Below are 115,343 nucleotides of genomic sequence, written 5' to 3'. Positions count from 1 at the left end.
TTTAACTAATCTTTCTGCTTTGGCTTACCTCTCGCCTTTGATTATAAGAGAAAGCGAGAAGTATTTTGGGTCTAAAGAGTTTCTTGAAATCGATCATCTAGATGAGACCGAACAAGAGACAGCTTAGTTGATGAAGGGGACAGTAGCTCCAATTGCTACAGCTTCTTTTTCAAGAGCGGCTTTTTTAAAAGATAGGTTGGAAAGTGCAGAGTTCAACCCTCGCAACCTAACTTCTTTCTCAACTTTAGTTACAATATCAGGTAAGCCATCCACGATCCCTCCTCCAAAAATTAAAAGAGAAGGGTTGACGGCATGGATAATCGATAAAACCCCGGCTGTAAGCGCTTTAATCGCAAGTTCAATGACAATGGTTGCTAAAGGGTCTTTTTCATTATATGCTTTTATTATGATTTTTCCATCGATCCCCAAAATATCATCTTTGGCAAGCTCGAGGATTCTTTTGCCTTTTTCAGGATGTTTTTTTATAAGCTGTCTTGCGTTTTCAGCAATCGCCCAGCCTCCTGCAAAAGCTTCCAAGCAGCCAAAATTTCCGCAGGTGCATTTAGGACCGTTCATATCCACCACCATATGACCTATTTCCCCGGCGGAATTATTCGCGCCTTCGAGAAGTTTGCCATCTGTAACAAAGCCTCCGCCTATTCCGGTCCCAATAAAAATGCAAGCCAGGTTTGAAAAGCCTTTACCGGATCCATACTTCCATTCACCCAAAGTGGCAGCTCTCACGTCATTAAGAACTGTAATCGGACAATTAAACTTTTTAAGCTTTTCTTTGATGTCTACCTCTTTCCATCCAAGATTAGGCCCAAAAAGCAGTTTACCTTCTTTTTTATCAATTTGTCCGGCAACGCCGATTCCAATAGCGGAGGGTGGGGCTTTTAATTTTTCTGTTAAACCTAGAAGAGTTTTTTCGATATGTTGAAAAACAGGTTCAGGGCCTTCTTTTGCATCGGTTTTAAACACAAGCTTATCTAAAACTTCGCCTTCTTTTGTTTTAGCCACGATTAATGTTTTGGTCCCTCCGAGATCGATCCCAGAAACCCATTTTTTCTTATCTGTCATGCAAAACTCAAAATTTGTTTAGTTTTTATATAATCCTTTTTTTTCTTTGGATAAAGAAGAAATTTTGCATTAAAAAAGAACTTTTTGTTATTAACTTAAAACAACTTATTTAAAGCGTGGCTTATTTTTATGGTTTACCAACACATTCTTTTTGCTGCCGATTTAATTGATGAAGATGATGAGCCGGTATCAAGAAAAGCGTTAGAATTAAAAAAAATGAATAATAGTGCGATCAGTATTGTCCATGCGGTCGAAATTCCAACCGGTTATGGAGATTCCTATGAAATGCCGGTGGTTTCCCAATGGCAAAAAGACTTGGAGGCTTCTCTAATGGGTCGCCTTGAAAGTTTAGCTGAAAAAATTGATGTCGATAAAGCAAACATACATCTAAAGATAGGGCCTCCAAAAAACCTAATTTTGGATGTGGCTCAGGAAATAGGCGCTGACCTTATTGTGGTGGGAAGCCATGGAAGGCATGGCTTATCATTAATGCTTTTAGGATCTACATCAACCGCTGTTTTGCATGGCGCGAAGTGTGATGTCTTAGCCGTACGGGTTTAATTTATTAAAAAAGCTTTTTTTGGGTAACCTTAAATAGCTTTTTTATTTTTTAAGGTATTTATCAAAATAAATCGGCATGGCTTCTTTTAAGTGGCCTTTAAAATGTAGGATCTTCTTATCAGGATGGTGTTTTTCCATTTCCTCTACTGTTTCTGAAGAGTAATTATAAATATCCCCTTTTAAGAATTTGATATTTAATGAGTCTAGAGTGATAGAATCTTTGTCCTTGTCCATGCGGACGATGGAGGGCTGTAAAAGTCCCCAAATGGCTTTTTGGCTACCGCCCCAGTTCATGAGCCGGTTATTTTGAAGAAGCATTTTTGCAAGAATTTGATTAAAAAATTTAAAAGCCTTTTGAAAGCTTCCCCGTTTCACAAAAGTCACCCCTAAGTTGATGGGGATAATAGGAGAGGGGCGAAGGGTAAGAAATATATCTTCCGTATTTTCAAAAACAGACTCTAAATTAGCTTGTACAAGGATATCGAAATCTAAAAAAATAAGATTTCCATTTTCGGGGTGCGATTTTAGAAACTGCGCTTGAGCTACTGTCTCCGCATAACGTAAAGGGTAATTGTCTATCGGGTAGCGGATGATCTCAAAAGTTTCCTCTTCAAAATGAGTTTTCCGATCGGTAAGAAGAACTTTTCTGCAATTAGGATGAAAAAGGGAGACGGACTCAAACATCAAATGAATCAGACTAAAGTTGATGGGCCGAAATGGCTCTGCTTTTTCATCAAGGGCTTGGTAATGCGTCGCAAAGGTAATCATTAAGGTTCTTATTTTAAGAGTTTAAGGAGCAATGCGGGTGGCTTTCCATTGTTCTTTTTCTTTAACGAATAAGAAGCGATCATGCAACCTATTTTCCCTTCCCTGCCAGAAAACGAGCGTCTCTGCCACAAACCTAAAGCCGCCCCATTTATCAGGAAGCGGGATTTCCAAGAAATTTTCAAAGCGTTTTCTCTCTATTTCAAAAGCATTAAGAAGCTCTTCCCGAGAAGAGAGAGGTTTTCCCTGGCAAGAGGCCCAAGCGGCAAGCTGGCTTTCCCTTGGCCTGGTTTTAAAGTAAGAAAAGGATTCTTCTCTCGAAAGAAGGAAAACTTTTCCCTCAAGGGTCACTTGCCGCTCTAGCTCTTTCCAAAGAAATGTTAGGGAAGCATAAGGGTTTTCCTTCAAATCGGAAGCTTTTCGACTTTCCAAATTGGTATAGAAAAATAAGGCCTCATCATCAATTTCTTTAATTAGAATAGATCTGCTTGTCGGCCTGCCAAGTTTATTTGCAGTGGCTAAAACTGCCGCATTCGGCTCCAGCAAAGAAAGGTCAAAGGCTTCTTGAAGCCATGAGGAAAGGGCTTTTAAAGGGTCTTCTCCAAGCTCATTTTGATCCAGGGTCCTTTTGGTATACTCTTTTCTTTGAACTTCATATTTCATTTGAATTTTGAAAGCCTCGCTTAAGGTTACTCACTTGACAGCTACTTTGCCAATCGTTTATTAATTCGACAATCTCTAACAAATTTTTTAAGGGGAATAAACGTAAATGGATGGAATTTTAAACCTTGAAGATGTGAATGTTAGAGGAAAAAAAGTGGTCATGAGAGTGGATTTTAATGTTCCGCTTGATGATTCCGGAAATATTCTTGACGATACAAGGATTCAGGAGACTTTGCCTTCAATTGAGCATGTCCTTAATGAAGGAGGCTCCCTTATTTTATTAAGCCATATGGGGCGCCCGAAAGGAAAGGACTCTAAATTATCCTTAAAGCCTTGCGCCAAAGATTTGGAAAAGCTGATAAAAAGAAAGGTTCGCTTTATTGATGATTGCGTAAGCGATGAAGCCCTTAATGCAGCTAAAAATTTAAAGCCCAAAGAAGTCCTTTTGCTTGAGAATCTACGTTTTCATGAAGGTGAGGAAAAGCCGGAAAAAGATCCCGGGTTTGCAAAGAAATTGGCCGAGCTTGGCGATATTTACGTGAATGATGCTTTTGGGTCTTCCCATAGACCTCATGCTTCCATTGTTCCTTTAGCCGGGCTTTATAAAAAAAAGGCAGCCGGTTTTCTTCTGGAAAAAGAAGTCTCCTTTCTTGAAAAGGCTTTAAAAAATCCGGAGAGACCTTATCTTGCTCTAATCGGGGGTGCAAAAGTTTCAAGCAAGCTTGGCGTTATAAAATCTCTTCTCTCCCATGTGGATGGCATCATCATCGGCGGGGGTATGGCTTATACTTTTTTAAAAGCCTATGGAGTTAAAATCGGATCTTCGATTTGTGAAGAGGATCTTCTTGAGGAAGCGAGGAGAACTTTAGAAGAAGCGAAAGCAAAAAACGTACCTATTTATCTTCCCGAAGATAGCATTATTGTCGATCATCTATCAAACGATGCTCAAAAAAAAGTCGCTCCTAATTCCGTTGGGATACCGGATGGAATGATGGGGGTTGATATCGGGCCTAAAACCATTCAACATTTTACTTCATTAATTTCACGCGCAAAAACTATTTTTTGGAACGGACCTTTTGGTATTTTTGAAATTGCGTCCTTTTCACTTGGCACTTTTGAAATCGCAAAGGCGGTTATTGAATCTGCAAAACTGTCTATTGTAGGTGGTGGAGATACGATTGCCGCTATCAACTCCTTTAAATTGGGGTCTAAAATCACTCATATGTCTACAGGCGGCGGCGCATCGCTTGAATTTATAGAGAAAGGAACCTTACCCGGATTGGAGGCTTTAAAAAAATAAAAAAAACTTTTTCTTTTTAAAGAGGCAGTAAAGAAAGCTATTGTGATTAAAAATGAAAAAAGATAAAATCTTTCTCACAAAAGTAAATAATTCCTTTTAAAAAGGATTGTCTTGAAGAAGATCTTCAAGGATTTGGTCAATGTCTTTAAAAATGAAGACGCGCGTACACAAGCGCAAGGAGTGCCGCCAATGAAAGCTACCGAAACTGCCCAAGAATTCGGTAAATGGCGCAGTTTTTTATGGCCAATCCATAATTATGAGTTGCGTAAACTCATTCCACTACTCGCCATCTTCTTTCTAATTACTTTCGATTACAATGTTTTAAGGACAATGAAAGACGCCGTTGTAGTTACGGCCAAGTCTTCAGGGGCTGAAGTCATCCCTTTTATCAAAGTCTGGGTTATGTTCCCGGCTTCTATTTTAATCACATTCTTATTTACAAGACTCTCAAATAAAATGAAACTCGAATACGTGTTTTATATTATGATGAGTCTCTTCCTGGCTTACTATTTCATTTTTACCTTTATCATCTATCCCGCTAAAGATTCCCTCCATCCCAATCAGACGGCCGATCAACTCCAAGCAATTTTACCGCTTGGTTTAAAAGGTTTCATCGCGATGTACCGCAATTGGACTTGCACGACTTTTTATGTGATGAGCGAACTTTGGAGCAATATTATTTTATCGATGCTCTTTTGGGGATTTGCCAATCAAGTCACAAGACTTGGGGAGGCGGCAAGATTCTACGGTCTTTTTGGAGTCGGGGCAAATTTCTCGGGTGTTGTGGCAGGCTACGCTTCCGTTATTATATGCAGCCAAGAATACAACCCTAATTTGCCTTTCGGCAAGGATGCCTGGGAACAGTCAATGATGATCCTTGTAGGCTTAGTAATTCTTTCAGGGATTCTCGCGATGCTGCTCTTTCGCTGGTTTAACAAACAAGTCCTCACAGACCCGCTCTTTGCAGAACCCGGAATGCTCGGGCAAGATGTCAAGGTGCGCGGAAAAATCTCTATGAGAGCAAGCATTCGATACCTCTGGAACTCAAGTTATTTAGTCTATATTGCTTTGATTGTCATCGCCTACAATATCGTCATCAATTTTGTGGAAGTTTTATGGAAACATGAAGTTCATGCGCTTTTTCCAGATCCTAAAGACTACAATCTTTACATGAACCATGTGTCTACAATTATCGGTGCGATTGCTACATTTACAGCCCTTTTTATCTCAGGCAATTCAATTAGAAAGCTAGGGTGGTCCTTTACAGCGCTTCTAACTCCGGTTATCCTCTTTATTTCAAGCATTGGATTTTTCGGAAGTTTTTTTCTCAAAGAATTCAGCCCTGCCACTTTAATTGGAATGGGATTCTCTCCTTTGGCGCTTGTAGTTTTCTTTGGTTCCATGCAAAATATTTTAAGCCGGGGGGCAAAATACACTGTTTTTGACGCCACTCGAGAAATGGCCTTTGTTCCTTTAAGTGCGGAAAGTAAAATTAAGGGCAAAGCGGTTGTGGATGGGCTTTGTTCAAGACTTGGAAAATCAGGGGGTTCTGTGATTTATCAAACTCTCTTGATTCTTTTTTCAACCATTACTGCAAGTGCGCCGATTGTTAGCGTGTTCCTTTTTATAGTAATCGCTATCTGGGGAGGGGCAACCTACCTTTTAGGTAAAGAATTTGCTCTATTGACCGGATCCGGAGAAAGGGGAGCTTTGAAACAACCCAAAGAGCAGACCGCTTAAAAGAGAGCGTATAGCTAGTTTATTTGATTTTTACGGGTAGCCTTCGAAAGAGGGCTATCTTTTTTATTTTTAGTAAACTATATTTAATGTTTTTAGCTTATTAACCTTACTTTTTTAACAAAAATTTATAAAGATTTTGTTGAAAAAATTTTTTGAAAAGTTTATAATTTATTTATTGTAAAAAAGGTTTCTCATGAACCAATCAGTTGATAGGGAATTTAGCAAGTTGCGTTCTTTTATCTGGCCTATTTATCGCCATGAACTTCGCATGCTTCTACCTATGGTGTTCATTCTTTTTTTTGTATGTTTTAACTACAGCATTCTTAGAAGCTTAAAAGATTCGATTGTCATTACAGCTTCAGGAGCCGAGGTTATCCCCTTTATTAAACTTTGGGTCATGCTGCCGGCCGCTATCATTTCTACTCTCGTCTTCACTAAACTTAGCAATCGCTTTAGTCAAGAAAAAGTCTTTTATATCATTATTTCAGTTTTTTCTTGCGGATACCTTCTTTTCGCTTTTGTTCTCTACCCGCTAAGGGAGACTCTTCACCCTCACGGTCTTGCAGATACGCTTCAAGGAATTCTTCCTGCAGGCTTCAAAGGGCTTGTTTCCATGCTATGCCACTGGACTTTTACTTTATTTTATGTCCTTTGCGAGCTTTGGACAACAATTGTGATGTCTGTTCTCTTCTGGGGATTTGCCAATGAAGTGACTAAAATTCAGGTGGCGAGGCGTTTTTATAGTGTTTTTAGCATTTTCTCAAACCTTGCGGCCATAGCTGCGGGGCAAGCTGCAAACTTTGTATCTCTTGGGGATGAATTCAACCCTTCAATTCCATTTGGATCAAGCAGCTGGGAACAGACCATGATGGTTCTAGTTCTTGTTATCACGGTTACAAGCATCGCTATTATGGCCATGTTTCGCTGGATGAATAAAAATGTCTTAAATGACCCTTCCTTTGATGAATTTCATAAATCCAAATTAGAGTTAAAAAAGTCAAAAAGAAAATCCTCTATTAAGGACAGCTTCTCTTACCTTTCCAACTCTAAGTATCTTATTTGCATCGCTGTCTTAGTCGTAGCTTATAACCTGACAATAAACTTGGCTGAAGTGGTCTGGAAAGACAGGCTGAGAGCTCAATTTAAATCCCCGACAGAAGTAAACCAGTTTCTTAATAACTTAACTTCAATTATGGGTATTGTCTCCACAATGGTCTCTATTTTTATGGCGCAGATCATAGCCAGGTTTGGTTGGACAAAAACAGCCCTTATCACTCCCGTTATGATGCTGATCACTTGCGGCGGGTTTTTCACCTTTATGATCTTCCAAGAACATTTAGCAGACTACGCGGTGTTAATGACAGGCCTTACCCCTCTTGCAATTGCCGTCTATTTTGGAGCTGCGCAAAACTGCTTGAGTAAAGCCATGAAGTACTCAGTTTTTGATGCGACTAAAGAAATTACCTTTATTCCGCTAAGCCATGAGAGCAAGTTGAAAGGGAAGGCTGCGATCGATGGCATTGGTTCAAGGCTTGGAAAATCAGGGGGTTCATTGCTCCATCAAGGTCTTCTCCTCGTCTTTGGAAGCCTTTCTTCTAGCGCTCCTTATGTAGCCGTCATCATTATGGGCTCTATTACCGGTTGGATTGTTGCTGTGAAGGCTCTTGGCCGTATGTTTGCTGAGAAAGTAAGCGGTGAGAAAACTGATCTTATCAGTGAAGGGGCTAAAGAAGAAAAGCCTCCCGCTGTTGCAAATGCTTAAATAGAGATCGAACTGACGCTTTGATGGAGAAAGGACACATTTAGCAAATCAAATGTGTAAAATGAAGCATCAAGCGACTAACTTATTGGGGAGTATCACTCTTTCAAAAAAGCCAAGATAAATAGAACGGTTTTTAGATAGAAAACGGTTTTATTTATCTTGGCTTTTATACTGCGTGGCATCTTGCTTACAATCATAGTAAAATTGTTTCTATAAGCTTAACTGTAGCGCTTGCTTAACGGATTAGGGGAGGTAATCAGGGATTCAATGCCTCCTTAGTCTTTCTTTCTAATCAAAATTTGACGCAAGAAGATGTTGTTTCTAAAATATTTGAATCTTTTGCCTAAAGGTGAGGGGTCGATGTTTCCAGGTTAAGCGATTATATAAAGCGTCTTTTCTATTTATGAGATTTCATCTTGACGCATCTCAAAGCGGCTTGTCAGGTAGAGCTCAAAAAGAGCGGCTAGCCCAAGCAAAATAAAGATGCTAAAGACAAAAGGAGAGGGGGTAATTCCAAGAGTCATCAAGAATAAGACAACAAATTGAAGGGCGGTTGTCACTTTTCCCGACCAAATTGATCTTAATCGATAACTTTCAAGCTTTCCTGTCAAAATAAGGTAAATCCCAAAAATAAATACCGAAATATCTCTACAAAGCAAGCTTGCTATTTCCCAAGGTTCAAGAGAGGATTCTTGTATGAGTGTTGCTAAAACAATGATCACAAATAATTTATCCATGACCGGGTCAATTAAAGTCCCATAGCGGCTCGTAGTGGAATAGCGCCTCGCGATAAAACCGTCTAGAAAATCAGAGAAAGCAGCTAGGATAAGGACTACAGCTCTAAAAAAACTTCCGCTGAATACAAATAGGATTGCGAGGGGAAGCCGTAAAAGCGATATTAAATTTGGAATGGTCAGCATCGATAAATTAAATCAGGCTTTTGTTGTTTTGGAGAAATTCTCTTAAGCTTTTGCAAATAATATTAACTCTAAATGCACTTTCCTTAAATTACTATTTAGAGATCTGATGATTTTTTTTCTTTATAAATCGATATAGTACAAACGCTATTATCAAAAATAAAATTGTTAAGATTACAATGTTATTATACGTTTTAAAAAATGAAATAATAGCTTCATAATTTCCCGCGAAAATGTATCCAAGCGAAAATGTAACAGAAGTTGAAAGAAGACAAGCTACCCCATCCCTTATAAGAAATAATGAGAAAGGCATTCTGCAAAGTCCTGAGGACATAAACAAAGCATTTCTTACCCCGCCCGGGATAAATCTTCCAATTAAAAATGTAAAAATACCGAAGCGATGAAAAAGCCGCCCCAAAGATTCGACTCTAAGCGGTGTCACAATATGCTTTGAAAATCTATAATCAAATAATTTAGGGCCGAAATACCTCCCTATTCCGTAAGCCTCCCATCCGGATATTAAGCATCCGGCGAAAAGCCAGCCATAGAGCCAGTAAGTTTGCTCAGGCATATAACGATTAGCAATCATTCCGCCTGTAAGCAAAATGATGTCCTCGCTTATCGGAATATTAATACCCGCTAAGAGTAAAAGAGCAAAAAAGATGTAGGGAATGTAAGGCAGCCAAAAGGACAAATTCGAAATTAGTTCATTAAACATTATTAAGAAGAGCCTTTGGCTAAAGGTTTGAAAGTTATTTATTAAAATTAATTGGAGAATCGAAGGAAACTTTTAAGGTTGGTTCGCTTAACTTCGCGCCTTGTTTCTCTATGATGTCAAAAGTGGCTTTTAGAAGGTGTTGCTTAATGGAATGGTATTCTTGAAGAGAGGCTACTTCTGTATAGGCCATGATTTCAATTTTGCAAGAAGTCGGCTCGCACCCTGAAAAGAAAGCTTCATGCCGAAGATTTGGGTCAATCTTATCAAAGGTCTTAAGCAGAGAATTGATTTCTTCAATCAAAGAGTAAGTGATGCCGAAATAGGAATGAGGAATATAGAGGACTTCTTTAATTAAACGATGGCTTCTTCTTGAAGGCGTTACGACAATGCTATTTGAGAAAAGGGAATTCGGGATATGCAAGGGCTGCTTTTCTTCATCTATCACAAGGGTTAAATACCAGCCGATTTCTTGGACTTCGCCTTTTACCTCTTTTTGCTTTATAATAATTTGATCACCCACTCCAAAAGGTTGTGTCAGATAAATGACGATGCCTCCAAAAAAGTTTGCGGCAAAGTCTTTTATGGCAAATCCGATAAAGGCGGCACCAACTCCCCCGATGGTTAAAAGGGTGTTGGCGCTATATCCAAAAGCATCTAAGAGAAATAATGCGAGAACAAAATAAAATCCGATCGAGATAAGCTTGCTAAGGGTGTCAACTCGTGTAATCGGGTAGGATGTTTGACCTTTGCGGCTTTTTGTAAAAAAAAGGGAAAGGGCATTTTTTTTAAATTTTTGAAAAAAGAAACCAAGAAGTATAAGGGCTGTAATTGAAGTAAAACTTAAAGGGGCGAATGAAAAAAACTGAGGGTAGGTGCTTCTTAAATCATCTAAAAAAATAGAGAGGCACAATAGCAAAATGGAAATCGGCGCCATCTTATCCAGTGCAAGACTAAAGCTCTTTAGAAAAATGCCGGGCCTTGAGTCGGCCCGCCTTCTTAAGTTTTTAGTGAAGCCTCGTATGAAAAACAACGTTAAGACTAAAACTAAAACTAGAATCGCATATTTGATAGCTATTAGTGTGCTCATAAGAATTACTTAGCTGACTTTACATCGCTTAAAAAGGGCTCAAGGTTATTCTGATCCCAGCATTTTTTTAAAAGCGCCATTTTTTTGTTGGAAATTCCGCCCAAAAATTCTATAGCTTTTAAAAGTCTTGCCCTTAACCTGTCTTTTCCTAAAATTTCTGACGAGTCAAAAAGAGGGGGGCCTTGAGGCTTGCCCATAACGGCGCCATAAAGAAGTTTCATCATGCTTTTTTTATGATGGACCTGGAATTTTTCAGCTAGAAAATGAGACGCTTGATTAACGCCTGCGCTCCCCCAATTTTCTAGTTCGTCAAGTTTCCAAATCATGGCTTGCAAAAGAGCAGCTGATAATTCGCTATTTCCTTCTCTTATGGTAAAAAGATCCGGTGAAAGCTTTAGATGGGAGACAAAAAAGAAGTCGCAGAGTTCCATAAATTCACTAAAGGTTTTGATCCTTGTGTGAATAAGCGGCATGAGCTTCTTCATAAAAGTTTCATTAAAGGACCACTCCTGAATACGTTTCCAGAGGTCTTCTTCAGGGATATTCTTGATTAGGTATTGCTGGTTTAACCACTCAAGCTTGCTTATATCAAAAACCGCGCCTGAAACACCGATTCTGTTTTTGTCGAATTCTTTGATAATCTCATCCAAAGAATAAATTTCTCTATCTCCCGGCATGCTATAGCCCATTAGAGTTAGAAAATTCATAAAAGCCTCGGGGAGAAACCCTGAATCTCGATAAAAGAATATAGAGGTCGGGTTCTTTCTCTTTGATAATTTTTTCCCGTCAATGCCAAGAAGGAGCGGCATATGCATAAATTCAGGGGCTTTCCATCCGAAATGCTCATAAAGAAGGATATGTTTTGGAGTTGAGCTCATCCACTCATCGCCTCGGATAACGTGTGTGATTTTCATTAAATGGTCATCGACGACATTCGCAAGATGATAAGTTGGAAACCCATCGGATTTTAAGAGAACCTGATCATCAACATCTGCCCAAGGGTTAGAAATTCTTCCTTTAATGGCATCTTGATAGACGCAATCGCCTGTTAAAGGCACTTTTAAGCGAATAACGAAAGGTTTTCCAAGGTCCTCATTAGCTTTAATCTCATCAGGACTTAAATTACGGCAGCGTCTGTCGTAACCTAGTTTTCCTCCTTGAGCTTTTAAGACTTCCCTCATTTCCTGCAAGTCTTCTTGGGTGCAAAAACATTTGTAAGCGCCGCCTGTTTCTAAGAGTTCATAGGCGTATTTTTGATAAATTTCCGTTCTTTCGGACTGCCTATAGGGGCCATAAGGACCTCCGCAATCAGGTCCTTCATCCCAAGAGAGTTTGCACCATTTTAGAGAGTCATAAATATTCTTTTCATACTCAGGGCGGCTTCTTGTTTGATCTGTGTCTTCAATGCGTAGGATAAACTTTCCGTTGTGATGTCTTGCAAAAATTAAATTAAAAAGGGCCATATAAGCTGTGCCTACATGAGGGTCGCCTGTGGGTGAAGGGGCAATGCGTACCCGAACTGAATTTTCCGACATGGATTAATCCTTGCTAAAAGAAATATTTTTAAAAAGGGTCATTGGAAAGGGGTGTTTTTTTTATGACAATGACCCAATTCGAAAAGAAATTTTCTAATATTCCGCCTTAGATTTCAAGGAGAATTACTTAGAGGCAGGCTTTGGCTCTTCCATCATAAATAAGAGATCCTTCATGACGTTTAAAGCTTCAGTCAACTGAAGGTCATTCTGACCGAATTGCTCTTCTTCCTCACCCTCTACATGGTCCTTAACTTTTTGCAGCTCTTTAAGGAAGGATTGGTAATTTTTATTATGCTTCATGCGGTATTCGGCATTAGCTCTTAGTTGGGGGAGATACTTTTCATACATATTCAGCTTTTTTTGAAGATCGAATTTGTAAAGAAAGCGGATGCGCTCGCGTTGGAAAGGAGGGATATCGCTTAAATCATCATCAAAATTGGGTTTTATAGAATCACTTTCAAGGGGGTATTTCGAATATTGTTCTCCAAGCTCCGATTCTGATAGAGGGCCCGGCAAAACAATGTCTGACTGCACGCCTGTCAACTGGGGAGTTTTTCCTGAGACGGTATAATAACGGCCTCTTGTCACCTTGTATTCCCCTTCTGGGTTTACAACCTCTGATTGGGCATTTAAAGTAAAGGTCTGGAAAGAGCCTTTCCCGTAGGTATGGTCGTCACCGACAATAAGAGCGATTCCATAGTCCTGGAGCGTTTGGGCAACAATTTCTGAGGCCGAAGCGCTTACCCGGTTAACAAGAACAATTAAGGGGCCGTCCCAGATTTTTTTGCCGTCAATATCTCTAAGATGTTGAATAAACCCGCTATTATCTTTAATCGAAACGACAACACCTTTTGATATAAAAAGACCCGCTACAGAAACGGCTTGGGTGAGAAGCCCCCCTGAATTATAGCGGAGGTCTAAAATAACTCCTTTGACCTTCCTATCCTGGCTAATTTTTTCAAGCTCTTTCGCAAGGTCAATCGCGGAAGAGCTGTCGGCATCTTGATAGAAGGTGTGAAGCTTTAAGTTCGCAATGACATCATCCCCAAAAGGCTCGTAGGAAGATTCAAAGCGAGCTTCTTTAAGGACTACCTGTCCTCTATAAATTGTGATGTCAACCTTTTCTTCTTTTTTAGGCTCGGCATCCCCCGTTTCACGAATCACCGTTAAAATAACAGGAGTATTTTCTTCCCCTCTAATTAATTCTACCGCATCGATGATATCCATCCCGACAACAGGTTCGCCATCGACTGCGATAATCCTATCTTTAACCTTAAGGGCTTTTTCAACAGCGGCAGGTCCCCCTTCGACAATTTTAGTTACTGTGAAGCCGTTTAGATCATCCCTAAGCTGAGCGCCAATTCCATAGAGCCTTTGCTGTACATTAATCATAAACTGCTTGGCTTCTTCCGGGGTAAAGTAAGAGGTGTGGGTGTCAAGAGAGGAGGTCACGGCCTTCAGCACTTTAGTTAGGATAAACTTTTGTCTTTCCACGGTATCCGGATTGAGAATCTCATCTTCATATTTAATCTGTCTTTTAACGATTCTTTGAAGGGATTTATCCTTCAACTCCTCGTTTAATCTGGAAGCTGTATCTGCTTGTAGGGCACGTATCCGAACAAGCCTATCTTTCAGCCCGTCGATTGTCTTGACCCATTGCATGTCTTTAAACTCGTCGGTTTTGACATTCTGAGGCAGTTTTGAGTAGTCAATCTCTTTATCTATGGAATGACGCCTTTCAACCGCAGCAATCATAGTTTTAAATATATTGTCGAAATTTGAAAAATTCCCTGCATTGAAATTGGCAATCATGGCATTTAGCTTTTCATCGCTTGGGTCTTGCCACTCCTGTATGTCAGATTCGATAAAATAAGTTTTAGTCGGGTCAAGTTCTTCTAGGAAATTGTTTAATATGCGTTTCATAAGCTCCGGGGTGAGCTTCTTATAATGAGCGTGCAAATTTAAAATTTCGTTTGTTTTTTGTGTGACCTTTTTTTCTGTCAGGTCAGGAAGTTTTGAAAAAAGAGAAAAGGGCAGGGTTAGAAGAAGGACCAAGAAGAGGCTTTGACGAATGAAAAGAATCATACTATCCCGAAAAGCTGTTGTTAAAATTTCATTATAGGAATAGGGGTAGTTTTTTTCACTCCTAAAAACCCTAATAAAAATTAGAATTTGAAAACTGAGCCTTTTTTTAATAGTAAGCCTCGTCTTTTAAGTCATAAATTTTTGTACTAATTAATGACTGTCTTTTCAATTCTCCCCACTTAGTAAACAAGATCTCATAAAAAAATTAAAATTTTGACAAAAAAATATTGATTTCAATTCTTTTTTTGGTATAATTGTTGTTTCGATTTTGAAAAATATCAACCTTTTTTGATTTCGATATTAGTCTAATTTATTTTTTAGTAAGTCCCTTAGAAATAAGGACAATAGTAATCACGAATCCTAGTTAAGGGATTGCAAGCTTAATAAAGAAGTACAAGGAGGTTCTCAAATGACGGAACAGAAGGAAAACGAGACTCTGGTGACTGAACAACCTCAAGAGTCAGCTAAATTTGTTTCGATAACAGAAGCTGCGAAACTTAATAAAGTGACGCGCCAAGCGATTTATATCGCCATTAAATTAAAAAAATTAAAGGCCAGCAAAGAGTCTACGAGATGGACTATTTGCGTAGAGGACCTTGAAGACTATCGCAAGCAAAAATATTCTCGTACAAAATCGGTATTTGAAGGCGAGCTGTTGTTTGATAATATGAAAGGATATTATTCTGTAAATCAAGTGGCACGACTTTTAAAAGTGCCTGCACAGAAAGTTTATTATGCGACTCGTACCGGGTACCTCAAAGCAGAGCGAAGAGGCGCTGCTTGGGTTATACACCAAGATGATGTCGACGAATACAAAAAAGGCTATCTAGTTAAGAAGCGTAGAAAGAATAAAGTTGCTAACTAAGTAGCTTTAGGTAAATCCGCGTTTAATGAGAAAAATAATTTTTGGAAATAGTACTTATTTTCATAAATTATTTTTTTTGTGTTTATTAACCCGCTTTATGGCGGGTTTTTTATTTAAGCCGTGCATAGGTTAGAATCCACCCTTGCACTCTTAATTTTTGTAAGTCGCTGCAAGGGTAATTGGAATAATTTTTTTAAAAATCAATCGGAAGATCGACAAACCCATCGTGAGTTGATTGGATTTTGGATCCTTTTGGGGCAGCTTTTATAGAGGTAACAGTATTTTCTTCAAGAGGAACTTCTTCTTCTTTGGAAACTTTGAAGTCTCGAACTTGCAATTGTATGCATTGACCAAGGTGCGTGTTGACTACAGGGATAAAAGAAACTAAAAGGCTCAAATTTTTTCGTCTTAAGTTGGGGCTTTCTCCTGCTTTTCCAAACGCTATTCCTTCAAGCATTCGGGGACCTTGCTGCAAATAAAGCTTCAAATGAGATCTGCCAACGACTTTTGGCGGCCAAGCTTGCTTTGCCTTGCAAAAAAGAATAGGTTGCGGGTTTTCATTTCCATAAGGCTCAAGCAGTTTAAGCGATTCCATGAAATCAAAAGTCAGTTCTTCAAAATTAATTTCAGCGTCTAAGTAAAGCTTTGTCATCACATCATGATTTTTTAGTGTGATATTGGCTTCTTCAATGAAACGGGATTTAAACTCTTCTATATTTTCAGGTTTTATTGTCAATCCGGCTGCAAAATCATGGCCGCCGAAGTTAAGAAGTATATCCGAGCTGTTTTTTAAGACTGAAAGCAGGGGAAACTCAGGGATGGATCTGATAGAACCCTTTCCCACCCCATTTTCAATCGCAATCATCACAGTCGGTCTATGATAATACTTTGAAATTCTAGTTGAAACTATTGCAATAACTCCAGGGTGCCATTTGTCAGAAGCTAGTATAATGGCTTTATCCTGAAGCATATTAGGGGTTTGAGCGATCATCGTTTCAACATCTAATGAAACGGCCCTTTCGATTTTTTGTCTTTCGATATTGTTTAGATCAAGCTCTATAGCCATTTTTTCGGCCATGGCGGTGTTTCTAATAAGAAGAAGTTGGACTCCTTTCGTGGGGTCATCGATTCTGCCAAGACTATTTAGTCTTGGGGCCACTTTAGATGCAATTGTAAAAGAGGTGAGATCACTTAAATCCACATCAGGATCTGAAATGGAGATCAATTTGCTTAAGCCGACTCTTTTTCCTTTTGAAAGTTGTATTAGACCGTAGCGGACCAAAATACGGTTTTCTCCAAGAAGAGAACCCATATCGGAAATAGTGCCTAAAGCTACAAGATCAAGATAACGCTTGAGGTCGACTTTTCGGGGAGGGATTTTGCCTTCTTGAACAAGAGTGTTGGTAATGCCATGCGCAAGCTTAAAAGCGACTCCAACTCCTGTTAGATCGGCATTTGGATAGGTGTTGCCCAATAATTTAGGGTTGAGCGTTGCAATGCAATTGGGGATAGTATCGGTTGGAACATGGTGATCTGTTATAATGACATCGACATTATGTTCGACAACTTTAGCGATTTCATTAGCGGCTGTGATTCCGCAATCGACTGTAATAAGAAGCTTGCACTGATTCCTTAAAGCGTAATCCAAGGCTTCGACAATTAGGCTTTGCCTTAGAGTGCCTCGGTTTGAGACATAAAAAAAGACATTTGCGCCTAAAAATCGTAAGAATTCAACTAAAAGAGCAGTTCCTGTCATCCCATCGACATCGTTGTCGCCATAGATCAGAATATTTTCTTTATTTTCTATGGCTTTTACAACGCGTTTGACCGCTTGGGGCATCTGCGCCATGAGGTAAGGATCGTAAAGATCTGGAAGTTTTGCATACAAATATTTATGGATTTGCTCGATATTGTTAAAACCTCTCGAGACAAGCACTTGCGCTGTCACAGGATGGATTTTGAATTCTTTAATGATGCTTTCTTTCAAATCGGGATCCTCTTTAGGAGGGACCCAGATGGGCGAGTCTGCATGATTGTACCAAGAAAGCATTTCTTTTAGCTCCATTATCTTATGCGGGGCTTCTCTATATTGGAGAGATAGATTGGTAAGATGGTCCTCTCAATCCTCTACAGGGAAGCGAATGCATTGTATCTATTGACTTTATAAGAAGAAAGATAATTATCCTTATTTTTTATCTATTTATGCGATTTATCCAGGACCGTCTTTTAGGATTGAAGTATTAACATTACTTTTTCAAAGCATCGATAAAAAAAAATTAAAATTGTTCTTTTGTTGATTGTTGGTTTATGTTTTTAACTAATTTCTAATCTGAAAATCAGATTTTATTTGAAAAATGAAAAGATTTTATGAAATGGATAAGGGATTAAAAGCAAAGTCCCGCCGAAAGGCGGGACTTTGAGACTTAAAATTTAACTCCCTTGTCTAAGTCGGTTTCAATGCCGACTTATCTTCTGTTTGATGCTCTTCCCGGTTATGGAAATAGATCAGTACAGGAGCTGCTATAAATAGTGAAGATAGGGTTCCGACAATTACACCAATTGTCATGACAAGAGCAAATCCGAATATGGACTGTCCGCCAAAGAGAACTAAGGCTAAAAGCACAAGCAAGGTAGAACCTGAGGTCATCATCGTTCTGCTTAATGTGATGTTCAACGCATAGTTGACAACGTCCTCAAATTTCCATTTGCGATGGAGCTTAAGCTCTTCTCGAATTCTGTCAAAAATGATAATGGTGTCGTTTAATGAGTAGCCGATGATGGTCATAATAGCTCCGACAATTTCCAAGTTTATTTGAACCGGGAATCCGAGCTTATTAAATAAAGCTATAATGCCAAGTGTAATGAGAACATCATGCGCAAGGCCGATGACCGCACTAATGGCGTATTTAAACTCGAATCGAAGCGTGATGTAAATTAAGATGCTTACTAACGCTAAGAATAGAGCTATAATGGCATTATTTCTCATGGCATCCGAAAATTGTCCGCTCATGACAGTCCAGTTAGAATCCAACTGTTTTAATTGGCTATCCGGGATGCTTAAGCCTGCCTTATTTAATGCTTCAACAATCCAAGTCAAGCGAGGGTTGTGCTCGAAGAGATACGCAGACCCCGGGTTTTCTATTGTTTCCGGCATACCATGGAAAACTCTACCCGGTTCTTCAAGGGCTGTACTCAATTCTATTTTCAATTGGTTAGGTCTTGAAAGTTGTCTTACATCCACTTCATTGCTTTGCAACCCTGCGTTTACTAAAGCTTCTTTTGCATCAAGACGATAAGAATCGATAGCCGGATCTTCTTTAAGCTCCACAGTCAGCGCATAACCGCCGAGGAAATCCATTCCGAAGATGTTATTTCTTTGTGATATAAAGAAATAAGACCCTAAAAGAAGCACTATAAAGGTTGTAATAACTGCTTTTTTGGTTTGTGCCAAGAAGTTGAAGTTGGTTTTGCCAATCCAATCAGACATATTTAAAGGCTTATCTTTATTTCTCTTAACCCAGCCGGTAAAAAAGTATCGAGTCATAAATAAGGCGGTAAACATGGACGAGATGATACCGATTATCAAGGTAACAGCGAATCCTTTGATTGGACCTGAATCAAATTGAAGCAAGATCAAAGCTGCGATGATTGTAGTGACGTTTGAGTCCACAATGGCGCTAAAAGCTTTACTATAGGCGGCTTGGATTGCCGGTCCGACTCTTCCGGAAATTTTATATTCTTCCTTATATCTTTCAAATACGAGAACGTTTGCATCAACTGCCATACCGATAGTTAATACGATACCCGCAATTCCGGGAAGGGTTAAAGCGGCTCCTAAATTTTGGAGCACTCCCCACATAATTAGAATATTGAAAAAGACCGCAATACAGGCTACAAGTCCGGCAAATCGATAATAGCCGCACATCAGTGCAACCACAAGGCAGATAGCAATGATGGAAGCAAAAATTCCTTTTGTCCTCTCTTCTTTTCCAAGTTCCGGGCTGACGTTTTGCTCGGACAATATTCTTGGAGTAAAGGATAATGAGCCTGCTTTTAAATCAGCTGCAAGTTGATCAATCTCTCTTTGAGAAAACCTTCCGCTAATAGAACCGCCATCGCGAAGAGCAGCTTTTAAAGAGGGCATGCTGATGATGCGGCCATTTAAGATAACGGCCATTCTCCAGCCTTCACCTCTTGTATAGGAAGCTTTTGGCGTGCCTCTTATCTGGTCTTGAGAAAATTGGGAGGTCCAAGCATAGAAGTCAGTTCTTGGATTTCCTTCGGCATTATCATAAGATCCTTTAACTTGGAAAGAAAGAGCATTACCGTCTTTAGGATCGTAGCCGACTTGAACATCTGTTAAGCTCGCTCCTTCAAGTGCGTAATTATGGAACACAACCATAAGAGGGTTGGTTTGACCGAACCAATCAGAGAAATCATCTCCTTTAATCATGCCGATAGAAGATAAAGTATCATCAAAAGCGTGGCTTAAAGGTTGCGTTCTTAAATTTGCAAGCCTAAGACCATTTTCAAAAAGGAATTTCGCATTTTCCCCTCTTGGTTGAATGGTATCTGTGATTTCATCGCCGCCAAGGTGTTTCCATGCGATCTCATTAATGCTTTCAATATCTTTTCTATTCGTCACTACCGCTTCATTCCAAACTTGCTGCAAGAAAGTAGAAATGGCTTCTCGCATTTCAGGATTGGTGGTTGAGAATTTCTCATTGACAATGTGAAAATGCATAGCGGAAGCTTTAATCAATTCAGCAGCCGAAAGACCTTGGGAGCTTGGAAAATCAAGAATAATATTGTTGTTCTCAATTCGGATGGTTCTTTCAGAGACTCCCATTTTGTTAATACGGGTATAAAGCTCATTGACGGCTTGCTTTAAGTCATCCGGATTGGTCACAGTTTGACCGCTTGAGTCTTTTAAGCCGATTCGAACCGTTTTTCCACCTGAAAGGTCAAGACCCCATTTAAGGATTTTTCGATCATCCCCCCTAAAATATTTCGCCAAACTGATTTTAAAATTTTGCCAGTAAGGGTTTTCGGTTGGCGGAGGCACAAGCAGCCTTGCGTTCGGGTTTTGAGAAACAAGAGAGGCTTGGTACTCATCTTTCCATTTCAAGAGGTCTTCTTGCATGCGATCTTCGATTTTATTTTCAGCTAAGATTCGCTGTTCAACATCAGTTAAATCTAAAACGGCGTAACGTTTTGAACCTTTTACGGTAAAGTTTTCGCGTGTAGCCTTAACTAAATTTGAGTAATAGTCTTCAAGCTCAAAGATATAGTCTTTAGCAAAAGGGGAATCCCCGCCAAGACTTGATCCCGGATAACCGATAAACCCGCTTCTTTTAAGCATATCAGTGAGCTGTTTAACATCTTTTGAGAAAGCCTCTGCATTTTCGGCTTTGCTATTATCTCGATAGGTTGATGCTATTGAATCAAGCCCCTTAGCTATAATATAGATTGATCCTTTTTTTAGATCAGGCAATCGGTTTTGAGAAACTGACGGAACATAAACAAGAAGGCCTAGCTTCTGATCTTGTTTTGATAGTTTTTTATACTCTTCGTAAGTAGAGATAGGATAATTTTTATCTGTAAGATCGGGATGGGTTGGAGACCAGCCTGATTTAATTTGATTTAAAAATTGATCTCCCATTTTGTTTGCAAGAGCGCCAAGATCAAGTGCCAAAAGGGCATATGGGCTTGTAAGGGTACTCGTAGAAACTGCAAAAGTGTCTCCGCTTGGTTGAATGGATTCATCTGATATGGAAGAGGCTCTTGCAATATCATTGATGATCAAATCACCTACTTTATCCTTAACGTAGCTTTCAGCTTCAGAAGAAGGAATGGAAGACCGGATCTTTTGAATGTCAGGATAAAACTCTAAGCTTATTTTATCGTTGCTCCAATCAATAATAAGCGCTTCCACAAAAGGGTTAGTGTTTTTTAATGAGATTATCTGTCTTGCATCTAATTTTGAGGCTTTTATGCTTTCTTTTAACAAAGAGTCAATTTCCGTCTCTGTTAGAGGCTTTAAATTTTGAGCAAACAGGTCCGAATTTCTTTTTAAGACTTCATTTGCATCATTAAGCGCTTTTTTCTGATTGGCAGTAATTTTTAAAGAATCTTCGATGGAGCCATCAATGAGTTCTTCATTTTTGATCGCTTGTTTCAACTCTTTGTTTAAAGTTTCTTCTTTTCTTGAAAGGGCCCCTTGCAAGAGTTCTGATTTTGCAATAAAACCCGTGATAAGTTCTTTGGATGAGGCCGCATTGGTAAGCCCGAAGCTTTTTAACCAACGTTTAAATATTGGGTCGCTTCTGCCAAGAGCTCGCTCTGCATCAATAATTTCTTTTGCGATTTGAGAGGCGCTTTCGATGGCTTCTTCATCGCTTAAGCTCTGAAGTTCTTGAATTCGTCTTGCCATTTGACTTTCGCCGCCAAAACTGAGAGCGATTGTGCTTACGCGATCATTTACAATGTTTCTATAAAAAGAATTAATAGCCCCGTTTTTGTCATACTTTGTGGAATACTTGAAAAGGGTTGGGATATCTTGATCTTGTAATCTGAAACCGATTTGCCTTAAGACAATTACAGATTTTAAATCCTCATCAGAACCGCCGTAAATCTCAAGTTGAGAGGGAACAAATGGAATTAAAGCTCCTGCGGACGGCAGTAATCTTCGAAATAAATTGGCTTCATTTTGCGATTCAAAATGAACCATGATAAGACTTGAATCCTTATCATCAACTTTTATAGAGCTCGGATGCACTCCGATGTGCTTTGTAAAAGATTGAAGCCACTCTATAGAGTCTTCTTCTAGCTCGTTCACTCTGCCAACAATTTTTTCTGAAATTGCATTAGCCCTTCTCTCATCCACAGGGGATTTTAAAGGTTTTGTATAAAAAAATATGGTTGGAAGAATATTGTAGAGCGTGAGAGCGATCACTGCAATGATAAGATAGAGCTGCCAACGCTTTTGTTTTTCCATGACGGCTGTCCTTCTTCTTGTTACTTAAAGGGGATGTTAAGTTTGTTTTTTTGAGCTTTTTACTTTTGCGAAAATGATCCCTCAGTTCAAAGTTTTTTAAGTTAAGTCACGGTCATTTTTTTGTTTCGCAAAAATTTAATAATTTCATTTTTAAACTTAATGAGAGCCTGTAAAAAAATTAGGGATTCTTTCATTAATCTAAAAAGCTGTTTTTTCGAATTCTATCCCAGGTCCAATTCTAGATTTTTTCGATAAGAAAAGGGTAAAAAAGAATTCTAAAATTCACTTTGAGACAGCATAACAGATGAGATAAGGTTCTGTCTATAAAAAATAGACAAAGGTAAACCGATTGAAGATTTGCAATCTTATATTTTAGCCATTATTAATGGGCGCGAAAATAATTTTTAAATTTATAGTGAAGTTATTTCTTTAATTAAAAACTGTTTTCAATGCCTTGAAAAGACGGGGAGGGGGGTAAAATATTTTTTCAAAAATAAATATAAAAAAATCCGCTTCTTTTTTCAAAGAGCGGATTTTTGGATCTAAGAAAGGGCCTTTGGCTCTTTCAAAAAAAGTTTACGCTTTTGCAGGCTGTGCTTCTTGCGCGCCGGTTTGCGCTTTTTCGCCGGTTAATTCGACGAATTGCTTGTTTAAGGATTTAACAGCGAAAAGCCAAACAATAATGGTTGCTATCATGCATATCGCAATATAGGGTGTGATAGCAGCAAGAGATCCAAATCCTACAAGGAGAATTTGCTGGATTAGGGAGCCACCCGATTTTCCAAGCCTTGCGCCGACCACATCGATAGCAGCTTTTCCTTTAACTTTTGCTTCTTGATCAAGCGGGATATATGACATTTCCTTAGTCGGATCAAAAAGAGAGTACTTGCTTGACTTGCTCATAATATTTTGAGCCGTTCCAAACATTACAGCTAGGAAAAGAGGCGTGGTTCCAAGCATAGTGATATAGTGTTGCAGGGAATCGCTGAAAATTACAAAGGAGAAGAAGCCGATACCTGTTAAAAGGAGGACAGTTGGTGTGATTGCTGCTGCAAAGCCCCATCCTTTTTTACGGATAATCCATCCCCCGATAAACATCATGATAATGGTTACAAAGCCTGTCATCTGAGAGAACCTTCCCATAAACGTGCTGTAATCATTCGGGTTAGGATATTGCTTTTTAAGTTCTCCTTTCCAGGTAACTTCTACAAGGTTAATGCAGATACCGTAAGCTATAACAAGAAGAGCTATGCAAAGGATATAGTTTGATTTTGCAAGGTAAGCAAAGCTTTCCATGATGGATAATTTTGCTTTTGGTTTTTTTGTCTTCTTTTCCATGTTTTCAGGATCGAAATAGCGTTTGTCTGTTAAGACATTTCGTTGCATCCACCAGTAAGTTGCAATGACGCCTATGCCTGCTATGACCACCATCGACATCAGGTAGTTTAGTGAGATTTGCCATGCATCGACATCTGGAGGAAGGTATTTACGGATGTCAGAGAAGTACGCAATCGCTTGGCCGGAGAAAAGAAGAGCTACGTTTGCACCGAGGCCAAGAAGTGTGTAGAAACGTTTTGCTTCAGTCACACGCATGATGTCATTTGCAAAGCCCCAAAACATAAGAGATAGAACAGCGCTTCCCCAAAGTTCGGAAAGAATGTAGAAAAGGGAGTAAGTCCAGTTTCTAAAGCAAGCTACAAGTCCGGACATCCCTTGCGGAAGATGTGCTTGGAGCCAATCCATGCTTTCGTTTGGATGTAAAACATCGCGGTAAGGGTAGAGTACAAGAGCAAACAAACCAAAGAATACGAGAAAAGGTGTAATAGTTACATAAAAGAGCTTTTCTTTGCTGAGAACGTTGCTAAGTTTTGCGTATATCAACATAAAGAGGATAGCGCAAGGAACAACTCCCCAAAATTTTAGGAATGGAATAGATTCTGCACCGGAGGATGTGACAATAAGTGTGTCTTTTGTATCTCTCAAAACAGTGTAGTTAAATGAAATGAAAAAGAAAATAATGAACATAGGCAATAGCTTTTTCAATTCATAATTATGGACCGGCCATAAAAATGAGCGAATCTTGCCAAATTCTGCTTTTACGTCTTCTGACATAATATGGTTTCCTTTAGTGTTTGTTGAAAATTGCTCGAACGCTTTTCTTAGAGAGGGAAGGCTTATAAGCACTGAATCTACTGCAAGCCCTTTTCAGATTAAACTATTGAAGCATTCATAACGATAGGGAAAAGATAGGCAGTATATAGAATAAAAGCAAGAGGAAATCTAACTTCGAATCGCCTTTTTAGCTTACTCTGAGCCATAAATAGACAAAGTTTTTATTATCAACAACTTATGATTTTGTAACAATGTTAATGCTATTTAAACCTAATAAATTAAGGAATGTTAGTTTTTTGTTTTATAGTTTAGTTGAAGTAAATGTGTTTTATTTAATTTTTTTTAAAAAAATATTTTTTTATATTCGGGTGAGAAAGTTTTATCTTTAGCTTGTTTTTAAAAATTTTTTTTCAATCGAAATGTGAAATGAGTTCAAGGGAATTTCTAAAAAACTGTAAATTTCTGTTTTCCAGGAAGGGGTGAGAAAACTATTTTTGGTTTCCAGATAGTAAGACAGAAATTCAGGGTTTGTGTTTTTAAAAGATCCGACAAGAGTTTGAAATTCTTTTCTTTCTTTAGAAAAAGATAAGTTAAGCGGTTTTATATGTTCTTTTAGGTCTTTGGCAAACTTTTGCAAAAGAGGAAGGGAAGAGGCTTCTATCTCAGAATAGATAAATCCTGAATTATGTTTATTGATAGAGACCTTAATTTTAGCTAATTTCAAATTTAATGAAGGAAAAGAAAAGGTGTCTAGTAAAGATAATAAATCTAAACGGTCTTCAGCAGATAGCAATCCGAAAAACTGTACAGGAAAAAAAAGATCTTCCGGATTTAACCAAGTAATATTTGGGATGCCGGACTGAATAAAAAAAATCGATTTTTTGATTTCTTGGGGGAGAAGGATTCCGAGAGCATATTGATTCATAGAAGTTTCTTTGCATAAATATATTTAGATTTAAGAAAATTAAATAAGGAATTTATTCAAAGAAATAAAGAAAAAACAAGAGACAGGCAAGCTGTCTCTTAGTTCTTATAGAAATTATTTGTTTCCGGCAACAGCTGCGAAAGCATTTTGCACATCGCTTTTTGTAAGTTGTGCAGCAGTTGTCTGATTTTGATTTGTTTGAGCTTCTACGTAAGATTCCCATAAGTCTCTTTCAATACGGCCATGTCTTATGGAAGAAATTAATTTACGTTTGATTGTGCGAAGATCTTCTCTTGGAGTTAATTTTTTAACAAGCTCTTTATCGCCGGCGATTCTAGCCATATTAAGGAGTCTTTCCATGTCTTGCTTGGTAAAAAAGAAATTCCCGCGCATTTTTCTTGAACCTCTTGCAGCTCTTGGTTTTGGCGGAACAGCTTTTGGCTTATTTACATTCAAAATGTACTTATCAATCATGACCAAAAGTTCATTTGGATTTTCAGTTTTCATTTTTCTCATTGTAAAATGATGAATGTAACCACCTGAATTGATAGGGAGATAGCGACAAATGTCATTTTCTTTTTTCGCACCGATTTTGACGACTGCTTTTTGAATGGATGACTGAAGCTTTTCTTCGAGTTCCTTATCTGTATGGTGTGTCATTTTAACCTACCTCGTTTTGTTTAGATTTTCTTAAAAAGCATTTTGCTCAAATTATTGAGCGAGATTAATTCAAACTCTTATTTTTTTTTGAAGCCTTGAAATAAAAATTTACAAAGGTGTCCATTTGAAGTTTTCAAATTGTTTTTTTAATAACAATCGGGTAGCGAATAAGACCGCCCTCTAACTGTAAAAAAAGAATTTTTTATTTGCAAAATTTTTTATTTGATTTTTCATTTTTTGCAAACTTAATAACCTATCAAATTGTGGAATTCAGGCTCTATAGAGCAATGGTAATATTATAATATTAAAAACATTGCAATGTGTTTTTTATAAAATCTGAGAAAAAATGTTCAAGTGATAAAAAAACGTTACTTCTTGATTATTCAATTTCATGAGGCAACTAACAAAATCGACTGAAAAGTCATTCGTTTGAAAATTTCCTTACCCAAGCAATCAAATTAATAATAAATCAAACCAGGCCGTTTTTTTGATGTTTTACTTTTTCATCAAATCACAAAAAAGTTAAGAGCTATACGTTCTTAATCAAGTTTTTTGGTTTTAAAAAATTTTAATAATTTCACTTTTTTAATTCAATGTTTAAATATTGAATTAAGATTTTTTATTTATTTTGTAAATTTTATTACTTTTTAATTAATTGAAGCCAAACTTGTGCTTTTTAGAAGGGGAAAGGCTTCTGAAAAGCAAGAACATTCAAATTGATTGTTTTACGTCTGCCGCTATAGAATGACTGACTTGAAGATGTAGATCTCACCTGAATTAAAGTTTTTGGAGTAGTTATGCCGCTGCCTCTCTATGAAAAAAAAGAGCCTAAGACCAAATACATTGCCGTAGCTGCCGGGAAAGGGGGGGTTGGAAAATCCACTCTAACGGCTCAGCTCGGGTTTGCTCTTAAAAAACTTGGTTTTAAAGTTGGGCTTCTCGATGGCGATATTTATGGACCCTCTTTACGAAAAATGCTACCTGAAGACAAGCTTCCTTTCCAAAAAGATGGCAAAATAATGCCGGCTCTTGCTTTAGGATTAAAGGTTTTATCTCTCGCCCATTTTAGACCCGATGAAAAAGCAGCTATTGTAAGAGCTCCTATCGCCACGGGGATCATCTCTCAATTTATTAACGATGCCGATTGGGGAGATCTTGATTATCTTTTGATCGATTTTCCTCCTGGCACAGGCGATATTCCCTTAACAATTTGTCAAAAAATACCGCTTTTTGGTGCCGTTTTAATTACAACGCCTCAGGCAGTTTCTCTTTTAGATGTTAAAAAGGCGCTTCTTTCCTTTGAAGAAATGGGGGTTCCGATTCTTGGAATCGTTGAAAACTTAAGCTACTTTGAAGAAGCAAGCGGGGTCAAAAGCTACCCGTTTGGAAAAAAAGGGGGGGAATCTTTAAGTCTTGCTAGCGGATACCCTTTGCTTGGTGAAATTCCAATAGACGAGGAGGTTTCAAAGGCCTCGGATCTTGGAAAAAGTTTATGTGACGCAAGTTTTCATGGACCTGCAAAATCGGCCATTGAGTCCATTGGAAAAGCTTTAATTAAAGAAATCGAGATCCTGAATAAAAACGATTTAGCCTTAAAAAGCTTTGAACTTGAGTGGAAGGAGATGTAATTATGGGAAGTCTTAAACCTCTTTTAAAAAAAATCTGGCAAAAAGATAGGCATCATTTCGTTATAGAGTGGACAGATGGACTGATTGGAGAGTACAATTTGAGCGATCTTGAAAAAAAATGCCCTTGCGCTCTTTGCTCTGAATCTCAAGAGACGAAGATAAGGCAGGAGACTTCTGCTACCAAGATAAAAAGCGTTGGAAGGTATGCGTTACGCATTCAATTTACTAAAGGCTGCTCTATGGGCATCTATGACTATGAATTCTTGTATGGACTTGCAAAAGAGGGAAAAGCATGCGTTTGATTAGGGCTTTTTCTTTTATTGTTCTTCTTATTTGTTCGTTTTCTTGCGCTCAAAATAATTCCCGCCAGAATGATCTAAAAAAATGGTTTGAGTCAAACGGTAAAATAAAAATTTTAACTACCACTCGAATGATCCATGATCTCGTTAAGGAAATCGGGGGCGATAAGGTTGATACTCTGCCTTTAATTATTGGAGAGCTTGACCCTCACTCCTATCAATTGGTAAAAGGGGATGACGAAAAGATTGCCCGTGCCGATTTGATTTTTTTTAATGGCCTTAATTTAGAACACGGACCAAGTTTAAAGCAGCTGCTTTATGAAAAAAAGAATGCCTATGCGATTGGGGACTATTTAAAGGAAACTCACCCTGAAGAGGTCCTATATCTAGGAAAAGAAGTGGACCCTCATATTTGGATGGACGTTTCTTTATTTGCAAAAACCATTCCTGTTATTACAGAGGCCCTTTCTAAACAAGATCCGGCTAATAAAGAGTTTTATAAAGAGAGATCTTTCAATCTTGAAAAAGAACTAAAAGAGCTTCACCTCTCAGTGAAAAACATTTTGCATGAGGTCCCGGAAGAAAAGAGATACCTTGTCACAAGCCATGACGCTTTTAATTATTTCGCAAGAGCCTATCTTGCTACAGATGAAGAAGTTAAGACAGGTTCATGGAGCAAAAGATTCCAAGCGCCGGAAGGCCTTGCACCCGATAGCCAGTTAAGTTTGCAAGACATTAATTTTATTATTAATCATCTTAGGACCTATAATATTGAAGTGATTTTCCCAGAATCGAATGTTTCCCAAAACTCGCTTAAAAAAATTGTCGAAGCCATTGAAGCAAAAGGGGGCGTTATTCGCATTGCGAACTGTTCTCTTTATGCCGATGCTATGGGAAAAGAAGGGTCAAGAGGCGATTCCTATCTAAAAATGCTTCGATATGATGCCGAGTTAATCGCCTCGAATCTCTTTCCTCAAAAGGGAGGCATTTTGAAATGCAATGAATGAAATGAACGAAGATGAGCTTAAGCATTTTTCATTAGTCGTTAATAATTTGACGGTAAGCTATGGAAAAACTGTCGCGCTCTGGGATATCAATCTCGCCATACCTAAAGCTAAAATAGTCGGCATTATCGGCCCTAATGGAGCCGGTAAAAGTACTTTCTTGAAAGCTGTCATCGACCTCATTACCCCCTTATCCGGAAAAATCCAGTTCTTTGGAGAGTCTTTTAAAGAGGCGTATCGAAAAATTGCCTACGTTCCCCAAAGAGAGAGTGTAGATTGGGATTTCCCTGTCACAGTCGAGCAGCTTGTCACTATGGGAAGGTATGGAAAGCTTGGACTTTTTAATAGGCCAAAAAAAGCCGACTTTGCAGCAAGCGAACACTATTTAAAGCTTGTCGGAATAGAATCTTTTGCAAAAAGACAGATCAGCCAACTTTCAGGCGGCCAGCAGCAAAGGGCGTTTCTTGCAAGAGCCCTTGTTCAGGATGCCGATATCTATTTTCTAGATGAACCTTTTTCAGGCATTGATATTGCAAGTGAAAAAATCATTATGGGCCTGCTCCATGATTTAAGAGATCAAGGAAAGACCGTTTTTATTGTCCATCATGACCTAAATACGGTTAAAAGCTATTTTGATTGGCTTATTCTTTTAAATGTCAGGCTTATTGCATCCGGGCCGACAGATGTTACTTTCACTACCGAAAAATTATATCAAGCCTATGGAAAGAGTTATTCTTTATTTGAAGAGGCAAATAAGCTGTCTGAATCAAAGCTCGAAGGGTTTAAATAGCAGTCCATGTTCATTTTTGATTATTTCCTAGATCCTGTTTTAATGCCTCCGACAATTGGCTCCATGCTTATGTGTCTATCATCCGGGATTGTCGGGGTGTTTGTTTTTTTAAAGAAAGAATCGCTTATCGGAGAGACTTTATCGCACGCCGCTTACCCTGGAATTATCATGGGGATTATCCTTAGCGGTTTGCTTTCAAGCTATGAAGGAGGAGAAGGTCCTCTTTTTGTTTTCCTTTCCATTCTCGGGGGCGTGATCGCTTCATTTTTGGGGATTTTTAGCATACGAATATTAGAATCTGTTTTTAAAGTGAAACAAGATGCGGCCCTTTGCTTTGTCCTTTCTCTTTTTTTTGGCATTGGCATTCTTTTAGCAAGTTATGTTCAATTTGCTTTCTCTGAAATGTATCAAAAAGCGCAAAGCTTCTTATACGGGCAAGCTGCCACGATGACTTTCTCTCATCTCAAAATTTATGTGGTTTTAACCCTTGCCTTGCTTGTGATATTCACGCTTCTTTTTAAAGAAATAGAGGTTCTTTGTTTTGACTCGGCTTATGCTAGAAGTTTAGGCTTAAAAGTCGGCGCGCTTGATGCTTTTTTCTCTTTTTTAATTGCTGTCGCTATCTGTATTGGAGTTAGAACTGTGGGTGTTGTTTTAATGAGCGCTATGCTAATTGCGCCCGCTGCAACAGCAAGGCAATTTACCCATAGGCTCTCTACCCTGTTTCTTCTAGCTGCTTTCTTTAGCATGGCAAGCGGGTTTCTTGGAAATGTCTTCTCTAATGAGGCGAGCATCTATTTATCCAATTTATACCCAAATGAGCGCCTATCGCTGCCAACTGGGCCAACCATTGTTTTGGTTTCCTCGTTTTTTTGCATCCTAGCTCTATTTTTTGCCCCTGAAAGAGGATTATTTGTCCGTTTTTTTAGAAGATTATCTTTTAGATATAAATGCCTTCTTGAAAATATTTTGAAATCCCTATGGCGGGCTAAACCTACCCATCCTGCATCTTTTAACAAAATAGCTTCCTATCAAAATAATTCCAACCTAACTATTGCTTTTGCTCTTTTTCAATTAAAAAGAAGCGGCTGGATAGATAAAAATAAAGAAGGGTACAGTCTGACAAAAGAGGGGGAAGCTTGGGCAAAACGTATTGTTAGGCTCCATAGGCTTTGGGAAGTTTATTTAGCTGATTATTTAAATGTATCCGTTGAAAAAGTTCATAGAAATGCTGAAGAAATGGAGCATATCATTACCCCTGAACTTGAAAGAGAGCTTACCAGACTTTTAAAGGATCCGGAAAAAGACCCTCACGAGCAGCCGATCCCCAAAGAGGAGCTCTTTTAATGAAAGCGCCTTTTAACCCCTATACAGGAGAAGATTTTTTTGGTTTTATTCTTTTATTTATAAAAAGAATCTTTCTCTTTCTCACGGGCATATTAAATCCAAGCGAGCTTGTTTCAGATGAAATTCAGCTCCTTACTTTAATTTCCATTTCCATATCTTCCGCCCTTATCGGGTCCTTTCTTGTTTTAAGAAAAATGGCTATGCTGGCTAATTCTATTTCACACACTATTTTAGTTGGGATTGTAGCAGCCTATTTTTTAAGCGGCATTTCATTTCAAGAAAGCCACGAAAGTTCAAACAATGCCAATCTTTTTATTCTTCTTGCAGCTTCCTTAGTCATGGGAATTGCAACTTCTTTTTTAACCGAATTTTTTACTAAAACCATGAAACTGCAAGAAGATGCGAGTATCGGGCTTGTCTTCACAACTCTTTTTGCAATAGGAATTACACTTGTCACTTTACTGACAAGGTCTCAGCATGTAGGGACTGAACTTGTTACAGGAAATGTCGATGCCTTGCATATCAACGATCTAAAGCTATCTCTTATTGTCCTTGGCATTAATCTTGCAATCCTGATCCTTTTCTATAAGGAATACCTGATTACTTCTTTTGACCCTTTCTTTGCATCCTCGCTTGGCTTTTCAGTGACGTCTATTAACTATCTCATCATGACGCAAGCCTCTTTTACAGTGACAAGTGCTTTTAGGGCAGTTGGGGTCATTATGGTCTTGGCTTTAATGACGGGCCCTGTCTTAGCGGCCAGGCTTTTGACAAAAGAGCTTCACAAGATGCTATTAATGGCAAGTTTTTTAGGCATATTAGCCTCTCTTTTTGGAGTCGCCATGGCTCGACATGCCCTCTCTCTTTACTCTCTTGCTTTATCGACAGCCGGAACTACCATTTTGGCTATAGCCATTATATTTATAATCACCGCTTGTTACTTTTTATTTAAAGAATTTCATTTTTTTAAGAGAAATTTGAAAAATAATTGGTAAAAAAATGAAAGAAAGGTTCAAGTATGAAAAAAATCGCTATATTAGGATCTACAGGATCTATTGGAAAGCAGACTCTCGATGTGATTCGAAATCTTGGAAAAGAAGAGTTCAAAGTAGTTTCGCTTGCAGCAAAATCCGATTGGGAGACCCTCTATAAACAATCGCTTGAATTTGATCCTGAAATTATAGCGCTTTATGATAGGAAAGCGGCTTTTGAATTAAGAAAAATTTTGCCGAATAAAGAAATTTTAGAAGGAGAGGAAGGGGTTCTTCTCGCAAGCTCATGGGCATCTTCCGAGCTTGTTGTTTCAGCAATTTCAGGAACCTTAGGCTTAAAGCCGACCATCAAAGCCATAGAGGCCGGCAAAGATATCGCGCTTGCCAACAAGGAAGCCTTAGTATCAGGTGGAAAGTTCATTTTAGAGTTAGCCAAAAAAAAGGGTGCAAATCTTTTACCCGTTGATAGTGAGCATAGCGCTATTTTTCAATGTCTTAAAGGGAATGCCAAGAATGAAGTTTCAAGATTAATTATTACAGCTTCCGGCGGCCCCTTTAAAAACCGTTCATACGATGAATTAGATTCCATTTCCTACAATGAAGCCCTAAAGCACCCGACATGGCAGATGGGTCCAAAAATTACAATCGATTGCTCAACTTTAATGAATAAAGGCCTTGAAGTCATTGAAGCTCATTTTTTATTTGATATCCCGGTTGAAAAAATTGAAGTGGTCATCCACCCTGAAAGTGTGATCCATAGCTTAGTTGAGTTTATTGATGGATCGATGATGGCCCAGATGAGCCGTCCGACGATGTTTGTTCCCATCCAATACGCTTTAACCCACCCTGAAAGAAAAAAAGGTCTTTTAGAGCCCTTCAATTTTGAGCTTTTTTCGAGTCTTCACTTTCAAAAGCCCGATTTCAACCGTTTTGTTTGTTTAAAACTGGCGTTTGATGCTTTAAAAATTGGAAAAAGCATGCCTTGTTTTATGAATGCTGCCAATGAAGTGTTAGTAGAAAGATTTTCAAAAAATCAAGTGTCTTGGTTAGAAATCGGAAATAAATTAAATAAACTAATGGACGCTTACGAGCCGATTGCCATTCATTCGCTAGACGATATTATAGAAGTTGATAACGAGGCGAAAAGAATTGCTTTAACTTATTGAGGCCTCAGCTTCCTCCTACCTGTTTTTAAGTAAGACAAAAGAGGTGGCTCATCAACGGGTAAAAGTTCTTTAGACAGCCTTTATTTCAATTAGTCATATTGCTTCTTTCAAAAAAAAGTTAGCCATAATCTTCATTTAATATTCACTTTATTTCAGTGATCTTCTATTCGCATTTATTCGCCAAGGTTTCCTCCCTTGCCCCCATGCCATTTACAAAAATGTCTTAAGCCCTTGGGACTAAATGAAGAATTGGCTGGCCATTTGGGTTTAAACCAAAAAAAAACCAAATTTAACTTTTAATTTTAGAGGTCGGAATCGAGGGTTAGCTCTTCTTTAGTCTTTAAACTATACCCTATCTTATGTCATAATGGATACTTTAATCGGAAACCCAATAGCGCTTTACCTCACGGTAAAGAGTTTTTGGTTTTTTAATAGCGGTTTTTTACTTCATCCATTCAGATAAGGACTTTGAATCCAATGATCTTGAGCATTATTCTCGCTCTACTTTGCTTAAGCTTTTTGATATTCATCCACGAGCTAGGCCATTATTTTATGGCAAGGCGTGTTGGGATGCGTGTTGAAACTTTTGCAATTGGTTTTGGCCGCCCCATTTACTCATGGGTAAGAAATGGCGTAAAGTGGCAAATTGGCTGGCTTCCCTTTGGGGGCTATGTCCGAATTAAAGGACAAGAGACGGAAGAGGGTGGAGACCCTTACGAAATTCCAGATGGTTTTTTTGGTAAAAGCCCGTGGGATCGTATAAAGGTTGCTTTTGCCGGACCTTTCATGAATATTGCTTTTGCCCTTTTAATTTTTGGTCTTCTTTATGCCTTGGGCGGACGTGAGAAAAATTTTTCTGAATTTACTCACAAAATCGGCTGGGTAGACCCTAAATCGCAACTCTATCAAGCAGGTATTAGACCGGGAGATGAGATTACAGCTTACGGATCGAGTGCTTATTCAGGAATTAAAGATCATCTTTACATGCCTATGACTCAAGGAGATGAAATCCAAGTCCTTGGCAATAAAGTGAATTATTTTAAAAAAGAAAAAGAGCCTTTTAAGCTAAGTGTTAAGACTTACCCTAACCCCTTAGCTTCGGATAAAGGAATTCTAACTTCCGGTATTGTCGATTCAGCGCACTACATCATCTACAACAAGATCGGGGACAAAGAAAACCCGTTACTTACCGGATCCCCACTTGAAAATAGCGGCCTTCAATACGGCGATAGAATTCTCTGGGCAGATGGCGAAGTTATTTTTTCTTTAAGGCAGCTCAATAAAATCTTAAATGACGACCGCGTTTATTTGACCATTGAACGCCAAGGAAAAATTCTTCATAAGAGAGTGCCTCGCGTGGAAGTTCAAGAGCTAAAGCTTGATCCTGAAATTCGTGATGAGTTATCCGACTGGCAGCATGAAGCCAATCTAAAGTCTTTAAAGCTAAATATGCTTTATGCTTTGCCTTATAATTTAAATAACGAAGCTGTTATTGAAAAAGAGCTTAAATTTATCGATAGGGATACAGAAGAAGAAGCTTTTCCAAGACACCCCTTTTCAGATAGCGAAGCGCCTCTTTTAGTGGGTGATAAAATAATCGCGGTTAACGGCGAAAGGATCCGATTTTCCTACGAGCTTTTAAAGCTTTTACAAGAGCGTAAAGTCACCATTATTGCTGAACGAGACAGTAAAATTTTAGTGCCCACAAATTATGATCAATCTGACAATGACTTTGATGATAGGACAGAATGGAGCGACTTAAAAAAGATTGCCAATTCAATCGGTCTTGAAGCCCCGATCAGAAGTTCCGGAAATCTTATCCTTTTAAAAACTGTAGCTCCAAAAAAGCGAAGCGAATTTTTAGAAGTTCAAGAAGATTTCGCAGCTGCCATTCAAGAAGAAAGGCAACGGATTGAAAAAATTGAAGATCCTGAAAAAAGAGCGTACGCTTTAAATAGACTTGAGAACGAAGAGAATCAGCTGCAACTAGGCATTCCAAATGTTCAAGATCGTAAAGTGACTTATAACCCGGGTCCGATTGAGCTTTTTAAAGGAATTATAGGCGAAATCTATCGCACGCTATATGCGCTATTAAGCGGAAATTTAAGTCCAAAGTGGATGAGCGGCCCTGTCGGGATTGTCCAAGTCGTTCATGAAGGCTTTATGGTCAGCTTAAAAGAAGTACTTTATTGGATTGGGTTTATCAGCTTAAACCTTGGGGTAATTAATCTCTTGCCCATCCCTGTATTAGATGGCGGAACGATTGTTTTTGCCCTTTACGAAATGGTTTCAGGAAAGAGAATAAAGCCAAAAACTATGGAAAAATTGATCATACCTTTCGGGATATTGATTATCGGCTTTTTTATCTTCTTGACCTACCATGACTTAGCAAGAGTTTTTAAAAATATTTTCCCCGAATAACATTAAAGGCCCTAATTAATTAGGGCCTTTTTTTTCTTCTACCTTCTCAAATTCTTAAACCCTCCTTGCAGAGATTACGGTGCATTCGCTATGTTGCATTTTGGGTATCATCTAATTTTTTAAAAAAACTAAACCTTTAAAACTTAGGGAAGTTCCAGTCTATGGAAAACACAATCAGGATTTTTATCGGGACAGAACCCATGCAATGGCTTCCAACTCAAGTTCTTAAGTATAGTGTCACGAAACGAACTAAGGAGAAGGTTGAATTTAAAGATCTTCAAAATATTCCTTTAAATTTGAAAACCAAAATGTATACAGGGTTTTCATTTTATCGTTTTTCGATTCCTGAAGCGTGCGGCTATCAGGGTAGAGCCATTTATTTAGATGCCGATATGGTTTGTCTAGGGGATATACAAGAGTTATTTTCTATGGATTTAAAGGGGAAAAATGCCATCGCTAAACAAATGGATGACAAACGTTTTTTTACAAGCTGCATGCTTCTTGATTGCGAACACCTAAAGCATTGGAAAATCCATGAATGGGTGACACTCATTAATGCCGGTTTGACTTCCTATCAAGGGACCATGTGCGGTGCTCCGGATGGCATGAATCACGACGATTTTGGCGTTCTTCCCCCTATTTGGAATGATTTTGATCACTATGATGATACAACTAAGATTATTCATTATACGCATGTCCCAACCCAACCATGGAAAAAGCCAGGCCACCCCTTTAGAGGGGCTTTTTTAGAAGAGCTAAACGAATGCTTAGAAAAAGGAATTCTCACAAGAGAGCAAGTTCAAAACGAAGTGGATCAAAAACACATATACCCAACTCTCTTAAAAGATATGGAAGACTATATAACAAGCCATAAAAAGTAGCATGAAACTTTGAATTCCATGGAAAAAAGCCTTTTTGCCAATTTAAAAGCGATTATTTTAAAGTATCGTAAACGCTTTTTAAAAGGGTTTCTATTTGTTTTACTTTCCAATCTCTTACTTCTTTTAAACCCTCTTCTCTTTAGACAAGCCCTTTATAAGTTAGATGCAAAAGGCAATTTTAAAGAGGACTTATGGAGTCTCACAAGTTATTTTCCGGATAGCATCCTCTTATGGGGAGCTCTTCTCTTAACGGTAGCTTTTTTATCGACTTTTTTTAAATACCTTATGCGAATCGCCTTTATTTCGATAAGCCGTGAAGCTGAAAGCTGGATTCGAGAAATTATATTTTTTCGAATAGAAGATCAATCCCAAGAGTTTTTTGACCGCTATGGAATAGGAGAGCTTTTAAGCAGGCTTACAAACGATATCACGAGGTATAGGGATGTATTGGGGCCGGGGTTGATGTACCCATTCTTTGGAGTGACCCTCATTTTTCCTGGCTTGATTATTCTTTTTTTTCTTTCATGGCAGCTTGCTCTTGTTGCTTTAATACCAATTATAGCTATTCCCATAGCCTACACATTTTTTAAAGGAAGAATTTACAGCTCTTCAGAGGAGGTTTTAAGCAAGTATGCGGCTTTAAGCGACTATGCGGCCGAGCATTATTCTAACATTCGACTTGTAAAATCCGCCGGGATAGAAAAACGATTAGAAAGAGTGTTTAATAAACTTAGCTATTCTTTAATTAAACCAAGTGTTTATTTAACCACTATTGAGGGAACCTTTTATCCATTAATCGCTTCTTTAACAAGGCTTTCACCTATTTTAGTCTTATTGACAGCTGCTTTTTTCTCGCATTTTTATGGCGTATCTTTTAAAACCCCTGACCTTCTCTCATTTATTTGGGTGCAATCCTATATCTATGGCCCGGTTCTTATGCTAAGTTGGGTTTTTCCATTTTATGAAACCGGGAAAGCCTCTTATGATCGTTTGAAAGCTATTTATGATGAACCGATCAAAGTCATCGATCCCAAAAATAATATAAGAATTAAACCGGACGATCTTTATCTTGAAATTAAAAACCTGTCTTTTACTTATCCGGGAGCTTCAAAAAAAGCCCTGGATGATTTTTCACTCCTTGTAAAGAAAGGGGAGCATATCGGGATAACAGGCCCTATTGGAAGCGGAAAAAGCACTCTTTTTAAGTTAATTTCAAGGGCGTATGAAATTGACCCGGGAAAAATTCTCTTTTCAGGGGTGGATATCAAAGATATTCCCTTAAAAGAAATATACCTTAATTTAGCGCTTTGCGAGCAGATTCCTTTTCTATTTTCTAAAACGATAGCAGAGAATGCCCGTTTTGCAAGTGAAGATGCTTCTATGGAGGATCTAGAGATTGTTTTTAAGTTTGCAGACCTTCATGAAACGATTCTTTCTTTTCCCGAGCAATACGATACTATGATCGGAGAAAGGGGAATCACTTTATCAGGAGGTCAGAAAATGAGGCTTGCTCTTGCAAGGGCATTCTTATTAAAAAGACCCATTTTGCTTTTTGACGACATCTTCTCAAGCGTGGATGCGACAACAGAAGAGCATATTCTCTCTTCAATTAAAAGCTTCTTTAAAGGAAGAACGATCCTTTTGATATCTGAGAGAATTTCAGCTCTTGAAAAAATGGATAGGGTCCTTTATCTCCAAGAAGGGAAAATTGTGGAGCAAGGCACTCCAGAAGAATTGAAAAAGCTAAATGGCAAGTATCAATCCCTCTATGAGCTAAACAAGCTGGATTTGAAGCAGGAATAATACTTTTTATGTCCAAAGAAGCTGATAAAAGTTTAAAGGATGAGCCGGTGTTATGGCCGCTTTTGAACTATTTAAGACCTTTTTGGCTACCGATTTTATTTTCTTTGATTTTGTTAATTTTTGCAAAAATTATAGAAGCTTCCTTGCCTGCCTTCATGGGGCATTTGTCAGAGCTTTTATTTAAAGATTCTTTTGAAATTACGGTTAGGAAAGAAACTTTTTATAAGATTGCAAAAGGAGCGCTTTTACTTGCCCTAGTGCTGCTTATCGGCTTTTTAGCGGAATCTTTTAGCACTTATCTAAGAAGCGTTTATGCCGAACGAGGACTTTATAGGCTTCGAAAAGATGTTTACCGCCATATTCTTCTCTTGCCTTTGCAAGTACTAGACAAGTCGAAACTTGGGAGTTTGATTACAAGGACCATTCATGATGTCGATCAGGTGAATCAATTGTTTTCTGACAGTTTTGTTCCCATATTAAGCAACCTTGTCATATTTATCGTTATTTTTGCGGCCATTAGTTTTTTAAGCGTTTATTTGGCTTTTGGAATCTTGTTTCTTTTACCTTTTGTCTTTTTTTTAACGAACAATTTTCGATTGAATCAGAAGAAAATTTATGACTACATACGAACCCTTGTTTCGGATTTAAATGCGTTTACACAAGAGCATCTTGCCGGAGTGACAGTAATTAAAAGTTTTGGCCTAATAGAAAGGGAAAATAAAGAATTTACAATCTTAAATCAGAATTTAAAAAATGGCTATTTAAGAGCTATCAATAATTTCTCATTTTTTATAGCCGGCATTGATTTCATGACAAGCTCATTTTACATATTAGCTTTTGTTTTGATTGCGTTTACATCAAAAAATGGCTTTAATGCTTCTCTTTATTTTACCATGAGCCTTTATGCGGCGATGGTGTTTAGGCCCCTTGCAGATCTTGCCGAACGTTATAATTCCTTAGAAGCCTCTTTTGCCGGGGGAAGACGAGTCTTTCAAATTCTAAAGGAAAATAGGGAAGACCTTCACTTGGGAATTGATCTAAAAGAAACTATTGAAACGATCGAATTTAAAGACGTCTATTTTGCTTATAATGAAGAAAATTGGGTGCTTCAAGGGGTGAGCTTTAGAGTTAAAAAGGGTGAGAAAATAGCTTTTGTTGGAGAAACTGGAGCTGGTAAATCTACTATTTTTACGCTTTTGCTTCGTTTTTATGATTATCAAAAGGGGTCGATACTTATCAATGGCATTGAATTAAAAAATATTTCCAAAGAAAGTATACGAAAGCACTTTAGCGTTGTTTTACAAGACCCGGTTGTTTTTTCCGGAAGCTTAAAAGATAATATCACTCTATTTGAAGAAAAACCGGACTCAAAACAGCTTGAAGAAGCTTTTAAATCAAGCCGGCTTGAAAACGTATTTGGACCCATTGATTTAAATGAAACATTGACTAAATCTAAAAGCTTATCCACCGGCGAGACCCAGCTTTTTGCTTTTGCAAGAGCTCTTTATAATAATCGCGAAATCCTCCTTTTTGATGAAGCAACAGCTCACATAGATCCAAAAACAGAAGAAGATCTTGAAAACGCGATTCAAAAAACGATTGAAGGGAAAACTGCCATAACGATTGCACATCGGTTGTCTACTGTTAAGCAAGCTGACCTAATCTATGTCATGAAAAACGGGTCCATAATAGAAGAAGGAAGCCATGATTCTTTGATACGATTGAAAGGTGTTTATGAAAAACTTTACCGTTTACAATTCTCCTAGAGGCTAATTCTAATGATCCATTTAATTTTGACTTATCTTAAAGAGCGTTTTTCATTTCTTTTTTTTCTGCTGATCTCGATTGGAATTGTTTTATCTTCCTCTATACTTCTTCAAAAATACCCGCCGGCGTTAATGGTCCTTTTGGTGATAGCCTTAATGCTTTTTTTCTTTGAACTTAGGCTTATGGATGAAGCAAAAGATAGAGCTAAAGATCAAATTGCCTATCCTGAAAGGCCGTTATCAAGAGGGGAATTTACAATTTATGATCTTGAAAGGGTGATCGGTATATTTGAAGTCCTCTTAATTGCCTTTGCAGCGCTTTTTTGGTTAATATCAGGATCCTTAGCCGGTTTTATTTTCCTGCTTATGGCAGTTTACAGCTGGCATCATTATAAAAATTTTTATTTGGGACCATTAGAAAACTGGCCCTACTTTAATGCCATAACGACACAACTTGTATATCTATTGCCGCCCTTTTTTGTCATAGCGGTTCTTAATAAAGGAGAGATTTTCTTTCCGGAAGCCTTTCAATTTGCGCTTCTTATTTTTGCATCTTTTGCAGCAAGCGATGTCTGCCGAAAGCTTAACCCCAAAGCTCATCCTGTTCTACTGACCTTTATCCATTACGTTGGATTTAGAAAGAGTTTTATCTATACTGCCTTTTTTCTTGTGATCGCATCTCTTGCAGCTTTAAACCTTAAAGTCGGTTTTATTCTTTGGCCCATTCAAATAGCGGTTCTCCTTTCCCTTATCGCCGTATTTTTAGATTCAACAAGGTATATGCTTGCTGAAAAAGCAGGGGTTATCTTGCTTCTTGCAAGCGCCTATGCCCTTCCCTTTAAAAAGCTCTATGAGTTTCTTTTTTGAAAGGATAGTGTTCACGATTCCAAGTCTTGCCCGGGAATATTTTTTCATAGTTGCTTAAGGATTGTAGGAGAAGGTTGAATCCTTAGAAGCCAATCCGTCCGGCGTAGCCCTTTAAATAGAGGCCTCTTCCATGAACGTTAGCATACTGCGTTAGCTTGTGAGTAGATGTTTTTCAATAAAAGTAACTAAGTATTAAGTCAGTTTTTGCGTCATAGTGGCGGTTTCAAATTTTCTAAGGAGGCTTCTATTTATGACAAGGTATCCGTTCGTCTGTTTTTTGCCTTAAGCTAATTGTAAATAATTAGCTAATCCCTCAAAATATTAGCCTTAATGCTTTTTAAGCATCCTAATACTCATCTCTAATAGTTTTTTACAAGCGGGCTGCACCATGTTAAAGTTGAATTCTTTTTTGTTTATTATTGCCTTATGCCTTTTAGGAACGAAAGTTCATGCCGAAGATGACAGCGAGCCTTTTTGCACAAGCAACACCCTTTTGTATTTTAAAATGGGGGGCAGCGTTCTTCCAGGCGACAATAGAACCTTTTTACCAACAGCCGGAATTGGCACAAGAGGGCAGCTTGGCTATTTGGGGTTTGATCTTTCCTCTAACGTCTCAACCACCCTTCTCAACAACTATATCGCTTTAAAAGGCCTTGTGATGTTTTACCCGATTTCCATTTTTGGACATCATCTTTATTTTGGAATGGGAGCTGCTGCCGGCTATAGAGGGAAAATCTCATTGAAGGGGCGCTCTGCCGACTATACCGGCATGACAGCTGAAGCTGTCATCGGCTATGAGTTTACTCACTACCGATATTTTAGAAAATTTATCCAAGTGGAAATTTCAGAGCCTCTTTACAATAAAGAAGGGAATCGTCTTTGGAGAAGCAAAACTCCCGGCATCACTTTACTATCAGGGGTCGGGTTTTAACGAACCCCGCCCGCAATCAAAAGCGTCTCGCCTGTAATCCAGGAAGAATCATCGGATGCTAAAAAGACAACCGCAGGTGCAATATCTTGCGGCTTGCCAATACGACGTAAAGGGCTTTCTTTTTCTACTGAAGTTCGAAAATCACTATCCAGCATCCCCATTGTTTGGGTGCCTTCTGTTTCAACAAGACCTGGATTTACAGAGTTGACTCGGATATTTCTTGGGCCGAGTTCCTTACTTAAAGATTTGGTGATGGCATCGACAGCCGCTTTTGTAGCGCTATAAACAGAAGCATTAGCTCTTGCGATGGTGCTAGCTATTGAGCTGATGTTGATGATATTGCCGCCCTTATCCCCAAAATGAGAGACAGCTTCCCGGCTTGCTAAAATTAGCCCTAAAACATTTAAATCAAACATTTTATGGAAGTGAGTCGGTGTGATCTCTTCAAGGGTTGCAAACTCATATACGCCGGCATTGTTTATCAGCACGTCTAACTTTCCAAACGCTTTCAGCGTTTCTGAAAATAGCTTTTCAATCTCTGCTGGCTTTGTCATATCCGCTTGAATAGCAAGTGCTTGACTGCCATTTTTTACAATTTTGGCAACCACTTTATCCGCTCCTTCCCGGCTTTTGGCGTAATTGACGACAACTTTTGCGCCTTCTTTCCCGAGGTGTTCAGCAATAGAAGCTCCAATCCCTTTAGACGCACCTGTTACAATAGCAACTTTTCCATCTAATTTTTTGCTCATTATAAAGCTCCTTGACTATCTTTAAACCAACTATAAAAGGGTGTTTGTTATGTGTAAATACTTTAATTTAGAGCGAGCGGTGCTTGAAATGAAAATTTTTTTTCCCGTTAGAAGAGCCGGTTCTATAAGTGATGCTTCCTCTATTAATGCAGCCATCTAGAAAACCGGATTGCAGGACTTTGAAGGTAGCACCCTCTTGAACGGCAGAACTTAAGTTAACCGCAATATCTGTCATGACTTTTTCTCTACATTCCTTATCCCCTTCAGTCTTATCTTTAAGGTATACCGTATAAGTTTTTTTAAGTTTTTGTGAATTATCTAATAGGTAAGCTTTAAACTCATGCTGGTAACTGCCCGGGTAAGATAAAGAGATTCTAAGAATTCTGCCTTTCCAAAAAAGGGGCACGGCTGAGTCAGCATGATATTCTTCGCCCCATATGGGGTTAGGAATGAGCTTAGGACTTAAGATTTGCGTGTCAGTAGAGGCAAGATAGGTAGTCCCTTTGGTGTTATCAGGTGCGAGCATGGCTTATTCCTTCTTTTAAAGAACAGATAATAAGTTGTTTTATAACACTTTTTTTTATATTGCTTTTATATTATAAATCAATAAAAGGGATATAAAAATGCATCAAAATCATTTGTTTAGAGCCCATCCGTGGCATGGGATGGATATTGGAGAGATGGCTCCAAGTATTGTAAATTGCTATATCGAAATGGTTCCGATAGATACCGTCAAATATGAACTTGATAAGGAAACCGGCATTTTAAAAGTAGACCGTCCCCAAAAGTATTCAAGCCTCTGCCCGACCCTCTATGGCTTGCTTCCAAGAACCTATGCAGGGGAGCTTGTCGGCAATTATTGCAGTCAAAAAACAGGCCTTAAAAATATAAAAGGGGATGGAGATCCTTTAGATATATGCGTTTTGACTGAAAAGGTGATTCCAAGAGGCGACATTATGCTTAAGGCGTCTGTGATAGGAGGTTTTCGTCTGATTGATAAAAATGAAGCCGATGATAAAATTATTGCGGTTCTCTATGATGATTTTGTATTCGGCAAGATGAAAACTATCCATGAGTGTCCAAATGACCTCATTGAAAGGTTAAGACACTATTTTCTAACTTATAAAGATGCTCCTGGACGTGAAAGCGGCCGCGTGCAAATCACAGATATTTATGATCGGGAAGAAGCTGAAACGATTATCAGCTTATCTCTTGAGGACTATAAAAATAATTTTAAGCTACATTAATTCTATTTTTTTGCAAGAGAGCCAAGTTTTTTTAAGGCTGAAGAAGTATCATTTTTAGGTAAATCGGCCTCGATTAGAAAAAGCGTTCCTCGTTTCTCAAAAGCCTTATCAATTGCCTCCTTAAATTCAAGCTCTGTTGTAGTTTTAATCCCGACACCCCCTCCGAGAACTTCGGTTAATTTGCTATAATTCCAATTTAGAATATCGTTATAGCCGCCTTCAAGGATGGGACGTTCAGTTCCATAACCATGGTTATTCAATACGATGACAATGGGGTCCAAATCATAGCGAAGGGCTGTCGATAATTCCGTCCCTGTCATTTGAAAGGCGCCATCGCCGACAAGCACAACAGCTCGTTTTTCTTTTTCTGCAATTTGAGAGCCGATAGCTCCAGGTACCGCAAAGCCCATTGTGGCAAAATAGGCTGAAGCTAAATACCCTTTCTCAGAAACTATGAGGTCTTTGCTTGCAAAGAAAGCGTCTCCAATATCGACAATCAATATATGTTCATCCTTAAGCTTGTTGCCTAAAGCTTGCAGCACCCTATCAATGGTCAATCTTGCATTTTTGGGTTGAAATGCTTGGGATTGAATAAAACTCTTCTTAGATCCATTAGGATAGGTTTTAGGAAAGTCCTCATGCGCTAATGCTTTTACAAAAGAAGAAAGATCAAGGCCCGGATAGTTATGATGGCCGATCGCTAGGGAGTTTTCTTGCGCAATAAGGGGAGAGCCGCTTTTTTTAATATTTGCTGTAAATAGGCCTGTATCGATATCTGTCGGAAGCACGCCTAAAACTAAAACAAGGTCGGCGTTATCAAAATCCTCTCTTACGCCATCACTACTTAAATGTCCTTGATAGACCCCTGAAAAAAGAGGGTGTCTTTCATCGATAGACCCCTTCCCAAGAAGGGAAGAAAATATGGGGATATTTAAAGTTTCAGCCATTTTTAGAAGATAGGCTTGCAGATTGTGTCTTGAAATTTCATGGCCTGCCCATATCACAGGCCTTTTAGCCTTACTTAAAAGGGCTTTTGTCTCAAGGATGGCTTCAGCTAAAGCTTCCCTAGAAACTTTTGGAGGGGAGTAAGCTTCTAATAAATTACTTTCCAGAATCGGTTGGTCGATAATGCTTCTTGGAAGCTCAAGATATACAGGCTTTTTATGGTAGAGACAGGCTGAAAGAACACGTTTGATTTGCTGCGAAGCAGTTCTTGGATCATTGAGGATCGCTTGATCGATTGTAATTTGTTTAAATAACTGATACTGGGTAAGGTCTCTTCCCTCAAAAGTGGATTTATGAATCAGGTGATGCAAATGGAATTTTTTTTCATCAAGGCCGGGAGCCCCTGAAATAAAGATCACAGGAGAGCTCTCCACATAGCATTGAGCGATAGCATTGACAATGTTAATACCAACCCCGTAAGTGACACAAGCAGCTCCAAGGCCTCTCATGCGGGCATAAGCATCTGCCATGTAACCTGCAGTATTCTCCCTTGTGGCGTTTATAAACTCGATACTATGCTCTTCTATCCGCTTGTCAAATCTTAGAATATAATCTCCCGGAATCCCAAAGATGTGATCCACTCCATTTTCCTTTAGAAGATCCAAAAGGTAAGTCCCAACAGTTTTAACCTGATTTTTAGTGAAGGTTTTCTCAAGAGAGTCTTTAGACATAATATTCCTTTTTGTAACAAGAAATACCACGAATGCGTGGATTATGAAAATGACTTAAGGTACTTGTTTGATTATAAAGAAGATAGGATTATTTATCCTACCTTCTTAAACCCTCTATCGTCTTGAATCCGAATAGTGCAAGACTTTCTCTATGAACTCCTCTTTATGAGAAGCTTTTGCTTGCCGGCTTGCATAAACAGAAGCCGGTGCAAAAGAAACTCCCCCTGACCCTAGGTGGGTTGTGCATCGGGCGTTATCCACTCTCTTATTGTTGGCATAAAGAAAGCCAAAAGTCGGAAATCCGTCATAAGCAAGAGAGCGTCTTCCGGCCCAACGTCTTGCAAAAGAGGCTTCTTCAAGGCTTAAAAGGTGTTCTTCTTTTAAAGTCATCTCTTTTGTATCAAAGCCTAAGGCAAGTGAGAGAGCTTCAGGAATCACTTGGTTGATCATATTTAGCTGAACGAGGTTTCTATTTCTTGCAAAAGCCTCATCTTTATGCGGAATCTTATCGCCATAGAAAGCTTTTGTTCCAGCAACTCCAATAAAAAGGGAGTTTTTAATTCTTCTTGCTTGCCAAGCTAAAACGACGCCTTCATTATGCACTTCCATGCAGTGAGAGAAGTTTTTCCAAGCTTCTTCTTGGGAGGCATTTAAAGGAATATTGAGCATTAAAGAAACGCCTGCAAAACCTGCATAGGCAGGCTCGCTAAAACCCAATTTTTCAAGCGTTCCAACCGCTTCCCCCGAGCAAAAGACATATTCTGAGTCTTTATCACAATGCTTTTCGCCATCTTTAAACGTTAGACCCATAATCAAAAAATTCCCATCCCTTGCGCCTAATTCAACTGCAATCACTTCTTTTCCGAAGTTAAGGGAGAAACAATTTTTTTCTATTGAGTCCTCTACATAACAACCCATCGTCTTTTTTAAATAATCATAAAATAAAGGCAAAAATACTTTGGTGTCTATACACCCTCCGGGGCGCCAAAGGGCTGCTGAATCTTCATTCCATTTGTTATTGGATGAATGACAAACGCAATAATCCGTTAGAAAAGGATCTATTGAGATTACTTCTTTAGGAGTTAGAAGCTTGCAATTTTTATAGCCGAACTTCTCATAGCTTTCTTTCATGCTAAGCGCTTGTTTTTCAGCTTCACGAATTCCATAAATCAAATCAATTCGGTAACCGTCATGTAAATGGATGACGGCGTCTTTTTGCTCTCGACAGGGATTGAAGTTCGAAGCTTCTAAAATGGCTTTAAGCTCAAGATCCGCCTCATCATAAAGGCTTTGCCATAAATCCATGCTTTTTCTTCCAAGGCGTAAAAGCGTATCGGTTCGATCCTCATGGCCGGGATCGCTTCCATAAGCGGTCACAGCTTCTTTGAATTGCAAAGCGGACTTAGAATCATTTACTCCCTCGACATCATCAACTCTAATGCCGCCGGGCTCGCTGAAAGGAATAGATAGCTTTCGAACCATCTCTTCACCTCTTGGCACGACACTTAAGATTTCATCAATCGTTAAACTTGGCACTATATTGTATGAGGTGTTAGTGGACGCTTTTCCATTTTCTTCATGCGGAGAGACGTCGAAAGATTCTCCTTTTTCATAAACATTTATGATAATTTTAGAACCTTGATTTTGGCCTTCTTTATAGGCGTAATAGGATTCTAAAGCTCCTATAATGCCTCCGCCAACAACGGTAACTCTTTTAGTAGAAGGGCACTTATCTTGAGCGTGCAAACTGCAATTAAAAAAAAGCACGCTTAATATCACTAAAAATGTGTTTCTCATCTTATGATATATCCTAAATGAATCGATCAATTGGATTACTTTAAACCGGCTTGACTAACCTTTTGATCCGACACTAAAGTGCCGTTTACGAAGAAGTCTTGGCTTCATGGCCTGCCTTACGTACTTTTAAGAAACGGGATCAAAAAGATACGGACAAGTCGGATTTTAATCTTGCTTAAGACTGTCTATAAGCTAAGTTAAAGCAAAAAAAATGTAGGTCTTTTCTTTAATTCCTTCAATAGACTTCTTTCGAAGCTCCATTTAATTGTTAAAATAGCTGTTTTTGGTATCTTTTTTCCTAAATTTTTTACGCATAAGTTTTTCTATGCTTTCAAAATTGATCAAAAAAATTTGCACAAAACCGGTCATTCTCCCAATCCAAGCGAGTTTTGAAAGAAGTCTAAGCAGAAACAAAAGGAAATCCTTCATAAGAAGAAAAGTCTTTTTGAGTAAGACTATCTTTGGAAAAATAGGACTTCGATTATACTGTAAATAGCGCTTTCATTACATTTTGAGCTTTATCAAAATAAATTTGAATCTGTTTAAGCTTCTCAGGATCGTTTTTATGGTGGATTTTCCAAAATCCTAAGTAAAAATCTAATTCTTTAAAGTTGCCTAAACAAATCGCTGTCAAGGTCTCTACTTGATCAATTAATAAAATCTTTTTTGGATCGCTTTCTTCGCATTTAGCTTTTTGTTCTTTAAGTTCTGTTAATTTTTTAAAGTGCTGCATTAACGAATCTGTTAAAATGTCTATGAAGGGTAAATAATAGGTAGGATTTAAAGAGGATCTATTACTTGCATCATAAGCTAGGATTGTTGGAAAAATAGAAAAAGAATCCATTATGGACTCTCTAAAATCTTTTTTTTGCTTCTTATGCGAAACTTGAAGATTACTATAGGGCGAGCTAGATCTATCTCGAGAGATACTGGGGCCCTTACAGTTATTTTTTTTAAGCCACGAATGCTGGTTTGAAAGGTGGAAGAAGCATTCATTAATGATATTGATGATTACATCTTTTAGCGGCTTTAACACATCAATGTTTAAAGATCCATTTTGTAAATGCGATTTAAATTTTAAAAGATTGAAGTTTAAATTAAAAAGAGAAAGATCAGCCTTTAAATAATGCAAAGAAAATTCAACCTCCCTCACAGTGTTTGTGAGATAGTAAATTTCGTCGGCGATATCTTTTAAATTATTATAAATTAATTCAAGACGTTGAGCCGGATCGCTTTCCTCTTTTTTAAATTGGTTTTGCGAGTTTGTGCCGTTATTTTTGGCTCTTTCTTCTAGTAAATACTTATATTTTTCCTTTTTAGCTTGAAGCGCTTGTTCTGTCAATCGCAGGTATTCTTCTGTATTAAATATTTCTAGGTTCTTCTGATAGAAAACCGGGTTATTAAGCCCTTCACTAGAACTTTGAAAATCATTTTGAGACCATGTAGGAAAAAAACCGCTTAAAGGAAAAATTGGAGCCTCTTTTTCTGTTTCTCTTTCAAAAAGCGTTGATTGTTTTTTGGTTCGTTTGGATGGTTCAAGCTCAGCAATTTCAGCGTAGCCTGCCGCTTTTTTTCTAGAAGATCTTTCTAAATTTCTTTCGCAATAAGCGTCAAAATCTGCGTTATTTGAGCGTACCTTAGATTCATTCAATCTATTGTTCTGAGGACTTTCCATATGAAGAGGTGTTTTAAATTTTTCTTCTTCTTTTAAAACCCATCTTCCCGGAAAACGAGGGCCCTCTATAGGTTTTGGCTCAATATATGCTTCAAGAAGAGATTGGAACTCTTGATCAAAATTTGAATCTTTTTTTATTTCCTCTAAGAATGCAATTCCGGCGGCATTAGAGACTTTTTGCTCACTTAAAAAGTTTTTGATTAAATTGCAGATAGTTTCTTTTGTTATTTCTTCTATTTTAAGAGATATAATCAAATTGACAAAAGAAGGAGACTCTTTTTTGAAGTCAAAAAAAGAACTTCTCATTTTTGAGATAAACTCAAACTGCAAGAAAAACCACTGCTTTAAACATTGGTAAGCTTGGTTTTTGGTTTCTTCACTAGGCGAGAGTTCAATTTGTTTAATGCTTAAGCTTACTTTTTGTCTCATCTCATTAAGTATTTTGGGAAAGTCTTTTGCCAGAGGAGTAAGAGAGGTAAAGTAAGCGTTTTTTAAAAGCAAATCTATGAGGAAGTCCACACCCAACCTCGTAACAGATTGAAGATAGAGAATCTTTTGCTTGTTGAAGGAACAATCATTAGCGTTAAAGATAGCCATTGAGTCGTCTTTGGTATCAGCATATAGAACATGATTTTCTATATTTGAAACAAATAAAGGAACCTTAGGGTCTGTTGAGGATACTAAATCCTCAGAAGAAGTTAATAGAAAAAATTTAAATGGCTTGTTAAATTGGCTTAAGAATTCTTTACGCTCTTGCATAGAGAGATCATTTACATCGGATATAGAATATAATTTAAAGCCATGTTTCCGGCTTATTGAAGATATTTTTTGTGAGATTTCTCTGACCTTGTCAACAAATTTACGCTCGAAGCGAGTTTTAGCAGATTTCATGTGAGCTTGATCTAAGATCACACTCAAAATATAGTTTAAGGTGATACATTTTTTTCTAGCACTCTCATGAAAATTATGGCGTATCTGCTTTTCAATGCCGGCAAAAGTTGACTCGAAGTGCTCAAGCTTTTTAGCAAGAATAACATCTTTAAAATAGTCGGCGGCTTCCAAACATTTGGCGGGCTCGGTGCGATAAAGAATACGCATTTTTTTCCCTTCGATAGGATAGATCAATAGCTCTAATAGAAGAGCATCTTCCGATTCGGAACTTTTGGGATAAAAAACAATCGGGAGGTTAGAGGCCATCTGATTTTCTAAGTATTCCCACAAGAGATATGAAATATCACGAACTTTTTCAAAGGAAACAAGATTATTTTTCTCCAGACTATTAAATAATTTCTTAAACTCTAAGACACCTTCTTCGATACTTAAAAGATTAACAGTTTCCTTTTCTTTTCCTTTTTGTAAAGAAGCGGACTTTTTTAGGGCGTCAGCCTTTCTTTTATGAGTATGTTCCGAATTATTGGATGTTTTTAGAAGTTTTGCTTTAATAGGTCTTTTAGAGGCCGTCTCAGATTTTTCTGATAAAGCAGTATAGCTAACTTTTTCAATAGTGCTTGTCGATTGGGTTTTTCTTTTGATCGATACTTCCATAGTATCTTTTGGAGGTCTTTCACGATAGTTTTTAAGATGCAGGTTAGTGAATTCCCATTCTGAACAAGATTCGGCGCTATAAAGAAGGGAGGCGATCTCACTTGTGGTTTGTCCTATGTTGCTGGCAAAATTTTCAATGTAAGGAGAACAAAGTCCTTTATCCACATTCTTAGAACATGTCAAAGTGCTTTTTTTTGAAAAAATAAAGAGAATCCTCGGAGAAAGGCTTCCCTTTATCAAATGATTGCTAAGCATCGCAAGATCTCCTCTCTCAAAACGTCCTCTTCCTTGATAGGGAACCGGGAGAGAATAGTTTGACAAACGCTTGAAGTCCAGTTTTGAAGGACTAAAGGTAGTTAAAGGAAAACCATTGGAGTCAAATAGAAAACATGAATAATAGGTAAATATTCCTTCCGGTTTTTTTAGTTTAAAGATAAAAGAGACATCTATTCCTCTTGAATGAATAACGCTAGAGTCGAAGGACTCATCACTAAAAAAAGATTCAATATTACTTGTAAAGTGAGATAAGAGCTGCTTTAGCAAATTTTTATAAGTTATAGCAATAAGTGGACTTAATAACTTCTCTTTTAGAGGGAAACGAGAAGCATTCATTTTCCCTGCTATCTCGATTAAAGACCATAATTTGGGGTTTAGCTTTTGAATCAGATTTTTATAATATTCCCCATGGTAACCATCTGAGATATTAGTTACTCTTAAAATATGAGAAATGAAATAGAAAAAAGTACTTTCTATAATTGAATTATTTTCTTCTATCTTAGTTTTACTTAATTTTAATACTATTGCATAGAGAATCTGACTAATAGGTTTTGAGTGATAAGAAAAGGCGAATACTCCATTTTGCATCTTAAGAGAAAGCCTTATAAAGGAGATATGGTCGCTTTCCAACCACTTATTAAATTCTTTGCAAGCCATATTTAGAGTATCTAAAAGGCATGCCTTACCTTGGGTAGACAGGCTCTCATAAAAACGGTATAGCTCGATTCGGGAACAGGGGAGGAAGCACCCCTCTTCTCCTGCAACCTTTAAGAGGTGCTTATATGAGTGGATTTCGAGTAAGCCGGCTAATTCTTTATCACTTTCACTTAAAGAATCAATGAATTCAAGATTTGGATAGGCCTCTTGATCATGGAAGATACCATCGTCTGGTATTTCAGATACGTTTTCGATACATTCTTTTAATTCAGCTATAAGTTCGCTTCCTAAGGTTTCAAGCCCAGAATCTTCAAAATTATTTTCGTCTATCACGGCGCTATTTGTTACACTAGTTCCAACCGCTGGTGTTTTGAAAATTTTATCTTGAAAATCTAGTGGCTCTTCATTGGTTTCGTTAGGTGTTATTTCCATCGGCTGAGACTTAATAGGTGATAGGGGAAGTGATTCATCAGCATATAACGATAAACGCTCAGCATGGCTCGCTTGTGTCGTGGTTTGGGAAATCAGGGGGGCAGGTTGTAATAACGATTGATCCGAGGGAATCAAGCTTGCCGAGGGGGGTATGGGTTCTATAGGTGATAGCGGAAGTGACTCATCAGCATATAACGAAAAAGGCTCTGCATGGCTCGCTTGTGTCTTGGTTTGGGAAATCAGGGGGGCAGGTTGCAATAACGATTGATCCGAGGGAATCAAGCTTGCCGAAGGGTGTACGGGTTCTATAGGTGCATTTATGATTGCTCTTGGTCCGGTTAAATGTGTTTTTGAAATGAAAGGTTTTGCAAAAGAAGGCTTACAGGCTGTATTTTTCTCCATTTCGTTCATAAAAGAGCTTGTTGAAATGGTTATAGGGTTGATTGCATTTGAAAATAGCTTAGGGTCTGCATACTCTTTTGTCAGATCTAAGTAAACAGGGGTTGAATTATTGCGTGTGATTGTTGGATTTTGAATGGCTGCTAAGTTATCATTCTTGGGCAAGATCTTTTGGTCGTGAACAGTTGTAGTTGACCCGAGAGCTCCTAGACCTTTAATAGAATCTAAACGACGTTCAGCACTTTTTTGGGAAAAATTTTCTTCAGGAAAACCCTGTCTATAAGTAAGGATAGTTTTTATATAAGGATCCAATGAAAAACTTATTTGGCTTTTTTGAAGGGTTTTAATGGTATTTACTATGTATTCAAAAATTAGTTTCTTTTTTGGACACTTTTCTAAAAAGAAGAAGCCTACTTTAAGACCATCTTCAGGTTGCCAGATATTAATGCATTCAAGGACTTTGACAAGGAAATAAGCCTCTTTTGGCTGTTTTGTTCTTGGGGAGCGATGGACATAATCCTTAATGCATTCCCAAAGTTGAGGATGATTTGGCTTAAGTTTTATTAAAAAAGAGATAAATAGATAGTGATGCTCAATTGTATCCATCAATGGTTCGGATAGCATCATTTTTTTATAGGAATCAACTAATCCAAGAGGGTCTTTCAAAGTAGAAAAAGAAAATGGATCGCAGAAAAATTTCCAAAAAGTAATAATTGATTTTTTTGGATCAACGATTGGGTACTTGCTTTGTAAGCTTGCTGCTTTATTAAAATCAGATGAAAGAAGAGATATCATGAAAATAAATTGCGGAGACCACGCATTTGAAAAATTTTGCAAGGCTAGAGTTGCTTTGATGATATCGCCTTCATAAAAGTAGCATTTTGCAGCCACAATACGAAAAAGCCCCATTAATGCTTCGTTTTGATTCGCTTTTGGATTCTTTTGTATATATAAATTTTTAATTTTTGTAGCATTGGTTCCGTTTTCTAAATTAAGCCAATAGTGTAGGAAAAAAAAGAGATCCAGCCCCTTAGGTTCCTCTAAACCTGACTCTTTTCTTTGTTCAAGAGTCTCGTTAACTTTATCAAGTTTGACAAGCGACTTGTAATAAAATTCTCCGATAAAAAAGTCATAATGCTCCTTTCCAGGGGTACTCTTCCCTGATTCAAATTCCAGCACATTCCTAACTACTTCTTCGTATTTGCCTTCCAAAAAATAAAATTCAATTAAAGAAAAGTAAAATTCATGAGTTCTAGGCAAGTCCTTTAGAAGGGCATCTATTTGAGTGTTTTTATTTAAACTTAAAAATTTAAATAACCATTTGTACGCTGGGTAACAGAAGTTATTCTTTAAAATGATGGTTAGCAAATCTTCCGGAATAGTTGGATCGTTTGGGCAAGACCTCAATTTTGAATAAACAATTCTGAGAAAAGCAGGTTCTGATAAGTTCGATTTATTTTTTCCAATACGGTCATAGTGATGAGTAGCTTTTGTAAAGTTCCCTTCTTCATAAAAGAGATTTCCGCTAATTAAATGATAGGTCGATAACGTGGTAGGGTGACGTAAGCGAATGAGACTTCTTCTTGCATGATCAAATTGCTTAAGAAAGATTTGGGCAGAGATTTTTATAGATAACAGTTGTACGGAAGGGGTTCTGAAATTAGTGAAAAAAGGGAGGTGTTCTAAAGCTGCTATTTGATGAAGTGGATTAATCATAGCCGTAATCACTTTAACTTTACTTTCTAGATGCGATTCAGCACAGTAATTTAAATGGGATAAAGTCCGTTGTAGTTCTGAGGGAAGTTCAGTGGGGAATTTTTTGGGAAGAAGTAAAATGCCCTCCTTGAAATTGTTTTTTATTAATTCTCTTCCTACTAAGGTAGCTAAAGTTAAAAAATACTCTACGTGATTCCATTTATAGCTTTGGGATGCTGTTAAATCGATTGTTTTGGTACTCAAGTTAAATTGGTAAGGTAGGGAGAGAAAAGCAAGAGCTGTCTTTGAGTATTTTTCTATAAGATCATAAGCTTGCTTTGGCATTGGCTTAAAGCAGTAGGCTGCAAGAACCAATTTAAAGATACAGATCCGGATAGAGATGTTAGAGAAATTCCTTGGATCTTCATACTTGCAAAGAACCACTAAGCATTTATTAATAAAGGTTATTTTATCTGAAACAGAATAAAGACCTTCTTCGATAATATCCTGGATGTGATCCGGGTAATTTGCTAAATAATTGCAAACTATAGGGATGTAGATTTCGCAAGAAGAAGGATGCTTCACTAAGAGTGTTCTTGCTAAAGCGAGGGCTTTTTGCGAGGTTTCAAACCTTAATTCTTGATATTCGTCTGTATTTAGGATGTTGCCGATATAAGTTAAGACATTTAAATAAACAACGCTTGTTCCAAAGTCATAAGGTTCATCAGTATAGAAAAGTTTGTCTAAAAGTTCCAAATTCATCCGAGTCTCTTTACGAGTTTTTGAAAACTCAAGAAAGGCAAATAATATTCGATATATAAAACTCATAGGGGGTAATTTGGTTGACGCCCATAGATATCTGTTTAAAGGTGCTTGGCTTAGCATCCCGAGAATTACAAAGTTTTTTGGTGAAACAATTTTACCCGAGAGATGCCTTTTTTCCAGTTCATCAAAAGCAATCTCAAACTTGCCAAGGGCCATTAACCTCACGCAACGAAACTCATGTGCAAAGACTTCAAAATTATGATGAGCTTGAGCTAGACTAAAAAGCCTCTTCTCAATTTTTTGCATTGAGGTATAATCTTTGGCATGTGCTGAAACAGCAGCTTCGGCTAATAACTTTAAAGTCGGACTGTCAAGACTTGAGAGATCAAATGGGACATTGTTATTTAATTTTTGGTGAGCGATATTCAACAGATAATAGAATTGATATAGATGTGAGGGATTATACTCAACTAATTCAGATCTATAGTCATTATGAAGAGTTAAAAAAACATCCCATTTCTCATGGTAATTGAGAATATTAAATATGTTTCCAAGTAGTTCCTTAGGTATTTTTTTTTCTTTAAACAAGCTAAGCAATTTTTCAATCAAATCATGTTCAATCAAGAAAGAAAGGTAATGGTAGCAAAGCAGTGGGTATCTAACATTACTGTTAAAGAGAGTGAAGTACTCTTTTTCTAAGTTTGCAATTTCTTCTTCAGTAAAAGAACTTTTTGTTCGATGAACGCTGATGATTTTAAGACCGATAAGTTTCTTTGTAGAAAAATAGTTTAATTTAAAAGGATCTTCTCTTGCTTCGGAATAACTTTCTAAAAAAAGTTCGATTTTATTTTGAATGCCATTGAAATCACTATTTAAAATTCGTTTTTGCAAATTCCTAAATAGAAAATAGGCATGACTTTTATACTTTTCTGAAAGTTCAGCTGTAACTGCTTTTTTGTTAATTATGCAATCCAAATATTGAAAATACTCTGCAAAGGGAAGAAGGAGTGGATCTAAATATTCCCATGATTCCCAATTGATAGTCAGAAGAAGTTCTGATTTGACAGCGCCCTTTTCGTTTAGTTCTTTAACATGTTTTCTTAATTCTGAAACGAACTGTTGAATCAAAGCAGCTTCATCAAAACCTGGAAGTTCTTTTCTTAGAAAAGTAATTAATTCTGCCGCTTTCGAATATTCCCGATTTTGTATTATGATAAAGAAATTGGTTTCGTAATCAGATAATGAAAGATAAGTTTTTAATTCGATATCACTTGCCGCTCGAAGCTGCTGGCACTCCCTCAATAATTCATCAATCTCAGGTTGATTTGTATTTTCAAACAATGAGGTTGCTAAAGCATTTGCCGTTTCATAAGTAAGGGGGTGATCTTCTGAGCCCTCTAAGTTTTCTTGTCCCTTGTCAATTTCAAAAAGAGTTAAATTTTCAAAACTCGTTTCAGTTGCTCTAGGGTAATTAAAGGGGGCTTCCATATTAAGTGCTCAACTATAAAATTTAAAATTATTAAGCAGGAATTATAATTTTTTTATAAAAAACGTCAAATACAACTAAGTAAAAAATCTTAATTTTTTATTAAGTATTTATTTTTTTAAAAATATTTTAAAAAAAATAAACTAAATAATTTGATTAGCTATGTAATTTTAGTTGAGGTTTTTTTTAAAAAAATAGTTTTAACTATTGGAGAAGTTGTTTGACAACTTCAGAATTTGGAAATCAGGATATTAGCAATTTTTTTGTTTAGATAAAGGTAAGATTTTCTTGTTTTCAAGGTAAAAAGTTTTTTTGAGCTTAACCCAAAAGACCTGATTTGGCGAATACTTAGAGAAACACACCTAAGACTCGAAGCTACCCAAGTTTAGGCTATTTTAAAGTTTGCGAGAATACTGGTAGTCTACCAAATTCAAAGCAATCACATACTCTTATAGCTTTTAAAATTTATAAAAAATCGGCACAAAAACAGTGGGATCAAAAAAAGGCCCTCTAATGAGGGCCTTTCGAGATTCAAAGAAGTTTTATTTGTTGTCTTTCTTATCGTCAATGATTTCAACATCGGCTTCTTCAATCACTTCTTCATCCGGCTTATGATGATGGTGATGTTGTTGATGAGAACTTCTGTCTCCACCATTATCTTCCGGATTCATTTCAGCTTCAGGATGGGCATGAGCCGCTCCAGCTGTGCTTTGGGCGCTTGCAGCTTGCGCTAAAGTGTCTCCAATTTTTTGAAGATGCGTTTCAAGTTCGGATTTTGCAGTTTTCATACGATTGAGATCGCCCGAGGCTATGGCCTCTTTTAATTTCGTAATGCGGGACTCAATGTCTGAAACAATTTCTTTTGGCAATTTATCTTTATACTTGCCAAGTTCTTTTTCCGCTTGGAAGACAAGAGAGTCGGAGCCATTTTTTATTTCGATCTCTTCTTGCTTTTTCTTATCCTCTTCCTTATGGATTTCAGCATCTCTAATAGCTTGTTTAATCGCATCTTCTGTTAAACCGGAGGTTGCTTCAATTTTTATTTTCTGCTCTTTTCCGGTGGCAATATCCTTAGCTGATACGTGCAAGATACCATCTGCGTCAATATCGAAGGCTACTTCAATTTGAGGCGTGCCTCTTGAAGCCGGCGGGATATCGGTTAGGTCGAACCGGCCGATCTCTTTGTTGTCATTGGCCATTTTACGCTCTCCTTGAAGAACGCGGATGGTGACAGCCGGCTGGTTATCCGAAGCTGTTGAAAAGATCTGTTTTTTCTGAGTCGGAATGGTGGTATTTCGTTCGATAATAGGCGTCATGACGCCCCCTAAAGTTTCAATGCCAAGAGTTAAAGGCGTCACATCCAAAAGCAGGATATCTTTAACTTCACCAGCTAAGATACCTCCTTGAATAGCCGCGCCGATGGCTACAACTTCATCCGGGTTAACCCCTTTATGAGGCTCTTTTCCGAAGATTTGTTTTACAATCTCTTGAACTGCCGGCATTCTTGTCATACCGCCGACTAAAATCACTTCGCCGATGTCGTCTTTTGAAATTCCTGCATCTTTTAAAGCTTTAAGGCAAGGCTCTTTTGTTCTTTCAATAAGATTATGAGTCAAGCTTTCAAGCTTAGCTCTTGTCAATGTTAGAGATAAGTGCTTAGGACCGCTTGCGTCCATTGTGATAAAAGGTTGGTTAATTTCTGTAGACTGGGTTCCTGAGAGTTCGATTTTTGCTTTTTCAGCCGCATCACGAAGTCTTTGAAGCGCCATTTTATCGTTTCTTAAGTCGATGCCGTTTTCTTTTTTAAATTCTTCCAGCATCCACTTCAAGATTTCGTTATCAAAATCGTCGCCGCCAAGGTGTGTGTCCCCGTTAGTTGACAATACCTCAAAAACGCCATCGCCGATCTCAAGAATCGAAATATCAAAGGTACCGCCGCCAAGGTCGAATACAGCGATTTTTTTATCCGTGTGCTCTTTATCAAGGCCGTAAGCTAATGCGGCAGCTGTCGGCTCAGGAATAATACGCTTAACATCAAGCCCTGCAATTCGACCGGCGTCTTTTGTAGACTGTCTTTGAGAGTCGTTAAAGTAAGCCGGGACTGTGATTACAGCTTCTGTGACAGGCTCGCCGAGGTAGTCTTCAGCTGTTTGCTTCATTTTTTGAAGAATGATAGCGCCAATTTCTTCCGGTGAGTAAGTCTTATCGCCCACTTGGAAAACCGCATCTCCATTTGGGCCTGCCACTACCTTATAGGCGATGTTATTCAATTCGGATGTCACTTCATCAAATTTACGGCCTATAAATCGCTTGGAAGAATTAATCGTGTTTTCCGGATTTGTGACCGCTTGTCTTTTTGCCGGGATCCCGACTAACCTGTCATTCCCTTTGAAGGCCACAACGGAAGGTGTGGTTCTGCTTCCTTCAGCATTTGGAATTACCTTGGGCTGGCCTCCCTCCATGATCGCAACACAGGAGTTCGTCGTTCCAAGGTCGATACCGATTATTTTGCCTTTCTTTTTTGTAGTCATAAGGATTTTCTTCTCCCTGAAAAAACATTAATAATAAAAAAGCTTTTTGTTCAAATCGTAGCTTAGCTAGGACTTTTAGAAACTTTAACTCGTGCCGGGCGGATAACCTTATCCCCCATTTTGTAACCTTTTAAACTCTCTTCTATGACGATTCCATCCGGATGTTCATCGGTAACAATGACATCTACAGCTTCGTGTAAATTGGGGTCAAACGCATTTCCAATCGAGGTAAAAGGGTAGACTCCGTTTGCCGATAAGACTTCTTTAAAGTGAGATAGAATCATCTCAAAACCCATGCACCAATGCTTGATTTCTTGCGAGGAATTTTCGGCATGCTTTAAAGCATTTTCCAATTGGTCAATCGGAGTTATAAACTCAAGGATTTGATTCTGGAGCGCGTATTGAATCATTTCTTGCTTTTCTTTAAGGAGTCTTTTTCTCGCGTTCTCGGATTCTGCAAGGACGCGTAGGTATTTGTCTTTGTAGTCTCTTGACTCATGCTTTAAAGATTCAAGTTCAAGGTCTGTGATATTGACTGTCAAAGGCACCCGTTTCTCTTCTTGATTTTTAGAGCATTTTCCTTTGGCGCAGCAATGAGTTTCTTCCTGCCCTTGATTTTCTTTTAAATCATCATCTAACTCTTGCTCGCTCATCGACTGTACTTTCTCCTAAACATTTTTATTAATACTTTTATCTTCAAGCAGCATCGGTTTATAGTCCGATAGAAGTTTTTTTTCTTCCTGTATAATCTGGGATAAACTTCTATCAGGCTGCCTATAGGTAATCTTAAATTTATAAATGGCTTTTGTGAGAGCTCCTCCTACAAGTGATGAGGCTTGCTCAAGCAATCCAAAAAGCGATTTATAAGGCATTCTAATAGGTCCTAGCACCCCAATTGCGCCAATCGGCTGCCGGTTAATATGGTAGGGGACCGCCATAACGGCGCATTCTGGTTTTATTTCGGAATAAGACTTTAAATCTTCTCCTATCCACACTTGAGGTTTATTTCTCCTAAAGCACTCCCGTAATAAAAGACGCATGGCCTGCGTATTTTCAAAAAGGGCAAGGCTTGGCGCCACTTCTTTGGCTTCCTGAAAGTCTGATAGGCTTAAAAGCTTTGAAAATCCTACCCGAATCAAATCCTCGCTTAAAAACGTCGTATGCCCCACTACAAATCGTACGACCATTTCATTATAGACAGATTCTGCGAAAGACTCTTCCTCAGCGGTTAAATGCTCAGGTTTTTCAAAGCCCTTTAGCCGCCACTGAAAATACTCCTCAACTCTCTTTATAATGAAGTTGGTCAGTTTAAAATCGATTTTAATGATCTCTGCTTTTACACTGCCAAATTCTGTAATAATCAAACATACAGCTCTTGAGAGATCCAAAGGTACAATCTTTAAATCCACTATAAAATCATGGTCGAATCTCGGCGCCGAAATAAAAGTGGCAAGGCCTGTTATATCGCTTACTGTCTCTGCTGAAAACTGTAATAAGGCCGTAATTTCTTTTGAATCCCAAGCGGCCAATGGCTTTAATTTGGCGATAGGCTCTTTAACGCTTTCTTTTTCAAACACCTCATTGGCATAATAACGGTAAGCCTTCTCCGTTGGAATGCGCCCGCCTGAAATATGCTGTTGGAGTAAAAAGCCTTCTTTTTCCAAAGTAGCAAAGTAATTTCGTATCGTAGCCGAGCTTAGGGTCTTAAAGCCTGCTTCCTTTAAGGTATTTGAGCCGACAGCTTTACCTGTTCTAATATAGTGCTCAATCACCCCGAAAAGTACGAGCTTCTCTCTCTTTTGCTTAACCGAGCGTTTTTCTTTAACAATGGCGTTTTTCAAAGCCAACCCTTTGTTTTATACCACTAATTGTAAAATGAAGAAAAAAATCAGTCAATAAGAATTAGCAGTCAAAATAATAGATTGCTAAATTTTTGTCTGCTTATTCAATAAAAGGGGTAAAATGTCCACGACAGAGGGGTGCCAATCCAACCCTTTTGCATAGACTAAATTAGCCGCAATATGAGCTGAAATGATGGCTTTTTTGTGATGTTCAGGGATTTCTGAAAGAAGGAGGTCTTTGTATTTTTCTCTTAAAATGGGCAAGCAGTAATCAAAAAAGCTTAAATTTAGAGGGTGATTGGGATCTTTAGGTAGAGCAATAGGATCTAGATAATCCAGGATTTCATAAGTAAAGTGGTTAATTCTAACGGATATAGCGTTTGAAATTTCCGTTAATTTGATTCCTTTTTTCTTATGTGTCTTCAAAAGAAGCTCAGCCTCCTTAAAAGCGCAGAGCTTTAGTCTTTCTAAAATTTCTTTTACCAGGCTTCGTTTATTTTCCAAGAAAAGCTTATCTCCAAGGGTTAAACCTGAGAGCACCTCAAAAGAAGAACAAATAACTCCTGTCTTATTTGCCGAGCTATCCTTAACAATAAGACAGCCCTTATCCTGCAAAATATCTCTTGCTTTCGGGGTAAGATAGAGGTTTGCCCCTTCAATAATGGCTTTGGCTGTCGGCTCGCCTCTTTCATCGAGAAACTCTTTGATATTCCCTTCATTTAAGGTTCTTGGCCTGCCCCCGGCTGGTATAAAAATATCGGCTTTCGTTTCATGAACGTTATTCTTAAAGAGGTGATTCATTTCACTTCCGGAGAGCCACTCTTCTTGTAAGACACCCTGTTTTTTTCGCCAGCAAAGCGTTTGCTGGGCAAAAGCGGTTTCGCTACGCTTCGCTTGCCGATCTAATAAAAAACCGTTTTCATGCAATTTTTCAGGAGGGTAGTACTTAATGGGTTTGCCTTGGCGGAAAAGCTCATATAAGGTATCAAGATCAAGCCCGTGAGGGTCATTGATAGTTCCGGACACATCTGTAATTGCTAACAGCTTAGCTGTGTTTTTGTAGAGGAGGTAAAGGTTTTTTATCTGGTTGCCGGCTACATCTCCATCAGGTCCCCCGGACATCTTAAGGGTAAAAGGTTGAACTTTTGGATCAATGTCGAGATATTTAAGCACTTCTTCCATGTAAACATTAACGCCAAGGGAGGTCACGCCATATTCTTTATGGTTGATGCCAATTTTTGGTTTGCCTGAGATAAAAGATGAGCCAGGCCTATAGTGATACTTTTTGCTAAAGTCGGCAATCCATTCAATCATGCCGTCGTGCATGTTTTCATCAGGGCCGAGGTATAAGTATTCAGGACGCTTCCAATAATCTATAATATTTTTAGCCCTTATTTTTCCGTCAGGGTCGCAATTTACTATGGTGATTAAACTCTCTATGTAAGATCGCTGCGCTTGGTAGAGGAATTCTTCATTCTGCTCTTTTTGAAAACGCTCTACTTGATAGACGATATCTTCTTCGCTAATAAAGGCGTCAATGAGCTCTTTTTTCAAAATAGCGGATTCCGACTCAATCCTTTGGAAGGGGAGAAGAAATAAAACGCCTTTAGAGCCGCCTTCTGGGATATCCTTATTTTTAAAGTGCTGGGTATAAGCCAGATTATAACATTCGGTAAAAATAGTATTTCTTTCTATGACGGCATCTTCATGCTCTTTTGGAATGACAGTCCTTAAACCGCCTCTTGAAAGGTCTTTAAATCTAATATGGAATCCGAAAAAATGCATTCCTTTAATAAAAAAGATGGCGTAAGGAAGATCCGGAAATTTTTTCTTTCTGTCAAAGGGGAGCTCATCTAAGTATTTAGGGTCTAACCTAAAGCTAAAAGCTGTGAAGTTTAATCGATAGAAGTTAGTTTTAAGGGTATGGTGGATAAAATTCATCCCTTGTCTTAAAACGTTTTTACGCCTGATGTCGTTTACTTCCTGACCCGTGTCTAACTTTTCAACATCGTCAAGAAATTTTCCTCTGATGTTCAGATAGGTTATATAGTCATGATTATTCGGATCGAATTTATACTTAAAAGCGGCAGCAAGCTGTCCTGTAAGCTCAGGGTGGCGGCAGAGAGCTTCTTCTATATTTTCAATGGTATATAAATTAGGGTCTAAGTGAACTAACCCTTGATGGGCAAAATTGACAATGGCTCTTAAAAGATTACCCATTGTTCCGGAAATGATGCCTTTACTCACCAATTTTTCATCAATCAGATCAAAGCTTGCAAAATACTTTACGGTCACAAGCTCTCTTAGGAAATCGGGAATATCGGCAACATCCCAAGCTGCTTTTCCATCACTTCCGTGAAGGCCTAAAGCCATAATTAAAATATTTTGACGGCTATAGGGATCAATGTAGGTGGCATTTACCCTTTTTATAGTTAGCCCGTGCCTATGAATGGTTCTTGCAAGCCTGTATAAAAAGTTATGCTTAGGGCAATTTCTCCAAGCCAAGACGATTTGCATGGAAGGGTCGCCCGTTTTTTCCCAATCTTCATTATAGCGAACTTCATATTGGCAATTATCTCTTGTCTTGGCTCTTAAAAATAAATCAAGGGCGAGAGCTAAACGCTCAGTGCTAAGCGAGCGAATAAACCTTGGGCTGACCGCGTTAAAGAGATCTGAAAATTCATCTTGGGTTAGATTCGGGTTTTTTTCCTGGCAATAAGCCTTAAGCTTTTCTTTTTCTTCTTTGGGAAAGCCTATCTCGCATGAAAGATCTTGCGCTCCGGTAAAGAGGAGGATGGCAATTCGAACGTTTTCAGAAGTTCCCGGGAAATGTTCTTTAGAGATGAAGGTCTGGTAGTATTTTATCCCATAAAACGCATAATTTTTTAAGATTCGTAAATCAGCATCGGGGCTATCAAGACAGATGCAAATTGCCGCTCTTTTAAGATGAATGGTTGAAAAGTAATCTTGAAGGTGAAAGCCCATTAAGCTATGGACAATCAGCATCACGTTTTCTCGTCCAAATTCTTCAAAAAAAGCAGGAGACATCGCCTCTTCAAGCCATGAGTAGCACTCTTCAAAACGACGACTTTCGTTCTTTATAGTTTCCTGAAGTCGTTGTTTTATTGAGGGCTCAAGTTCCTGGCTCTCCTGATTTGAAGATTCTTGACGCATCAAGGGCTCCTTTTCGATTATTTGCCAAACCTACACGAAATCTTCCTATTTTGAGTTTACCAAAAAAAGATTTTAGAGAGAATTAATCTGTTTTTTTGCGTGGGAGAAGCTTAACGATTTTCTTAAGTTATTTATGTAAAACCCCATCCCGCAACTATTTGATGAAATTTCATAAATCTCTTAACTTTAATGACATATCATATGGACGTTGATCTTTAACCCCTGATTGCTCCTAATCTCGCCTCAAGCGACTAATCGATCGGAAAAGAGCGCCCTATTAAGAAGGTTAAATAAACCGTATTACGCTCACAGGCAATCATCCCCAGTTAGTCATATCTTTTTCATCTTTGTCTTTCGGCAATGCCCCGGCTGACACCTTGCTGCGCTTGGCCTTTGGATTAGGCGTTAATCAGGGGTTTAAGCTTGTGGAGGACCTTAAAAAAGCCTTATAAGATAAATTAATCCTTCAGGAGCCTTAAAGCATTTAATCCGACAAGGACTGTGCCACCTTCATGACAGACAACAGCTAGCCAAAGAGGAATAATTCCGCCCAAAGCAAGCAAGCTTGCTACAATAATCGCAAGGAGAGCAAGAGAGAGGTTTTGGATCACAATTTTTTTTGTCTTTTTAGCTTTAGCAAAAAGCCAGCCAAGCATGTCGAGATTATCATGCAGTAAAACAATATCGGCCGCTTGAATTGCGGCATTAGAACCCACTTTTCCCATTCCGATGCCGACATTTGCACGAGTTAAAGCGGGAGCATCGTTAACCCCATCGCCGATCATAGCGATTTTCATCTCTGCATTTTTTTCTGAAATTAACTGAAGCTTGTCTTCCGGCTTTAAGCCGGCAAAAACATGAGTGATACCAACCGCATTCGCTACTTTTTCGGCACTTTTTTTATGGTCGCCTGTCAACATAAAAAGTTCTAAGTGGAACTTATTCTTTAGTTCGTTTAATAAATCCGCCATGCCGGGCCTAATCTCATCTTCAAAGTAAAATAGGATGGCTTCATCTTCAATTTTTAAAGCCGCTAGAATAAGCCCTTCCTCTTCTAAGTCTTTAGAGGCTTTTTCTAAAGCGGCTTTTTGAGAGTCTTCAAGGAAGGTTCTTATAAAAGAAATGCTTCCAATCGCAACGTTTAGAACTTTTCCCTCTTTTTTGGCCGTAGCTGTAAGTCCACTGCCGGCTATGGCATGAAAGTTTTCTATGGGGTAGGGAAGGACATGATGGTCGTCCGCATATTGAACGATTGATCTAGCAATCGGGTGAAGCGCTTTTTGCTCAAGGGACCTTGCAATAGAAAGAATAAACTCTTCAGAAAATTTTGAAGGCTCATCCAATGTTTTGTATCCCTTCATCTTTAACTTGCCATGGGTTAATGTGCCCGTTTTATCGAAAGCCACTCCTTTGCATTCTGCGAGATCATCTAACTTGACACCTCCTTTAAGCAGAACCCCTTTTTTTGCAGAAGCGCTGATAGCGCTTAAATAAGCTGTTGGCAAGGCGATAATAAGAGCGCAAGGGGAAGCTGCTATAAGAAAGGCTAAAGACCTATAGAGGGAACCTTCATTTCCAAGGAAAGGGAGGTTAAAAATGAAGGGAAAGCTTAAAGAAAATAGGACAAACAAGCTTATGACTGAAATCGCATAGCCTTTGCTTAATCTATCAAACCAACGTTCCAATTTTGGCTTTGCTTCTTCAGCTTCTGTTACAAGCCTTATGATACGGGCAAGTGTAGATTCATTGCTTGTTCTTAAAACTTCAATCACAAGTGCGCCCTCTAAATTTTGAGCGCCGGCCGGTACTTCATCTCCAACTCTGCAAGCCTGGGGTTCGCTCTCTCCTGTCAAATGAGCGAGATCAAGAGTTGAAAAGCCTTCTTTAATTTTACCGTCGAGAGGGATGACTTGTCCGGATTTAATGCTGATAAGGGTGCCGCTTTCAATGTCTTTAACAGCTCTTTCGCTTGTTCTTCCATCTTCTAAAAGCACCATGGCTGAACTTGGAGCTAATTTTTTTATGGCTCCAATGGCAGATTTCGCTTTTTCGGTTACCGTTTCTTCCATGGCTCCTGAAAGAGCAAATAAAACAAGCAATAAACCGCCTTCCAAAGCCCCGCCAAGAAAAATAGACGCAAAGGCTGCAAAAGTCATCAAAACATCGATGTTGATATCAAATTGGCCAAGATCTTCGAGCGATTCTATAAGCGAGGGGATGCCGACAAAAAAGTAAACCGCAATAAGAAATACATTGGAAAGAGATTCCGTCTCTTTATAAAAACTCAAAATGAAAGCTATAAATAAGAAAAAAGCGCTAAGAACGGCTGATTTTAAAGATAGGTTTTTTCCCCATTTTCTAGATTCAGGAGTTAAAAAGGGGCTTGAGTCTTCACTTAAACCTAATTCAAAAAAGTCTTCAAATAAAATAGGGTGCTTTAAATGGGGTTTAGCGTCTCCACCGCTTGCTTCAGCTGTAGTCATGAGATAAGCCTTATTCAAAATGTTTGAAAAAATTGAGCTAAAAAGTACGAGGATCCCATGACTAAAATACCAAGCCCGATATTCCAAACAATGGCCGGAAGGGTTTCATTTTTCTCAAAGTAGGCGGCAAGAGCCCCCGATGCTCCTATAATAAAAAGAGCTGCAATTGAGCTTCCGTGAGATGGAAAAAAGTAAAAAGCAAGCAGGATCATAATTCCCGCTAAAAAAGAGCCTAAGGCAGCTCCCATAGCTTGCTTTAAGGGGTGTTCTTGTTTTTCAAGAGTTAAGCCGAGCTCTTCTTCAACCATTACCTTTAAAAGCCTATCTCCATCTGCCATAAGAACCTCGACGACCTCATCTAAGAGGGAGCCTTGAAAGCCTTTGGCTTCGTAAAGTGCCTTTAGTTCTATTTTTTCCTGGGTGCGATGATGCTCGATTTCCCACTTTTCCTGAGCAATAATTCGATGCAGCCTTTCAAGCCGAGACCAGCCTAAAAGCGCGCTTCTAAAGGTTTTCCAAATTATTAGCGCAATTGCAAAGATAAGAAAAAAGCGGAATGTGAAAGAAAAGGAGTCGATAAAAAAGGGGGAAAGAACCCCTAGCACTCCTAGAATAATTGCGCACTCCTTAGCGGAATCGGCAAAAGCGAATAAGTTTCCAGGAATTTCTCTTCCATGAACTTCTGCCGCATCAACAATTCCTTGTGCTTGTTTTTCAACGACATGATGAATGGCTTCTTTATTATCAAAATGGGATCCGCTCATGGATAATTTTCCCTTTCCAAGGGTTAGTCATCTAATTTAAAGATATTATAAAAACCATATCATTTTTAATAAAATTTATCACTTTATAATTCATTCATCAATCGTATTTTAAAGAAAAAATTGATATAATATATAATGTGTAGGAGATGAATTTTTCCCTAAATTCCTTTTCTCCCTCGTTAACTTTCATCTCAAGAGCTAAATTTTGAAGAAAACACCGCCATTTTAACAAAGTGAGAATACTATGAGCCAACAAGGCATTACAGGTGGCACAGGTGGAAACACATTTAATATCTATGAACTAGGTTCACTTGAAGGCGTTTATACAGTTGATGGGCAGGTCTATTCAGGGGATACCAAACTCGACTCATTATCAAAAAGCGAACAAGAAAAAATTCTTGTCAATCTTCTTGCCGGAAGTCCCATGTTATTCGGCCCTAACTTCTCAAATCAGATAGGACAGCAAACAATTGAAGAGCAAAATGTCGCCCTTCAAATTAAAATTGAAAATGCGAAAAATGACGTTATCTCGCAAATGCTTGACGCTTGGAGTGATAATATTCAAGAACAGATAAAAGCGGATAAAGAATATCGGGAAAAACAACAAATTATCAATGATCAAAAAGCTTACCAGGAACAGCAAAGAGATAATGTTCAAAGTTATATCACCTGGCTTGATACAAGATCGATTGAACTTCAAGCCACACCAAGGGATGCCGGTACCTATCAAGAGTATTTAAGAAGCTTGACCGTACCGCAAAGAATTGAAGAAGTTCAAAACACATCGAAGCTGATTGTGGATAACTATTTCCACAGGGCAGGAGCTTCAAATATTGAAGACACAGCCCTTGCAAGGAATGTCTTGAGCGCAGCTTTAATGCAAGCTCTTGTCATCATGCCGCTTGCCCAGCAAATTGTTTTACAGCCTATTGAAGCAAATCAGCTTAGCAATCAAGTGGGCGTGAATCCGATCTCTGATCAAAATTTGAGTCAATTGCCCCCTATTCTTCAAGCGCAAATGCTTCCTGTCATTAATTTCTTTGTGCTGGATATGATTAAGGATGTGTCCATCATGCTTTACCTAAAACAAAAAGACAACGGAGCAAAACCTCCCACCATAGATTTCGCGAATGAATTCGCAGCCCAAGTTTTAGCAAAAATCGGCAACAGCGAAGCTCTAGCTCATTTAATTCAAACACGTATTCCGGGAGCTCAAAACTTTACCGCCGAACAACTGGCCGATGCTGTTGTTTACGCGAAATTGTTTGCCCTTGCAAATGCTATTGCCCTTTTCATTCATGTTGAAGGGGGAACTTTGCAAGAAAGTGAATTGAGGGATTTATTAAATGGAGTCGGCGTACCTGACGATAAAAGAAAAGAGTTGCTTCAGGCTATGAGAAGCGTTCTGGATACTTTACCGCCGGACAAACGAGTTGATTTTTCTGAAACTCTTCTAAAGTATGTAGCAAGCATGCCCGATCCGGGTGATTTGACCAGCATGTGGCAAGCTCTATCCGGCGCTATGGAAGAAATATCCTCAGGGGTAAGGGCCGTTAATCAACCGCTTCAATAACTTAAGGGATAGGCAAACTCTTGAAGTTTTCGCCTATCTCTTTTTCTTTTAGACTTTATGTTTACTGAATATTAGTGCCGAGCTGCTAAAAATGATTTTTGGATATTGGAGCGCGCGAATTTTTCTCTCATTCTCTGTTTTGCCAAGATAGTCCGGTAAAATTTCCATATCTAAACGCTCTTTTCGAGCTTCGGAAATTTCCTGCAATAAAGCTGCACTAAATTGATAACATCTATTTAAAATTCCGACGAAAGAGAGGCGCTTTAATTTTTGTTGCTTTGCAATAATTGTAAGATAAGTTTCAAATTTAGCTACTTCATTTTTTGACGTGGCATTGGTGGGTGCGCAAAAATCCATGAGAATCTGGGTTAGGCTTTTGCAATTGAGAGCCACCTCAAGAATAGAATCCAGATTCACTCTAGAAAGGTGTCTTATATCAAGCGAGATTAGATCATGCAAGGTCTCGGCAATTTTAAAAAGAGAAACAGAAGTAATATTTGTCTGCCAATTAAGATTCAATTCTACAATCGACGGGTTGGTTTCAAGAATGGAGATAAGGTCCTGATCATTAAGTTTATAGCTTCCCGGTGCTTCTAAAGAGAGCTTTTGTAACTTCCTTAAGTGGTTCTTAATGGCTCCGATCGATTCAGTACCCATTGAGATGCATTTAGCAAGGGTGAGATCTTTAAGATTTTTAAATAAAGCGAGCGCTTCTTTCATTTCGTGATCTTTTAAATTAGACCCTTCGAAATTAGCTGAAAAAATACTTTCACCCGAAGCTTGCCCTATTTGCATAAGAGATGAATGTGAAAGATATTTAAGTCCTTTTAAGTGAAAGGATACTTCTGGAAAATGGGATTTATCAAAGCCTAAATAGGCTTTCCTTAGTAATTCTAGGGTAGATTCTTCTTGAGAGCAAAACTCAATTGAAAATTCTCTAAAATTAAAGAGTTGAGTTTTTAAATCATTCCAAATTGAATGGATAAAACCGGCATCGAACTTAAGTTTTAAGTGAACCGCTTTTGGAAAAAATTCGGCTATTTTTTTAAATTCTAGCTCTTTCAATGAGTTGAAAGCAGTGATATCGATTTCTCCAATTTCTTGAAAAATAATCTTATTTTCAGAAAGAAATTGAAGAAGCGATGTAGGCTCGCCATTTTTAAATGCGACTCCTATCAGGTTACGGCAAAAGTAAAGAGTAAAGAAGTTTTGAGAAGCATTAATTTTTTCAATGCAAAGCTTTTGAAGCTTTTGTTTCGAGCCAATGCGAAAAAGAAAGCTTAGAAGCTGAGCCATTTCTTGGAAGTTTTTTGAAGCAAGCTCAGTTTTGCCATGAAGGGCAAGGTCATAAAAGGATTTAAAATCTTTGTAATCGACCTCATAGGGAGATTCATCCTTGTAAAAAAGGTTGCATAATACGCAATCAAAAAAATGGCTCGTTGCCCTTAAAACTAGGGTGTGGCAGAGTTGGTTTGTTTTTTTGTTATCTTCTTCCACCACTTTCAAATGAATCAATAGAGGGTTTGTCTCATCGGACAAGAAAGTTTCAGAAAGAAACGAAATTTTTTTAACCACCTGGAGGGGGGCTAAGAAAAAACGATTTTCTCTTTGAAGAAGTTGATTGAGAAGATAAATACCCTTTTCAAAAAGGGGCCTTCTGTCTTCTTCTTTTTCTTGTGTTGCAGCATAAACAAAACAGCTTTTAATTAGTTTAAGGCCTTTTTTTAAGGAAAGCTCCGCTTTCTCATCAAGTTCCCCAAGCAATTGCTTTAAATGAATGCCCCAAAGGTTTTTAATTTTAAAAATTAGTGATTTCGGCTGATTAAAGTTGCCTGCTAATCGTTTCAAAGCAGGGCTTATAGAGATCTGTTTGAAGAGCTTCTCAAGATATTCGACTCGTTTAATTTTTTCTTCCCGGCTAAGGAGCGCTGATTGTTTGATAACAGTCTGGATCTCTTTAAGAAAAGGAATCGCGATTTTTTCTTTCTCCTCGTCAGAAACTTTATTAAATTCAGGACTTTGAAAAATTGAACTAATTCGGGAAAGAGATTGATGGGCAGAAGAAACAGAATATGTAGACATAATCAAAATTTAATTTATTTATTAAGTAAATACATTAAATTTAATATCGTTTAGAGTCAATAATTAAATTATTTATTAATAAGAAAACTTAATAAAGTTTATTTAGAAGAAACAATTGGTAATTGTTTGCTAAAAAAGGCTTTCATAAAAGAAATTAAAGTAAGCTGGTCTTTCATGCAGCCAAGCTCTCTTATGCTATGCATAGAAAGCATTGGACATCCGATATCCAAGGTTGCAATTCCGGATTTTGCAGCAAATATAGAACCCACGGTGCCACCACAGGGCATATCATTTCGCATAACAAAATCCTGGAAGGGAAGATGTTCATTTTTTAAGAGGGTTTTTGCAATAGCTGATGTAAAAGCATTGGTAGCGTATTTTTTTTGGGAATTATTTTTTAATACAATGCCTTCACCTAAGCGAACAGGATGCTGGAGCTCGCATCTTTCAGGAAAAGCCGGGTGTGTAGCATGAGCTTGGTCTACCGAAAGTGCGTAAGAATTTCTATAAATTTGCAAAAGGTTTGATTTTGTAAGTCCGAGGGATTCTGCAATTCTCTCAAGGGTGTCTTGAAAGAAGGTGGATTCGGCACCTTCTGATGAAAGTGAACCTACTTCTTCATGATTCCAAAAAAAGAAGGCCTTTAAAACCCCATTACCATCTTGGGATTCTTTTCGAAAACTTTCAAGAATGGCTTGGACGCTCCCCAGGTTGTCAAACCTTGGCGCGGATATAAATTCTTTATTGATGCCGGCAAGACGGGGGCGTTCAAGGGGAACAAGAAAAAGATCGAAGCTTAAAATAGGGGCTTTAACTTTAGACTCTATCATTTTCATGAAAGAGCTTTCATGACTCTCATGTAAAAGGGAAGCTACTGCCAAAAGATGGTTTTGCGGATTTAAGGTCAGCCCTTTTTCTTTACTTTCCCGATCAAGATGGATGGCAAGTTGCGGGATGACAAGAGGGTACTCTTCTAAATGCAATAGGTGGGATTCAATGCGGCCGCCCTTAGCTTCAACAAAGACCCTTCCGGCGAGGCAGAGGTCCCGGTTAAGCCAAGAGGTCAAAAGAGGAGAGCCGTAAACTTCAGAAGAAAGTAAATAAAGTCCGCCTGATTGAATTTCAGGATGAGGCTTTAATTTAAGGCCCGGGCTGTCGGTATGGGCAAGAGCTATTTTCAAACTTTTGATCTCGCCTTTTGGCAAAATGAAACCTGCAAGAGAAGATCCATCCCTTGCAATAAAAAATTTCTTTTCTTTCCTTATTCCTTGCCAGCTTTCCTCTTCTTTGAGCTCTTTAAAACCCTCTTTTTTGAGAAGGTTTGAAGAGAGAGAAACCGTATGCCATGGGGTAGGGCATTTAGAAATAAAATCTAAAAGATCATTTTCATTAGCGCTTGGATTGCTTTTCATTGTCCACCTTAGGCATTACTGATTTGTTTTTAAGGCTACGGCTCGATTTTTTCAAGGCCGCCTAGATATTTTCTCAAAACTTCAGGGATGGTAATAGAGCCGTCTTCATTTTGGTTATTCTCTAAAAGAGCCACCATAAGACGGCTTGTAGCAAGCCCTGAGCCATTTAAAGTATGGACAAGTTCCGGCTTTTCATTCCCTTTTCTGAAACGTGTTTGAGATCTTCTTGCTTGATAGTCTGTGCAGTTTGAAACCGAGGAGACTTCATAATAGCGGTCTTGGCCGGGAAGAAAAACTTCCACATCAACAGTTCTTGCTGCGGCAAAAGACATATCTCCTGTTACAAGAAGCGTGTTTCTATAGTGGATGCCAAGGCCTTGAAGGATTTTTTCTGCGCTTGCTAGCATCTCATCAAAACAAGCGTTGCTATCTTCAGGTTTTGTAAAACAGAACATTTCAACTTTATTGAACTGGTGCATCCTGATAAGCCCGCGCTCTTGTTTTCCGGCAGCTCCTGCTTCTCTTCTAAAACAAGGGGTATAGGCTGTATATCGAAGAGGAAGCTCTTCGCTTGGGATGATTTCATCTGCATGAAGACCATTTAAAGCCACTTCAGCAGTCGGTATCAGGTAGAGTTTAAAATCTTCATCATGGAGTTTAAATTGCTGATTTTCAAATTTGGGAAGCTGGCCCGATCCAAAGACAGTTTCTTCTTTTACAAGTAAGGGTGGCATCCATAAAGTAAAACCATTTTTTACATGAGTTTCAATCATGTAATTGATAAGCGCCCATTCAAGTCTTGCGCCCAAGTTTTTATAGGCCGGCCAACCCGCTCCTGATATTTTAGCGCTTCGTTGGAAATCAAAAAGCCCAAGCTTTTCGTTTAGTTCAAGGTGATTTTTAAAGGGAAAAGAGAAGGCTCTTTTTTGTCCCCATTCTTTAATCACAACGTTGTCTTTTGGATCCTCAGAAATTTTGATGTCATCCATAGGAAGATTGGGAAGCCTTGAAAGCTGATCCATAAATTCTTTTTCAAGAATGGCGAGTTCCTGGTCTAACTTATGGGCTTCCTCTGAGATGGAGGAAACTTTGTCCATAAGTTCTTTGACCTCTTGTCCTTGTCTTTTAAGCTCGCCAATTTTCTTTGAAAACTCATTTCGGTGTGCTTTTAGCTCTTCAGCTTTTGTTTTCTTTTCTCTAAGAAGTTGATCTAACTTAAGTAAGGGTTCAAGGGAAATTGACGGGTCTTTTGTCTGTAATTTCCGCTCGATTTCACTTGGATTGCTGCGAATTAATTTGATGTCTAGCATGGAAAGCGTCCGTTAAAGGTAAAAAACTTAAAATTTTTGAAATCGAATTATAACGCGGGCTACCCTTCTTCTGCAAGCTGTTTAAAAGCTGCCCATAAAGCTCTAAATAAAGCTGGATTCATAAACAGTAATTAAAAAGTTTAATTAACAAAAAAGTCGTGATTTGACTTTAAAGCCTTAGGATATAGGAAGTTACTTCGTTTTTAGCAAAGGAGGTTTAAGAAATTGAATAAAGCTTCTTAAATTTAAGAGTTCTCGTGATTTTAATTTTTGAAAAAAATATCATAGAGATCCTTAATTTATTTTTTCCGGAGAACCATCCTTTGCGCTTAAAAAAAATAAAAATACACGGGTTTAAATCTTTTGCTGATAAAGTATCTCTCGATTTTCATGAGGGCATTACGGGAATTGTAGGTCCGAATGGATGTGGAAAATCTAATATTTTGGACGCGTTTAGATGGGTTTTAGGGGAAACCTCTGCAAGGTCGCTCCGAGGCAAAAAAATGGAAGATGTCATTTTTGCCGGGACCGACACTCGAAAGCCATTAAACTTTGCCGAGGTCACCCTTTCTTTTAAAGATGCGGATCAGCTTCTTAAAACCGAATACAATGAAATCGAAATAGCAAGACGCTGCCATAGAAACGGTGAAACCGAATACTTTATCAATAAGCAGCAAGTGCGCATGAAAGATGTTGTAAACCTATTTTTGGATACAGGCATTGGAAAAAGCGCATTTTCCATTTTTGAACAAGGGAAGATCGATCAGGTTATTCAGTACACCCCAAATGAAAGAAGGGCTATTTTTGAAGAGGCTGCCGGAATTTTAAGGTTTTTGGAGCGAAAAAAAGAAGCCTTAAGGAAACTTGAGGGCCTAGATCAAAATTTATTAAGAGCTAACGATATTCATAGGGAAATTGAAAAACAGATCGATCACTTGGGTAAACAGGTGGCCATCGCGGTTTCTTATCAGGAAAAAAAGAAAAAGCTTCAGCAATCTGAAATCGATCTCCTTCTATTTAAAAGAAAGCGTTCCAAAGATAAGCTTGAAAAACTTTTAAGTGAAGAAAATAAACTTAAAAAAACTTATGAAGAGGGAGAACTTGCTAAAGCAAAACTTGACGAGGCTCTTTTTTCAGAAAAAGAGCTATTGGAAACCCTTTTAAAGCAGTTTCAAAAATCAAATGAAAAAGTCTACCAAGTCAGAAGCGAAAAAGAAATAAGATGCCGCGAGCAAAAATCCAATGAAGAGAGATTAAAAGAGACAAAATCCAAAATCTCCATCTGGAAGCAAAAACTTGAAACGATGCAATTAGAGCAGCTTGAGCTTAAAGCGCAAGAAGGGCAGCTAAAGAAAAAAATAACCCTTTCTCAAGCCCATGTCGAAGAGAAAACAGCTTTGCTAAACAAAGAGAGAAACCGCTTTAAAGAATCCGAGGAAAAATTAGAAGTCCTAAGGGAAAAGCTGCATATTTCAACTCATGAAAATTTAAAAGAGCTGGAGAGAGAAAAAAGCATTGAATCTGATTTAAGAAGCTTGCAGGTTAAAGAAGAAGGTTTAAGCGAGAGGCTTAAGGAAATAGACAATCGTGAAAAAGAGCTTCAAAATAATCTTCTAACTTATGAAGAGAAGAAATGCACCTATCAAAAATCAGTAAAAAATCTCGTCGAAGAAATAGACATAAAAAAAGAATTTTTTCTTGATCTTGAGGAAAAACACAAAGAAATCGCTGAAGAACTATTAAAGATAGATGACGAAGAGCGAAAATGCGACAAAATGCTTTTTGAAATCGAAGCTCGTATTTCATCTCTTCTTAAACTAAAAGCGGAATTAGTCGGGTTTTCATCGGCTAGCAAAAAATTAATGGAAGAGTCGAAGAACCCCAAAAGTCCTTTCTACAATAAAATTTCCCCTCTTTTTGAAAGATTTAAATTAAAAAAAGAAAAACTAGAGAGCCTTCATCATTTTTTAAAGCCGTATCAATCCGTTTTAGTGGTAGAAAAAAGCCATTTAGAACATGTTTTAAAATGGATTGAAAAGGAAAATCTTGCCGAATTTTCTTTTCTTGTTTTTGATGAAGAATCGAAAAAAACAAATCCTTCTCAAAAAATAACAGCAGCAAATCGCGTTCTTTATGAGGATGAGGGAGATTATTTCGAAAAGCTATTTCTTCAAAATGTATTTGCCTTTGACAGCCTTGAAGAGGGGCTTCGGTTTATTGAAAATAACCCCGGCTCTGAAGCCCTTATCAATAATGAAATCGGAATCGACCAAAAGAAGGTAGTTTTCATTGGAAAAGCCACGGAAGGGAACCCCATTTTAAGGGAGGCTGAAATCAAGGAGCTTGAGGATAAGCAAGCGCAAGTATCCTTAAAGAAAAAAGAGCTTGCCTCCACTTTAAAGATGCTTGAAGAGAAGAAATATGAGACGCATGAAAAAAGACTTGAGCTTGATAAGACCATAAGAAAAGCTGAAATGCGTCTTGTTGAAGAAAACTTTTTTTTACAAAATACTCTTAGCGATCTTACTAACAACCAGAAAGAATTGAAGCTTCTCTTAGAGGAATCCGCATTAAGTAAAGCCGCTCTAAAGCAGCATCATGAAAGAATCCTGCTACTTAAAAAAGATCATGAAGCCGCTTCTTTAAAACGAATGGATTTAGAAAAAAGAGCGCAAGAGTGCCATGAAGAGCTTCAGGAAAATGAGCAGAAAGCAAAACTTATCCGCCAAGAAGTTGTTGAAATGACAGCTCTTTTAGATGAGAGTGTCGACTATCTAAAAAAAGCTCTCCATGAAGTTGAGCTTATTAAAGCTAAAGAAAACGCTTCTGAAAAAGAAAAGAAAATCCTTCTTGATGAAATGAGCGCAAGTGAAGAGTGGTTAGAGCGCTTTAGCCATAAATCGGAAGATTTTGAGCAAAGCTTAAAATCGGTTGAAGATAGTTTAATGCAGGCCTTGGATGAATGCCATAAATTAGGGGAGGTTTGCGAAGAGAAAAAGCGCGAGATTAAAGAGAAGGAAGAGAATTTAAAACAAACTCTTGAAAAATCCAAATCCATTGAACAGGAAGCAAGCAGAATAGCTATTCAAAAAGCTGAAGTTGAAACGGATGTTAGGTCTTGTGAGAATGAACTAAGCACTCGCTTCCAAATGGAGAAAGATCAAATAGATGAAGCCCCAATTTCCCTGTCAGGCTCTCTTGATAGTATAGAAAGGTCTCTTAGAGAGTTAAGAAAGGAACTTGAAGTAGAGTCGCAAGGCGTCAATATGAGCTCCATTGAAGAGTTTGAAAAGCAAAAAGAAAGAGGTCAGTTTTTCGGAAATCAGATTGAAGATTTAACGGTTTCCAAAAATGAGCTTCTCGCCATTATTTCCGAGCTTGATTCTAAAAGCCGCTCAATTTTTAAGGAAACCTTTGATAAGATAAGAGAGAATTTTAGAAAGAACTTTCAAATTCTTTTTGTTGGGGGGGAAGCGGATCTTGAGCTCATTGAATCTGAAGATATCCTTCAAGCCGGTATTGAAATTATCGCGAAGCCGCCTGGCAAAAAAATGCGTTCCATCAACCTTTTATCCGGCGGTGAAAAGTGTTTAACAGCTATGGCTCTTCTATTTTCTTTATTTGAAGTGAAGCCATCGCCTTTTTGCATTTTAGATGAGATTGATGCGCCTTTAGATGATACCAACGTTGAGCGATTTTTAAACGTCGTTTTACAATTTACCGACAGAAGCCAGTTTATTATTATTACGCATAACAAGCGAACCATGGCGATTTGCAATAGAATCTTTGGGGTATCGATGGAAGAGAAGGGCGTCTCCAAGCTTCTTTCTATCGAGTTTTCTAAAGAAAGAATGACAGGGCACTTAGTTGGAACCTAAGGCAAAGAAATTAGCGTGTCCGGCTTTAAAAAATCACTTTCAAGATGATTTAATTTTTTGATTTCATTGATATCCACCCCAAAGCGACGGCTTATCTTCCAAAGAGAATCCCCTTCCTGAACAAGGTAAGCTTTTCTTGATTTGGGAGCTTCTTTTTCCTTAGCTTTTAGAAGACTAAGAGAGGCGGATTTAGGTTTAGCCCTTTCGTTTGAGGGTTCAATAGGCGCTTTAGAGAAGAGCTTTTTCTTTAATTCGCTTTCTTTAGAAGAAAGAGTGCTTTTTGAGAAATCAATTTCCTTATTTTTCAAAAGATGGGGGACAAACCTGGCCAAGACTTCTTTCTTTTTTAAAACGGTTGGAATGGTTTCATAAGAAAATTGATAAAGCCGCCTTGCCGCTTCCATCCAAATATCATCGCTTCTTGGGCTGACAAGCATACTTAAAGCGTATTTTGCAGAAATAGCAGAGCGTTTATCTAAGATTTTAAGAATCGTTAATGCGTCCTTATCGCTAATTTTTTTTACCGCTTGCTCCATGTCTATTTTTAAAAATACTTCTGCTGCGGTTACCGACTGATTATGGATGTAATCAAGCAAAAACCTCCTGCGAAGTTCAATTAAAGTGAAATCCGCTTTATTGATCATATCAATTTTTGAAAGAAAATCTAACCATTTACCGGAGGTTATGATGTCGATTAATTCAGTAAGCTTGACTTTATCGGCGACCTCTTGAAAAAGCCTTTCCATGGTTTTAAATTCGGTAGTGAGCTGAAAGGCATAGAGCAGAGACGGGTCTTGAATTTTTTCTTCTTTCAATTTTTGAAATAGCCCAAGTGAGGTAAAAGGCCATTTTTCAATTTCAGCAAAAGTCAAGGCTTTTTCGAAATGGGCCTCTTCAATGTCGGGATAAAGGAGGATCTCATTTTTCTTTAAGGATTTATCATAAAAGATTACTTTTCTTCTTTGCTTTGGGAAAGAAAGGCTTGAAAAGGCTTTCTCTATATTAAAAAAATGAAATTTCACAAGACAAGCCAGTGCAAAATCTCTTTCCCTATAGCCATCTTGAATAAGTGTAATATCTTTTAAGGCTAAAACCAAGTCCTCGAAATTTTTCTCTTTGAGAGAGGCAAGCTTTTGTCCAAGGCTATTTTCTTCAGGAAGGATCTTATTGGTTAGAAGCCTTGTTGTGATATGAAAAGGTTTTAGAGCATTCGCATTTTCTTGCTTGTAAGCAAAAAAAAGACTGACCATCCCTAAAACAATATTTAAAAAGCAGCTTATGAGAAGAGCTTTCCTCAATCTTTTAATTTTTTGCAGAAGCTCTTTTTTCATTAAATCTAGCTTCCTTTAAAAAATGTCTTCATTAGCATTTGTTTTTGCCTTTTGGGAGCTTGACGTTTTCAGCCGCTTTTCAAGCTTTAGAAGCTCTTGATTTAAGCTTTCCGGAAACCTTGGGTCGAATAAGGTAAAGTACTGTTTTAATTCTTCTACTTCTTCAAGCCAATCCGCTTTATTTATTTTAAAGAGCTCATCGGCTTCCTTTTTAAGGTTTAAGCCTGAAGTATCCAAAGTGCGCTTTTTCGGTAAATAGCCGGCAGCTGTTTTTGCAGTTATAGGTGCGCCATCGCAACATTCAAAAATCCACTTTAACACTCTTGAGTTTTCACCATAACCCGGCCATAATAGGGAACCCTCTTTTCCTTTTCTAAACCAATTCACAAGAAAGATTTGGGGAAGCTTATCTTTATCATGCTTATTGCCAATATCCAGCCAATGTTGGAAATAATCTCCCATATTATAACCGGTAAAGGGGAGCATAGCAAAGGGGTCATGTCTTAGTTTTCCAATAGTTCCTTCTTGAGCGGCTGTCATCTCAGAGGATAAGCTTGCTCCAAAAAAGACACCGTGCTCCCATGAGAGGGCTTTCATAACAAGCGGAATGGTGCTTGATCTTCTGCCTCCAAAAATAATGGCTGAGATGGGCACCCCTTGAGGGCTTTCCCAGTTAGGGTCAATGACCGGACATTCAGAGGCGGATGTCGTAAATCTTGAATTAGGGTGTGCTGCCGGTCCTTCGCTTTTTGGAGTCCAATCTCGTCCTTCCCAATCAATAAGATGACTCGGCGGCTTCTCTGTCATTCCTTCCCACCAGACATCCCCCTTGTCTGTAAGGGCGACATTTGTGAAAATCGTATTTTTAGCAATCGTTTTCATGGCATTGGGATTTGATTTTTCAGACGTTCCGGGAGCGACGCCAAAAAATCCGGCTTCCGGATTGATGGCATAAAGCCTCCCGTCTTTCCCAAAGCGCATCCAGGCGATATCATCGCCTACTGTCTCTACTTTCCAACCCGGAAGGGTAGGGGTCATCATCGCTAAATTCGTTTTACCGCAAGCGCTTGGAAAAGCTGCTGCCATATACTTTTTTTTGCCTTCAGGGTTTGTGATCCCCAAAATAAGCATGTGCTCAGCAAGCCAACCCTCTTCTTTTGCCATGACAGAAGCAATTCTTAAAGCAAAGCATTTCTTTCCAAGAAGCGCATTGCCCCCATAGCCGCTGCCAAAAGAAGCAATTTCCTTAGTTTTAGGAAAATGGCAAATATAGCGTTCATTTGTATTGCAAGGCCAAGGCACGTCTTTCATTCCCTTTTTCAAAGGCATTCCGACAGAGTGGAGGCATGGGACAAAAGAGCCGTTTGGGCCCAAAAGCTGAATTATTTTTTTTCCCATTCGCGTCATGATGCGCATACTCGCAACAACATAAGGGGAATCGGTGATTTGAACGCCTATTTGAGATAAGGGAGATCCAAGAGGTCCCATACTAAAAGGAATGACATACATGGTTCTTCCTTCCATACACCCTTGGAATAAAGAATCCAATTTTGTTTTCATTTCAGCGGGATCAGCCCAATGGTTTGTCGGACCGGCATCTTCTTTTTTTTCCGAACAAATAAAGGTTCTCTCTTCAACCCGCGCGACATCTTCTGGCGTTGATCTGGCAAGATAACTTTTCGGCCTTGCCGTCTCATTTAATTTGGTAAGGGTTCCCGACTTTAGCATTTTAGAAACAAGTTCTTGAGCTTCTTCCTTCGAGCCATCGCAAAACCATACGTTGTCCGGTTTGCAAAGGTCGCGGCATTTTCTAATCCAATTGATTAAAGCGCGGTTTTCGGTCCAATTTTCGAATGTCGTCTTGGTCATGAATCGCTTTTTTCCTTAAAATTCAATTTTTAAAGAAGAGGGTTTAGAATATCTTCCTGCGACGGAATTTATCGATATAATCCAAAGCTTTTCCGGTGCCGAGACAGACAGCTAGAAGGGGGTTGCTAGCTATTGTGACAGGAAGTCCTGTTTCTTTAATAAGTGCTTTATCAAGCCCTTTAATTAAAGCGCCGCCGCCGCAAACTACCATTCCTCGCTCGACAAGGTCTGCTGCAAGTTCAGGAGGGCATTTTTCAAGAGTAAGCTTGATAGCTTCAATAATTTGTTGAATCGGTTCTGCAAGGCATTCTCTAATTTCGACAGAATTGATTCGCTTGGTGACAGGCAAGCCGGCCACTTGATCGCGCCCTCTTACTTCCATTTCAAGCTCATTGCTGCCGAGGGGGTAGGCTGAGCCTATCGTCATTTTGATTTCTTCAGCCGTTCTCGGGCCGATCATTAAGTTGTAGGTTCGGCGCATGTAGTTCATGATGCAATCATCAAACTCATCGCCTGCTATTCTTAAGGATCTTGATTCGACAATGCCGCCTAAGCATATGATGGCAATTTCGGTTGTTCCGCCGCCGATGTCGATGATAAAATTGGCGGCCGGCTCATGAACGGGGAGATCAACACCAATGGCTGCTGCCATTGGCTCTTCAATAAGGATCACTTCTTGAGCGCCGGCATGGAGCGCTGAATCTTCAACCGCTCTTTTTTCAACGCCTGTGATCCCAGAAGGAACAGCAATTAAAATTTTGGGTCTGAAAAGGCTTCTTGAGGGGGTCACCCTTTTTATTAGAGCTTTTAGCATGCCTTCCGCAATTTCAAAATCGGCAATAACCCCATCTTTCATGGGGCGGACGGCGTGGATTTTTTGAGGGGTTCTACCAAGCATAGCTTTTGCTTTATGGCCAACGGCTAACACTTCGTTTGTTTGAGAATCGACCGCCACAACAGACGGTTCTGCAAGGACAATGCCTTTCCCTCTAACAAAAACAAGCGTGTTGGCTGTCCCAAGATCGATGCCGATGTCGTTTGAGAAAACGCCTCGAAAACGGGTCAGTTTGCCAAAGGCTCCCCTGGCCATGGTATTTAGATTTGAGCTGATGCTGGCTGGAGCGCCGCCTTTGTTTTCCATACTTTCCCTCTTTAATATAAATCAGATAGCAAAAAGCGTTTCATGGTTAACGATTCTCTTGAAATGCCTTATGATGTCAGAGTAGAGACTTTTCTTCCAGGGAAGGATTGTATCAAAAAAACAACACTAGCCATTTATTGCAGTTAGCCTATTTAAAGCTAATAACTTAGGTTGAAAATTAAATGAGTTATTTGCTCAGTTTGATTTTTGTTATAAATATATTTTAAATTATGTTGTTTTTTAGCCAACTTTATTTTTTAATTTAAATTTTTGTTGAAAATCAAAAACATTTTTTAGTAAAAAGCATAGCTTATTTTTTATTCCCAACCCAAAAATTAGTGTAAGCTATGCGAGTCCCTTTTCTATTTCTCAATTTCCTATTTTTTATTTGCTCTTTTACAAACGTTTTTTCCATCACAGAAAAAGAATACACCCATGAAAAATCCCTTATTGATTCTCAAGGGTTGCCAACTTCCGTTGTCGATGGATGCGTGAATGTTATTTCAGGAGATTTTGTTGATTTTGAAACGGATCTTGCCCTTCCAAGCTCTGAACTATTTACCCTTTCAAGAAGCTACACTAGCTCTGATTATTTTATGCAATCGCTCTGTAATGGCTGGAGCTTTAATCATGGCAGCTTTGCTGAGATAGATAAGGTTAACAAATACACAGGGATTCAAATAAGAAATTCAAGTTCCATTTTAAATTATGACTCTAAAGAGAGAAATACTCCAACGAATCTCGATAGAGTAAGAATCGACAAATCCCAATGGAAAAGAGGAATGACTAACTGCGCCCAAGGTTTGCCTTCTGCTAAATCCAATCTCAATAATGATGTTTGCGATCTTGAGTTTAACGATAAAAAGTTAACTTATCGAAGAGCCAATGGAGACAAATATTTTTACACGGGACCTGATAAGAAACTATATCTTTGGGGAATCGATAAGGCAAATACCCTAAAATACCTTTATCTTTATGATAAAAGGTTTTTACTAAACTCTATTGTATTAAGAAACAAATTCAATCAGCCTTTATGCTCTCTTTCTATAAACGTTGAGAAAAGTAAAACTGAAATTAAAACACCAAGCGGAAAAACGGTAACATGGCATTTTAAATCTATTAAAAATGCCGGTAATCATTGCCCTTTTCTTTGCAAGGTTGAAAGAGACAATGGGCCTGATATTTCCTATGAACATGAAAGATACCTTGCACCATGGGGGAAGCATGTTGTCCGCATTAAAGAAAAGAGCCTCCCTGAAAATAGATTTGTTAAAATAAAGTATTATGAAGTAGGGGAAAATGTTTCTTCTGATAGATCTGTTAGCGCTTCTATTCCTGATTTGAATGATTCTCGTTATTCAAGAGTCATTGAAACTCAAAAACCTCTTGGACCGATGGGAGAGCCTCTTACCGCATTTTCTTTTTTGTATAAAGGGTACCCCAATACCGACATCAAAGAAAAAGGTTTTACAGAAGTTTTTGACGCTTTAAAACGTAAACGCTTGTATCGATACAATAAGTCAAGACTTGAGAAAATTGAATATTTTCAAGGGGAAAATCAAAGGCATTGTGCTAAGCTTTATCGAACTGAGCACATCCTATGGGCTGGCGCCGGAACTTTTTATTCGGAAGGTCATTTAATTGGAAGCGGCGTTTCTGATGCCTCCGGAAAGCTTAAATATTTAAATCAATACCTGTATGATAATGTTGGCAATATCACAAGAGCCACTTTATTTGGAAATTTAAGCGGTTCCGATTTCGATAACGTTATCATAGGATCAAATAATATACCCGTTGACTTAGGGTGTGAAGCTTATAGTGAAACCTTCAAATACTCTATAGATGGGCTTAACAATCTTATCGAAGAAGATAACGGCAAGAGACTCTATCAATATCAATACCTTCCTGAGACCACTCTTTGCACAAAAAAGCTCATGATTGCTGATAATGAAATCAAATCAAGGGCTTTTTACGAATATGATCATAATGCGGTCTTGATTAAAGAAATTTGTGATGATGGGATTGGATATGATAGAGAAGATCAGACTCGTGTAACAAGAAAAATTACAAAAACCATAGTGCCTACTTGGAGCTATCCCCATGGATTGCCGCTTGAGGTTTACACAACTGCTTTTGATTATGCAAATAATCAAGAGATCATGTTGAGCAAAGTTCACAACATTTATGAAGGCGACGGCCTTTTAGTTCGTAAAGATATTTATGATCAAACTAATACTTTAGCGATTTCACAAAGGTTTACTTACGACAAAAAAGGTAATCTTATTAAAGAGGAAGGCCCTTTAGGGAGTTTTGTTGAGAGAGAGTTTGATGGAAATGGCAATATCATAAAAGAAAGGGGAGCGTTAGATGGGTATTATAAGAGAAATGAATATGATTTTTGCAATCGTCTTATTAAGGAAGAAGAGTTTTTCGATGGTGACCTTAGCTTGGCAAAAAGCTATCATTATGATTTAGCCGGGCAAATGATTTCAGAGACGGATCTTTTTGGAAATAAAATTAATTACACGTATGACGATTTAGGTCGTGTGATCAAGCAAGAGTTGCCCGAGATTCAAGATGGAAACGGGGGAAGCTTTAGACCTACAAGCACCTATGAGTATGATGTTTTGGATTGTGTCACAAAAACTGTAGATCCTTTAGGGGGCGAAACCATAGCTTCCTATACTTCAAGAAAAGCGCCTTATTATAAAAAGTATCCTGATGGGACTACAGAAACTGTGGTCTATCATCATAATGGTTCGGTTAAAGAATCTATTGATCGATTAGGAAATAAAACCGTTATAGAAAGTGATTATCAAGAAAGGCCCCTCAAAGTCTCACTTTATAATAGTAAGGAGGAACTTCTTAAGGAAACTTCAAAAACTTATTCTGCTTTTGATGTTATTTCAGAAACAGATGAAATGGGAATAGAGACTACTTTTGACTATGATTTTGCAGGAAGGCTTTCTTGCAAAAGAAAACTTAATTTTAAAGAATGCTACGAATATGACACTTTAAGCCGCCTTTATAAAACAATTACTTATACAAGTGATAGCGATGCGGTCGTTTCAATTAAAGAATATGATTCACTTAATCGTGTGATTGAAGAAAGGGTAGAGGATTTAAATGGAAATCTCAATCATAGAGCTTCCTTCATTTACGATCAGGCTAACAGAAAAACGCATACCATTACCTATGGTGAAAATGGACCTGAGGTGAATGAAACCGTATATAATAAGCGAGGGGACATTGTAGCGATTATTGACCCGGAAGGAAAAGTTACTAGAACAGATTATGAGTATGGTTTTCGAAATACCCTAGGCCAACTTGTTCTTAAAACAACAACTATCGATCCCATGGGGCTTAAAACTATTATTGAAAAAGATGCTCTTGGCCATGATTTTATTATTGAAAAAATGAGCCCAATTGGAAAACTTCTTCATAAATCAACTTTTTATTACAATGGGAATGGGCAAAGGGTTAAAGTTATTGAGGAAAATAACTTAAAAAAAGTCGTCCTTGAGAAAGAATTTGATATTTCAGGCAATATTATAAAAGTTGTTGAAGCTTCGAATTCCGAAGAGGCCAAAGTAACTCGTGTGGAATACAACTCACTTGGCCAAAAGTCCGTAGTCATAAAGCCTAGCGGAATAACCTTAAATTATAACTATGAATGTTTTAGGCCGGCTTGAAAGGCTGCAATCCTCAGATCAAACCATAGATTATCAATATACTTACGATGTTTTAGATAATTTAATTCTTGTACAAGATAACAAAAACCAAAACCAAACGATCAAATCCTTTGATGCTAGAAATTTTCTCATTGAAGAAAAGCTAGGCAATGATCTTGAGATAAAATTTGATTACGATTCTTTAGGTCAAACAAAAGAAGTATTGTTACCTGACAGCACTTCCATTTATTTTGATTATAAGGGAGGCCGGCTTAATGCCGTTAAAAGAGAGTCCGAAAACCCTTACTTTTATTCTTGCGAGGCCTATGATGCTTCCTCTAGGCTATTAAAAGCGAGATTACCCGGAAATGCCGGAACTATAGATCAAAAATTTGATGTGCTAGGTCGTATTACAAGCATTGAGACAAAAGATTGGAAAGAAGTGATCCATGAGTATGATGATGTGGGAAACCTTGTTTCAAGAAATATTTTTGAAAATCAAGAGAAGTTTTCGGATTATTTTACCTACGATGATATATATCAGCTAAAAAGCGAAAAAGGAGCTTTTGAGCATAACTACACTTATGATAGCTTTTTTAATCGACTCGAAAAAGATGGAGAGAAAATTGAGGTCAATGATCTTAATCAAATCGTTGAAAAGCCAAACTATAAGTATGGATATGATCTTGACGGTCATTTGATTTCGATCAAAACCGATGATTTCTATAAAAAATTTACTTATGATGCTCTTGGAAGGCTTACCTTTTATTCGGATTCTAGCTGTCAAGCAGAATACGCTTATGATGCCAGCAATAGAAGGCTGCAAAAAAAAGTCACAGACTTTGAGGGGAATATCCTAGCTCAGGAAAAATACCTTTATTGGCATGATCGTGAGATCGGCGCGCTTAATCAAAATAATGAATTCATATCTTTGCGTGTCTTAATTCCGACTTCACCCTCTGAAAATCGGGCGAGTGTTTCTATTGAGTTATTTGGTAAAGCTTACGCCCCCATCCATGATCATAATGGTTGTATCTCTTGCTTGATAAATATTAAAACCGGTGAAGTTGAAAAATTTTCTCGCTATTCGGCCTTCGGCAACCAAATAAATAAATCTTCTCTTAAGATGCCTTGGGGATTTGCAAGTAAACGGCTGGATGAAGAAACAGGTCTTATATTCTTCGGAAGAAGGTACTATGACCCTATCGACGGTCGTTGGATTACAAAAGACCCTCTCGGTGATTGCGACGGTCCTAACCTCTATGCTTATGTTCAAAACCGTCCCCTAGTCCTAATCGACCATTTCGGCTTCATGTCGGAGGAAACTGCTGAAGAATACGCCTTTTTTAATATGGTACAAACAGGTGAATTATCAAGTATGGTGAAACATACTGCTCAACGTGCTGGTGGTATGGCGAAACATGCGGCAGGATATGCAATCGAGGGATTAGCGCATCATACACTATTGTGTGCAGATAGTCCTTATTTAAATGGGATCTTTACAGCAAGAGCTAAAATAGAAAATTTTGGCCGCAGTTTACAAGGAAATTCAGATACTTCTAAATCTTACGGACATTCTCTAAAAGTCATCAAAATCGGAGATGGACCACCTGGGTTTGCCACAATTGGAATAACAGGTATATTAACTGATGAAAAATCTGTTAGAGAGTGGGGAGAAAAATTTTTTAAAGATTCTAAGGTTGCTACTTACATGATATTTTCAGAAACAGAAGGATTTGCTCAAGATATTTTTAAAGCTAATCTTATGTTATGTGGCTTTGCGTTACCTCATGCAAAAGAAACTGCAAGGGCAATTACCAAAATATATAACGAGCAAACAAAAGCTAATGGAGGAAAGCCTGCAACATTAATGATTTCGCCCCATAGTAGAGGCGCTGCCCAATTTATGGCTGGGCAACATCTTATTCCTTCACATGTAAAAAAAGCTTCACATATTAGATCCTTTGGTGCCTTACAGCCAATTCCTAATACAGGCATTTTTGGAAGTGTTGAAAATTATGAAAATGACAATGACCCTGTTCCAAAAGTAGGGTATCCTATCTGGGGATGGAGTATAAAGACAAATACTACACCCACTGGTTATAGTTATGGAGGGCCGTCTTCATTAATGTATGATCATTTTATTAATTCTGAGGGTTATAGGAAGAAGCAACAAGACGCATGTCAAGATATTTTTGGAAGATAAGCCAGTTATTAATTATTTTCTCTCTTTTTGCCTGTCATAGGAATGATGTAAAAAGAAAAGAAGAATTATTCATTTTAGATAGAATCGTAGCGGAACATTCCCAGGCTATGTTTGCAAAGTATGGTTTGAGCAAATGGAGTTACTATACTTTCAATGGAGATTGTGGGATTACGGCAGTTAATGTAGGAATGGAGATTTTAGGCCCTAAAGATATTAATTATGCAAAGAAGTTGATTTTAGAAGCATCTAAGGATCTTTTGTCTAGGCTTTTGAAAGAGCCAATTTTACAACAAGTTTTTGTAGATAAAAAAATAAATCTAAATGCTGTTAGCTATAATATTTTATTTAAAAGTAAAAAAAGAGATCAATGGGTTTGTCATGACTTAAAGGACTGGAAGAATCAGCTTAATATGGTGAGGCTTAGAAATGGAGAATTATTATATACGGCTAAAGGAGTTGAATTTGATTCTGGGAATAGTTTTACTGAAAAAATCGACACGCTGGACTATTTAGAAGAATAAAGAATGAGTAAATTTCAACTAGGCGTTTTTTTATTTCGTAAATTACTTTACATTATTCCAAGTATTGTAGGGATACAAGCGAGAAATTTTTGGAAAATAAGCTTATTATTATTGCTATTAGCGGTTTCTCTAACGGCTTGTCGAGATACGACTATAAAAAAAAAGAGAAGAATGTGTCCTTCTAGATAAAATAGTAGAGGAGCATTCTCAAACCATGTTGAAAAGCATGGTTTTGTCAAATCTAGTTATTGCACGTATAATGGTGATGGTGGTGTTTTCGCTGTTTCTGTAGACATGAAAATTCTTGGACCGAAAGACTATCTTATGCGAGGAAAATTGTTTTAGAGACCTCTAGAGATCTTCTTAAAAGACTTTTAGAAGAACCAATTTTAAAATTTTTGTAGACAAAAAAATTGATTATAAAAACATTAGTTATGCCATTTTTTTTAAAAATAAAAAAAGAGATCATTGGGTTTGTCACGACTTAAGGGAGTGGAAGAATCAGCTTTATATGGTTAGGCTTAGAGATGGGGAAATACTTTATATAGCGGAAGGAGTTGAATCCAATTCTAGAATTAGTTTTTCTGAAAAAATAGAATCGTTGGACAACTTAGAAGAATGAGTAAATACATTTCAAATAAGGCACTTTTTTATTTCATAAACTTCTTTATATTATCCCGATAGTATTGTTTTGGAATTGAAAACGTTATTTCATTTTCCCGTCTGAATTTTTTGAAGAGTTAATGTAACGAGAGGGTTTTAGGAATTAGTTTAAAAAAACCGTGTTTAAATGTAGATGACTATGTGTATTTGGATACAAGCGAGATATTTTTGGAAAATAAGCTTCTTATTAGTAGCTATTTCTTTGTTTGCTTGTCGCGCAGCGTCTGTAAAGAAGAGAGAAGAACTTGCCATTTTAGATAAAATAGTAGAGGTGCATTCTCAGATTATGTTTGAAAAGTATGGTTTTGTCAAATCTAGTTATTGCACGTATAATGGTGATGGTGGTGTTTTCGCTGTTTCTGTAGACATGAAAATTCTTGGACCGAAAGACTATCTTATGCGAGGAAAATTGTTTTAGAGACCTCTAGAGATCTTCTTAAAAGACTTTTAGAAAAACCGAAATGGTGGTGTTTCCGCTGTTTCTGTAAGCATGAGAATTTTTGGACCGAAAGACATATCTTATGCGAGGAAAATGGTTTTAGAGGCCTCTAGAGATCTTCTTAAAAGACTTTTAGAAGAACCAATTTTAAAATCAATTTTTATAGATAAAAATATTGATTATAAAAACATCAGCTATGCCATTTTTTTTAAAAATAAAAAGAAAGGCTTTTGGGTTTGTCATGATTTGAATGATTGGAAGAACCAGCTTGATATGGTCAGGCTTCAAAAGGGCGAAATACTATATGCAGCGGAAGGAATTGAATTCGATTCTAGGATTAGTTTTTCAGAAAAAATAGAAACGTTGGACAACTTAGAAGAATGAGTAAATACATTTCAAATAAGGCACTTTTTTATTTCATAAACCTTCTTTATATTATCCCGATAGTATTGTTTGGAATTAAAAGTTTCACCCCAATACAGGCGCCTATAGTTTCTGAAAACTTAATTCAACGAGAGGAGTTTCAGGAATTTGCCTTAAAAAAAATGCGCTTAAATGCAGATGCTTATGTGTATTTGGATACCAGTCAGGATTTTTTGGAATTAAGTCCAAGGGATGACTTAAAATTAAAACAGCTTATTGGAAAAATTGATAAAGGCACTGAGCTTATCATTGATGCGATTAATTATAAACACACTCATCGGTTTGGTATCATATTTATTGCATTTGCAAAATTTCCTAATCTTCCTGAATACGATCTTGAAAAAATGGAAATTCGCCGTTTTCTTATACAGGACTATAATGATCCAGATACGAAGCTAACGATTAATCCAGAATTACTTTCTTTGTCTGACGAATCAATCTCAAGTTAATGAAGCGCCTTAATTGGCTTCCAATATTTAGAAGGTAAAAAGATAGAATGTGCCTTTTTTATAATATACTTTATTACATATTATTTTTTTTCTCTTCCTTCGCTGGTTATTGCAATAACAATGATTATTTAAATTACAATGATGTTCCTTGCGATGACTTATATAGAGTAAGAGAAGAGCATTCTAAAGAAATGTTTGCAAAGTATGGCTTGCAGTTCAGTGGTTATGGAAGTGGTTGGGATAATGAAGTATTAAATTATGCTATGATTTCCATGAAATGGCAAGGACCTTGTAACAAAGATCTTGCTAAGAAAATGCTTTTAGAAGGTGTTCGCGATTTTGCAAAAAAGCTTAAAAATGATTCCAAATTAAGCTCGTATGTTCCGAATGATATTGAAGGAAAAATTGTTTACACCATTTTTTTTAATAATAAGAAAAAACATGCTTGGGTTTGTCAAGACATTGAAGATTGGGAAAATCAAATACAAGATGTAAGTCTTCAAAAGAATAAAGTATACTTTTTTGCGGAAGATTATGATGGGTTTGAAAAAAAAGTTATCGAAGAGATTGAACTTTGAATTAATCGAAAATAGTTAAAATCATGAAAAAAACATTATCTAATAAAACTCTTTTTTATTTAATAAACATTGGTTTCTTCCTTCCAATTGTGGTTTTCGGCTTTAAGAAGGCCATGGTTGCTTTTAGGGTTGATCCGTTTGAGAATCTTATTGATCAAAAGGAGTTTCAGGATTTTGCTTTAAAACCAATGGAATTAAGGGTTGATGCTTTTGTTTACCTTAATACCGAAGAGAAATTTTTACAGTTAAGTCCAAGAGAGAATCTTCCCAAAATGGAATTGATTGGAAAAATTGATAAGGGCACTAAACTTTCTATTTATCAAATTGCTCATTATAGCTTTCAGAATCTAGGGCTTGTCTATATTGCTTTTGCTAAGTTTCCAGATCTTCCTGAATACGAATTTGAAAAAATGGAAATACGCCGTTTTCTAACACAGGACTATAATGACCCCACTTCATCATTAGAGATTAATCCAGCCTTACTGAAAATTGTATCCGTTCCAAGCTAAAGAGATAAAAATGAAAGTTTATTTCTATTTTCTTAGAAAAGTTTTGTGCTTTATTACCATCGTTTTAACCTATAATCTTAATTGCTTAGAGTTCATGCAAGATCCAGAATTTAACGAAATTTTTAATAAAAGTATGGATGAATACTACGATTTGATGGTTGAATAGTATAATTTAAACTACGAAAACTCCGTTTTTATTATCGACAAAAACAATGGTGCTAAACCGAAATTATTAGTCGAATCGTTCTTCTTCGGCCCCATAACACTTGAAACCGCTAAAGAAATTATGATTAAATCGACGCTTGATTTAGTCGATTTTTTACATGGTAAAGAATCTTTAAAAAAAGTCTTCGGCTCTAACTTTGATGTAAATTGCATTGAACATAGCATCCTAATTTTGAACCAAAAGAATCTTCCTTGGATTTGTGAAGATTTAGATAAATGGGAAAAGGGGATTTGCTATCTGAAATTAAAGGACAAAGAAATTCTTTATCATGCCCAAAACGAAGAAAGTTCTGTCCAATATTGTGAAGACTTAGTAAGCATCCTTTTCTCAATGGACAACATTTTTAAATGTTGTCTAAATAATTAAAAAATCAGGAAAAATGAAATTATCAAATTCTATTAATTTTTTATTTATCTTTCTTTCAATTTTGTTAGGTCAAGGCTTTAATTCTAATAAAATTTGGTCTGTGGATTTGAATATGGATAATATGCAGTCCCTTGGGCTACGTATAAACCTATATTCAGAAAGTATCTTTTGTACTATGGGGATGAATTATGTAGGGTGTGCTTTTTTTATGGAGTAGAAGACAAGTTTTTCGACAAGTTGCACATAGAAGCAAATTATCATGGCCCCATAGCTTTTGAGAAAGCTAAAGAAACCATTGTTAAACTTACCATAGATCTAGCAGAGAAATTTAAGGACGATGATTTAGTTAGAAAAATGTTTGGGGATAATTTTAACGCTAATAACTTGGATTATAGCATCAACATTTTAAATGATAAAAAAAAGCCATGGGTTTGCACTAATTTAGCCGATTGGAAAAACCAATTATGTAGAATCCAATTAAAAGATAAGAACTTTTATTATACAGCTCAAAATGGCGATGATATCGCTCAACATCATGAAAGTTTAGCTGAAGGGCTTTTATCTTATTAATCTACTCGAAAAAGGAGAAGTGCCTTATAGTTCTTGCTAATCCAAAATTCTTTTTGCTGTTAAAAAGGATTTAGAGGTTTGGTAGAAACAAAGGACTGTATATGGAGCCTAGTCAACAAGTTCAATCTCTAGCTTTTTTCGCTAAAGCGCAAGTAATCGCAAATACGGTAAGAAAATATAGGGGAAGATGCGCTATTTGCATCACCTATGAGTCCGAAGAGCGTTCAGCCGTCATTTACGGTTTAAAAAAAGTAAAGTCTGCTTTTCTAGACTTTAAGGGCGTCATTACCGTCAATGTCAAAGGAACTTAGGCTAGACTTAAGTTTGAAGAAGCTCAAGAACCTTTTCCCAAGTAAGTTTAGAGATCGCTTCTTCATCTCTCGAAACCACCTTCTTGACAAGGCCTCGCTTGCGGTTTTGCATTTCAAGGATCTTCTCTTCAATTAACTCTTCTTTCCAGTTATAGACAAGAGAGGTAGGACATACCACCAATGAAACAGAGTTAGGATTGTCTTTTTTATGTTGGGTCAGAGCCGATATGGCTTGAACATTCTCGTTACTGCAGGAGCCATCTCAAAAAGCTCAAGCTTTGCCTGCTGTATTTTCTAAATCACGCATCACTTTTTAGGGATCTTGGTTTTGAAAAACATCGGATTCTTTGTATTCGGCTATTTAGATCTTGGTAGGCTCTTTTTGCGTAGGGCATTTTTTACATTCTCCAAAGCCTGAGATTCTGCTTTACCCCATATCTTCATGAATTTTTTATTGCTTTTTCTGTCTGCTCAAAATTCATCAAAAGCAACGCCTTTATTTTTGAGAAAGTCAAATAAGTATAAGCATCTTTTCGTAGGCCTCATTCTTCCATTTGATGAAAGAAATCTTTAAGAGATTCACTAGCCAATTACTCGTCCGTGTCTTATTTTTTCTTCAAGTTATTGTACTCTCTAATTTCTCTAACCATGCTTGATCCTAAAAAATAATCTATTCCAGCAAAAACAACCAACGATGAAAGCGCTGTGGTCAAGGGTGCTAAGACACAGAAAATAATATTAATTACGATGCAGGTAATCAAAGCAGCGGCATAAATTATGGCCTTGTTTTTCGCACCTTGTAATTTAGTGATTCTCTCTTTTTCAAGATCCCTGGGCGGTGGTGAATTTGTCCCGTTTTTTAAAAGATCTAATTCGTCCTTCATACCTTCGGTTTTTTTAGCTAATTTATCTTGTCCTTTTTTTAACTCCTCTAAATCTTTGTTTATCTCCTTTAAATTTATGTTTATCTCATCTTGATCTTTGTCTGATTCTTCGAATTCTTTTTCCAATTCTTTTAGACTTTTTTCGACTTCTGCATGAAATTCGATCATAGCTCCTTCCAGCGCAGATAATAAAAGATTTTGAGGAGAGCTTGGGTATATATTATTTTGAGGCAAATTACAATAAGACATGAGGCTCCAAAGGGGGTTGCCCCCCAAAAATTAATAGTTGAAGGATATTTCGGAATTATCACAATCTTGGGAGAGATTAGTTGTAGATCGAGATAAAGTTAAATCACCATTCATTGTTTCCATCCTTGGTTTTTTGGAACACGCAAGATAAAAACACAATTTTATCTTTTACGCAAACAAAAATAATTTCTTAATATCAAGTTAATATTATTTTTTACTAATTTTAATCAGTATATTTCAAATAAAAACCAGCGCAATAGAACTTGTTATTAAAATTGATTTATTTATTAAAAAATATATCGTTGTTGTTTTTTTACTTGGGGAAATAAATGAAGATACAAATAATAATTATTTTATTTTTTAGTTTTTTTCTCTTTGGGTTTAGCAAAAGAGTCTATCAATTGGGAAAAAATTAATGAGGAAATAAGTTGTTTAAATCGCTTAAACCCTCCTTTTGGTTTGACTGTAGAGTTGAGTAGCAATCGTGGGGTTTGCAATTTGTATTGCTATAGAAAAAATCCAACAATTGGTTCAAGAATTATCTGAAGAAAAAATAGCTGAGTATAAATCTTGGAAGGATCATTTAACTATATTGCTTCAGACAGAAGAGGCTTTTCAAGAATATCATCTAAAATATGCACAATCTATTAGCAATATATCAAAGGGAGTTTAACCAAAACCCAGATAAATACAGAATGCTGAATATGTCTCAACCAGACTTTAGAAGTTGTTCAAAAAATTGAAGAATGGAAACAGTTTATTAAACAACTACCTTGAGAGCCTTAGTTAAGACCTTCTCTATTTGATTATGGCTAGCTCGCATGACGGAAGTTTGCTGTTTTAAATTAAATATTTAGGACCCCATCTATCAGGAATGTTATACCCCTGCTTAGGCACGGGCGTTGAAAGTGGTATTCCGAATACTGTTTTAATAATTAAAAGAATCACGCTCATCGGAATATTTCCAATGCCATCTTACTTGTAATTGATCGCATCGATTACAAGCTCAGGTTTAGGCAATGACTGGTTGAGTTTGGCCATGGTGACAATGACTTGGAAAAGCCCTGGGAACAAGGATCTTGCTATAAGCTTAATCTTAGACGCTGTCGATGATTTTACTCATACGCTTTATTTCATGAAGTTTAATGAATGTTTTAAACAAAAATTAAACCCTCAATCTCAAAGGAACTTAGGCTAGACTTAAGTTTGAAGAAGCTCAAGAACCTCTTCCCAAGTAAGTTTAGAGATGGCTTCCTCATCTGTCGAAACCACCTTCTTGACAAGGCCCCGTTTTCGGTTTTGCATTTCAAGGATCTTCTCTTCAATGGTATTGAGAGTAATTAGCTTGTAAGCCGAGACCGAGTTTTTCTGGCCGATACGATGGACTCGATCGGTCGCTTGGTTTTCAACAGCCGGATTCCACCACATGTCGTAGTGGATAACGGTATCTGCGCCCACAAGGTTTAAACCGACGCCGCCTGCCTTTAAAGACACTAAGAAAATAGGGATATTTTCATCGTTATTGAAACGATTGACTATATCAAGACGATTTTTAGAGGAACCGTCTAGGTACTCAAAAGGGATGCCTTTTTTCTTAAGGTCGCGGCTTATAATATTTAACATGCGGGTGTATTGGCTAAACACAACCGTCTTATGGCGCCCTTCTGTCAGGTTATGAAGAAGGTCTATTAGCATTTCGTATTTTGCCGAATCGTTTTCCTCAGGCGTTTCCTTAGCAAAAATAGCGGGGTGGCAGCAGATCTGCTTTAGTCTTGTTAAGGTCGCTAACACATGGATTTGAACTTTGTCAAAACCTTCTTTTTGAACAAGTTGGGAAAGCTCGCGTCTTGCAGATTCAGCGTAAGATTTATAAAGCTCTTTTTGGGCATCGGATAAGCTGCAATAGTAAATGATCTCAGAGACCTCAGGAAGCTCTGAAAGCACATCTTTTTTCATACGTCTTAGTATGAAAGGAGATACTTTTTGTCTAAGCTTTTCGATATTATTGCCCTTCTCCTGGCTTGGGCTTCTAATGTATTTTTCAACAAAACGATCGTAGGTGCTTAATAGCCCCGGCATCAGGAAGTCAAATAAGCTCCAAAGCTCTTCAAGCGAATTTTCAATCGGTGTGCCTGTTAAGATAAGCTTATGGGAAGACTGAATCGTTTTAACGGAACGGGCATTTCTTGTGCCTCTATTCTTAATGTGCTGCGCTTCATCTAAGATAGCATAACCGAAATTGAATTTGCTGTAGGACTCGATATCTTTTTGAAGAAGGCTATAGGAGGTAACGATGATGTCATAGTCTTCAAGAGAATCGATAAGTTTTTTTCTGTGGTTTGGAATGCCATCCACCACAAGGACTTTTAACTCAGGGTTAAATTTGCTTAGCTCTTCTTTCCAATTGTAGACAAGAGAGGTAGGACATACCACCAAGGAAACAGAGTTTGGGTTGTCTTTTTTATGTTGGGTAAGAGCGGATATGGCTTGGACTGTTTTTCCAAGACCCATGTCATCTGCTAAAATACCGTTAAGGTGCATAAGACGAAGTCTTTCGAGCCAAGAAGCGCCTTCAATTTGATAGCCTTTAAGATCGGCTTTAATCTCTTTTGGAACCCCTCGGACTTTAACTTCTTTAACGCCGAGCATCTGCTCTTGAATTTCTTTCAGCCTTTCCGACATATGGAATTTAATCGGAAGCATTTTAAATTGGTCTTCATTCAAGCTGGCTAAGCTCCATAGAGGCCTTAGCTGCGAGCTGTTAGCAAGCTCTTCAATGCCTATCTCGTCAAAAAGCTGGACAATAGGGGTGATTCTCTCAAGATCCAGGACCAATATTTTATGAGGCCCTTTATTATCAAGAGCGGCCCCTTTTCCACGCTTTTTCTTGCCGGGACGTTTTTTAGAAAGTTCAAGATAAGCTTTTTTAGACGCTATACATTCCCAAAGGGTATTTAAGCCAACCCCTTCCAAATCCCCATTGACTTTTAGAATCACCTCGTATTGATCTATACGGCTTGATTCTTGGAGGGTGAGCTCAAAGCTTGTCTCGTCATAGATAAACTGGTTAAGTAAATTTTCAGGACAGAGGAAGTGAACACGGTGCTGATTTCTTGGAATCACCTCGGTCATAAATTCGACGATCTTCTTTTCTGACTTGGCCGAGTAAGAGCCTTCAGAAGCGTCGTAAACAAAGTCTTGGAAAAGGTCTTCGACGATTTTTTGCTCATCTGTTAAATTTCTTGCCAGCACACCCTCTGCCGTTATAAAGTTTCTAAGGTGCTCGACTTCCAATTTTGAAACAGCCGCAGGAATCTTATGCTTTCCATAAATAAAGTGAAGGAAAGCTTCAAGTTCACCATTTAGATAGCTAATATCGCACTCTGCCATAAGCTCTTCAACAAAGGGGAGAGTCACAAGATGCTCTATCCTTTCTTTTCCGCGAACTTCAGCAAAACGCATGAGCTCCGGCAAAGAATTTTCAACAAATGAACCAAATAGAGGCTCCGGAATTGTAACGCTTCTTATGGCTTCTAAATCTTTTAAGTGCCGTCTTTTAATGCCATCGCCAAATCGGAAATAGGTTTTTTCATAAAGAAGACCGGGAGAAGCACATTCTAGGAGCATCACTTGCTCTAAAGTCACTTTCTGGCCATTCAATTCTAAAAATGGGTTAAGAAGAAGCTTTGGCTGTGGTGATTCAAGATATTCTAATTCAAGGATAATTTCAGCCGGCATAGGAGCAAATTCAAGGCTGTCTTCCATGGATTTATAGTAGATGGCTCCCGGATCAAGCGCTTGTTTTAAAGAATTTTTGGCATTTACTTTTTTAGAAACACGAGATTGGACTTCATAGAGAAAGGTTCCTAAATCTTCGAGGGTAAGTTCTGCTACTTTAACGGATTTATCGGCATTATTTTTTTCGACAAAAGAAACAAGATTAGTAAGCAAGGTAAAAAGCGCGCTATCAGATTCAGGGAAAGATTCTTTCGAAAAGAAATAGCGTTTGCTGCTGATATAGAAAGGCTCGCGGTATTCGTAAGAGTTAAAAAAATCCTTGACGCAAGGAATATTAAGAGGTTTAGACCGGTAAGGCAATCTAAGCGCCATTTGCACTTCCACTTTTTTAGGGCGCAAATTATCATTCAAGCTTTCAGGAAGTAAGATAACAGCCATCTCTGCTTTATCTGCCGCTAATTTTTCATCCGGCAGAAAGAAAGGGGATTGGCCAAGGGTTTCGGCAGCGCCAATATATTCATCCAGCAATTCTTTTTGCTGCTCTATATCAAGACGCTTTATTTCTTTTTTCTTAGCTTTTTGAATTCTTTCTGCAATGGACTTTCGATCTTCTTCATTGACATCTTGTTTTTTGCTAAGGTCGTTATTCTTGTCAAAATCAACCAAGATAGCATCAATATTTTCTTCGAGATGAAAGAGGACGGCTGCAAGATGCTGACAATCATAGTTATAGGGACAATCGCAATTAGAGTCGACTATATTGGACTGATGACGGTCTATTTCTAGCTCGCATTCATAAGAATTTTCAAAAGCCCCTTGCACTCTAGCTGCAAGCTTTATATTTTGGCCGTTTAATCCAACGATTTTGACGGTTTCCACAAATCTATTATGATAACAGCTTTGCCCTTCTTTTATGATCGATGAAGGAAAATCTTGCCGCAGTCTTCTAAAGTTAATTAAGATCATGATTGAACAATTTCTTAAAGTTTAAAACTATTTTCTACGAGAAGAGCACTTAGACCAGCTTTTTATGCGCTTCTTACGAACTAAAGTCTTGTTATAGCCTTTACCCGATTTCGAATGAAAGAATTAAAAAAAAAATTCTCACAACTTTCCAAGCGGGCGCTCTAAATCAAAAACTTTATACTTAGAAAAGTTTAAATCCTATTTATAAAATCTTTGGAATTGAATTCTGTTCATTCCAAATTAATCAGTGAAGTATAGATATCTTATCTCAAGTTGTCATGCTTTTTTTGGAAACATTACCATTATTCAGCGCTTTTAACAATCAAACAGGTGACGGTTTTATCGTTGCCGCCCATGCTAATCATCATGCCATAAGGGGATTTAAAAGCCACTTTTCTTGGAGCTTTTTGAGTCAGCAATTGCTCTAAGTCTACCAGTTGCCGAACTCCTGTGGCTCCAGTTGGATGGCCAAAACCTATAAGGCCGCCGGATAGATTAGTCGGTATTTTTCCTCCGGTTTTAGTATGGCCTTCTAAAATAAAATCAGGAGCGCCGCCTTGTTTTGCAAAGCCAATCGCTTCAAAAGCCAAAAGAGCGGTTATGGTAAAGCAATCATGAATTTCAAGCACTCCGATATCGTTAATTGTAAGTTTTGCCTTATCTAACGCTTTTTTTACGGCAAGCTTAGTCGCATCTAATACGGATTCTTCTTCAGCTTTCTCTGTAATGGCATTTTCTGCTTCTCCAATAGAGACAATTTCAATAGCTTCAGTTTTTGGAATGCCGGCTTTTGCCAAGCCTTCTTCTGAAAAAAGAATTAAAGAAGAAGCTCCATCACTTATTTTGGAACAATCGAAAGGATTCAAATTTGGTAAGAATTTATCTTTATCAGGCTTTGTCAGTCCAAGTGAAATAAGATCTTCCACTTTGTTATAGTATTCTTGAGCCTTTGGATTTTCTCTTGCCGAGAGAATAGCTAAACGATACCACTCTGCCATAGCTTCTCTTGCTCTTTTTTCCCCATAGAGTTCGAAATAGCGTGCCGCTTTTTTATCAAAAATTCCGGGAAAAAAATAAGCATCGCCTCTTTTACGCTCATGCTTGTAGTAAGCCGCTCCTGCTAAAATATCTGAGCCATACACCGACTTAACTCCGTTTTGCATCTCAAAACCTGCCACAAAGGTGGTGTTGGATAGATCAGAAAGAATGCTTCTTAAACCCATCGCAATTGCCCTCCCGCCTGTTCCGCAAGCGCCTTCAACAGCTGTGCAAGGTTTTCCTCGCAAGCTTTCTATCATAAAGGGAAGAAATCCGGGCAAGTTGCCTTGATTTAAAAATTTTCCTGACATAAAACTGCCGATAATGCCTTCATCGATAGAAAGATTTTTTCCTTGAAGCGAACCCTTGGCGGTCTCAATTAGGTACTCTTCAAAGCCCCTCATTTTTTCATTCGGGTTAAATTCCGGTCTTCCAGGGCCCATAAATACTGTATTATACCCAAGAGCTGCATAAACCTTTTTTCTAAAAGCGCTCATTTTACGATCTCCTTATCTTTTAGGCTTGCTAAGGCTTTAATAAAAGGGGCATCCGGACCATAGAGGTGGTAAAACCCAAGTTGCAGAACTTTGGTAACATCTTTCAAGGAATGTGCGGTTCCCGATCTTACAAGTTCTTCTGAAACTTCATAGGAATGTTTTAAAAAAGATTTTGCTTTTAGAGAGCTATTTCTTTCATCTTCTAAAAGCTTTTCAAAATAGGGAGATAAAACTGCTTCTTTATTTTTATTTTGAGATAGCTCCTTCCAAGAAGGAGCCTTCAAAAGATCTCCGTAGAGATGAGTCGCTCTTTGTTTAAAGGCTTCATCAATTGGCAGATACCCCTTTGTTTTAAAAGAATATATTTTTACAGGGATGGATTTTTCATATTTAAAAATGCCGTCTTTTTGAGAGCCGTCCGGGTTTTGCCCCCCTTTTATGGAATGGGATAAGTAATTTTTTAGAAGTTTTGGAAAGGCTTTTTTATCTCCGCCAAACCGGTTCATCACTTCTATAATAAGAGAGGCGACATCAAGCCCTACATAATCTAAAAGCTGAAAGATTCCCATAGGACGAATAAGAGATTTTTCTGTGACTTGATTTAAAAAATAGATCAACTCTTCTTGCTGGTTTTCGACATCGGCAAGCTTAAGCCCAAGAAGCACTTCCGGAATAAAATGGCCATTGCCTATAAAGCCCGGATTATCTTTTGAATACACAACAGTTTTGTTTAAAACCCTAGCAAGCTCTAGGCAAACTTCATTAAGATTCGGGCTTGCGTTATCCGGTAAAATTAACTCTACTAATTTTTGAATAGCAGGGGGGTTATAAAAATGAAACCCGGCAAGTCTGCCTTCTAAACCGGAAGCTTCCGCTAATTTTGAAATCGGGATTGAGGATGTGTTTGAAAAAAATAAGGCTTCTTTTGAGGCTATTTTATTTAACTGTTTAAATAGCTCACACTTTAATTCAAAATCTTCAAAGATGGCTTCAAAGAATAAGGTTACATTTTTAGCTTCATCATAATTTAAGGCAAATCGAACGCGATCTAAGGCTGCTTGCACATGATGCTGAATGATCTCTTCATTACTAATTAAAGATTCTTCTTCTGCATACAAGGTGCGTAAATACACAATTTGCCTTTCCGCTTCTTTTTTGATTTGCGAGCGGAGGTACTCTTTTGTTTTGGGAAAAAGAGCTTCATCTTTATCTACAAGAATTAAGCTTGTCGGAACCTTTTCCTTTACCGCTTTTTCATTTAGATATTTAAGAAGCAGAAAGGCAATTCCGGAACCCATTTTTCCGGAAGCTCCAATCACGCAAGCCGAGTTAGGCAATTTTATAGACATGAGCCCTACCAAAGTTTTTTAAAAGATAAGCCACTTGCTACCTTAGCAAAACATCCCTTGAATTCAAAATTGATTTTAATACATAAAAAAAGTTTACGAGAAAATAAGAATGGAAAAAAAAGACGGACGTTTTCTTAAAGCTTTAAAAATGGAAAGGCCGCTTCAAATTATAGGCGTCCCTAACGCTTTGTCTGCCCGCATGGCAGAAAAAGCGGGCTATAAAGCCATTTATTTGTCAGGCTCTTTAATATCCGGGCTATTGCATGCGCTTCCGGATCTTGGCATCCTTGATTTTAAAGAATTTCTTTTTCAAGCTGAAAAAATTACCGATAGCACTGACGTGCCGCTTCTTCTTGATATCGATACCGGTTTTGGTGGACCTCTTTTTATTGAACGGGTGGCCAAAAAATTGACTCAAGCAAAAGTTGCAGCCGTTCACATAGAAGATCAGATTGTTGAAAAAAAATGCGGCCATCTTGAAGGAAAAAAGGTCATCTCTTCCAAAGAGATGGGACAGAAAATAAAAGCTTTGAAAGAAGGGTCCGCTTCATCTGATTTTTTTATTGTGGCGCGAACCGACGCTTTGAATCTTGAGCCTTTTGAAAACGTCGTTCTGCGTTGCCGGCATTATATAGAGTCCGGCGCCGATATGATATTCCTGGAAGCTGCAAGAGATCTTAAAACTTATTCCGACTTTAAAAAAGCATGTCCCGCCTTTCTTTTGGCCAATTTAACCGAATTTGGAAAAACTCCGCTTTTTAAAAAAGAAGACCTAGCTAAATCCGGAGTCGATGCCATTTTATACCCCCTTACACTCATGCGATTAATGAATAAAACCGTTGAAAAAAGCTTGAAATGGTTAAAAGAAAATGAGAGTCAAGAAAGCTTGGTAGACCAAATGCAAACTCGAAAAGAATTCTATGAGTTAATTGAATACGAAGATTATGAAAAGAGAAGCTATTTAAAGTAAGGTTTGTCATGACAGCATCAGTAGATAAGAAAAAAACGGGCGGTCTTGCCGGCATTATAGCCGGGGATTCGGCTATTTGCCTTTGCGGAGCGGAAGAAGAGAGCTTGCTTTACCGCGGCTACCGGATAGAAGATCTTGCTAAATACGCCTCTTTTGAAGAAACGGCATGGCTTATTTTAAGAGGTCGTTTACCGAATGCCAAAGAACTCTTAGCTTATAAAGAAGAACTTTCAAGGCTCAGGGATTTACCTGTTAGTTTAAAAGCTATTTTAGAACAGATTCCAAAAAATGCCAACATGATGGATGTTTTAAGGTCGGGCTGTTCGTTAATGGGCCATTTTGAGCCGGAAGAAAAGATCAGGGGTGAATTTGAAATTCCCGATAGGCTGATTGCCTGTTTAGGTTCTATGCTTCTATATTGGTATAAGCTTCATCAAACGGGAAAGAGAATTAATCTGCAAACGAGCGCGAATAGCCTAGCCGGCCATCTCTTGCAATTAATATTAGGCCATCCTGCAAGCCCGGAACATATAAGAGCTTTAGATACTTCATTAATCCTCTACGCAGAACATGAATTTAATGCCTCTACTTTTACTGTAAGAAGCATTACAAGCACGATGTCAGATTTCTATTCTGCTATATGCGGTGGAATCGGCGCTTTAAGAGGGCCTCTCCATGGAGGAGCTAATGAATCTGCTATGGAACTTATCTTTAGATTTAAAAATGAAGCGGAAGCGGAAACCGGCATTTTAACTATGCTAAAAAACCATGAGCTCGTCATGGGGTTTGGACATCGTGTTTATACGACCAAAGATCCAAGATCCGCTGTTATTAAGGATTGGGCTGAACGCTTAAGCCAAGAAGCCGGTGATGAGAGAACGTTTGCTATTGCTGAAAAAATCGAAGCTACTATGTGGAAGGAAAAGAAACTATTTCCTAATTTGGATTTTTATAGTGCGCTTGTATATCGATACATAGGAATTCCAATAGAGATGTACACACCCATGTTTGTGATGGCAAGAATTTCCGGCTGGTCGGCTCATCTTATTGAACAAAGAAAGAATAATAAACTGATTCGGCCTTTAAGTCATTACATCGGTCCGCCTCCTCAAAATTGGCTTCCGCTTGAGAGGCGTTAATGCATCCATTATCAGAGTATGATAGCACCATAAAAGAAATAGCATCTTATACTGCTAAAGACCATGATTTTAGCCATACAGCATTAAAATCTGTCAAATTAGCGCTTTTAGATGCTATGGGTTGCGCTCTTCTTGCCAATCAATTTAAAGCATGCTCAAAGCTATTAGGTCCTATTGTCAAAGGAACTATTGTTCCGAAAGGCAGCCGTGTGATCGGCACTAAATACGTCCTTGATCCTGTCAACGCTGCTTTTCAAAATGGCCTTTTAATACGATGGCTGGATTATAATGATACTTTTTTAGCAAAAGAATGGGGGCATCCATCCGATAACTTGGGGGCTCTTCTATCTTTATCTGATTTCATTTCAAGATCGCCTAAACGAAAAGCTGCCCCTACGGTATTAGATCTTCTTAAAGCTATGGTCAAAGCTTATGAAATTCAAGGAGTGTTAGCTCTAGAAACAAGTTATAACAGGGTGGGTTTTGACCATATTGCTCTTGTAAAAGTGGCATCTTCTGCGTTATCGGCCTTTCTTTTTGGGCTAGATGAATCTCAAATCGCGGCAACTGTTTCTCAAGCATTTATCGATGTTGGCTCTTTAAGGACTTATAGACATGCGCCGAATACGGGTTCAAGAAAATCTTGGGCCGCCGGAGATGCGACTAGTAAAGGCGTATTTTTAGCCTACCTTGTCTCAAAAGGGGAAATGGGATATCCAAAGGCGCTATCTTCCCACAAATTTGGTCTTTCAGATGTTTTATTTAATGGAAAGCCGATAACCCTAGGACGGCCTTTAGGTTCTTATATCGCAGAGAATATTCTTTTTAAAGTGTCATTTCCAGCGGAGTTTCATGCTCAAACGGCTGTTGAATGCGCTATAAAATTGCATCCCAAAATCAAAAACCGCTTTCACGATATTGAAAAAATAGAGATTCAAACTCAAGAATCAGCCAATCGCATCATCAATAAACCGGGTCCCTTTCATAATCCGGCCGATCGCGATCATAGCTTGCAATATATGGTCGCCGTAGGTCTTGCGAAAGGAAGTCTCCTTGCAGATGATTATGAAGATGAAGCAGAGAGAAATGAACCGCTTTTTTTAGAGTTAATTAAAAAAATGAAAGTTTACGAAAATAAGAAATTCAGCGAAGAATATTTAGACCCCGAGCTTCGCTCGATCGCAAACTCTATAAAAATCACTTTCAAAAGTGAAACTAACCCCATTGAAGAACATCTTGATTTTCCATTGGGGCATAAATCTAGACGGGAAGAGTCGGTTCCTTTTATCCTCAATAAATTTAAAAAAAATACTGCTTCATTTTATTCAAAAAATAAAACCGGCATAATTTTAGATCTTTTTGAAGAAGAGGAAGAACTTTTTAGGATGCCCGTCTCTAAATTTATGGAATATTTCATCCATTAAATTAGCTGAGCCGGATTTTCGAGATAGTTTCTAAAAGCTGAAGAAAAATGGGCAGCTAAAAAGCCATCCACAACTCTATGATCAAAGCTCCAGGAAATATTTAGAGCCTCTCGTATTACAATAGTATCTTGTTTAATCATGGGCTGTTTTTGAATTTTTGCAAGAGCCAAGATGGCAACTTCCGGGTAATTGATTACAGGAGTTGCCCATCTGCCGCTTCCACCGAAAGAGCCAAAATTGCTGATAGTCACCGTCGACTCTTTTAAATCAGAGGGTTCAAGCTTATTGGCTTTCGCCTTTTTTATAAGCTCATCGTAGGAGCGAATAATTTTTTCCAAGCTTAAAGTTTCAACATTTTTCAAAACAGGAACAAGCAAACCTTGGTCAGTAGATATAGCGATACCGATGTTGTGGTGTTTATGAACCCTCAATGTTTTAGTTTCCATATCAAGGGTGCTATTGACATTCGGGAAAAGATTTAAACATAGAGAGACTGCTTTTATAATAAAGGGCATAAAGGTGATGTGGATATTTTCTTTGGAGCCTGCTTTTTTAAAATTATCCTTTAATTGACAAAGTCTTGTCGCATCGATTTGTTCAAAGTAAGAAAAATGAGGGGCTTCTCTTTTTGAAAGAGCCATCTTTTCAGCCATCAGTCTTGGGATGCCGTGAAGAGGGACAAGCTTGTCATCTGAAAGTTTAGAGGAGGATATATCCTGGTTCTTTCTCTTTTTCTGGAGATGATTTTTTAAATCGTCGAGGGTGATGCGTTCTTCTTTTCCGGTTCCTTGAATTTCCCTTAAATCGATGCCAAGCTCTTTAGCAATTTGTCTGACATCGGGAGTTGCTTTAAGAGTCCCTTCTTGGCTTGCATAAACCTTAGGTTCATCTTTAGCAACCTGAACTTTTTCTTTTGGAGCATTTTTTAAAGTTTCTTGTTCTTTAAACTCACTATCCGGGGTTTCAGCTGTTTCGATGCTGTAGAGAGGCTTACCCTTAATCGCGATAGCACCTTCCTCGACAAAAATTTTGGAAAGAAATCCAGGGTAAGGAGAGGGCAATTCAACCGTAGCTTTATCTGTCATAACAGTAACGACAGGTTCATCTTGAAGAACTTTATCTCCAACTTTTTTTAGCCAGGAGATGACTTCTCCTTCAACCACACCCTCTCCAATATCAGGAAGATTAATTGTTTTTATCATAAAGAGAGTTCTTTTTTTTAAAATTCCAAAGTTTCAATGAGAGCTTGTTTAATACGATCGCTTCCCGGCAAGTATTCCTTCTCTAAAGTGTGAGGAAAAGGGGTATCCCATCCGCAGCAGCGTTTACAAGGCGCTTTTAAATAAATAAAGCAATTTTCATGGATAAGAGCGGATAGTTCAGCTCCAAACCCGGCAGTTAGAGGAGCTTCATGGGAAACCACGACCCGCCCTGTTTTAATGACAGAGGCCACAATCGAGTCTATATCCAGGGGGTTCAATGTTCTTAGGTTTAGAACTTCCACTTCAATATTTTTTTCATTATATAATTCGTTTGCGGCCTTCATATTTTCGTGGTGTTCAGCTCCCCAGCCAATCAAGGTAATATCTTTTCCAACGCGGGCAAGTTCGGCTTTTCCAAAAGGGATAGTATAACGCTCGCTTGGGACTTCTTGTTTCAAGGCTCGATATAACCGTTTAGGTTCAAAAAATAAGACAGGGTCATTCGATTCAATGGCGGTTGTCAATAACCCTTTGGCATCATAAGGACCCGATACAAAAACGACATTTAGCCCCGGCGTATGAAGAAACTGCGCTTCAGGCGACTGAGAGTGATAATGCCCTCCATGAATCCCTCCGCCATAGGGCGTTCTGATAATGACATGGCTTGAATACTGATTGGCAGTTCGATACCGCATTTTAGCAAGTTCGTTAACGATCTGATCGTAAGCCGGAAAGATGTAATCGGCAAATTGTATTTCAGCAATCGGAATTAAGCCTTTTTGAGCAACCCCTATGGCAAACCCGATAATGCCTTGCTCTGAAAGAGGGGTGTTAAAGCATCTCTCTTCTCCAAAAGCTTTTTGCAAACCTTCAGTAACACGAAAAACACCGCCAAAGTAGCCGGCATCTTCCCCAAAAGTCAAAAGCTTTTTTTCTCTTTCAAATTCTTGGTGAAGCGTTTCATTTAAAGCTTGGATAATATTTAGTTCCGCCATAACGCTTATGCGTCCTTTTTATAGAATCTAAGACATTCCTGAAGTTGTTTTTTTAAGTGCCTTGGTAATTCAAAATAGACATGCTCAAATAAGGATTCAATAGGAGGAGGCGCTGTTTTTTTAGCTTCTTCTATAGCTTCATTTATTTCATTAAGGTAAAGCTCTTTTGTTTCCTGCTCTTTATCTTTATCCCAAAGACCTTGCTTTTCAAGATAGAGCCTTAGTCTCTTCAAAGGGCATTCTTCCCAATGTTTTTTTACTTCTTCTTCGGATCGATAGCGGGTGGGATCATCAGAGGTTGAATGAGCCCCGAGTCTATAGGTCATGGCTTCAATAAGAAAAGGGCCTTTCCCCAATAGACAATCTTTCCTGGCATTATGAACCGTTTCAAAAATTGCAAAAAAATCGTTTCCATCGATTTTGTAGGCCGGTATCCCATAGCCGACTCCTTTTGGAGCTATTCCGTCCGAGGCAAATTGTTCTCTTGCAGGGGTTGAAATGGCATAGCCATTATTTCTGCAAAAAAAGATGGCCGGAACTTTTCTAACGGCGGCAAAGTTTATTCCGGCATGAAAATCACCTTCTGAGGTTGCGCCTTCGCCGAAATAACAGACAGCGATGGTTTTATCTTTAAGGATTTTCATTCCATAGGCTGCTCCCGCAGCATGGGGAATTTTGGTTCCAATGGGTGAAGAGACCGTGACTACATTTAAATTTTTGGAGCCGAAGTGATTAGGCATCTGCCTTCCAAGAATAATATCTTTTCCATCAGAGAACATATGATGAATATAGTCTTTTACAGAGAACCCTCGATAAAATAAAAGGCCGGCTTCTCGATATTGCGGGTAAAGCCAATCGTTAAAATCAAGAGCTGCGCAACTTGCAACTGCGCATGCTTCTTCACCTAAAGAGCTTAGAGCAAAGGAAATCATTCCCTGTCTTTGCAAAACGATCATGCGTTCATCCACAAGACGAGTTAAAAGCATCGCCTTATAAGATCTAATCAAAACTTCGTTAGAAGGTTTAATATTAGGCTCTTTAATGAGATCTCCCTCATTAGATAAAAAACGGACAGTTGGGATTTCAGACATGGATTCTCTAATACTTTTAAATAATCACTTACCATTTTCAACTTAGGCGAATTTAATTTCCGACGCAAGTTCTAGGTTTTTGCTTCTTAGTTAAAGGTTTAGAAAGGTCAAAAGTTCCATGAAGAAATTTTATTCTAATTTATGATAGATAAAAGATGATCAAAGCAGGATAAGAAATGGTATTTTTTATAGCCCGAAATAAAGTTAGAATGCATGACACCGACATGGCCGGATTACTTTATTTTGCTAGGCAGTTCAGATTTGCTCATGACGCACTTGAAGATTTTGTTACAAGCGAGGGGTATAATTTTGACCAAGTGTTTCATCATGAAAAATTTGTTTTTGTCATTGTTCATTGTGAAGCGGATTATTACGCACACCTAAAAGTCGGTGATGAGTTAAAAGTTTTACTTGCTTGCGAGCATATAGGCGAAACTTCGTTTACAATTGTTTATAGAATATACAATCAAGATGAGAACCTTGTTGGGACGGTAAAGACGGTTCACGTGACTTTAGATACTGCAACACGTAAAAAAATGACTATCCCGGATAAACTAAGAGCCTCTCTCAATAAATATCGAGAGGATAGCTCAAGTTAGCAAGCTTTCCCAATTGGGGGGGCGTTTTTCTATAAACGCTCTAAACCCTTCTTTTGCTTCTTCGCTTTTTCGCATGGCTACATGATCCTTTAGACTGTTTTCAAGCTTTTTTGGAATATCGCCGCTTTCCTCTTGAATAAGCGCTTTGGTTGAGGATAAAGCAATTGGAGCGCTTTTCAATATCATTTTAGATAAAGCAAGGCCGCTTTGATAGAGCTCTTGGCCTTTTGCGACATCAAAAATAAGACCTATTTGCTTTGCCTTATTTGCTGATATGTTTTCTCCGAGAAGTAAAAGCTCTTTTACGTAATTTGGAGCAATCAACTTAGTTAATAAAGGCAGTATTTGAGCCGGAATAAGACCGCGCTTTGTTTCAGGAAATCCAAAGAGACAGTGCTCTTCTGCAATAATAAAGTCAGTTGCTAAAGCAAGGCCGAGCCCCCCTGCAAAAGCAGATCCTTGCAATAGAGAAACTGTAATTTGCTTTCGTTTATAGAGGGATAGATACACCTTGTTTAAAAGCGCGGCTGACTTTTCTATTTTTGTCTCATCGGTTGCTTCATCAAGATCCAAACCGCTTGAAAAAATGGGACCTTCGGCTGATAAAAAAAGGATTCGGAAGTTTTGAACGTACTCATCCGCAAGATGTCCATGAAGTTCTTCTAAAAGATTAATATTTAAAGCGTTTCGTTTGCTTGACCGATTTAAGGTAAGAGCTACTATATTTTCATTAATTACTTTTTTTTCTACTAATGCATCACTCATTTGGTTTCCTTGTAAGAGGAGGCTTCCTTCCTTTCGTCTTCTGTTAATTCCAATTCGAGATTTAATAAGGCTTGTCCAAGTGATTTACCTTGAGAATCGAGAGATAGGCACTCAGATGCGCCCCCTTTTAAAACCCCTTTTAAAATAATATTAAACGCTAAGAGGTTAGGAAGGTCGTAGCGGATAATTTGGTTTGGATTCAAAGGAGAAAAATAGGAAAGCAGCAAGGGAAGGGTAAGCTTTTTTTCAAGAAGAGCATAACCTTTTTCGTTATAGGCAATAAGTCCAATATTGGCTTGAGAGCCCTTGTCACCGCTTCTTGCATAAGCAATTTCAGAAAGAGCAATTTTCATTAAACCTCTCTGATATGGGTTTTTAACTGAACTTTGTTTTTTTCAATAAGGGTTGGCCAAAAAGCATAAATAGGCCTTGGCTTTGCCCTTCCGGATGCATAGCCTATAATGCCTTGAGGACCTGAAGTAATTAAAGGAGCTATTTCTTTGGAAAATCTTTTGGCTTCTTTTTCAGTTTCGGTTTTTATGGCTATTCGTAGAGTGACTTGGCCTAAATTTTTGGGATTCTTACAAAAAAACGGATCGGCTCCTATGTATTCGACAAAGCTATCCTTTAATTCAATTTTCTTATGTTTAAGGTGTGATAGAATAATTTCGCCTACTTTTTTAGCCTTTATATAAGCGTCTTTTCCATTTATCGTTAAAGAAGCCTCAATCCGGTAGCCGTCAAAGTAGCCGGCGTTGACTTTATATTTATCTCCCGGCGCTATTCCAAGGGCATCATATACAGCGACTTTATTCAAGCCAACTTCTTTAACACGCAAGTTTTTAAAAGAAACAATGACATCTGGGCTTTGGTAAGCGTAAGGGTTATCAATTTCATAAAGAAGCTGCTCTTTTATAATTTCAACTGTGACAGCGCCGCCGGTTGATTTTGCTTTAGTAATGATAAAATCGCCATTTTCTTGAATTTCAGCGATGGGGAACCCCATTTTCTCAAGGTTCGGGACATTTAGCCAATTCGTTGAAAACCCGCCTGTTGCTTGGGTGCCGCATTCAATGACATGTCCTGCGAGCGTGCCGCCTGCAAGTTTTTGATAATCTTCTTTATTCCAATTAAAATAAGCGATGCAAGGAGCAAGTGTTAAACTTGGATCTGTCGCACGCCCGGCAATTATAATATCCGCTTTTTTTATGGCTTCGGCCATCTCAAAAGCTCCTATATATGCATTTGCAAAAAGAAGTTTTCCTTGAACCTCCCCGATAGATTTACCGCTGTCAAGATTTTTAAATGAATCCTTTGGAGCTTGGCTTATTTCATTAAAGACATCATCGCCTGTAAGACATGCGATTTTTAAAGGCAATTTTAACATGGGCTTTAACTTTTCGATACAAGCTTCTAAACAACCCAAAGGGTTTAAACCACCGGCATTTGTGATAACTTTAAATTTTCTGCCTTCGTTCCAAAAAGGGGCAAGCGAAACTAATACCTCTAGAAAATCTGCAGCATACCCGGGCCCCTTACCTTCTTTTTTCTGGATGGCCATAATGGATAGAGATAGTTCAGCTAAATAATCTAAATTTATAAAATCGATACCCTTATCTTGAAGCATAAGATTTTTAGCCGCTTCCGGATCATCTCCCCAAAAACCTTGAGCATTTGCAATTCGTAAGGTCTTCATAATTATACCTGGAAGACACCTGTATGAAAGGATTTATTCGTTAAGGGCGCTCTTTTTACAAGCATTAAGGCCTTAGTTAAGGCATCCCTTGTGGCATGAGGGGCTATAATTTTGTCAATCCAACCTCTTGCGGCCCCATAACGGATGTCCATCTGCTCGATATAGCTATTTTTTAACTCTTCGTAAATTTTCTGTATTTCATCCGAGCTTAATATTTCATTCTCTCTTTCTTTGCTTTTCTTTCTTACTTCTATAAGGGTTTCAGCAGCTTGTTCTGAGCCCATTACAGCGTATTTGGCATTTGGCCATGCAAAAATAAAGTTAGGATCGTATGCTTTTCCGCAAAGAGCATAATTGCCGGCTCCAAAAGAGTTTCCGACAATCAAAGTAATTTTTGGTACAATAGAGTTGCTTACTGCGTTCACAAGCTTCGCCCCGCTTCTAATTATTCCTGTCTGCTCAGCTTCTTTACCGACCATAAAGCCAACGACATCTTGGATAAAAATTAAAGGCAATTTCATTTGATTGCAGTCTAAAATAAAACGTGCGGCTTTGTCTGCGCTCTCAGCATAGAGAACACCTCCAAGTTCAATTTCGCCTTTTCCTGTCAGGCCATGTTTTTTTTGATTGGCGACAATGCCCACGGGGTTGCCATTTATCTTACAAAAAGCTGTCACAATAGTTGGGCCATATTGTGCTTTATACTCTTGCATGGAGCCTCTATCAATGATGCAAGATAGCAAATTTCTTGTATCATAGGTTTTTTGGTTTTCACCCCCGACAAGGTCGTATAAGGTATAAGGGTAGTGCTCCACTTCAAAAGACATTTGTCTAAGCGGTTCCGGGTCCGTTGGCAAAAGATCTATAAGAGATCTAAGACGTAAAAGACAAGAAGAGTCGTCTTTTTCAAGAAAGTCTACCGTACCGCTTATTTCCGCATGCATTTTTGCGCCGCCAAGCTCTTCCGGATCCACAATTTGCCCGATGGCAGCTTTTACAAGAGCCGGTCCAGCAAGATAAAGACCGCTTCCTTCTGTCATGAGAAGCTTGTCGCAAAGGACAGGAAGGTAGCCCCCCCCTGCGATGCAATTACCCATTATGGCAGAAAATTGAGGGATGCCTGAGGCTGAAAGGACAGCATTATTTCTAAAAATTCTTCCAAAGTCATCCTCATCCGGGAATATCTCATCTTGCAAAGGCAGAAATACGCCGGAGGAATCGACAAGATAGATAATAGGGAGTCTGCAATCAAAAGCAATTTTTTGTGCGCGAAGCAACTTTTTAACCGATTGGGGAAAAAAAGCGCCGGCTTTAACGGTTGCATCATTTGCAATCACCATGACATTTCTTCCGCAAACTTCTCCAATGCCTGTGACAACCCCTGCTGCCGGAAGCTCTCCATATTCGGGGTACATTTTATAGCCGGCCCATATTCCAAGCTCAAAAAAGGCGTCAGGATGGTCTAGAAGAATTTCAAGACGTTCACGAACGGTTAATCTTCCAAGCCTGCTTTGCCTTTCCTTTCCTTTTTTTCCACCGCCCTCCCTTAGAATAGATTCTTGAATGGAAATTTCTTCTGACAAAGTGAATAGGGAAGGAGATTCCATAAAGGGATCTTTTGTCTTTTGCGCCATGGTTTAAATCCCTGTTAGCTCATCTGAGACTTTTTCTAATAATGGATCAAGCGGGGTAATTAAACCATGAAGGCTTTCTTGTATTTTTTGATTAGCCATCTCCAAATAATACTTTCCGGCTAAATAGTCGGGAGTTTCAACCGTTTGGCTTTTGTCTTTTCGGCTTAAAGACTCTTTATCTAACTTGCTTAAGGTGGCAGAAGCTGTGTATAGGGCGATTGCACAAGTTGCAAGGCGGTCTAGGACAAGCTGCTTTTCAACAATATCTTCCCGATAATAAATTAAAGCCTTTTTAGCAGCCCCGGAAAATGATTTTAAATTTTGAGCCAGCCGATTTGATTCGCTTTGCAAGGCTTCATTTTTTACTTCTACAACAGGCGCTTTGGAAACTCCGACAAGCTCTATGCCAAGGCTGAAAATATCTTTTGCAGCGCTCAAAGGATGGCTTAAAGTTTTATCTTTTAAGTCTTTCATCTCCATCCCAACATCCCTTAGGCCGACAGCTCCAATAAATGCCCTTAAAACTTCATTTGATCCCTCGCCAATCATATTGAGCCTGGCATCGCGCATCATGCGCTCGAAAGGCTGGTCTGTAAAGAAAGATCTTCCGCCATAAATTTGCATGGTCTCATAGATAATTTGCCAAAGGGATTCGCTTGCGAAAACTTTTAAGATCGCCGATTCAAGCATAACGTCATGGATGCCTGTATCAATGAAGCCTGCTGTTAAATAAAGAGAGGCTTCCATCGCATAGACTAAAGCTGCCATCTCGGCAATTTTTTTCTTAACTAAGGGAAAAGAAGCGAGGGGTCTTTTAAATTGATAGCGATTCACAGCATGAGAGATCGCTTTTTGCATGCAAAACTTTGCAGCTCCAAGACACATAGCCCCAAAGGTAGTTCTTCCGTAATCAAGGGCGGTTAAACAGACTTTAAGACCCCCTCCCAAAGGGCCAAGGATATTTTCTTCGGGCACTTCCAAATTTATAAATTCAAGATTTGTGGTCTTGGTCCCGCGGACGCCTACTTTCTCAAGCGCTTTGTCTTTAATATGAAATCCCGGCATGTCCGGTGTGACAATAAAAGCTGTCACCTTATCTTCAAACTCGCCATTTTTTGAGGGGACTTTTGTTTTGGCCATCACAGTCAATACGCTTGCGATACTACCGTTGCTTGTCCATTGCTTTTTTCCATTGATCGTATAAGTTTTTTTAGCAGGGTTATATTCAGCCCTTGTTTCAACCCCGCTTGCATCCGAACCGGCGTTTGGTTCAGTTAATGAAAAAGCCGCGATTTTTTTACCGCTTGCAAGATCGGGAAGCCATTTCTTTTTTTGTTCCTCGGTGCCAAACAATAAAATCGCTTTTAAACCTATGCTTTGATGGGCATTTATAAATATGGCAGTTGAAGAGCATCGGCTTGCCACTTCTTCGATAGCTTTACAATAGGTGTACTGCGACCTTCCAAGCCCCCCATATTTTTTGGGGACGGAAACTCCAAGAAGCCCTATTTTTCCAAGCTCTTCGATAAGTTCTCTTGGAATATCGGCTTTTCGATCCACTTGGTCAGGGTTAAGATGAGTATCGAGGGTTTTTTTTAAAAGGGAGAGATAGTCTTCGGCAGCTTCCATTTCTTCTAATAAAGGTTCCGGGAAGGGGAACAAAGCTTCATTTAGAAAATCGCCAAAATAAAGATTTTTTACAAAACCGGGTTTTCTTTTTTCTGCGAAAAGAAGTTCCTCAACAAGCTTCATCTGGTCTTGATCCATAACTTTTTTAACCCTGCTTTAAAAATATTAATTTGCTTATAGCAAGTTGATTTTTTTTAAAGTAGATGAAAAGAAAGCAAAAGCAAGTGGATTAAAAAGAAAGAATGAATCCAAGAAATGGATCCATCCTTTCAGATAGAATGAAAATTAAAAGGTCATTTTTTCTAAAGGTTTTTTACCGTCTGTCTTTAGCGCGGTATTTTCCATTTCAATGAGCTCATCCCCTGCAAAAACTACAATAGAGGCTTCCTTTAAATTCTTAACGATATGATTTTCAATAGCTTTTATCACATCTTTTTTAGTGGCTTTCAAGATGGAGTCTCTAAATCTTTTTCTAAGTTCATAGGTTCTGCCTTCTTTCAGGAATCCGTAAGCGACGTCGGATCGGCTTCCCGGAGAGATCGGCGCGTCTAAACTTTGGATGTTTTCAAGCTTGGCTTCTTCAAGATCTCTTGCTGAAAATTTCCCTTTTCTGATTAGTTCTACCGCTTCCTCAAAGGCTTTTAAGGTATTGGCGATATGCGGGTCTCTATAGGATGTAAAGACAAAGTGGCCGGAAAGCGGATAGCAAGAAGATCCCCCTCCATAAGCGCCCCCTTCTTCACGGATTTTCTGATGAAGATGGACATTATCAAAAAGACTTGAGGCGATGGCAAGATAAGGCGCATCCTCATGAGTATAGGGAATTGTTTTTATAGCCTTTGCTATAAAGGCGACAGGCGAGGCTATCGGGAAAGCTTTATTATGCGGCTTAGCTAATGTTAACTTAGTGACCGAACGCTTAGAAACCTTGCCCCCGATCTCTTTAAAAAATGGAAATTGTTTCAATTTTTTTATGAATTCAGCATCAGCTCCAATAAGAATATCAGGTTTATTAGAAAGAATGCTTTTTCTTAGCTCTTTTAGTTTCATGATAAATTGGTTAAGCTTTTTATCATCCTCGTTTTCCATTA

General features: G+C 38.1%; 82 protein-coding genes and 1 pseudogene (2 of these 83 cut by a window edge). 39 read left to right on the top strand and 44 right to left on the bottom strand.

What is annotated here, in order from left to right:
- Window positions 1–127, top strand: the 3' end of a protein-coding gene (locus CSEC_RS09915) for an alanine/glycine:cation symporter family protein (RefSeq protein ID WP_053331988.1). The gene continues 1,247 nt to the left of window position 1, outside the view; the window shows 127 of its 1,374 coding nt (coding positions 1,248–1,374); its start codon lies off the left edge, out of view; it ends in the stop codon at window positions 125–127.
- On the opposite strand, the gene CSEC_RS09910 is transcribed toward CSEC_RS09915, so the two are convergent.
- Entirely contained in the window at window positions 124–1,080 is a 957-nt protein-coding gene (locus CSEC_RS09910) for an ROK family protein (protein WP_041018297.1), read from the bottom strand. The genes CSEC_RS09915 and CSEC_RS09910 overlap by 4 nt on opposite strands.
- A gap of 129 nt (window positions 1,081–1,209) precedes the next feature.
- On the opposite strand from CSEC_RS09910, the gene CSEC_RS09905 reads away from it, so the two are divergent.
- Window positions 1,210–1,641: a universal stress protein gene (locus CSEC_RS09905; RefSeq protein WP_041018296.1), complete on the top strand. Its 432-nt coding sequence runs from the start codon at window positions 1,210–1,212 to the stop codon at window positions 1,639–1,641.
- A 42-nt stretch (window positions 1,642–1,683) separates the two neighbouring features.
- Here CSEC_RS09905 and CSEC_RS09900 read toward each other — a convergent pair whose 3' ends face one another.
- Together CSEC_RS09900 and pdxH are read right to left on the bottom strand one after the other, a co-directional pair.
- Window positions 1,684–2,409 carry a hypothetical protein gene (locus CSEC_RS09900; protein ID WP_041018295.1) on the bottom strand — a complete coding sequence of 242 codons (726 nt, stop codon included), beginning with the start codon at window positions 2,407–2,409 and terminating at the stop codon, window positions 1,684–1,686.
- Between the two features lie 21 nt (window positions 2,410–2,430).
- The gene (gene pdxH / locus CSEC_RS09895) at window positions 2,431–3,069 is read right to left on the bottom strand and encodes a pyridoxamine 5'-phosphate oxidase (protein ID WP_041018294.1); all 639 of its coding nucleotides are present in this window, start codon (window positions 3,067–3,069) and stop codon (window positions 2,431–2,433) included.
- A gap of 106 nt (window positions 3,070–3,175) precedes the next feature.
- Between pdxH and CSEC_RS09890 the strand changes: the two genes are divergently transcribed.
- The 3 genes from CSEC_RS09890 to CSEC_RS09880 all read left to right on the top strand — a co-directional run bounded on the left by CSEC_RS09890 (window position 3,176) and on the right by CSEC_RS09880 (window position 7,871).
- Window positions 3,176–4,369 carry a phosphoglycerate kinase gene (locus CSEC_RS09890; RefSeq protein ID WP_041018293.1) on the top strand — a complete coding sequence of 398 codons (1,194 nt, stop codon included), beginning with the start codon at window positions 3,176–3,178 and terminating at the stop codon, window positions 4,367–4,369.
- A 189-nt stretch (window positions 4,370–4,558) separates the two neighbouring features.
- Complete coding sequence (locus CSEC_RS09885) at window positions 4,559–6,109, top strand: Npt1/Npt2 family nucleotide transporter (protein ID WP_041018292.1); 1,551 nt, start codon at window positions 4,559–4,561, stop codon at window positions 6,107–6,109.
- A 193-nt stretch (window positions 6,110–6,302) separates the two neighbouring features.
- On the top strand, window positions 6,303–7,871 hold the full coding sequence (locus CSEC_RS09880; RefSeq protein ID WP_041018291.1) for an Npt1/Npt2 family nucleotide transporter: 1,569 nt from the start codon (window positions 6,303–6,305) through the stop codon (window positions 7,869–7,871).
- 401 nt (window positions 7,872–8,272) lie between these two features.
- On the opposite strand, the gene CSEC_RS09875 is transcribed toward CSEC_RS09880, so the two are convergent.
- The 5 genes from CSEC_RS09875 to tsp all read right to left on the bottom strand — a co-directional run bounded on the left by CSEC_RS09875 (window position 8,273) and on the right by tsp (window position 14,213).
- Complete coding sequence (locus CSEC_RS09875) at window positions 8,273–8,791, bottom strand: CDP-alcohol phosphatidyltransferase family protein (protein WP_053331987.1); 519 nt, start codon at window positions 8,789–8,791, stop codon at window positions 8,273–8,275.
- 91 nt (window positions 8,792–8,882) lie between these two features.
- On the bottom strand, window positions 8,883–9,506 hold the full coding sequence (locus tag CSEC_RS09870) for a DedA family protein (RefSeq protein ID WP_053331986.1): 624 nt from the start codon (window positions 9,504–9,506) through the stop codon (window positions 8,883–8,885).
- Window positions 9,507–9,540: 34 nt separating this feature from the next.
- Window positions 9,541–10,593 (bottom strand): mechanosensitive ion channel family protein, encoded by a 1,053-nt coding sequence (locus tag CSEC_RS09865; RefSeq protein WP_079978037.1) that lies wholly within the window; start codon window positions 10,591–10,593, stop codon window positions 9,541–9,543.
- A gap of 5 nt (window positions 10,594–10,598) precedes the next feature.
- Entirely contained in the window at window positions 10,599–12,128 is a 1,530-nt protein-coding gene (gene gltX, locus CSEC_RS09855; protein ID WP_041018288.1) for a glutamate--tRNA ligase, read from the bottom strand.
- A 123-nt stretch (window positions 12,129–12,251) separates the two neighbouring features.
- A complete protein-coding gene (tsp, locus tag CSEC_RS09850; RefSeq protein ID WP_041018287.1) occupies window positions 12,252–14,213 on the bottom strand; it encodes a tail-specific protease Tsp in 1,962 nt (653 codons plus the stop codon).
- Window positions 14,214–14,622: 409 nt separating this feature from the next.
- On the opposite strand from tsp, the gene CSEC_RS09845 reads away from it, so the two are divergent.
- A complete protein-coding gene (locus tag CSEC_RS09845; RefSeq protein WP_041018286.1) occupies window positions 14,623–15,078 on the top strand; it encodes a helix-turn-helix domain-containing protein in 456 nt (151 codons plus the stop codon).
- 193 nt (window positions 15,079–15,271) lie between these two features.
- Here the strand turns inward: CSEC_RS09845 and recJ are convergent, their stop codons facing one another.
- From recJ to CSEC_RS09820, 5 genes are all read right to left on the bottom strand, one after another.
- On the bottom strand, window positions 15,272–17,128 hold the full coding sequence (gene recJ / locus CSEC_RS09840; protein ID WP_079978041.1) for a single-stranded-DNA-specific exonuclease RecJ: 1,857 nt from the start codon (window positions 17,126–17,128) through the stop codon (window positions 15,272–15,274).
- 393 nt (window positions 17,129–17,521) lie between these two features.
- Window positions 17,522–22,075: a protein translocase subunit SecDF gene (locus tag CSEC_RS09835; protein ID WP_041018285.1), complete on the bottom strand. Its 4,554-nt coding sequence runs from the start codon at window positions 22,073–22,075 to the stop codon at window positions 17,522–17,524.
- A 576-nt stretch (window positions 22,076–22,651) separates the two neighbouring features.
- A complete protein-coding gene (locus CSEC_RS09830; RefSeq protein ID WP_041018366.1) occupies window positions 22,652–24,187 on the bottom strand; it encodes an NTP/NDP exchange transporter in 1,536 nt (511 codons plus the stop codon).
- Between the two features lie 385 nt (window positions 24,188–24,572).
- Window positions 24,573–25,112 carry a hypothetical protein gene (locus tag CSEC_RS09825; RefSeq protein ID WP_041018284.1) on the bottom strand — a complete coding sequence of 180 codons (540 nt, stop codon included), beginning with the start codon at window positions 25,110–25,112 and terminating at the stop codon, window positions 24,573–24,575.
- Window positions 25,113–25,226: 114 nt separating this feature from the next.
- On the bottom strand, window positions 25,227–25,772 hold the full coding sequence (locus CSEC_RS09820) for a hypothetical protein (protein WP_053331985.1): 546 nt from the start codon (window positions 25,770–25,772) through the stop codon (window positions 25,227–25,229).
- Window positions 25,773–26,569: 797 nt separating this feature from the next.
- Between CSEC_RS09820 and CSEC_RS09815 the strand changes: the two genes are divergently transcribed.
- The 13 genes from CSEC_RS09815 (at window position 26,570) to CSEC_RS09755 (ending at window position 41,667) form a co-directional block, all read left to right on the top strand.
- Complete coding sequence (locus tag CSEC_RS09815) at window positions 26,570–27,400, top strand: Mrp/NBP35 family ATP-binding protein (RefSeq protein WP_041018283.1); 831 nt, start codon at window positions 26,570–26,572, stop codon at window positions 27,398–27,400.
- A 2-nt stretch (window positions 27,401–27,402) separates the two neighbouring features.
- A complete protein-coding gene (locus CSEC_RS09810) occupies window positions 27,403–27,702 on the top strand; it encodes a DUF971 domain-containing protein (protein ID WP_053331984.1) in 300 nt (99 codons plus the stop codon).
- Window positions 27,693–28,706: a metal ABC transporter solute-binding protein, Zn/Mn family gene (locus CSEC_RS09805; RefSeq protein ID WP_053331983.1), complete on the top strand. Its 1,014-nt coding sequence runs from the start codon at window positions 27,693–27,695 to the stop codon at window positions 28,704–28,706. Before CSEC_RS09810 ends, CSEC_RS09805 begins: the two co-directional genes overlap by 10 nt.
- Window positions 28,699–29,493, top strand: coding sequence for a metal ABC transporter ATP-binding protein (locus CSEC_RS09800; RefSeq protein WP_041018282.1), 795 nt, complete (start codon window positions 28,699–28,701; stop codon window positions 29,491–29,493). The genes CSEC_RS09805 and CSEC_RS09800 overlap by 8 nt, the downstream gene beginning before the upstream one ends.
- A gap of 6 nt (window positions 29,494–29,499) precedes the next feature.
- Entirely contained in the window at window positions 29,500–30,840 is a 1,341-nt protein-coding gene (locus CSEC_RS09795) for a metal ABC transporter permease (protein WP_041018281.1), read from the top strand.
- Entirely contained in the window at window positions 30,840–31,835 is a 996-nt protein-coding gene (locus CSEC_RS09790; protein ID WP_041018280.1) for a metal ABC transporter permease, read from the top strand. The genes CSEC_RS09795 and CSEC_RS09790 overlap by 1 nt, the downstream gene beginning before the upstream one ends.
- Before the next feature lie 23 nt (window positions 31,836–31,858).
- Window positions 31,859–32,998: a 1-deoxy-D-xylulose-5-phosphate reductoisomerase gene (locus tag CSEC_RS09785; RefSeq protein WP_041018279.1), complete on the top strand. Its 1,140-nt coding sequence runs from the start codon at window positions 31,859–31,861 to the stop codon at window positions 32,996–32,998.
- Between the two features lie 477 nt (window positions 32,999–33,475).
- Window positions 33,476–35,419 (top strand): site-2 protease family protein, encoded by a 1,944-nt coding sequence (locus tag CSEC_RS09780; protein WP_041018278.1) that lies wholly within the window; start codon window positions 33,476–33,478, stop codon window positions 35,417–35,419.
- 161 nt (window positions 35,420–35,580) lie between these two features.
- A complete protein-coding gene (locus CSEC_RS09775) occupies window positions 35,581–36,300 on the top strand; it encodes a glycosyltransferase (RefSeq protein ID WP_041018277.1) in 720 nt (239 codons plus the stop codon).
- A gap of 18 nt (window positions 36,301–36,318) precedes the next feature.
- Entirely contained in the window at window positions 36,319–38,103 is a 1,785-nt protein-coding gene (locus tag CSEC_RS09770) for an ABC transporter ATP-binding protein (protein ID WP_041018276.1), read from the top strand.
- A gap of 8 nt (window positions 38,104–38,111) precedes the next feature.
- Window positions 38,112–39,869, top strand: a complete 1,758-nt coding sequence (locus CSEC_RS09765; RefSeq protein WP_041018275.1) for an ABC transporter ATP-binding protein — start codon at window positions 38,112–38,114, stop codon at window positions 39,867–39,869.
- 12 nt (window positions 39,870–39,881) lie between these two features.
- Complete coding sequence (locus CSEC_RS09760) at window positions 39,882–40,736, top strand: hypothetical protein (RefSeq protein ID WP_041018274.1); 855 nt, start codon at window positions 39,882–39,884, stop codon at window positions 40,734–40,736.
- Window positions 40,737–41,124: 388 nt separating this feature from the next.
- Window positions 41,125–41,667 carry a hypothetical protein gene (locus CSEC_RS09755; protein ID WP_041018273.1) on the top strand — a complete coding sequence of 181 codons (543 nt, stop codon included), beginning with the start codon at window positions 41,125–41,127 and terminating at the stop codon, window positions 41,665–41,667.
- On the opposite strand, the gene CSEC_RS09750 is transcribed toward CSEC_RS09755, so the two are convergent.
- Both CSEC_RS09750 and CSEC_RS09745 read right to left on the bottom strand, forming a co-directional pair.
- Window positions 41,664–42,416 carry an SDR family NAD(P)-dependent oxidoreductase gene (locus CSEC_RS09750; protein WP_041018272.1) on the bottom strand — a complete coding sequence of 251 codons (753 nt, stop codon included), beginning with the start codon at window positions 42,414–42,416 and terminating at the stop codon, window positions 41,664–41,666. The genes CSEC_RS09755 and CSEC_RS09750 overlap by 4 nt on opposite strands.
- Before the next feature lie 67 nt (window positions 42,417–42,483).
- Window positions 42,484–42,942, bottom strand: coding sequence for a hypothetical protein (locus CSEC_RS09745; protein WP_041018271.1), 459 nt, complete (start codon window positions 42,940–42,942; stop codon window positions 42,484–42,486).
- A gap of 97 nt (window positions 42,943–43,039) precedes the next feature.
- On the opposite strand from CSEC_RS09745, the gene CSEC_RS09740 reads away from it, so the two are divergent.
- Window positions 43,040–43,663, top strand: a complete 624-nt coding sequence (locus CSEC_RS09740; RefSeq protein WP_154017684.1) for an inorganic pyrophosphatase — start codon at window positions 43,040–43,042, stop codon at window positions 43,661–43,663.
- Window positions 43,664–43,665: 2 nt separating this feature from the next.
- On the opposite strand, the gene CSEC_RS09735 is transcribed toward CSEC_RS09740, so the two are convergent.
- From CSEC_RS09735 to CSEC_RS09695, 9 genes are all read right to left on the bottom strand, one after another.
- The gene (locus CSEC_RS09735) at window positions 43,666–45,339 is read right to left on the bottom strand and encodes an alpha-keto acid decarboxylase family protein (protein WP_053331982.1); all 1,674 of its coding nucleotides are present in this window, start codon (window positions 45,337–45,339) and stop codon (window positions 43,666–43,668) included.
- Between the two features lie 114 nt (window positions 45,340–45,453).
- Window positions 45,454–47,136, bottom strand: a complete 1,683-nt coding sequence (locus CSEC_RS09730; protein WP_041018270.1) for an FAD-binding oxidoreductase — start codon at window positions 47,134–47,136, stop codon at window positions 45,454–45,456.
- A 481-nt stretch (window positions 47,137–47,617) separates the two neighbouring features.
- Entirely contained in the window at window positions 47,618–56,068 is an 8,451-nt protein-coding gene (locus CSEC_RS09725) for a hypothetical protein (RefSeq protein ID WP_041018269.1), read from the bottom strand.
- A gap of 540 nt (window positions 56,069–56,608) precedes the next feature.
- Entirely contained in the window at window positions 56,609–58,597 is a 1,989-nt protein-coding gene (gene dnaK, locus CSEC_RS09720; protein ID WP_041018268.1) for a molecular chaperone DnaK, read from the bottom strand.
- A 62-nt stretch (window positions 58,598–58,659) separates the two neighbouring features.
- Window positions 58,660–59,250, bottom strand: coding sequence for a nucleotide exchange factor GrpE (locus tag CSEC_RS09715; RefSeq protein ID WP_079978036.1), 591 nt, complete (start codon window positions 59,248–59,250; stop codon window positions 58,660–58,662).
- A gap of 15 nt (window positions 59,251–59,265) precedes the next feature.
- Complete coding sequence (gene hrcA / locus CSEC_RS09710) at window positions 59,266–60,438, bottom strand: heat-inducible transcriptional repressor HrcA (RefSeq protein WP_154017683.1); 1,173 nt, start codon at window positions 60,436–60,438, stop codon at window positions 59,266–59,268.
- A gap of 84 nt (window positions 60,439–60,522) precedes the next feature.
- Window positions 60,523–63,612, bottom strand: a complete 3,090-nt coding sequence (locus CSEC_RS09705; protein WP_053331981.1) for an NAD-glutamate dehydrogenase domain-containing protein — start codon at window positions 63,610–63,612, stop codon at window positions 60,523–60,525.
- 458 nt (window positions 63,613–64,070) lie between these two features.
- Complete coding sequence (locus CSEC_RS09700) at window positions 64,071–66,095, bottom strand: heavy metal translocating P-type ATPase (RefSeq protein ID WP_041018267.1); 2,025 nt, start codon at window positions 66,093–66,095, stop codon at window positions 64,071–64,073.
- Window positions 66,096–66,109: 14 nt separating this feature from the next.
- Window positions 66,110–66,859 carry a VIT1/CCC1 transporter family protein gene (locus CSEC_RS09695; RefSeq protein ID WP_041018266.1) on the bottom strand — a complete coding sequence of 250 codons (750 nt, stop codon included), beginning with the start codon at window positions 66,857–66,859 and terminating at the stop codon, window positions 66,110–66,112.
- A gap of 244 nt (window positions 66,860–67,103) precedes the next feature.
- Here CSEC_RS09695 and CSEC_RS09690 point away from each other — a divergent pair, with 244 nt between their 5' ends.
- The gene (locus tag CSEC_RS09690) at window positions 67,104–68,432 is read left to right on the top strand and encodes a hypothetical protein (RefSeq protein ID WP_041018265.1); all 1,329 of its coding nucleotides are present in this window, start codon (window positions 67,104–67,106) and stop codon (window positions 68,430–68,432) included.
- 48 nt (window positions 68,433–68,480) lie between these two features.
- On the opposite strand, the gene CSEC_RS09685 is transcribed toward CSEC_RS09690, so the two are convergent.
- From CSEC_RS09685 to serS, 3 genes are all read right to left on the bottom strand, one after another.
- A complete protein-coding gene (locus CSEC_RS09685) occupies window positions 68,481–70,514 on the bottom strand; it encodes a hypothetical protein (RefSeq protein ID WP_041018264.1) in 2,034 nt (677 codons plus the stop codon).
- Between the two features lie 98 nt (window positions 70,515–70,612).
- On the bottom strand, window positions 70,613–71,926 hold the full coding sequence (locus CSEC_RS09680; protein ID WP_041018263.1) for a M18 family aminopeptidase: 1,314 nt from the start codon (window positions 71,924–71,926) through the stop codon (window positions 70,613–70,615).
- Between the two features lie 35 nt (window positions 71,927–71,961).
- Window positions 71,962–73,236 carry a serine--tRNA ligase gene (gene serS, locus CSEC_RS09675; RefSeq protein WP_041018262.1) on the bottom strand — a complete coding sequence of 425 codons (1,275 nt, stop codon included), beginning with the start codon at window positions 73,234–73,236 and terminating at the stop codon, window positions 71,962–71,964.
- Between the two features lie 257 nt (window positions 73,237–73,493).
- Between serS and smc the strand changes: the two genes are divergently transcribed.
- A complete protein-coding gene (gene smc, locus CSEC_RS09670) occupies window positions 73,494–77,114 on the top strand; it encodes a chromosome segregation protein SMC (protein WP_053331980.1) in 3,621 nt (1,206 codons plus the stop codon).
- On the opposite strand, the gene CSEC_RS13485 is transcribed toward smc, so the two are convergent.
- The 3 genes from CSEC_RS13485 to CSEC_RS09655 are packed head-to-tail and all read right to left on the bottom strand — an operon-like array spanning window position 77,111 to window position 81,404.
- On the bottom strand, window positions 77,111–78,445 hold the full coding sequence (locus tag CSEC_RS13485; RefSeq protein ID WP_041018261.1) for a LysM peptidoglycan-binding domain-containing protein: 1,335 nt from the start codon (window positions 78,443–78,445) through the stop codon (window positions 77,111–77,113). The two genes, smc and CSEC_RS13485, sit on opposite strands and share 4 nt — an antisense overlap.
- A gap of 15 nt (window positions 78,446–78,460) precedes the next feature.
- Window positions 78,461–80,314, bottom strand: a complete 1,854-nt coding sequence (locus CSEC_RS09660) for a phosphoenolpyruvate carboxykinase (GTP) (protein WP_053331979.1) — start codon at window positions 80,312–80,314, stop codon at window positions 78,461–78,463.
- Between the two features lie 43 nt (window positions 80,315–80,357).
- Window positions 80,358–81,404, bottom strand: a complete 1,047-nt coding sequence (locus CSEC_RS09655; RefSeq protein ID WP_161780987.1) for a rod shape-determining protein — start codon at window positions 81,402–81,404, stop codon at window positions 80,358–80,360.
- Between the two features lie 398 nt (window positions 81,405–81,802).
- Here CSEC_RS09655 and CSEC_RS09650 point away from each other — a divergent pair, with 398 nt between their 5' ends.
- From CSEC_RS09650 to CSEC_RS09600, 11 genes are all read left to right on the top strand, one after another.
- Entirely contained in the window at window positions 81,803–85,147 is a 3,345-nt protein-coding gene (locus tag CSEC_RS09650; protein WP_041018259.1) for a DUF6531 domain-containing protein, read from the top strand.
- A complete protein-coding gene (locus CSEC_RS09645; protein ID WP_041018258.1) occupies window positions 85,125–87,332 on the top strand; it encodes an RHS repeat domain-containing protein in 2,208 nt (735 codons plus the stop codon). Before CSEC_RS09650 ends, CSEC_RS09645 begins: the two co-directional genes overlap by 23 nt.
- Complete coding sequence (locus tag CSEC_RS09640) at window positions 87,308–87,853, top strand: hypothetical protein (RefSeq protein ID WP_041018257.1); 546 nt, start codon at window positions 87,308–87,310, stop codon at window positions 87,851–87,853. Before CSEC_RS09645 ends, CSEC_RS09640 begins: the two co-directional genes overlap by 25 nt.
- 802 nt (window positions 87,854–88,655) lie before the next feature.
- Entirely contained in the window at window positions 88,656–88,934 is a 279-nt protein-coding gene (locus tag CSEC_RS09635; RefSeq protein WP_154017682.1) for a hypothetical protein, read from the top strand.
- Window positions 88,935–89,048: 114 nt separating this feature from the next.
- Window positions 89,049–89,339 carry a hypothetical protein gene (locus CSEC_RS09630; RefSeq protein WP_154017681.1) on the top strand — a complete coding sequence of 97 codons (291 nt, stop codon included), beginning with the start codon at window positions 89,049–89,051 and terminating at the stop codon, window positions 89,337–89,339.
- Complete coding sequence (locus tag CSEC_RS09625; protein ID WP_041018254.1) at window positions 89,336–89,827, top strand: hypothetical protein; 492 nt, start codon at window positions 89,336–89,338, stop codon at window positions 89,825–89,827. Before CSEC_RS09630 ends, CSEC_RS09625 begins: the two co-directional genes overlap by 4 nt.
- 47 nt (window positions 89,828–89,874) lie before the next feature.
- On the top strand, window positions 89,875–90,405 hold the full coding sequence (locus CSEC_RS09620; protein WP_041018253.1) for a hypothetical protein: 531 nt from the start codon (window positions 89,875–89,877) through the stop codon (window positions 90,403–90,405).
- A 23-nt stretch (window positions 90,406–90,428) separates the two neighbouring features.
- Window positions 90,429–90,914 carry a hypothetical protein gene (locus CSEC_RS09615; RefSeq protein WP_041018252.1) on the top strand — a complete coding sequence of 162 codons (486 nt, stop codon included), beginning with the start codon at window positions 90,429–90,431 and terminating at the stop codon, window positions 90,912–90,914.
- Between the two features lie 286 nt (window positions 90,915–91,200).
- On the top strand, window positions 91,201–91,506 hold the full coding sequence (locus CSEC_RS09610; RefSeq protein WP_041018251.1) for a hypothetical protein: 306 nt from the start codon (window positions 91,201–91,203) through the stop codon (window positions 91,504–91,506).
- A 195-nt stretch (window positions 91,507–91,701) separates the two neighbouring features.
- Window positions 91,702–92,076: a hypothetical protein gene (locus tag CSEC_RS09605; RefSeq protein WP_041018250.1), complete on the top strand. Its 375-nt coding sequence runs from the start codon at window positions 91,702–91,704 to the stop codon at window positions 92,074–92,076.
- A 101-nt stretch (window positions 92,077–92,177) separates the two neighbouring features.
- A complete protein-coding gene (locus tag CSEC_RS09600) occupies window positions 92,178–92,387 on the top strand; it encodes a hypothetical protein (RefSeq protein WP_041018249.1) in 210 nt (69 codons plus the stop codon).
- Between the two features lie 7 nt (window positions 92,388–92,394).
- On the opposite strand, the pseudogene CSEC_RS13375 reads toward CSEC_RS09600, so the two are convergent.
- Both CSEC_RS13375 and CSEC_RS09595 read right to left on the bottom strand, forming a co-directional pair.
- A pseudogene (locus tag CSEC_RS13375) lies at window positions 92,395–92,520 on the bottom strand (hypothetical protein); the annotation flags it as partial.
- Window positions 92,521–92,992: 472 nt separating this feature from the next.
- Window positions 92,993–93,520, bottom strand: coding sequence for a hypothetical protein (locus CSEC_RS09595; protein ID WP_041018248.1), 528 nt, complete (start codon window positions 93,518–93,520; stop codon window positions 92,993–92,995).
- Window positions 93,521–94,004: 484 nt separating this feature from the next.
- Here CSEC_RS09595 and CSEC_RS09590 point away from each other — a divergent pair, with 484 nt between their 5' ends.
- Together CSEC_RS09590 and CSEC_RS13240 are read left to right on the top strand one after the other, a co-directional pair.
- Window positions 94,005–94,193, top strand: a complete 189-nt coding sequence (locus CSEC_RS09590) for a hypothetical protein (RefSeq protein WP_041018247.1) — start codon at window positions 94,005–94,007, stop codon at window positions 94,191–94,193.
- Window positions 94,194–94,568: 375 nt separating this feature from the next.
- The gene (locus tag CSEC_RS13240) at window positions 94,569–94,718 is read left to right on the top strand and encodes a hypothetical protein (protein WP_161780985.1); all 150 of its coding nucleotides are present in this window, start codon (window positions 94,569–94,571) and stop codon (window positions 94,716–94,718) included.
- 2 nt (window positions 94,719–94,720) lie between these two features.
- On the opposite strand, the gene CSEC_RS09585 is transcribed toward CSEC_RS13240, so the two are convergent.
- The 3 genes from CSEC_RS09585 to CSEC_RS09575 all read right to left on the bottom strand — a co-directional run bounded on the left by CSEC_RS09585 (window position 94,721) and on the right by CSEC_RS09575 (window position 101,108).
- On the bottom strand, window positions 94,721–98,224 hold the full coding sequence (locus tag CSEC_RS09585; protein ID WP_041018246.1) for a DEAD/DEAH box helicase: 3,504 nt from the start codon (window positions 98,222–98,224) through the stop codon (window positions 94,721–94,723).
- A 302-nt stretch (window positions 98,225–98,526) separates the two neighbouring features.
- Window positions 98,527–99,759 (bottom strand): thiolase C-terminal domain-containing protein, encoded by a 1,233-nt coding sequence (locus tag CSEC_RS09580; RefSeq protein ID WP_041018245.1) that lies wholly within the window; start codon window positions 99,757–99,759, stop codon window positions 98,527–98,529.
- Window positions 99,756–101,108: a 3-hydroxyacyl-CoA dehydrogenase family protein gene (locus CSEC_RS09575; RefSeq protein ID WP_053331978.1), complete on the bottom strand. Its 1,353-nt coding sequence runs from the start codon at window positions 101,106–101,108 to the stop codon at window positions 99,756–99,758. The genes CSEC_RS09580 and CSEC_RS09575 overlap by 4 nt, the downstream gene beginning before the upstream one ends.
- Before the next feature lie 109 nt (window positions 101,109–101,217).
- Between CSEC_RS09575 and CSEC_RS09570 the strand changes: the two genes are divergently transcribed.
- From CSEC_RS09570 to CSEC_RS09560, 3 genes are read left to right on the top strand one after another with little or no spacing between them, the layout of a single operon-like run.
- On the top strand, window positions 101,218–102,078 hold the full coding sequence (locus tag CSEC_RS09570) for an isocitrate lyase/phosphoenolpyruvate mutase family protein (protein ID WP_041018244.1): 861 nt from the start codon (window positions 101,218–101,220) through the stop codon (window positions 102,076–102,078).
- Between the two features lie 8 nt (window positions 102,079–102,086).
- A complete protein-coding gene (locus CSEC_RS09565; protein WP_041018243.1) occupies window positions 102,087–103,217 on the top strand; it encodes a citrate/2-methylcitrate synthase in 1,131 nt (376 codons plus the stop codon).
- The gene (locus CSEC_RS09560; protein WP_041018242.1) at window positions 103,217–104,641 is read left to right on the top strand and encodes a bifunctional 2-methylcitrate dehydratase/aconitate hydratase; all 1,425 of its coding nucleotides are present in this window, start codon (window positions 103,217–103,219) and stop codon (window positions 104,639–104,641) included. Before CSEC_RS09565 ends, CSEC_RS09560 begins: the two co-directional genes overlap by 1 nt.
- Here the strand turns inward: CSEC_RS09560 and CSEC_RS09555 are convergent.
- From CSEC_RS09555 to CSEC_RS09545, 3 genes are read right to left on the bottom strand one after another with little or no spacing between them, the layout of a single operon-like run.
- Complete coding sequence (locus tag CSEC_RS09555) at window positions 104,638–105,843, bottom strand: dihydrolipoamide acetyltransferase family protein (protein WP_041018241.1); 1,206 nt, start codon at window positions 105,841–105,843, stop codon at window positions 104,638–104,640. The two genes, CSEC_RS09560 and CSEC_RS09555, sit on opposite strands and share 4 nt — an antisense overlap.
- 17 nt (window positions 105,844–105,860) lie before the next feature.
- Window positions 105,861–106,838: an alpha-ketoacid dehydrogenase subunit beta gene (locus CSEC_RS09550; RefSeq protein ID WP_041018240.1), complete on the bottom strand. Its 978-nt coding sequence runs from the start codon at window positions 106,836–106,838 to the stop codon at window positions 105,861–105,863.
- A 5-nt stretch (window positions 106,839–106,843) separates the two neighbouring features.
- On the bottom strand, window positions 106,844–107,929 hold the full coding sequence (locus CSEC_RS09545; protein ID WP_041018239.1) for a thiamine pyrophosphate-dependent dehydrogenase E1 component subunit alpha: 1,086 nt from the start codon (window positions 107,927–107,929) through the stop codon (window positions 106,844–106,846).
- 176 nt (window positions 107,930–108,105) lie between these two features.
- On the opposite strand from CSEC_RS09545, the gene CSEC_RS09540 reads away from it, so the two are divergent.
- Window positions 108,106–108,528 (top strand): acyl-CoA thioesterase, encoded by a 423-nt coding sequence (locus tag CSEC_RS09540; RefSeq protein ID WP_237559236.1) that lies wholly within the window; start codon window positions 108,106–108,108, stop codon window positions 108,526–108,528.
- On the opposite strand, the gene CSEC_RS09535 is transcribed toward CSEC_RS09540, so the two are convergent.
- From CSEC_RS09535 to CSEC_RS09510, 6 genes are all read right to left on the bottom strand, one after another.
- Window positions 108,520–109,293, bottom strand: a complete 774-nt coding sequence (locus CSEC_RS09535; RefSeq protein WP_053331977.1) for an enoyl-CoA hydratase/isomerase family protein — start codon at window positions 109,291–109,293, stop codon at window positions 108,520–108,522. The genes CSEC_RS09540 and CSEC_RS09535 overlap by 9 nt on opposite strands.
- Window positions 109,290–109,646, bottom strand: coding sequence for an AtuA-related protein (locus CSEC_RS09530; RefSeq protein ID WP_041018238.1), 357 nt, complete (start codon window positions 109,644–109,646; stop codon window positions 109,290–109,292). Before CSEC_RS09530 ends, CSEC_RS09535 begins: the two co-directional genes overlap by 4 nt.
- A complete protein-coding gene (locus CSEC_RS09525) occupies window positions 109,646–110,989 on the bottom strand; it encodes an acyclic terpene utilization AtuA family protein (protein WP_041018237.1) in 1,344 nt (447 codons plus the stop codon). Before CSEC_RS09525 ends, CSEC_RS09530 begins: the two co-directional genes overlap by 1 nt.
- Before the next feature lie 2 nt (window positions 110,990–110,991).
- Window positions 110,992–112,623 (bottom strand): acyl-CoA carboxylase subunit beta, encoded by a 1,632-nt coding sequence (locus CSEC_RS09520; RefSeq protein ID WP_053331976.1) that lies wholly within the window; start codon window positions 112,621–112,623, stop codon window positions 110,992–110,994.
- A gap of 3 nt (window positions 112,624–112,626) precedes the next feature.
- The gene (locus CSEC_RS09515) at window positions 112,627–114,390 is read right to left on the bottom strand and encodes an acyl-CoA dehydrogenase family protein (protein ID WP_041018236.1); all 1,764 of its coding nucleotides are present in this window, start codon (window positions 114,388–114,390) and stop codon (window positions 112,627–112,629) included.
- A gap of 147 nt (window positions 114,391–114,537) precedes the next feature.
- On the bottom strand, window positions 114,538–115,343 hold the final stretch of the coding sequence (locus tag CSEC_RS09510) for an insulinase family protein (RefSeq protein WP_041018235.1). Its footprint extends 2,155 nt past the window's final position; only the last 806 of its 2,961 coding nucleotides appear in the window; the start codon falls outside the window, past its right edge; it ends in the stop codon at window positions 114,538–114,540.

It is taken from the genome of Criblamydia sequanensis CRIB-18 (assembly GCF_000750955.1).
Lineage (GTDB): Bacteria > Chlamydiota > Chlamydiia > Chlamydiales > Criblamydiaceae > Criblamydia > Criblamydia sequanensis.
This window is presented reverse-complemented; position numbering and strand designations above follow the sequence as displayed.

Coding starts and splice junctions, on each gene's coding strand:
- CSEC_RS09910 (WP_041018297.1), bottom strand. CDS start 1,080: ATGACAGATAAGAAAAAATGGGTTTCTGGGATCGATCTCGGAGGGACC.
- CSEC_RS09905 (WP_041018296.1), top strand. CDS start 1,210: ATGGTTTACCAACACATTCTTTTTGCTGCCGATTTAATTGATGAAGAT.
- CSEC_RS09900 (WP_041018295.1), bottom strand. CDS start 2,409: ATGATTACCTTTGCGACGCATTACCAAGCCCTTGATGAAAAAGCAGAG.
- pdxH (WP_041018294.1), bottom strand. CDS start 3,069: ATGAAATATGAAGTTCAAAGAAAAGAGTATACCAAAAGGACCCTGGAT.
- CSEC_RS09890 (WP_041018293.1), top strand. CDS start 3,176: ATGGATGGAATTTTAAACCTTGAAGATGTGAATGTTAGAGGAAAAAAA.
- CSEC_RS09885 (WP_041018292.1), top strand. CDS start 4,559: ATGAAAGCTACCGAAACTGCCCAAGAATTCGGTAAATGGCGCAGTTTT.
- CSEC_RS09880 (WP_041018291.1), top strand. CDS start 6,303: ATGAACCAATCAGTTGATAGGGAATTTAGCAAGTTGCGTTCTTTTATC.
- CSEC_RS09875 (WP_053331987.1), bottom strand. CDS start 8,791: ATGCTGACCATTCCAAATTTAATATCGCTTTTACGGCTTCCCCTCGCA.
- CSEC_RS09870 (WP_053331986.1), bottom strand. CDS start 9,506: ATGTTTAATGAACTAATTTCGAATTTGTCCTTTTGGCTGCCTTACATT.
- CSEC_RS09865 (WP_079978037.1), bottom strand. CDS start 10,593: ATGAGCACACTAATAGCTATCAAATATGCGATTCTAGTTTTAGTTTTA.
- gltX (WP_041018288.1), bottom strand. CDS start 12,128: ATGTCGGAAAATTCAGTTCGGGTACGCATTGCCCCTTCACCCACAGGC.
- tsp (WP_041018287.1), bottom strand. CDS start 14,213: ATGATTCTTTTCATTCGTCAAAGCCTCTTCTTGGTCCTTCTTCTAACC.
- CSEC_RS09845 (WP_041018286.1), top strand. CDS start 14,623: ATGACGGAACAGAAGGAAAACGAGACTCTGGTGACTGAACAACCTCAA.
- recJ (WP_079978041.1), bottom strand. CDS start 17,128: ATGCTTTCTTGGTACAATCATGCAGACTCGCCCATCTGGGTCCCTCCT.
- CSEC_RS09835 (WP_041018285.1), bottom strand. CDS start 22,075: ATGGAAAAACAAAAGCGTTGGCAGCTCTATCTTATCATTGCAGTGATC.
- CSEC_RS09830 (WP_041018366.1), bottom strand. CDS start 24,187: ATGTCAGAAGACGTAAAAGCAGAATTTGGCAAGATTCGCTCATTTTTA.
- CSEC_RS09825 (WP_041018284.1), bottom strand. CDS start 25,112: ATGAATCAATATGCTCTCGGAATCCTTCTCCCCCAAGAAATCAAAAAA.
- CSEC_RS09820 (WP_053331985.1), bottom strand. CDS start 25,772: ATGACACACCATACAGATAAGGAACTCGAAGAAAAGCTTCAGTCATCC.
- CSEC_RS09815 (WP_041018283.1), top strand. CDS start 26,570: ATGCCGCTGCCTCTCTATGAAAAAAAAGAGCCTAAGACCAAATACATT.
- CSEC_RS09810 (WP_053331984.1), top strand. CDS start 27,403: ATGGGAAGTCTTAAACCTCTTTTAAAAAAAATCTGGCAAAAAGATAGG.
- CSEC_RS09805 (WP_053331983.1), top strand. CDS start 27,693: ATGCGTTTGATTAGGGCTTTTTCTTTTATTGTTCTTCTTATTTGTTCG.
- CSEC_RS09800 (WP_041018282.1), top strand. CDS start 28,699: ATGAATGAAATGAACGAAGATGAGCTTAAGCATTTTTCATTAGTCGTT.
- CSEC_RS09795 (WP_041018281.1), top strand. CDS start 29,500: ATGTTCATTTTTGATTATTTCCTAGATCCTGTTTTAATGCCTCCGACA.
- CSEC_RS09790 (WP_041018280.1), top strand. CDS start 30,840: ATGAAAGCGCCTTTTAACCCCTATACAGGAGAAGATTTTTTTGGTTTT.
- CSEC_RS09785 (WP_041018279.1), top strand. CDS start 31,859: ATGAAAAAAATCGCTATATTAGGATCTACAGGATCTATTGGAAAGCAG.
- CSEC_RS09780 (WP_041018278.1), top strand. CDS start 33,476: ATGATCTTGAGCATTATTCTCGCTCTACTTTGCTTAAGCTTTTTGATA.
- CSEC_RS09775 (WP_041018277.1), top strand. CDS start 35,581: ATGGAAAACACAATCAGGATTTTTATCGGGACAGAACCCATGCAATGG.
- CSEC_RS09770 (WP_041018276.1), top strand. CDS start 36,319: ATGGAAAAAAGCCTTTTTGCCAATTTAAAAGCGATTATTTTAAAGTAT.
- CSEC_RS09765 (WP_041018275.1), top strand. CDS start 38,112: ATGTCCAAAGAAGCTGATAAAAGTTTAAAGGATGAGCCGGTGTTATGG.
- CSEC_RS09760 (WP_041018274.1), top strand. CDS start 39,882: ATGATCCATTTAATTTTGACTTATCTTAAAGAGCGTTTTTCATTTCTT.
- CSEC_RS09755 (WP_041018273.1), top strand. CDS start 41,125: ATGTTAAAGTTGAATTCTTTTTTGTTTATTATTGCCTTATGCCTTTTA.
- CSEC_RS09750 (WP_041018272.1), bottom strand. CDS start 42,416: ATGAGCAAAAAATTAGATGGAAAAGTTGCTATTGTAACAGGTGCGTCT.
- CSEC_RS09745 (WP_041018271.1), bottom strand. CDS start 42,942: ATGCTCGCACCTGATAACACCAAAGGGACTACCTATCTTGCCTCTACT.
- CSEC_RS09740 (WP_154017684.1), top strand. CDS start 43,040: ATGCATCAAAATCATTTGTTTAGAGCCCATCCGTGGCATGGGATGGAT.
- CSEC_RS09735 (WP_053331982.1), bottom strand. CDS start 45,339: ATGTCTAAAGACTCTCTTGAGAAAACCTTCACTAAAAATCAGGTTAAA.
- CSEC_RS09730 (WP_041018270.1), bottom strand. CDS start 47,136: ATGAGAAACACATTTTTAGTGATATTAAGCGTGCTTTTTTTTAATTGC.
- CSEC_RS09725 (WP_041018269.1), bottom strand. CDS start 56,068: ATGGAAGCCCCCTTTAATTACCCTAGAGCAACTGAAACGAGTTTTGAA.
- dnaK (WP_041018268.1), bottom strand. CDS start 58,597: ATGACTACAAAAAAGAAAGGCAAAATAATCGGTATCGACCTTGGAACG.
- CSEC_RS09715 (WP_079978036.1), bottom strand. CDS start 59,250: ATGAGCGAGCAAGAGTTAGATGATGATTTAAAAGAAAATCAAGGGCAG.
- CSEC_RS09705 (WP_053331981.1), bottom strand. CDS start 63,612: ATGCGTCAAGAATCTTCAAATCAGGAGAGCCAGGAACTTGAGCCCTCA.
- CSEC_RS09700 (WP_041018267.1), bottom strand. CDS start 66,095: ATGACTACAGCTGAAGCAAGCGGTGGAGACGCTAAACCCCATTTAAAG.
- CSEC_RS09695 (WP_041018266.1), bottom strand. CDS start 66,859: ATGAGCGGATCCCATTTTGATAATAAAGAAGCCATTCATCATGTCGTT.
- CSEC_RS09690 (WP_041018265.1), top strand. CDS start 67,104: ATGAGCCAACAAGGCATTACAGGTGGCACAGGTGGAAACACATTTAAT.
- CSEC_RS09685 (WP_041018264.1), bottom strand. CDS start 70,514: ATGTCTACATATTCTGTTTCTTCTGCCCATCAATCTCTTTCCCGAATT.
- CSEC_RS09680 (WP_041018263.1), bottom strand. CDS start 71,926: ATGAAAAGCAATCCAAGCGCTAATGAAAATGATCTTTTAGATTTTATT.
- serS (WP_041018262.1), bottom strand. CDS start 73,236: ATGCTAGACATCAAATTAATTCGCAGCAATCCAAGTGAAATCGAGCGG.
- CSEC_RS13485 (WP_041018261.1), bottom strand. CDS start 78,445: ATGAAAAAAGAGCTTCTGCAAAAAATTAAAAGATTGAGGAAAGCTCTT.
- CSEC_RS09660 (WP_053331979.1), bottom strand. CDS start 80,314: ATGACCAAGACGACATTCGAAAATTGGACCGAAAACCGCGCTTTAATC.
- CSEC_RS09655 (WP_161780987.1), bottom strand. CDS start 81,404: ATGGCCAGGGGAGCCTTTGGCAAACTGACCCGTTTTCGAGGCGTTTTC.
- CSEC_RS09650 (WP_041018259.1), top strand. CDS start 81,803: ATGCGAGTCCCTTTTCTATTTCTCAATTTCCTATTTTTTATTTGCTCT.
- CSEC_RS09645 (WP_041018258.1), top strand. CDS start 85,125: ATGAATGTTTTAGGCCGGCTTGAAAGGCTGCAATCCTCAGATCAAACC.
- CSEC_RS09640 (WP_041018257.1), top strand. CDS start 87,308: ATGTCAAGATATTTTTGGAAGATAAGCCAGTTATTAATTATTTTCTCT.
- CSEC_RS09635 (WP_154017682.1), top strand. CDS start 88,656: ATGTGTATTTGGATACAAGCGAGATATTTTTGGAAAATAAGCTTCTTA.
- CSEC_RS09630 (WP_154017681.1), top strand. CDS start 89,049: ATGGTTTTAGAGGCCTCTAGAGATCTTCTTAAAAGACTTTTAGAAGAA.
- CSEC_RS09625 (WP_041018254.1), top strand. CDS start 89,336: ATGAGTAAATACATTTCAAATAAGGCACTTTTTTATTTCATAAACCTT.
- CSEC_RS09620 (WP_041018253.1), top strand. CDS start 89,875: ATGTGCCTTTTTTATAATATACTTTATTACATATTATTTTTTTTCTCT.
- CSEC_RS09615 (WP_041018252.1), top strand. CDS start 90,429: ATGAAAAAAACATTATCTAATAAAACTCTTTTTTATTTAATAAACATT.
- CSEC_RS09610 (WP_041018251.1), top strand. CDS start 91,201: ATGATTAAATCGACGCTTGATTTAGTCGATTTTTTACATGGTAAAGAA.
- CSEC_RS09600 (WP_041018249.1), top strand. CDS start 92,178: ATGGAGCCTAGTCAACAAGTTCAATCTCTAGCTTTTTTCGCTAAAGCG.
- CSEC_RS09595 (WP_041018248.1), bottom strand. CDS start 93,520: ATGTCTTATTGTAATTTGCCTCAAAATAATATATACCCAAGCTCTCCT.
- CSEC_RS13240 (WP_161780985.1), top strand. CDS start 94,569: ATGACTTGGAAAAGCCCTGGGAACAAGGATCTTGCTATAAGCTTAATC.
- CSEC_RS09585 (WP_041018246.1), bottom strand. CDS start 98,224: ATGATCTTAATTAACTTTAGAAGACTGCGGCAAGATTTTCCTTCATCG.
- CSEC_RS09580 (WP_041018245.1), bottom strand. CDS start 99,759: ATGAGCGCTTTTAGAAAAAAGGTTTATGCAGCTCTTGGGTATAATACA.
- CSEC_RS09575 (WP_053331978.1), bottom strand. CDS start 101,108: ATGTCTATAAAATTGCCTAACTCGGCTTGCGTGATTGGAGCTTCCGGA.
- CSEC_RS09570 (WP_041018244.1), top strand. CDS start 101,218: ATGGAAAAAAAAGACGGACGTTTTCTTAAAGCTTTAAAAATGGAAAGG.
- CSEC_RS09565 (WP_041018243.1), top strand. CDS start 102,087: ATGACAGCATCAGTAGATAAGAAAAAAACGGGCGGTCTTGCCGGCATT.
- CSEC_RS09560 (WP_041018242.1), top strand. CDS start 103,217: ATGCATCCATTATCAGAGTATGATAGCACCATAAAAGAAATAGCATCT.
- CSEC_RS09555 (WP_041018241.1), bottom strand. CDS start 105,843: ATGATAAAAACAATTAATCTTCCTGATATTGGAGAGGGTGTGGTTGAA.
- CSEC_RS09550 (WP_041018240.1), bottom strand. CDS start 106,838: ATGGCGGAACTAAATATTATCCAAGCTTTAAATGAAACGCTTCACCAA.
- CSEC_RS09545 (WP_041018239.1), bottom strand. CDS start 107,929: ATGTCTGAAATCCCAACTGTCCGTTTTTTATCTAATGAGGGAGATCTC.
- CSEC_RS09540 (WP_237559236.1), top strand. CDS start 108,106: ATGGTATTTTTTATAGCCCGAAATAAAGTTAGAATGCATGACACCGAC.
- CSEC_RS09535 (WP_053331977.1), bottom strand. CDS start 109,293: ATGAGTGATGCATTAGTAGAAAAAAAAGTAATTAATGAAAATATAGTA.
- CSEC_RS09530 (WP_041018238.1), bottom strand. CDS start 109,646: ATGAAAATTGCTCTTTCTGAAATTGCTTATGCAAGAAGCGGTGACAAG.
- CSEC_RS09525 (WP_041018237.1), bottom strand. CDS start 110,989: ATGAAGACCTTACGAATTGCAAATGCTCAAGGTTTTTGGGGAGATGAT.
- CSEC_RS09520 (WP_053331976.1), bottom strand. CDS start 112,623: ATGGCGCAAAAGACAAAAGATCCCTTTATGGAATCTCCTTCCCTATTC.
- CSEC_RS09515 (WP_041018236.1), bottom strand. CDS start 114,390: ATGGATCAAGACCAGATGAAGCTTGTTGAGGAACTTCTTTTCGCAGAA.